Below are 111274 nucleotides of genomic sequence, written 5' to 3'. Positions count from 1 at the left end.
CGTGTCCGAAAGCCCGCGGATTGGGCCCGTAGGAGCCGTTCGGGCCACTGAGCCACAGCCCGAGCCCGATCTCCGTCTCGTGGGCGAAGCCGGCGCCGAGGACCAGGTCGCGGCAGGCGCCCTGCCCCTCGCGGACCCGCTCGGCGGCCTCCGGGGACAGCAGGCGGTGGCCGCCGTACGAGCCCCGGCCCGCGAAGATCCCGTACAGCGCGGCGACCGCGCGCGCCGTACCGTGCCCGTTGGCCGCCGGGATCTCGGCGGCCCGCCACGCCGCCGTGTTGGCCTCCGCCGCCCCCACCGGGGGGTTGGTCAGCGCGGCCAGGGCCGCGGGTGCCAACTGGGCGAAGACGGCGGCCTGTTCGCTGCCGGACGCGGCGCGTGGATGCACCAGCTCGGCCGCCCGCCCCGCCTCCCGCTCGGGCAGTCCGATGGTGAAGTCGATCCCGAGCGGCCCGGTCACCTCGCGCGCGAGGAACGCCCCGGGCAGCAGCCCCGACACACGCCGCACGACCTCGCCGACCAGGTGTCCGTAGGTGATCGCGTGATAGCCGGAGCGGGTGCCGGGTTCCCACCAGGGCTCCATGGCCGCCAGCCGGGCGGTGGTCTGCTCCCAGTCGTACAGCGCGGCCACCGGATGCGGTTCCCGCAGACCGGGCAGGCCGGCGCGGTGCGACAGCAGATGCCGTACGAGCACCTTGTCCTTCCCCGACGCGGCGAACTCGGGCCAGTAGGCGGCCACCGGCGCGTCGAGGTCGAGCAGTCCGCGGTCGGCGAGGATGTGGGCGCACAGGGCGGTCGGGCCCTTGGACGTCGACCACAGGTTGACCACCGTGTCCCGCTCCCAGGGGCGGGTGCGGGCCGCGTCGGCCCAGCCGCCCCACAGGTCCACCACCGTCGCGCCGTCGACGGTGACCGTCACCGCGGCGCCCAGTTCCCCCCGCTCCCGGAAGTTCTCCTCGAACGCGCTGCGCACCGCCGCGAAGCGGGCGTCGCAGCGGCCGTCGACCGGTGCCTCGTGCTCTGCCATGGGCCCTCCGTCGTACGCCGGAAACCGGGCCGCGATGTCACGGCCCGGCCCCGAAGAACGTACCGACTGGTCGGACCGGACGGAAGCCCGCGGACACGGCCCGCCCGGGCTCAGGCGTACGAGCGCAGCCAGCGGAGCTTCGCGGCCTCCTGGAAGGGACCGCCGCCCTCGTGGTCGTTGAAGTCGTACACCTCGATCGCCTTGTCCTCGTGCGCCCACGCGTTGAACGCCGCGAAGACGGTCGACGGCGGGCAGGTCTGGTCCTCGAGTGCCGCCGAGAACAGGGCGGGGGCCCGGCCGCGGGCCGCGAAGTGCACGCCGTCGAAGTAGGACAGCGTGCGCAGGGCGTCCCCCGTGCGGCCGCGGTGCGTCTTCAGGTACAGGCCCACCTCCCGGTACGGGTGCCGGTCGGTGAGCGTCACCGCACGCGGGAAGTCGCACAGGAACGGCACGTCCGGCGCGACGGCCGCCAGGTCCGGCACCAGGCCGCCGACCGCGATCGATATGCCGCCGCCCTGGCTGCCGCCCAGCGCGACCGTGCGCGCCGGGTCGGTCAGCGGGTGCGAGCGCGCCGCCTCGACCGCGCGCACCGCGTCGGTGAAGACGCGCCGGTAGTAGTAGTTCTCCGGGGCGTCGATGCCGCGGGTCATGAAGCCCGGGTACGCGGGCGTGCCGCCGACCGGGTCGGCGGTCCCGCCACCGCCGCCCCAGGCACTGCCCTGGCCTCGGGTGTCCATCACGAAGTGCGCCCGGCCCGTGGACGCCCACAGCAGGTGCTCGTGCGGCAGCCCACGCCCGCCGCCGTACCCGACGAACTCCACCACCAGCGGCAGCGGCTCCTCGGCCGCGGCGGGCAGGATCAGCCAGCCCTTCACCGGGTGACCCCCGAACCCGGCGAACGTCACGTCGTACACCCGCACCGTGGACAGTCCCGTGTCGACCGGTTCGAAGCGGGCGTCGAGGTCGTGCGCGCGGGCCTCCTGGAGGGTCTTGCTCCAGAACGCGTCGAAGTCCTCGGGCTCGGTGGACTCGCTGCGGTGGGCGCGGAGTTCCTCGAGCGGAAGGTCGAACAGGGCCATCGAGAACCGCCTTTGCGGGGAGACAGTGCGGGGCCGTACGGATGATCACACCGTACGTGAGTGGTCGGACGACTCGCCAGATCCCTCCGGGGCCCGGCTCGGCACCGACGCCGCGCCGCAACCGGATGACGCGCCGATCCGCTGGTCAGCAGGATTCCCTGGTCCCGGGGAGCGGCCACGCCGGTCGCCGGATCACCGGTGACCGGCCCAGGTGGTCGGGTCACCCGCGCCTGGAGCCGGCCGCCGGCCGTGCGGGCGAAGCCGTCGGCGTCAGGCCCGGCGGTGTGTCCACTGCGGTTCCGTACGCGCCCAGTCGCGCTCCCACTCGGCCATCCGGCGCCGCAGCGCCGTCCGGTGGACGACGCACTGCGCGAGGAGGACGGTGAGGGCGGCGCCCAGGGTCGTGAACGCGCCGACGGTGACGGTGTGCTCCCAGACCGCGGAGTCGCCGGCCGGCGGCGGCACGCTCCGGCCCTGGGTGTCGAGCCACACGGCGATCACGTCGCCCTGCCTGGCACCGGCCGGGACACGGCTCGTGGTGGTCTGCGTGTCACCGTCCGGCGTGGTCCAGCGCACGGTCGCGCGGTACGACTGCCCGCCGGTCTGCACCGACGACAGGCTGTCCGGGGTCCGGTCGATCACCGTGGCGTGCACGCGGTGGCGCTCGGCGCGCTGCTGCGCCGCGACCGTCTGCGCCTGGCCGTGGGCCCACAGGGCCGCGGCAGCCCCCAGCAGCGGAGCGCCGACGACCAGCAGGACGGCGACGACCAGCGCGGTCCACGCCTCCACGACGTCCGACCGGCGCCGCAGCGGATTGCGCCGCCAGCGCCAGCCGCGCACCCGGGTTCGCATGTCGACCTCCTCGCGGTCACCGCGACCGGAGGATGCGACGAGCGGCCGTACGGGGTGGGCCGCCGCCGTCTCCGCATCGCGTCACGCGTGCGCGTGCCCCGCACAGGTCCGGTACCCCGTCCGGCGGGTCTTGCTCACCGCCCACCACGTCGCTCACGCCGAGTCGCCGGACGGCCGTTCCGTGCCGCCGCCCAAGTGCCCAGCCCACGCGCGGGGAAACACGGCCCGGACACGGCCCGCTCCCGCGGCCCCCGCGGTCAGCCGAAGCGCTCGATACGGATCCGGTCCACCGGCTGTCCCGCCGCCACCAGCAGCCGCGAGGCGTGCTCCGCGAAGGAGTTCGAGCCGCACACGTACGCCTCCCAGCCTCCGGCGGGCGGGTCGGCGAGCAGGGGCGCCAGGTGCGCGGCGGTCAGCCGTCCCACCGGCGTCCCCTCCGGAGCGCTCCGGGTGAACACGGGCGTCGTCTCCGGCCCGAACTCCCGCGCGTAGATCAGCTCCTCCGGGCTGCGCGCCGACACCAGCAGCCGCACCGGCACCGACAGCCCCCGTGCCCGGTGGTGGCGCACCATCGACATGAGCGGCACCACGCCGGAGCCGGCGCCGAGCAGCAGCGCGGGCCGGTCGCCGGGCCAGGCGAAGAAGCCGCTGAGCGGGCCCCGCACCTCGATCCGGTCGCCGGGCCTGGCCACCGTGTGGAACCAGCCGGACACCTCGCCGTCGGCCACATGGTCGAGGGTCAGCTCGATGTGCCCCGAGTCGTCGGGCGCGGACGCCAGGGAGTAGTGGCGCTGGGCCACGTACCCGTCGGGCGCGGTCAGCCGCAGCATCAGGTGCTGGCCAGGTACGTGCCCCGCCCAGCCGGGGACCGCCAGCCGGAAGGTGGCCGCGCGGGGCGTCTCGCGGCGGATCTCCGTGAGCGTGGCCGTCTGCCACGTCCCGGCCACCCGGCCGTCCACCTCGATGCGCCCGGGCACGGCGAACCGCGTCGGGGGAGTGAAGGCGGGTGTGCTGTGTGTCGTCGCCGTCTCAGTCACCGGAGTACCGCTGCTCCTCCCAGGGATTGCCGCGCGCGTGATAGCCGTTCTGTTCCCAGAAGCCCGGCTCGTCGTGGTCGAGGAGCTCCAGGCCCGCGATCCACTTGACGCTCTTCCAGAAGTACAGGTGCGGCACCACCAGCCGCGCCGGACCGCCGTGCTCGGGGGCCAGCGGCTGCCCGTCGTACTCCCACGCGATCCACGCGCGCCCGCCGGTCAGGTCGGCCAGCGGCAGGTTCGCGGTGTAGCCGGTGTGCGCGTAGGCGACGGCGTGCGTGGCGGACGGCAAGGGGCCGGCCGCGTCCAGGAAGGCGTCCAGGGACACGCCCCCGAACCGCACGCCGAACTTCGACCAGCCGGTCACGCAGTGGATGTCGCCGGCGTACGCCGAGGCCGGCAGCCGGTCGGCGTCGGCCCGGTTCCAGGTGCGGGGCCGGGCCACCAGTCCGCCGATGCGGAAGGACCAGTCGTCGGGGGCCAGGTCGGGCGTGACCTCGGCGGACAGCACGGGCCAGTCGTCGCCCGCGTCGTACTGGCCGGGCGGAAGTCCCGGCCGGGCGGAGCGTGCGCGCCCGGTGAAGCCTCGGGTGGTGTTCATGCGGCGGGGCCTTTCGGCCGACGGGGAGGGGCTGCCCGCGGTCGGCGTGATCAGTGCGTACGCGGTCAACGGTACGTGCCTTCGGGCGGGACCTCAGACCGGGTCCTCGCCGGGCCCGGCGTCCTGCCACGCGTTGTACCGCTCCAGATACGCGGCGAAGCGGATCAGGTCCTCCTCGGACCAGTCGGCCAGCCGCTCCCGGAACGCGGTCCGGCGGCTCTCCGTCACCTGCGCCAGGATGCGCCGGCCGGCGTCCGTCAGATGCAGGACCTGGACGCGGTGGTCGTCCGGGTCCACGCGCCGCTCGACCAGCTCGGCGCGCTCCAGCGCGGCCACCTGCCGGCTCACGGTGGACTTGTCCAGGGCGTAGTGGGCGGCCAGGTCGGTGGCCCGGCACCCGTCCCGCTCCTCCAGATGCCCGAGCAGCGTGTACGACACCAGCGACAGCTCGGGGTGCATGCGCCCCGCCGAGGCGCGGGCACGGCGGGCAAAGGCCGTCATCTCCCGCTGGATGGTCTCCACGGCCGTGTCCGCCGCGCGGGCGCCGGGGGTGACAGTGGTCTCATCGGACCTCTCGGCTGCCGTCACGGATCCTCCCTCGCAGTTCGGTTGTATAGTACAACTTGAAGTCGTAGTTGTATAAGCCAACCATTGGAGGATGCGGGCCGATGAGGTCGCACGCCCTGCGCCATGTGCTCACGCACCTGATCACCCCGCTGCTGATGTGCGTCGGCATGGGGCTCGCGTACATGGGGGCCTTCGTCACCCCCGAGCCGAACCACCTGCCCGTCGCCGTCGTCGGCTCGGGTCCCGAGGCCAAGGTGCTCGCCCAGACGGTCAAGGACGGGGGCGGTGACGCGCTCGACGTCCGGACCGTCCCCACCCGCTCCGAGGCCGTCGACCTGCTCCGGCACCGTGACATCACCGGCGCCTACGTGCCCGGCGGCGAGGCGCCCGAGGTCGTCGTGGCCACCGCCGCCTCCGACATGGGCGCCATGGCCGCGGAGAAGGTCTTCACCCCGCTCGCCGAGCGGCAGGGCGTCCCGCTGAAGGTCACCGACGTCGCCACCCCGGTCGACGACGACCCCACCGGGCAGGGGCTGTTCTTCCTGCTGATCGCGGTCAGCATCGGCTCCTACGCCTCCGTGGCCGCCCTCGGCGCCGCCGGGTCCGCGCTGCCGATGAGGATCCGCGCCCTGCTGACGCTCGGCGTCTCGGTCGTCGTCAGCGGCATCGGCGCCCTGCTCGCCGGACCCGTGTTCCACCTCGCGCACCACGACCTCGCCGGCCTGTGGGGCATGGCCTGGCTCTACGCCGCCGGCATCCTGTTCATCGGCGTCGGCCTGCACACCTTCCTCAAGCGGTGGACCACGCTCGCCATGATGGTGCTGTTCGTGATGCTCAACTTCACCACCTCCGGCGGCCTGTTCCGCCCCGAGCTGCAGAACGGCTTCTTCGGCACCCTGCACGCCTTCTGGAACGGCGCCGGCTTCGTCGAGGGCACCCGCAGCCTGCTCTACTTCGACGGCGACGGACTGGGGCGCAGCGTCTGGACCCTGGTCGCCTGGCTGCTGCTCGGGCTCGTGGTGACGGGCGTCGCCGCCCTCCGCGAGCGGGTCGGCGCGCCCGCGCCGGCTCACCCGAGGCACGCGAGGCCGGACGGGGAGAAGGCGGAACCGGCCGCCGGCGAGGAGGCGGCGGAAGAGGCCGACGAAGAGGCCGAGGAGACCGTCGCCGTCTGATCGTTGGGGTAGTGTGGCCGACGGCCGCGGGCAGTCCCGGCCGCCGAACACCTGGGAGGTGAGACCCATTACCGCTGTGTCGGCCCGGGTGCTCTCACCTCTCGGCAGTGCGGTCACCGGCCACCGGTGACCGGGAGAGCGCCCTTCGGTTCTCGAAAGGCTCTCGGCTTCCATGCCTCCACTGTTCCCGGCGTCCTCTTCTCCTTCCGCCTCCGCCTTCCCCTCCCGTGACTCCGTCGTGTCCGCGCTCCGCGCCGCGGGGTGCGTCTTCGCCGAGGACGAGGCGGAGCTGATCCTCGACGCCGCCCGCACCCCCGGCGAACTCGCCGCGCTGGTCGACCGCCGCGTCACCGGCCTCCCCCTGGAACTCGTCCTCGGCTGGGCCGAGTTCCACGGGCTGCGCATCGCCGTGGCGCCCGGTGTCTTCGTCCCCCGCCGCCGTACCGAGTTCCTCGTGGACCAGGCCCTCGCCCACGCGCCCGACGCGGGCGTCGTCGTGGACCTGTGCTGCGGTTCGGGCGCCGTCGGCGCGGCCCTGGCCGCCGCCCTCGACCGGCCCGAGGTGCATGCCGCCGACGTCGACCCGGCCGCCGTGCGCTGCGCCCGCGGCAACCTCACCGCCGCCGGCGGCCAGGTGCACACCGGCGACCTGTTCGACGCGCTGCCCGGCGCGCTGCGCGGGCGGATCGACATACTCGCCGCCAACGTGCCCTACGTCCCCACCGGGGAGGTCGCCCTGCTGCCCGCCGAGGCCCGCGACCACGAGCCGCTGGTCGCCCTCGACGGCGGCACCGACGGCCTCGACGTGCTGCGCCGGGTCGCCGCCGAGGCGTCCGGCTGGCTCGCGCCCGGCGGCTGCGTGCTGGTCGAGACGAGCGAACGCCAGGCCCCGGCCGCCGTCGACGCCTTCACCCGCGGCGGGCTGACCACTCGCCTCGCGGTCAGCGACGAGCTGTACGCGCAGGTGGTGATCGGCGTCAGGCGGTAGCGGAGCGCCGGTCTACTCCGGTGGAGTGGCCCGGGCGATCAGCAGGGCCACGTCGTCGGAGTTCTGCGGCTCGTGCAGCGTGCGCAGGAGCAGGTCGCAGACCTCCTCCAAGGGACGGTCCGGGCCCTCCAGCACGGCCAGGAGCGCGGCCAGCCGGTCGTCGATCGGCTGCTGGCGCGTCTCGACGAGACCGTCGGTGTAGAACACCAGCCGGTCGCCCGGTTCCAGATCGACGGTGGTGGTGGAGAAGGCGACGCCGCCCACCCCGAGCGGCACCCCGGTGGGCAGGTCCAGCAGCTCCGGAGGGCGGCCGGCGCGCAGCCGCACCGGCGGCAGGTGCCCGGCGTTGGCGATGCGGCACTGCCGGGCGTGCGGGTCGTGGACGGCGTACACACAGGTCGCGATGGCCTGGTCCAGGCCGGCCGTGGTCCGGTCGAGGTGTTCGAGCAGCAGCGCCGGATCCAGGTCCAGGGCGGCCAGTGTGTTCGTCGCGGTGCGCAGCCGTCCCATGGACGCCGCCGCCGTGATGCCGCTGCCCATCACGTCGCCCACGACCAGGGCCGTCTTGCAGCCCTCCAGCGGGATGACGTCGAACCAGTCGCCGCCGACCTCGCTGGTGGCCTCGGCGGGCTGGTACCGGGAGGCGACCTCCAGACCGCCCGTCACCCGCGGGTGGCTCGGCAGCATGCTGCGCTGCAGGGTGAGGGCGGCGTCGCGGGCGTTCTGGTACCAGCGGGCGTTGTCGATCTGCAGCGCCGCGCGCGCGGCCAGCTCCCGGGCCAGCAGCAGATCGTCCTCGTCGAACGGCATGGGATTGGCGGTCCGCTTCAGATCCAGGGCGCCGAGCACCTCGCCGCGCGCGATCAGCGGGACGGCGAGGTACGAGTGCACGCCGGCCCGGCGCAGCAGCTCGGCCGCCTCGGGTGAACGGGCGATGCGGGTCAGGTCCTCGTCCGTCACCTCGGCCACCATCACGGGCCGGGCGGTGCGCACGCACTCGGTGACCAGGCGCTCCGGCCCGTACCGGGCGACCTGTCCGGGCGGATCGGCCGCCCGCAGCGCCTCGGGGGCGTTGTCCGCCTGGACGGCCAGGGCCCGGATCACCGCGGGCTCGGCGGGGGCCAGGGTGCTGCGGCGGCCCTTGACCACGGCCTCCAGCAGGTCCACGGCCGCTATGTCGGCGAGGTCCGGCACGGCCACGTCGGCCAGTTCGCGGGCCGTGCGGTCCAGCTCCAGCGTGGTGCCGATCCGGGCGGAGGCGTCGGCGACGGCGGCGAGACGGCGCCGCGCGGCCTCCGCCTCGACGCCCGCCCGGTACTGCTCGGTGACGTCCACGATCGAGACGGCCACACCCAGCACCGCGCCGAGGGCGTCCTCCAGCCGGTACAGCGAGACCGACCAGGCATGGTCCTCGTCCGGGTCGGCCGGGGTCCGACCGGTCGCGGACTGGTCGACGACCGGCCGCCCGGTCTCCAGCACCCTGCGCGCCGCGCCCTCCAGCGCGTCGGCGCCCACCTCCGGCAGCACCTCCCGGATCGTGCGGCCGACATGGGCCTCGGCGGGGACGCCGTTGATCCGCTCCAGCGCCGGGTTGACCGACACGTACCGCAGGTCCGTGTCCAGGACCGCCAGTCCGATCGGGGACTGCGTGATCACCCGGGCGGACAGGGCCACGTCGTGCTCCAGTCGGCGCACCGTGGACCGGTCGACCGCGAGCCCGAGCGCGTAGACGTCGCCCCGGTCGTCGAGCAGCCGCATGTTGCGGAACTCGACCAGCCGGGTGGCGCCGTCCTTGCGGCGGACGGGGAAGGCGCCGGCCCAGCTCCGGCCGGTCTTCATCACGTCGGCGAACAGCTTCACGACCAGGTCGAGATGTTTCTCGTGGACCATGATCCGGGCGGCGTACTCACCCAGCGCCTCCTGGGCGGAGTAGCCGAACAGCTCCTCGGCCTGCGGGCTCCACAGCACGATCCGGCCCTCGGTGTCCAGCACGACCGAGGCCACGTTCAGCACGTCGAGCAGCCCGCTGGGACGCACGGGTCCGCGCGGCGGCTCGGCGCCCTCGAAACCGGCAGACCCGGCTGCACTCATCCCACGCCCCGCCTTCGCCGTTCCACGCGGCACGTCTTCGTGATGCCGACTCCTTTGTTCTACCGCGTTCCACCTCGTGCAGGGCCGTTTCTCCGAGGCCTCTGCCGTCCCCTCCAGCATCTCCCCGCGGCGCGGCTACCGCTCCGCGGGACGTGTCAGACCCGATGCGTCTTTGGTCTGTACATGACCAAGGCGGGCGGGCCAGACTGTGCGCCGAGTGCGTGCCGCCCGACCCCCACCGAGGAGCCGACTCATGCCCCTGCGCGCCCGGCAACGTTGTCACGCGGTCCTGACCGGACTTGCCGCCCTCGCCCTCTTCCTCGCCGCCCCGCCCGCCGGGGCCGCCGCCCCCGCCGCCGACACCTGGACCGAGGCCGGATCGGACCGGGCCGACCCGCTCACCGAGAGCCAGGGTCTGGCCTCGGTGGAGGTCCCAGCCGGCAGTCCGAACCGCTACACAGGGATCGGCACCGTCCCCTGGGGCCTCGCCGGCCGCGGCTGGAATCACGTCGGCGACCCCGACGCCTCTTATGACGGGCATTACGTCGAGCCGTACCAGCGTGACGACGGGAACTCGAAGATGTTCCGCGTGCAGGCGCCGGACGGCCGCTGGTCGGAGTACGTGCACACGCTGAGCGCGGGCGAGGCGCTGAACAACTCCTGGGCCGCGATCTCGCCGGACGGCCAGTGGATGCTGTCCGGCGAGTGGGGCACCATGAACCGGCTGCTGGTCTTCCCGACGCCCGGGGTCAACCCGGCCACCTCGCCCTCGGCGAACCTCCCGCAGGCGGCCACCGTCCACCTGGACCACGCCGTGCGCGACGTCCAGGGCTGCGACTTCCTCGACGCGACCACCCTGCTGTGCTCCTCCGACGACCCGGAGGGCACCCTCTTCGGGCTCACCAAGCCGCTGCTGCGGATCGACCTCTCCGCCGCGCCGGCCGGCACCGCCGACGTCACCGGCCGCGTCACCGCCCTGCAGCAGCTGCCGCTGCGCAGCGCCTGCTCCGGCGCCTTCGAGGCGGAGGGCGTCGACTACGACCGCCGTACCGGCACCCTGCGCGTGATCGTCGTCTCTCCGGGCTTCTGCGTGCTGACCGACAGCAAGACGTACCGCCTCACCCGGGGCTGAGACGCCGGCCACCGCCCGTGCCGGTAGTGCTCCGCCCGAGGTGGTGCTTTTCTGGGGGTATGGGTGCGGTTGCCGTGGGACGTCCACGCTCTGGATCGGTCAGCGGCACCGCACCGCGGCCAGGAGAGGAGCGATCACGATGGACGGCGAGCGACTGCATCCGGAGTCCGTCTCGGTGGAGCTGAGCGGATGCGACAAGGAGGACGCCCGCACCGTGTTCGACGCCCTGTGCGCGTGCTTCTCGTCCGACCGGCACGCGGGCGACGTGACCCGGGAGTACGACGACGTGCGCCCGACCGTGTGGCTCGGCACCTTCGACGTGGCCGACGCCCACCAGGGCCAGTGCGGTCCCACCCGGCTCCACGCGTCCGTGGAGGCCGACGTGCAGGGCGGCTACTGGGCGATCGAGCGATTCCGCACCACCCTGGACTCCCTGTTCACCGTGCACGACCTGAGCACGGCCTCCGGCGACCAGGAGCGCGAACTGCACGTACGGCTGGAGAGCCGCTGACCGGACCGGCCCGACGGGGCGGTGTGGTGTGCGCCGCCTCTTTGTGCAACTAGTTGCACAAAGAGGCGGCCGTCCTCTACAAAAGAGGCACGACACCGCGCACGGAGGGCCCGATGAGCCGTTACCCCCACCTGCTGAGCCCGCTCGACCTGGGCTTCACCACCCTGCCCAACCGGGTCCTCATGGGCTCCATGCACGTGGGCCTGGAGGAGGCCGAGCGCGGCTTCGAGCGCATGGCCGCCTTCTACGCCGCCCGGGCCCGCGGGGGAGTGGGCCTCATCGTCACCGGCGGCATCGCCCCCAACGACGAGGGCCGGCCCTACGAAGGCGGCGCCAAGCTCACCACCGAGGCGGAGGCCGCGCGGCACCGCGTCGTCACCGAGGCCGTGCACCGCGAGGGCGGCCGGATCGCCATGCAGATCCTGCACTTCGGCCGCTACGCCTACCACGCCGACCTCGTCGCCCCGAGCCCGCTCCAGGCGCCGATCAGCCCTCACGTGCCCCGCGAGCTGACCGACGACGAGGTCGAGCGGACCATCGACGACTACGCCCGCACCGCCCGCCTCGCCCGCGAGGCCGGTTACGACGGCGTCGAGATCATGGGCTCCGAGGGCTACCTCATCAACGAGTTCATCGCCACGCACACCAACCGGCGCACCGACCGCTGGGGCGGGTCCTACGAGAACCGCATGCGCTTCCCCGTCGAGATCGTCCGCCGGGTGCGCGAGGCGGTCGGCGAGGACTTCATCGTCGTCTACCGCCTGTCCATGCTCGACCTGGTCCCCGGCGGCTCCACGCTGGAGGAGGTCGTCACGCTCGCCAAGGCCGTCGAGGCCGCCGGAGCGACCATCATCAACACCGGCATCGGCTGGCACGAGGCCCGCATCCCCACCATCGCCACCTCCGTGCCGCGCGGCGCGTACACCTGGGTGACCAAGCGGCTGATGGGCGAGGTGTCGGTGCCGCTCGTCACGACCAACCGCATCAACACCCCCGAGGTGGCCGAGCAGTTGCTCGCCGAGGGCACCGCCGACATGGTGTCGATGGCCCGCCCGATGCTCGCCGACCCCGACTTCGTCGCCAAGGCGGAGGCCGGCCGCCCCGAGGCCATCAACACCTGCATCGGCTGCAACCAGGCCTGCCTCGACCACACCTTCGGCGGGAAGATCACCTCCTGTCTGGTCAACCCGCGCGCCTGCCACGAGACCGAGCTGGTCCTCTCCCCGACCCGGCTCCGCAAGCGCGTCGCCGTGGTCGGCGCCGGACCGGCCGGGCTGGCCTGCGCCGTGAGCGCGGCCGAGCGCGGCCACGAGGTCACCCTCTTCGACGCCGCCGGCGAGATCGGCGGCCAGCTCAACGTCGCCCGCAAGGTCCCCGGCAAGCAGGAGTTCGACGAGACCCTGCGCTACTTCCGGACCCAGCTCGACGCGCACGGCGTCGACGTACGGCTGAACACCCGGGTGGGCGCGGACGACCTCGCCGGCCACGACGAGGTCGTCGTCGCCACCGGCGTCACCCCGCGCGTCCCCGACATCCCCGGCGTCGACCACCCGAGCGTCCTCGGCTACCTGGACGTCCTGCGCGACGGCGCCCCCGTAGGCGACCGCGTCGCCATCCTCGGCGCGGGCGGCATCGGCTTCGACGTCGCCGAGTTCCTCACCGACGGCGGCGACAAGGCGCACGAGGACCCCGCCACCTACTTCCGCCTGTGGGGCGTCGACATGGACTACCGCGCGCCCGGCGGCCTCGCCGCACCCGAGCGCCCGGCACCGCCGCGCACCGTCCACCTGCTCCAGCGCAAGACGTCCAAGGTCGGCGCCGGTCTCGGCAAGACGACCGGCTGGATCCACCGCACCGAGCTCAAGCACCGCGGCGTCACCATGGTCCCGGGCGTGCGCTACGACCGGATCGACGACGCCGGCCTGCACGTCACGATCGGCGACGAGTCCACGGTGCTGGAGGTCGACACGGTCGTCCTGTGCACCGGCCAGGAGCCGCGCCGCGGCCTGTACGACGAGCTGGTCGCCGCCGGTCGCAGCGCCCACCTCATCGGCGGCGCCGACGTGGCCGCCGAACTGGACGCCAAGCGGGCCATCAAGCAGGGCACGGAACTGGCGGCGGCGCTGTAGGAGGCGTGCGGGAGCGGCGTGGGCCGTCCCTAGGATGAGCCCATGTCACTCCCGCACGCGATCCTCACCGCCCTGGTCGAAAAGCCGTCGTCGGGGCTGGAGCTGACCCGCCGGTTCGACAAGTCGATCGGCTACTTCTGGTCGGCGACGCACCAGCAGATCTACCGCGAGCTGGGAAAACTGGAAGCGCAGGGGCTGATCCGCGCACTGCCCGAGCAGCAGCCCGCCCGCGGGCAGAAGAAGAGCTACGAGGTCCTGCCCGCCGGCCGCGACGAACTGGCCCGGTGGACCGCTGCCGCGCAGGACCCGCGGCCCCTGCGGGACACCATGCTGCTGCGCCTGCGCGCCGCCGCCGTGGTCGGCACCACCGGCATCGAGGCGGACCTGCGACGCCATCTGGAGCTGCACGAACGGCAGTTGGCCGAGTACGAGGAGATCGAGGAGCGCGACTTCCCGCCCGGGAAGGACAGCGCGGAGGACCGGCTGCGGCACCTGGTGCTGCGCGCCGGCATCGACCTGGAGACCTTCTGGACCCAGTGGCTCAGGCACGCCCTGGCGGAATTCGCCGAACTGCCGGGCGACGACCCGTCATGACGCCCGCGCGGCGCGCTCAGAACCGGTACGGCTTCGAGCGCCGGCGCAGGAACCAGGCCGCGGCGATGACCCCGCCCCCCATCAGCGCGCTGCCCGTCACGAGGGTGACGGTGCTGTAGTCCTGGATGGCCCCGCCGACCCCGCCGAGGACCCCGCGCGGCGACGCGGACGGCGAGGGGGAGGCGGACCGGCTGGGGGAGGGCGAGGGCGAGGGCGCCGAGGACACGATGACGGTCTGGGTGCCGGCGGTGCTGTTGTTCGAGCACACCACGACGACCGTGTAGGTGCCCGGGGAGATGCCCGACCAGGCGGCGGACTGGCCCGCGCTGGTCCCCGACAGCGCGACCTGACGGCCCTCGGCGAAGCTGCCCTGGCTGCTGGTGAGCAGCGAGGCCGTGCCCCAGCTGCCGTTCAGCTGGGCGCAGGCGGTGGTCGTGACCGACACCGTGCTGCCGGTCGTGCTCACCGAGATCCCCGGACCCGCCGCGGCCGGACCCGCGGCCAGGGCGACGGGCAGCGCGGCGGCGGCTGCCACGGTCAGGCCGGAGCGGAGAAGTGGCGATGAGATGCGCATGTGGACTGCCCTCCGGCGGCACGGTTGGCGGACATCCCTTGCGCCGCCGAGATCGGTTCGCCCGTGCTGCCCCCTCAGGGGCAGCCAACAGGGCGGCGACCGGCTCCGCATGCGGAGCGCGACCGGCCAGGTGACGCGCTCACGGCCCTCCGCGCACCCGCCGGGGCGTCACCGCTCCCGGCCCGTCGTCACCGTCCGCTCCGCCGAGAAGCCGCCCCAGGTCCCGTCGGGCAGCTTGGCCCGGATCCGCACCCGGTGCGTGGTGCCGGCCTCCTGTCCGGCGTAGAAGCTGTACTCGGCCCGGTCGCGCGGCGCGTCGCCGCCGTACACGAGCGAGGTGGCCCTGCTGCCGTCCAGGTGGATCTCGTACTCGGTGACCACGCCGTCGGTGCGCGGCGGTACCCAGTCGAGGTCGATGTAGTACGCCCCGTCGGCGCGGTGGGTCGCCGCGCGCAGGCCGGTGGGCGCGGTGGCACGGCCGTCGTCGGCGCCCGGGGTGGTGAGGCGGACGACGGCACTGGCGGGGGAGACGTTGTCGGCGGCGTCCCGCGCCCGGACGGTGAACGCGTAGCGGGTGCCCGGACGCAGGCCGGTGACGACGGCCGCGGTCTGGGCGCCGCCGACGCTGTGGATCTTCGTGCCGCCCTGGTGGACGTCGTACGAGACGACGCCCCGGTCGTCCGTCGCCGCGGACCAGGTGAGCTGGACCGCCCGGCTGCCCGCCACCCGGCCGTGCGCACCCGGCGGCCGGGTGGGTGCGGAGCGGTCGGCGGCCGCGGCGGCCGGGGTCGTCGCCCGCACCTCCGCGCTGCTCGGCCCGAGCCGCCCGTCGGCGTCGCGCGCCCGCACGGTGAAGACGTAGGCGGTCGAGGGGTGGAGCCGGGTGACATCGACCATGCGGTCGGCGGCCGGCACCTCCGTCACCTTGGTGGCGCCGCGGTACACCTCGTAGGCCTCGACCCCGTCGACGGCGTTCCACATCACGTGCACGCTGGTCGCGCTGCCCGCCTCGGCGGTGACGCCCGTCGGCGCCCCCGGCGGACGGCCGCCCCCACCGTCGTCGCCGCCCGTGCCCCAGCCGCAGGACGAGGCCAGCGCGAGGGCCCCGCAGACCAGGGCGCAGCGGAGCAGCACCGAGCGGCGCGGGACGCGGTGGGGGGCGGGAACGGGAACGCCTCGCACGGCTCTGCCTCCCGGGGCGGCCAGACGGCAATGGTCCGGACCAATATGCCGCCGTGACGCGATCACATCAAGAGGGCCGCCATGGTCGATCGCCCGGACGGGTTACGTATCCTGGATACCTTGACGGTCCAAGTCCCCGTGCACTCAGGGGAGTTGTGGCCGGTTGCGCGGGCCGCTGTCGTCGCTGAACCCGCGCCGGCGCGGGCGGCCGGGCGGGCCGGAACCGGACCCGGCCCGCCCGCCCTCAGGGGGTGTCGTTCGGATCTTGCCGGGGTCGCGGGGTCCGGCACGCGCGGGTGCGTCTGCACGGCACCGTTGCCTGGAGTCTGCCTNTCCTAACGCCCCCCCCCCCCCGGGTCGCCCGCCCGGGTGCGCACCGTCTGGCCCTGTGATGGTGGTCCGCGCGCCCGATCCGGGGACAGATGGGGCCGAGTGTCCGTCCATGCCCCCCAGGAGAGGCCACAACGTGCGTGTCCAGTCGCTGACACTGGTCGCGGCCAGCGCCGCCCTGCTCGCCCCCACGGCGTTCCCCGCCGCACCGTCGCCGCCCCGGCCGGGCCCGCAGTCCCACGTCCGGCCGGTCCCCGAGGCCGCCACCCGGTCCCGGGCGGTGTCGGCGGCCGAGACCGCGGCCCGCCTCAGGCCGGAGCGCCGGGCCGGCTCCCGGTCCGGGGACCGGCCCGTACCCGGCCCGGACGCGGGTGCCCGACCCGCTGACGGCACACCCCGGGGACCCGTCCGCGCCGCCGACCTGCTCGCCAGGACCCGGGACTGCGCCCCCGTCTCGCACGGCCGCTACCGCAGTGACGCGGGGGCCCGGGCGGACATCCCGGTCTGCGGCACCCGGGACGCCGTCTTCTGGAAGGCCGACCTGGACATCGACTGCGACGGCCGGCGCGGCGCCCGCTGCAACGCCCGCACCGACCCGCACTTCACCGCCGCCACGGCCTACACCCGCTCCGACGGCGGCCCGCTGGACGCGGAGAAACTGCCCTACGTCGTCGTGCCCCAGCCCAGCGGCATCTGGGACCACCGGGCGGACGGCGTGCGCGGCGGCTCGGTCGTGGCCGTCGTCCACGGGGACCGGGTGGGGTACGCGGTCGTCGGCGACGTCGGCCCGCGCGACATCATCGGCGAGGCGTCCTACGCGGCCGCCAAGGCGCTCGGCGTCCCCGCCGACCCGAGCACCGGCGGCGTCGCCTCCGGGGTGACGTACATCGTCTTCAAGGACACCGGGACCGAGCCCCTCGAGGACACGGCAGCCACCGAGCGGACGGGGGAACGGCTGGCCCGGGAGTTCGCCGACGGCGACTGAGCGGCTGGGGCGACGACCGCCCGCCCCGGCACGTCGGCCCGCTCGGCCGGCGACCGGAGGCCGCGCGCGCCGTGCCGCCGCCCCTCCCGGCGCGCTACACCTTCCGGTAGGAGTACGCCTCGGCTGCCGCCGCCTCCACCGCCGCCAGGTCGGCGCCCGTCGCCGCCGTGACGACCGCGGCCACCGCGCCCTCGACGAACGGGGCGTCGATCAGACGGGTGTTGTCCGGCAGTTCGTCGCCCTCGGCCAGCAGGGCCTTGACGGTGAGCACCGCGCTGCCCAGATCGGCGAGAACGGCGACACCCGCGCCCCGGTCCACGGACGCGGCGGCCGCGGACACCAGCTCGGAGCTGGTGCCGAACCCGCCGGCCGCGGTGCCGCCCGCCGGAGCCACCGGCACCGCCGCGCCACCACCCGACAGGGCCTTCGTCAGTTCGGCCACGGACGCCGCGACCTCGGCACTGTGCGACACCAGCACGATCCCGACCAGCATCTCGTCACTCACCGGATGCCTCCTCCAGCCCCGCGATCAGCAGCGCCGCCGACGTGGCACCGGGATCCTGGTGCCCGATGCTGCGCTCGCCCAGATAACTCGCCCTGCCCTTGCGCGCCTGCAACGGCGTGGTCGCCTCGGCGCCCTCCTCGGCGGCGGCGCGGGCCGCGGCGAACGAGTCACCGAGGGCGTCCACGGCCGGCACCAGGGCGTCGATCATCGTCTTGTCGCCGGGCGCCGCGCCCCCGAGCGTCCGGACCGCGTCCACCCCCGTCCGCAACGCCTCGGCCAGCTGCTCCGCGCTCACCTCGGCGCTGTCGCCGAGCGCCTTGCCGGTGCGGCGCAGCAGCGTCCCGTACAACGGTCCCGAGGCGCCGCCGACCGTCGAGATGAGCTGCCGCCCGGCGAGCATCAGGACCGCGCCGGGCGTGTCGGGTGCCTCCTTCTGCAGCGTGGCCGTCACGGCCGTGAACCCGCGCTGGAGATTGCTGCCGTGGTCGGCGTCGCCGATGGGCGAGTCGAGGGCGGTGAGCCGTTCCGCGTCGCGGTCGACCAGCGCGGCGGTCGCCGTCATCCAACGGCGGAAGAAGTCGGCGTCGAGCACAGGATCTCCTTGCCTGGTAGGTACGTTCCGATCCCTTCCCCGTCCACCGTCACATGCCCCACCGCAGCCCGGGCGTCCTCACCGGCGCGTCCCACAGGCCGAGCAGCTCCTCGTCGATCGCGCACAGGGTGACCGAGGCGCCGGCCATGTCGAGGGAGGTCACGTAGTTGCCGACGAGGGTGCGGGCGACGGCGACACCGCGCTCGCCGAGCACGCGCTGCACCTCGGCGTTGAAGCCGTACAGCTCCAGCAGCGGAGTGGCGCCCATGCCGTTCACGAGGACCAGCACGGGACTGCTGGGGGCGAGATCGGTCAGCACCGCGTCCACGGCGGCCTCGGCGATCTCGCCCGAGGTCATCATCGGCCGCCGCTCGCGGCCGGGCTCCCCGTGGATGCCGATGCCGAGCTCCAGTTCACCGGCGGGCAGGTCGAAGGTGGGGCTGCCCTTGGCCGGTGTGGTGACGGCGCTGAGCGCGACACCGAAGCTCCGGGAACTGTCGTTGACCCGTCGGGCGAGCGCCTCCACCTGCTCCAGCGGACGGCCTTCCTCCGCCGCGGCGCCCGCGATCTTCTCCACGAACAGCGTGGCCCCCGTGCCGCGCCGCCCCGCCGTGTACAGGCTGTCCGTCACCGCCACGTCATCGTTGACCAGCACCTTCGCGACGCGGATGCCCTCGTCCTCGGCCAGTTCGGCGGCCATGTCGAAGTTGAGCACGTCACCGGTGTAGTTCTTGACGATGAACAGCACCCCGGCCCCGCTGTCCACGGCCGCCGCGGCGCGCACCATCTGATCCGGCACCGGCGAGGTGAACACCTCGCCCGGGCAGGCCGCCGTCAGCATCCCCGGCCCCACGAACCCGCCGTGCAGCGGCTCGTGCCCCGACCCTCCGCCGGACACCAGGGCGACCTTCCCGCCCACGGGGGCGTCCCGCCGCACGATCACCCGGTTCTCGACATCCACGGTCAGCTCGGGATGGGCGGCGGCCATACCTCGCAACGCGTCCGCGACCACGGTCTCCGGGACGTTGATGAGCATCTTCACGGGTACCTCCTGGGAAAGGTGGCAGGCCAGTCGCTGACCTGTGTCTTCGCTGGTCAGAGTGGCGAGGTCGGTTGGTGATCTCGTACGGTCGGGCGGGCGCCGGCCGTGATGCCGCTCTCGGCAGTATCGGCCCTGCGGCAGCGAAGGTCACGTGCGAGAAGGGCATGGGCGCGCCCCGGTCGTGAACCAGGACGTGCTCGGTTGCGGTCCGGATGGCGATTTCTCCGCGCGCCGGGCCTCGTCCGCCCTGCGGTCACCGGACACCCTCGCGTGCAGGCCGAGTCCTCGGCCTGCCACTGGCTCGCGTCGGTCTTGAGCAGGTCGGTCCAGCGTCCCGAGCGCGTCTCGGTCGGCTTGCTCGGCGCCCGCGGTGGCCCGTCTGCCATGGTCGCGGAGCATCATGTGCTTCCGCTGACGCGTGCGGCCGACCCTCGGCTGTTTCCGCTGAGGCGCGTCCGACCGTGCCGAACGGTGACCAGCCCTCCGAGGACGTGTCGGAGCCCCGGATCGACGACGATCGGCAACTGCCGGGTCACCTCCTCAGCCATCAGGTTTCCGCCCCAGTGGCAGGGGCAGGCGCATCATCAGCGTCGATGAAGGGACCGACATGAGTACCGGGGAGAAGGCCAAGGCCACGACCGAGCAGGTGGTCGGGAAGGCGGTCAGGAAGCTGGCCCACGCGATGGGCAAGGACACCACCGCCGCCAAGGGCGCCGCACTGGAGGCACGGGGCAAGGCCCGAGCAACCAAGGAGGGCGCGAAGGGCAGCATCCGCCACTGATCGCCCCGGGGGTGGTGCAGAAGGACGGGGCCCGGCGCGCGAAGCGCCGGGCCCCGTCTCACACCGTCATCACGCCCCTCGTGCCCGCCGAGCGATCTCGCTGTGGTGGCCGCTTGCCGCCGGCGCCCTGTACGTCCTGACTCCGGTCCACCGGCCAGGCTTCAGCCGGCGATGACGGCGACGCCCGTCCTGCCCCCGTCGACGTCCACCACGGTCCCGTGCACGAAGGCCGCCTCGTCACTGGCCAGCCAGACCACGGCATGCGCGATGTCCTCCGGCGTGCCGACCCCGCCGGCCGGAGTGCCCTTCATCATGACTTCGCCCGCGTGAGGCTCGCCGCCTTCCGGTGTCGGGGGCAGGATCACGCCCGGTGAGACGGCGTTCACCCGCACGCCCATCGGCCCGAATTCGGCGGCCCAGGCCCGCGTGAGCGTCTCCATGGCCCCCTTCGTGGAGCTGTAGAGCGCACCGAGAGGAACGCCCAGGCGCGTGATCCACGAGCCGAGGTTGACGACCACCCCGCCTCCGCTCTCCGCCATGGCCGGAGCGACGGCGGCGGTGAGGAAGAAGGGCGCCTTCACGTTGACCGCGTAGACCTGGTCGAACGTCTCTTCGTCCGTGTCGGCGGTACCGGGCGCCGGGTAGACGCCGGCGTTGTTCACCAGAAGGTCGATCCGCCCGCCCAGAGCCTCGCGGGCCCGCCGGGCCAGGTCCCGGGAGGCCTCCGCGCTGCCGTCGAGTTCGGCCCGCAGGAAGTCGGCCCGCCCGCCGGCCGCGCGGATCCCCGCGACGACCAGGTCGCCCCGTTCCGGATTGCGTCCGGACACGATCACATGAGCCCCCTCGGCAGCGAACTCCTCGGCGATCGCCTGCCCGATGTTGCTGGTCGATCCCGTGACCAGGGCCGTCTTGTTCCGCAGTCGTCCATTCATGACGCGCTCTCCTGTGTCTCGCCTTGTGCGGACACCGTGCGGCGCAGAAAATGGACCGGCAAGTCCAGAAAAGGGAGGCCGGATGCCGGACGCACTGACCGCGAAGGGCCGGGCCACCCGGGCCCGTATCGTCGAAGGGGCCGCCGAGGTGCTGCGCGAGCAGGGCGTCGCCCACACGACGCTCGACGACATCCGCGGCCGCACCGGCACGAGCAAGAGTCAGCTCTTCCACTACTTCCCCGACGGCAAGGACGAACTGCTGCTGGCGGTAGCCAGGTTCGAGGCGGGCCGCGTCCTGGAGGACCAACAGCCGCACCTCGGGCGTCTGGACACGTGGCAGTCCTGGCAGCAGTGGCGGGACGTCGTGGTGGAGCGCTATGAACGCCACGGCGACACCTGCCCCCTGGGGGCACTGTTCCTGCAGGTCGGGCGGTCCAGCCCCGGCGCGCAGGCGATCGTGTCGGAGTTGATGCGCCAGTGGCAGCACCAGCTCGCCCGCGGCATGCGCGCCCTGCAGTCGAACGGACTGGTGTCGCCGTCCCTGGACGTGGACCGGGCATCCGCCGCGCTCCTGGCCGGCATCCAGGGAGGCGTGGTCATCATGATGTCCACCGGCGACTCGACCCACCTCCGGGCGGCGCTCGACACGGGCATCGACCACCTCCACGCCTGGGGGTGTCACCGTGCCGGCGACGGCGAGCAGAGGTACCCGCTGCATGGGCTGCCCCGAGGCTGACGGTCTCCCCCAGGGCGTGCACGGCGCACCGCCGGACCGACCTGCCCCCGTTGCCCACAGGTCCGAGGCGCGTGTGCGGCCGGCCCGTTCCGGTCCTCATGGACACCCGCCATCGGAAGACGGCGCACGCCTGCCTACTGATGGAGCGGGTCCGGGGCGAGGGTGACGGTCATCCACGGCACAGCGGATTCACGAAAGCTGTGCCCTGCAGGGCAGGAGCACAGACGGGGGTCGTCCGGGGCACCGGTGACCGCGTAGGAGATCTCCCCACACTGGCAGCCACCTGTCCGCGGAACCGGTGCGGTGGTCGGTTCGGTCATTCCGCTGTGCGACATTCGGCCAGCCCCGATGGCTTTGTGCCATTCGTCGGCAATCCAGTCACCACATCACTGAGGCCCCGCTACATAAGGAGGCCGGGGTGACGCACGGCCGTCCCCCGTGGTGCCGGCCGATCGGGTGGGGGAGGTTGGTGCGCTTGCTGGCCATCGACGTGGCGGTGCTGCTCGCCGGCGTCGGCGCACTGTCTCCGGCGGTGCGCACCGCACGCCACGGGTCTGGGGAGCGGGGGAGTGATGGCATCGCGTCGACGGCGTCGGCGTTCGAAGAAGCGGACGCGCAGGCAGCTGCAAGGCTGGGGTGCGGTGGCGGCGGTGGCCACCGCCGTGTGGGTGGCCCGGCACTGGTCGGTGGTGTGGCCCGTCCTGGTGGCCGTGCTCGTCGCGGCCATGGTGGGCGGGACCGGCTGGGCGCTGCTGCGGACACACCGTCGAGCGGTCGGGCAGGACCGCGCGTGGCGGGCCCAGGAGGAGGCCAGGGCGCGAGAGTTGTCGATGGCCGAGGTCGACGCGTTGTCGTGGCAGGACTTCGAGGCGTACGTCGGCGATCTGTGCCGGCGCGACGGTTGCACGAAGGTCGTCGTCAGCGGCAAGAGCGGCGACCTGGGAGCGGATGTCCTCGGCTACCTGCCCGACGGCCGCAAGCTGGTTGTCCAGTGCAAGAAATACGCGCCGCACCGGAGTGTGGGCTCCCAGGACATGCAGAAGTTCGTCGGCACCGCCCGCCTCGAACACGGCGCCGATGTCGCGTTGTTCGTCACCACCGGCCGCACGTTCACGAAAGCGGCGCTGGGCCTGGCGCTGCGCCAGGACATCGTGGCCCTGCATCGCGACCTGCTGGGCTCCTGGGTCAAGGGCGCTCACCTGGAGACCCTGCTCCCGCTGAACGGCAGCGGTAGCGGTACCTGGCGGCGCCCCTCTGCCTGACCCGCGAGGTCCGTCAGGGCGAGGCGGCTTGGTGAGGGACAGAAAAGCCGGTGCGCGCCTTCGAGTCGAAGGGCACCGGCCCGGAGAGCGTCCTCGCTTCCGCGGGCTACGACGTGTGGGGTGCCGGCTGCGGTCCGAGGGACATCAGGACGAGGACGGTCCCCCGGACGACGAGTCCGCCGAGCAGGGCCGTGAGGACGTCGTCGACGTGGAGGCCGTAGCCCATCTGTGAACCGATCCAGGAGACGAGCAACCAGAGCAGTGTGTCCTGGACGACCCCGATGGCACCGAGAATCAGGAGCATCACCGGCGGCGCGCTTCTGATGGCACTCGGATAGCTGTGGATCAGCTGGTTGACGATGAGGAAGACGGCGCCGGCCAGGACCACCTCCCAGGGCGGCGCGTCGATCACCGCGGTGATCCCGGGAAGCAGGACGGTGGCGAGGGCCACACCCAGATACGTGCCCAGCAGTCGTCTTCGTCTGTACATGGCGCGATCATCGCGGTCGGGGGTCGGACCGGACAAGAGCCCGTCGACGAGAGGGATTGCGGCCTCACTCGCGAACCGCGCAGGAGCGTGTCGACGACGACGTCCGCCGCCTGGGCGGGGGTCAGCTCGGGAATTTGCCGGGACACGAGGTGCATGAGCTGGGGCAGCAGGGCCTTGACAGGTGATTGTGGTGAGTGCAAGAGCTCTGGTCGGCGCGAGAAGTGACTGCTGCCGCTCCGCCAGGGCCGCGGGACGCGCACACGGATCAGTCCCCTGCCGTCGTCCCCTCCCGGGTGTGGACGTACAGGCGGCGCCTGTCGCCGACGTCGACCGGCTGCGGCAGGGGGAGTTCGTAGCGCACCGGCCGGGCGTGGTCGGCCAGTTGCCGGCGCGGGTTGTAGACCTGGTTGAACTTCCACAGCATGCGGGCGAAGTTGGTCTGCCCGTGCAGCAGGTTGCGGCCGAGGATGCGGGCCGCGCCGAAGGCGGTGCGCAGGCCCAGGTGCTTGCGGTTGATCACGGCCTGGGTGCGCACCAGTTCCTCGTAGAAGCGCTCCAGGGGCAGTGCGGTCGGGACCACGGCGTGCTGGATGTCGAAGAGCCGGTAGTCGCGGGTGGTGAGCCGGCGCGACTCCGTGTGCCAGATCTCCGTACCCGGATAGGGCGTCATCACCGTGAAGTGAACGATCTCCGGCACCGAGAGGGCGAACTCCCGTACGACCCGGAAGCGCTCCTCGTCCCACGCCGGATCGACGATCAGGTTGATGGCGACCTGGATGCCCATCCGGCGGGCCGCCTCCAGGGCGCGGAGGTTCTCGTCCGGGCTGATCCGCTTGCGGAACAGGTCCAGTCCCTCGGCGTCGATGGCCTCCATGCCCAGGAACATGTAGCGCAGGCCCAGCCGTGCCCACCGTTCGAAGACTTCGGGGTGACGCAGCAGCACGTCGCTGCGCGTCTCCAGGTAGTACTGCTTGCGGATGCCGCGCCGCTCGACCTCGGCGGCGATGGCGTTGCCGTGGTCGGGCTTGATGAAGGCCACGTCGTCGACGATGAACACGTTCGGTTCGCGGATCCGCGCCAGGTCCTCGGCGGCCGCCTCGGGGGAGGCCTTGCGGTAGCTGCGGCCGTAGAACGTCCAGGCGGAGCAGAACGAGCAGTCCCAGGGACAGCCGCGCGTGAACTCGATGGAGGCGCACGGGTCGAGTTCGCCGATGAAGTAGCGGCGGCGGTTGCGCATCAGGTCACGGGCCGGGAGCGGGGAGTCGATGCCGTGCATCATCAGCGGCGCCGGCCCCCGCCCGGAGGCGGTGATGATCCCGGGGACGCCGTCCACCCCGCCGTCGCGCACCGCCTCCAGCAGCGGCGCGACGGCCGGTTCACCCTCGCCCCGGACCACCGCGTCCACCGCTCCGGACGCCTGGGCGAGCACGTCCTCGGCGACGAAGGAGACACTGTGCCCGCCGAAGAAGACGAAGCAGCCGGGGACCTCCCGCTTGATCTTCGCGGCCAGGTCGATCGCCTCGGGGATGTTCGCCAGGTAGTTCAGCGAAAAGCCGACGGCTTCGGGCCGGAACGACCGGACCTCGTCGCGCAGGCGCGCGACCGGGAGCACCTGGAGGTCCACGACCCGCACCTCGTGCCCGGCCTCCCGGGCGGCGCCGGCCACCCGTTCCAGGCCGAGGGGTTCCAGCCGCAGGAAGATCTCGGAGTACATCAGGGCGCTGGGGTGGACGAGCAGCACACGCATGGTCACCTCGTCGCGGGGTCGGGGCGGACCGGAACGGAGGGGAACCGGACGGGAACGACCTTCCCTTCCTAACCCGGCGGACCCGCTCCCGCACGGCCCGTACCGCCGTCCGGCGGGCTGGCGATGCCGGACGGCACCCGGGCGGACCAGCGGCACGCCCACCAGGTGAGCGCCGCGGGAGCCGGTCAGGCGTAGTGGCGGTAGACGGCCTGGGCCACGCAGGCCGGCTTGTCGCTGCCCTCGACCTCGACGGTGAACGTCAGCGGCATCTGCACGCCGTTGCCCTTCACCTCCTCCACGGTGCCGACGGCGCCGTGCAGGCGGATCTTCGCGCCGACCGGGACCGGACTGGGAAAACGGACCTTGTCCAGGCCGTAGTTGACACTCATGGAGATGCCGGTGATGTCCAGCAGTTCACCGAAGAGCGGGATGATCAGGGAGAGCGTGAGGTACCCGTGGGCGATCGGACCGCCGAACGGGCCGTCCTCGGCCTTCTCCGGGTCCGTGTGGATCCACTGGTGGTCGTCGGTCGCGTCCGCGAAGGTGTTCACCCGGTCCTGGGTGATCTCCCGCCACTCGGTGCGCCCGAGGTCGGTGCCGCCGAGGGCCTTGAGTCCGTCGATTCCATGGGCGGTGATGGGCATGAAAGATCCTTTCGAAGGCACAGCAGGGTGCGTCACGAGGGGGAGTGGTGGGCCGGTCCGTCCGCGTACAGGTCGCGGACGGCGGACTTGACGATCTTGCCGGAGGCCGTGCGGGGCAGACGGTCCGTGAGGATCACGGACTTGGGGATCTTGTACTTGGCGAGTCGGCCCCGGAGGTGGCCGAGGAGGGCGTCCTCGTCCGCGAGGGCCCCGGGCCTGAGGACGACGACGGCGCGGCCGACCTCGCCCCAGACCCGGTCGGGCACACCGATGACCGCGCACTCGTCCACGGCGGGATGGGTGAGGAGCACGTCCTCCACCTCGGCCGGATAGACGTTCTCGCCGCCCGACACGAACATGTCCTTCACGCGGTCCACGATGTAGGCGTAGCCGTCCGCGTCGGTACGGGCGACGTCACCGGTGCGCAGCCAGTCCCCGTCGGTGAAGGCGGCCTCGGTGTCCTCCGGCCGGCCCCAGTAGCCGGTCATCACGTTGGGGCCCCGCACGAGGATCTCCCCCCGCTGCTCCGGCCCGGCGTCGCTGCCGTCGGGCAGGACCACCCGGGTGTCGGTGAAGAAGTGCGGCACGCCGGCGGAGCCCGCCTTCGCCGAGGTCTGCTCCTTGTCCAGGAAGAGGACCCCGGGGGATGCCTCGGTCATGCCGTACCCCTGGCTGAAGGCCAGGCCACGGGCCAGGTACGTGGCGATGGTGCGTGCCGGCACCGGTGCGCCGCCGCAGGTGACGGTGCGCAGGCTGGACAGGTCCGTGGTCGCCCACCGGGGCCGTGCCGCCATCGCGTCGTACATCGTGGGGACGGCGAACAGGTGGGTCACGCGCCGGCTCTCGATGGTCTCCAGCACCTGCTCGGCATCGAAGGCGCCGAGCAGGACCACGCGGCCGCCCTTGAGGAGGGTCGGCAGGCACGTCATGTTGAGACCGGCGGTGTGGAACAGCGGGGCGACGACCAGGGTGACCTCGTCACCGGCGAGGTCGGTGTCGACGAGGACGTTGACGCTGTTCCAGATGATGTTGCCGTGGGAGAGGACGGCGCCCTTGGGGCGGCCCGTCGTTCCCGAGGTGTACATGATCATGCACGGGTCCTCGGGAGCCACGGCGACGTCCAGGGGGCCGGCCGCGCCGCCCGCGACCAGCTCCTCGTAGCCGAGGGCACCGACCTCGGGACCGTCCAGCGCGACCCGGTGGCGCAGCCCCGCCTCGTCGGCGGCGGCGCGGGCGGCCGGGGCCTGCTCCGGTCCGTGGACGAGGACGGTGCTGCCCGAGTCGGACAGGTTGTACGCCAGTTCCGGAGCCGCCAGCCGGGTGTTGAGCGGGACGAACACCGCGCCGAGGGCGCCGGCGGCGAACAGGGTCTCCAGGAAGGCCGGATGGTTGGGGCCCAGGTAGGCGACGCGGTCACCGCGCCCCGTGCCCAGCGCGCGCAGGCCGTGGGCGAGGCGCAGGACGCGCCGGTGCAGGTCGCGGTAGGTCCAGGAGCGCTCCTCGTGGACGACGGCGACCCGGTCGGGTGTCTTGCGGGCCCGGCGGGCCGGCCATGAGCCGAGGCCTTGGTTCAGCACGAGGACTCCTTCAGTCCGTGAGCAGGCCGAGCAGGCGGGCGGCGTTCTCCTTGAGGATCTTCGGCCGGACCTCGGGCTTGATGTCGAGCTTCTCGAAGTCCGCGAGCCACCGGTCGGGCGTGATGACGGGGTAGTCGGAGCCGAAGAGGACCTTGTCCTTCAGCAGACTGTTGGCGTACCGCACGAGCTGCGGCGGAAAGTACTTCGGGGACCAGCCGGACAGGTCGATGTAGACGTGGGGCTTGTGGGTGGCCACCGCGAGCGCCTCGTCCTGCCAGGGGAAGGACGGGTGGGCCAGGATGATCCGCAGCTGCGGGAAGTCCACGGCGACGTCGTCGACCAGCATGGGGTCGGAGTATTTCAGCCGGATGCCGCCGCCGCCCGGGACACCCGCGCCGATGCCGGTCTGGCCGGTGTGGAACAGGGCGGGCACGCCGAGTTCCTCGATGGCCTCGTACAGGGGGTAGGCGAGCGGGTTGTTCGGGGAGAACGCCTGGATGCTCGGGTGGAACTTGAACCCGCGCACGCCGTACTCCCGGACCAGGCGCCGGGCCTCCCGCACCCCCGCGCGTCCCTTGTGCGGGTCGATGGAGGCGAACGGGACGAGCACGTCGGCGTGGGCGGCGCAGCTCTCCGCGATCTCCTCGTTGGAGATCCGCGGGTGCCCGGTGGCGTGTTCGGCGTCGACGGTGAACACCACGGCCGCCATGCGGCGTTCACGGTAGTGGGCGGCCATCTCCTCGATGGTCGGCTGCCGGTGACCGTGGGCCTTGAAGTACTTCTCGGAGGCGCCGAACAGCTCGGGGCTCAGGGCCCCGTGGCCGTCCTTGGAGACCTCCGCGTGCGTGTGCACGTCGATGGCGGTGAGCCGGTCGAGATCCAGCGCGAGGTCGCCCATGTCACGCCACCGGGGCCGTGGGTGCCGGAATGCCGTACGTCTCCGGCTCGGCGCCCACGCCGTCCGCCCACTGCGCGGCGATCGTCTCCGCGTTCCAGCCGCCGTCGGCGAAGGCGACGGCCTTCTCCTTGGGGTGGGCCCACAGGGCCAGGCGGTCGCCGCCGACACCGATGGCCTGTCCGGTCACGTCCGCGGAGGCGTCCGAGGCCAGGAAGGTGACCAGGCCGGCGACATCCTCGACGGTGCCGAGTCCCTCGTCCTTGCGCAGCCAGTCCGGCAGCGGCGAGCCGTCCCGTTCGGCGGCCTCGATGACCGGGGCGAAGGCCGGGATGGTCTTGGTCATCTCGGTGGCGGCGACCGGCACCACGGCGTTGACCGTGACGCCGGCGCGGCCCAGTTCCATCGCCCAGGTCCGGGCCATGGCGACGATGCCGGCCTTGGCGGCGGCGTAGTTGGTCTGGCCGAAGTTGCCGCGCTGCCCGGCCGGCGAGGAGATCAGGATCAGCCGGCCACCGGTGCCCTGCTCCCGCATGCGGACGGCGGCGGCCCGGGCGCAGGTGAAGGTGCCGCGCAGATGGACGCGGACCACGGCGTCGAAGTCGTCGTCGGTCATCTTCCACAGCACGCGGTCGCGCAGGATGCCGGCGTTGGTGACCAGCACGTCCAGGCTGCCGAACTCCCGTACCGCCGTGTCCACCAGGAGCTGGGCCGCCTCGCTGTCGCCGACCGCGGCGACGACGCCGGTCGCCCTGCCGCCCGCGGACGTGATCGAGGCGACGGCCGCGTCGACGACCGCTCGTTCGACGTCGTTGACGACGACGGCGGCCCCCGCCGCGGCGAGTGCCTGCGCGTAGCCCAGCCCGAGACCGCGTCCGCTTCCGGTGACGACGGCGACTTTGCCCTGAAGGTCCATGAGAGGTGCCTCTCGTGTGCGGTGTGAGAAGGAATGCCGAAAGCGCCGGCCCGAGCCGGGATCGACAGGAATCCTGATGAACGGCAGTCTGGGCAATCATCAGGATTCCTGTCAATGCCTTAGTGTGGGACGCGCCGTCGAGCTGACGGCGCACAGCGAAGGGAGCGACATGAACCGACCCGCGCGGACCGCCACCTCGGGAGGGCGGACGTGACCACCTCGCTCCTCTACCTGGTCAAGAGGACGGAGCTGGCGGTGCGGGCCCGCCTCGAGGAGCTGCTCAGGCCCGCCGGCATCACGGCGCTGCAGTACACCGCCCTCACCGTGCTGGAGCGGCACGACGGCATCTCCGCCGCGCAGCTCGCCCGCGACTCCTTCGTCACCGCCCAGACCATGGCCGACATGGTGCGGGCCCTGGAGCGCCGTGGCCTGATCCGGCGTGAACCCAACCCGGTCAACCGCCGCGAGCGCCTCATCCTGCTCGCCGGACCGGGACGGCGGCTGCTCGCCGAGTACGCGGAACCGGCCCGCGAGCTGGAGCGGCGCATGGTCGCCGAACTGACCGCCGAGGAGATCGCCCTGTTCCGGAAGGCGCTGAACGAGGCGTGGCGCGCCCTGTCCTAGCCGGGCGGGGCCGTGCGCCGCCGGCGCCCGTGGGCGGGTCACCGGCGGCGCGACTGCTACGGGAGCGCCTGCATGCCGGATGATGGCGTCGTCGTCGCCGCCGTCGGGGCGGGCGATCCACGACCCGAGGTCGACCGCCCGGCCGTGCCGGGCACAGGACGTCGGGTCCGCCGCTGTGGGCGCTTCCCACCGTGGGTGATCGAAAGGGAAGGAGGCCGGGTGCTGGAGCGGCTGAACCAGGCCATGGAGCACATCGAGTCGCATCTCGACCAGCAGATCGACGTGGCCGAACTGGCACGCCTCGCCTGGACGTCGGAGTATCACTTCCGGCGCATGTTTTCCGCGCTGTCCGGCATGCCGCTGTCGGAGTACGTCCGGCGCAGGCGGCTGACGGTGGCCGGCGCCGAGGTGCTCGCCGGTGAGCGGACACTGCTGGACATCGCGATCCGCTACGGCTACGGGTCGGGTGAGGCCTTCGCGCGGGCGTTCCGCGCCCTGCACGGGGTCGGACCGGGCGAGGCCCGGCGGACCGGTGCGGCGCTGCACTCCCAGCCCCGGATGTCCTTCCGGATCGTCGTGGAGGGAAGCAGCGGCATGCGGTACAGGATCCTCGACAAGAAGGAGTTCCGGGTCGTCGGCAGGAAGGCCCGGGTGCCCCTGGTCCACGAGGGGGTCAACCCGGCGATCGCCGAGTTCATCCGGGGTATCGGCCCCGAGGCGCTGCGGCGGCTGGCGGCACTGTCCGACCAGGAACCGGAGGGCGTCGTGGGGGTGAGCGACCAGCTCGACCCCAGCCGGGCGGAGGGTACCGAACTCGACTACTACCACGCGGTGGTGACCGGGGCCGAGGCGCCCGCGGGCATGGACGTCCTCGACGTCCCGGCGGGAACGTGGGCGGTCTTCGAGAGCTCCGGCCCGTTCCCGCAGGCACTCCAGTACCTGTGGCGCGACGTGTACACGCAGTGGTTCCCCTCGAACCCGTACCGGAGCAGGCCGGGACCCGAGATCCTCCGCGTCCGCGTGTCCGAGGACGGGGCGCGGGCGGACGCGGAGGTCTGGATCCCCGTGGAGCGGGCCACCGGCTGAGCGGACGCCGGCCGGCGGCCCGCACGGGTCAGGGCGTCACCGGATTGCCGCCGAACGTCACCACGAGGCGGCCGTCCGAGGCGAAGGACCACCCCAGGGCGCCGCTGTACGCGGAGCACCGGGAGCCGTTCGAGCCGGTCCAGAACTGGTTGGTGCCGTCGGCGTCGCCCACGGTCTTGTCGTTCGAACCGTCGTCGCCGCGGCACGAGGTGTTGTTCCGGAACACCGAAGTGCCCTCGTCGAACGAGAAGTTGCGCTGGGCGTTGTCGATGCTGACGTTGCCCGACACCGTCATCGAGCCCGGGTTGCTGTTGTAGGTGAACCCGTGCTTGCCGTTGGCGTAGGCGATGCTGCGCCGGACGACGTGGTCGACCTCGATGTCCTCGCCGCCGAGCTTGTAGCCGTTGCGGTCGCCGCTGGAGTTCTGGGTGCCGTCGGAGAGGGTGCCGTTCTCGTAGGCGAGGGAGTCCTCGATGGTCACCGCGCCGATGGGGCCGGTGTCCGTCTTGGTGTAGAGGTCCCAGCCGTCGTCGATGTTGTGGTGGGAGACGGCGTAGCGGAAGACGTTGCCGGACCCGACGGTCAGCTTCGCGGCGAAGCCGTCGGCGTCCTCCCCGTCGGAGTCGGCGTTGTCGTGCGACTCCGCGCCGAGGATCAGGTTGTTCGACGGCCACTGGTCGCGGGGCGTCGTGGAGGCCGTCCGGGACAGCTGGAGGCCGGTGTCGCGGTTGAAGCGGGTGACCGTGCGCTCGATGACGTTGTGGCTGCCGCCGACGAAGATGCCGTTGTCCCCGGCGTGTTCGACGACGAGGCCCTTGATGTGCCAGTACGACGCGTTCAGGGCGAGGCCGCGGTTGGCCGAGTTCTCGGTCTGCGCGGAGAAGTTCAGCACCGGCGTCTCACCCGGGTAGGCGGCCAGTTCCGTGCGGTCGCCGGAGGTGCCGTCGTTGCCCTGCGGGACGGTGACGGTCTGGGCGTAGCGGTAGGTCCCGCCGCGGACGTAGATCGTGCCGCCGGGAGCGACGCGGCCGATCGCCGAGGTGAGCGTCGTCGGGTCGGCCTGGGTGCCGGACGCGCCGTCGCTGCCGTTCGGCGACACGTACAGGGCGGAGCCGGACGGCGGCGGCGTCGTCGTCCCGCCGCCCGTCACCTCGGCGTCGAGGTGGTCGAGGTTGGGCAGGCCGCCGGAGGTGGTGGGGCTGAGCCGGACCGTGTTGCCGCCCGCCTTCACCGGTACCGTGAGCGTCTTCGTCGCCCAGGCCGTCCAGGTGCCGGTGGTCTCGAAGGAGGCCGACGTGACGGTGGTGCCGTTCACGATGATGTCCGCGGCGCGTGCGCCGGTGGTGCCGTTGGCGAAGCGGATCTTCAGCGTCGCCGTGCCCGCGGTGGAGGCGTCGACGGTGAACTGGGCATAGGCGCCCGCCTTGTTGGTGCCGTTGCAGAAGCCGCTGCCGGAGTAGCCGGTCCAGTCGGAGTCGATGGTGCCGGTGCAGACCGCCGGGGAGCTCTCGGCCTCGTGGCGGACGGACGCGGCCTGCGCCGTGGGCCCGGACAGGACGACGAGGGTGCCGGCCAGCAGGCCGGCGCATGCGGTCAGGGATCTCACGTGCATCGTGTCTCCAGGGGGTCGGGTCCGACCGGGACTCGTGGGGGAACGGGAGGGAAAGCGCTTTCGGAACGGACCGTAAAGGGCTTGCCGTGAACGCGTCAATGGATGCGTACTTGATTCTTGTTCATCAGCCTGAACAACTGAGGGCCCGTCAGGACGGCTCCCGGCGTGTCGTGACACCCGTGCCGGGCACTGGGGGACGATGGCGTCCCGGGCAGACACGGGACCGGCCGGACAGGGAGGGCACGTGGACCAGCGCGCCGTACGGGAGTCGACCGCGCCGGCCGACGCTCCGGGGTGCGGTCCGCGCGACGGCGGAGAGGGGACGGACACCCGGCGCCGCATCCCCCGCACCGACGCCGTACTGCGGGAGCCGCGGCTCGCGCAGGCGGTGCACCGGCTCGGCCCCGACACGGTGAAGTCGGCCGTCCGGCAGGCCCAGGACCGGGCCCGCGAAGGGAAGCTCCTCCCCGAGGACGTGGCGGACACGGCCCTCGCCCTCCTGCCGCCCTCGGCCGGCGGACTGCGGCCGGTGATCAACGCGACCGGCGTGCTGCTGCACACCAACCTCGGCCGGGCCTCCCTGTCGCAGGCGGCCCGTCGCGCCGTGCGGGAGGCCGCCGGGCCGACGGACGTCGAACTCGACCTGCGCACCGGCGTACGCGCCCGCCGCGGGCGTACCGCACTGGCCGCTCTGCGGGCACGGGTGCCCTCGGCCGGTGCCGCGCACGTCGTGAACAACGGTGCCGCCGCCTTGGTGCTGGTGGCGACCGCGCTCGCCGCCGGCCGCGAGATCGTCATCAGCCGGGGAGAGATGGTGGAGATCGGGGACGGCTTCCGCCTGCCCGACCTGCTGGTGTCGACCGGGGCCCGGCTGCGCGAGGTCGGCACCACCAACCGCACCTCCGTCGCCGACTACGCCGACGCCCTCGGCCCCGAGACGGGCTTCGTCCTGAAGGTGCACCCCTCCAACTTCCGCATCAGCGGATTCACCAGCGCCGCCGGCACCGCCGAACTGGCCGCACTGGGCGCCCCGGTCGTCGTCGACATCGGCTCCGGGCTGCTCGCGCCCCACCCGCTGCTGCCCGGGGAACCGGACGCCGAGAGCCAACTGCGCTCCGGCGCCGCCCTGGTGACGGCCAGCGGCGACAAACTCCTCGGCGGACCCCAGTGCGGACTGCTGCTCGGCGACGACGCCCTCGTGCGGACGGTGTCCCGGCACCCCCTCGCCCGTGCCGTGCGGGTGGACAAGCTCACCCTGGCCGCGCTGCAGGCGACCCTGACCGGCCCCGGCACCCCGACCGCCGACGCCCTGGCCGCCGACCCGGTACGGCTCCGGCACCGCGCCGAACGGCTGGCGGCAACACTGGGAGCCGACGGCGTCGACGCGCGGGCCGTCGCGAGCGAGGCGACGGTGGGCGGCGGCGGTGCCCCCGGCGTCACCCTGCCCAGCGCTGCCCTCTCCCTCCCGGAGGCGTACGCCACCGCGCTGCGCACCGGCCGGATCCCCGTGGTGGGGCGTTTGGAGGGCGGCAGGTGCCTGCTCGATCTGCGCGCCGTACCGGCCGAGGACGACGAGCGGCTGGCCGAGGCCGTACGGGCCGCGGCGGAGAGGTAGGCGTCATGCGGGTGATGGCCACCGCCGGTCACGTCGACCACGGCAAGTCCGCCCTGGTGCGGGCGCTGACGGGCATGGAGCCCGACCGTCACGAGGAGGAGCGCCGCCGAGGGCTCACCCTGGACCTCGGATTCGTCTGGACCCGGACCGAGGAGGACGGGGACCTCGCCTTCGTGGACGTGCCCGGGCACGAGCGGTTCGTCGCCACCATGCTGGCCGGGGTCGGACCGGTGCCCGCCGTGCTCTTCGTGGTCGCCGCCGACCAGGGCTGGCAGCAGCAGTCTCGGGAACACCTCGCGATCATCGACGCCCTCGGCGTACGGCACGCCGTCCTCGCGGTGACCCGCAGCGACCTCGCCGACCCCGAGCCCGTACGGGCCGACGCCGTCGAACGCCTCGCCGCTACCTCCCTCGGCAAGGTGCCGGCCGTCGCGGTGAGTTCCGTCACCGGCGCCGGACTCGACGAACTGCGCGGGGAGCTGGGTCGGCTGGCCCGGTCGCTGCCGGTGCCGCCGGCCGACGCCGACGTACGGCTGTGGCTGGACCGGGCCTTCACGGTGCGCGGACGCGGCACGGTCGTGACCGGCACGCTCGGTGCGGGCACGCTGCGCGTCGGCGACCGGCTGCTGACGGGGGACGGCACGGCGGAACTGCGGGTGCGCGGGATGCAGTGCCTGCACGAGCAACGCACCACCGTGAGCGGGGTGGCCCGCGTGGCGGTCGACGTGCACGGAGCCGCCGACGGCACCCTGCGCCGGGGCCAGGTCCTGCTCTCGCCGGACCGCTGGCTGCTCACCGCACTGACCGACGTCCGCGTCACCGGGGAACCGGTCGCCGGCCTGCCCCGGGCCCCGACCCTGCACATCGGGACGGCCGCGGTGCCGGTGACCGTCCGCCCGCTCGGCGAGGACACGGCGAGGCTGACGCTCGGCCGCCCCCTGCCCCTGCGCGTCGGCGACCGCGCCGTCCTGCGAGAACCGGGCGGCACCCGCGTCCCCTGCGCGGTGACCGTCCTCGACGTGCGTCCGCCAGGCCTGGCCCGACGGGGAGCAGGCCGCGCCCGCGCCGGGGAACTCGCCACGATGACCGGACACCCGGACGGCGCCGCCGAGCTGCGGCGGCGCCGGATCGTACGGCGCGGCGAACTCATGGCGATGGGAGTGCCCCCGCCCGCCGAGCCCGTCGCCGGGGACTGGCTGGCCGACGCCGGCCACTGGGCGCGGCTGCGCGCACGCCTCGCCGAGGAGGTCGAGCGGCACGCCCGGCAGCACCCGATGGAACCGGGCCTGCCCGCCGAGGCCGCGCGCCACCTGCTCGGCCTCCCCGACCGGCTGCTGATCGACGCCCTCGCCCGGACCCCCGGCCGCCCCGAACTCCGTCACCGGCAAGGGCGGTTGTACGGCGCCGATGTCGGCCCCGCGCTGCCCCCGGCCCTGCGCGAGGCCGTGGACGCCGTTCGCCGGGACCTGACCCGTGCGCCGTTCCGCGCGCCCGAGGCGGACCGGCTGAGCGAACTCGGGCTCACCCGCAAGGCCCTGGCCGCGGCCGTCACCGCCGGCGTGCTCCTGCGGGTCGGCGACACCGTCGTGCTGCTGCCGGGCGCGGACACCGAGGCCGCCGCCGTCCTGGCCCGGCTGCCCCAGCCGTTCACCCTCAGCGAGGCCCGCCGGGCGCTGGACACGACGCGCAGGGTGGCCGTACCGCTGCTGGAGCACCTGGACGCGAGAGGGCTGACGGAGCGGGTGGACGACCAGCGCCGGCGCTGCCGGCCGGCGACCGGGAGCGGCGGAAGCGGAGACGGACGGGAATCGAACCCGCCTGCCCGAGATCCTCGGACACCTCGGTTTTGAAGACCGGGAGGGCCACCAGGCACCCACACGCCTCCACCGCCCGGCCAGGCTACACGGGCACCCGGCCACGGCCCCGTCACCCGGCGGGGCCCGTCACCACCGGTTTCCGTCACCACCGGGTCCCGTCACCACCGGGTCCCGTCACCACCGGGTCCCGTCACCACCGGGTCCCGTCACCACCGGGTCCCGTCACCACCAAGGAGTACCGGCATGACATCGACGAGCGAGACCGCCGTGCGCCTCACCCAGTACGCCCACGGCGGCGGCTGCGCCTGCAAGATCCCTCCCGGCGAACTCGAGGACGTGCTCGGCCCGCTGGCCCGGACGCGGACCACCACGAGCGACTTCCCGCTCCTGGTGGGGCTGGCCACCGGTGACGACGCGGCCGTCGTCACCCTGCCGACACCGCCCGGCGGTACCGCGCAGGCCGTGGTGTCCACGGCCGACTTCTTCACCCCGGTCGTCGACGACCCCTACGATTGGGGGCGCGTCGCCGCCGCCAACGCGCTCTCCGACGTCTACGCGATGGGCGGCCGCCCGGTCCTCGCGGTCAACCTGCTGGCCTGGCCGCGCGACGTCCTGCCCTTCGAGCTGGCCCGCGAGGTGCTGCGCGGCGGCCTGGACATCGCCGCCGAGGCCGGCTGCCACGTGGGCGGCGGGCACAGCGTCGACGACCCCGAACCCAAGTACGGCATGGCCGTCACCGGCCTGGCCGACCCCGCCCGGCTGCTGCGCAACGACGCCGGCCGGCCCGGCGTGCCGCTGTCGCTGACCAAACCGCTCGGCCTCGGTGTCCTCAACAACCGTCACAAGGCCACCGGTGAGCGGTTCGAACAGGCGGTGGCGGCCATGGTCGCCCTCAACCGGGACGCGGCCGCGGCGGCGCTGGACGCCGGGGCGGTCTGCGCCACCGACATCACCGGCTTCGGCCTCCTCGGCCACCTGCACAAACTGGCCCGCGCCTCCGGAGTGACCGCCGTGCTCGACACCGCCGCCGTGCCCTGCCTGGACGGCGCGCGGGAGGCGGTGCGCGACGGCTACGTCAGCGGTGGCACGCGGCGCAACCTGGAGTGGGTGGCGCCGTTCACCGACTTCGGGGACACGGACGCCGACACCCGCATCCTCCTGGCCGACGCCCAGACCTCCGGCGGACTGCTCGTGGCCGGCGAGGTGCCAGGAGCGCCGGTGATCGGCGAACTGGTCGCCCGCGGGCCGCACTCGGTCGTCCTGCGCTGACCGGCCGGCGTCCACCGCCCGTCCGTCACGGCTCCGTGCCGGTGTGCTCGTCGATGCCCGCGCGTGCCCGGTACTCCCGCACCAGCGCCGGCGCGGCCGGGCCCCTCGGGCGCCGGCCGGGCCGGATGTCCACGGCGAACGCCTTCGTCTCCTGGATGTGCGTGTTCGGGTCGAGGGAGAGATGCAGCAGCTCGTTGGCCGCGTCGCCCGTGCTGCAGCCGTTCGGACCCCAGTGATAGGGCAGCCCCACCTGGTGCAGGGTCCGGCCGTGCACGGTCAGCGGCGCCACCCGGTCGGTGACCAGCACCCGCGCCTCGACCACGCCGCGGGCGCTGACGATCGTCGCCCAGCCGGTGTGCTCCAGATCGCGCTCGGCCGCCAGCTCGGGGGAGACCTCGCAGAAGAACTCCGGTTGCAGCTCCGCCAGATACGGCTGCCAGCGGGACATGCCGCCCGCCGTGTGATGCTCGGTGAGCCGGTACGTGGTGGCGACGTACGGGAACACCTCCGAGCCGGGGGCGCCCGCGCTCGGCTGGTAGCGGTTGTCCGGATGCGGGGGCAGCAGGTGCCGTACCGGGTTGCGCTGTTGGCCGTACAGCAGGTTGGGGAAGGGCGAGTCCTGCGGCTCGTAGTGCGCGGGCAGCGGGCCGTCGGTGAGTCCGGAGGGCGCGTACAACCAGGCCTTGCCGTCGGCCTGCATGATGAACGCGTCGGTGCCCGACAGGGCCTCGGGCCCGGTCGCGCCGGGCGGCGGCACGTGGTCGGGGGACTTGTCGGAGGGGAAGTCCGGGACGTCGTGCCCGACCCACTTCTCCTGGTCCTCGTCCCACCACACCAGCGCCTTGCGCTCGCTCCACGGCCTGCCGTCGGGGTCGGCCGAGGCGCGGTTGTACAGCACCCGGCGGTTGGCCGGCCACGCCCAGCCCCACTCGGCCGCCACCCAGTCCTGCTGCTCCCCGGGTTTGCGGCGGGCGGCCTGGTTGACGCCGTCGGCGTGGACCCCGCAGTAGATCCAGCAGCCGCACACCGTGGAGCCGTCGTCGCTCAACTGCTGGTAGGAGGACAGCGGCCGGCCGTCGGCGTCGTGGCCGTTGATCTCGGCCAGCACCGCTTCCGCGTCCGGTTCGGACAGCTCGCCCTTGACCGGGTAGTCCCAGGTCAGGTCGACGATCGGCCGGTCCATGGGGTCGGTGGAGCCGGCGAGCTTGTGACGGATGATCCGCCCCAGGTGGTAGGTGAACCACAGGTCGCTGCGGGCTTCGCCGGGCGGCCGGACCGCCTGGTGGTGCCACTGCAGCAGGCGCTGGGTGTTGGTGAAGCTGCCGTCCTTCTCGGTGTGGGCGGCGGCCGGCAGGAAGAACACCTCGGTGCCGATGTCCTCCGTGCGCATCTCACCCGTCTCGATCTCCGGTCCGTCCTTCCACCAGGTCGCCGACTCGATGAGCGAGAAGTCCCGCACCACCAGCCAGTCCAGGTTCGCCATCCCGAGCCGCTGCATCTTGCCGTTGGCCGAGCCGACCGCCGGGTTCTCGCCCATCAGGAAGTAGCCCTTGCAGGTCCCCTCCAACTGGGCCATGACCGTCTCGTAGGTCGAGTGGGAGCCCGTCAGCCGCGGCAGGTAGTCGAAGCAGAAGTCGTTCTCCGCCGTCGCCGCCTCGCCCCAGTAGGCCTTCAGCAGGCTCACCAGGTAGGCGCGCATGTTGCCCCAGTAGCCCTTGCGGGCCGCCTCGCCCCGCACGAACGCGTCCAGGCCCTCCCGCTGGTGCGCGTGCGGCATCGGGATGTACCCCGGCAGCAGGTTGAACAGGGTCGGGATGTCCGTGGAGCCCTGGATGGAGGCGTGTCCCCGCAGGGCCAGGATGCCGCCGCCGGGCCGGCCGATGTTGCCGAGCAGGCTCTGCAGCACGGACGCCGCGCGGATGTACTGCACGCCCACCGTGTGCTGCGTCCAGCCGACCGCGTAGGCGAAGGCGGTGGTCCGGTCGCGGCCCGAGTTCTCCGTGACCAGCTCGCACACCTGCCGGAACAGGTCCTGCGGCACCCCGCAGATCCGCTCGACCATCTCCGGCGTGTAGCGGGCGTAGTGCCGCTTCAGCACCTGGAAGACGCAGCGCGGGTGCGTCATCGTCTCGTCCCGCTCGATCTCGCCCCCGCCGATGTCGGCGCCGCCCGAGCCGTGGGTCTCGCCGCGCGCCGCCTCCGTCACCGAGGCGCCGCCGCCCGTGCGGTCTTCGTACTGCAGGTCGCGCTCACCGGAGGCGGCCTGCATCTTCGTACCCTCGTACTGCCAGCTGCCGTTGTCGTAGCTGCGGCTGTCGGGGTCGAGACCGGAGAAGACGCCGTCGAGGTCCTCGGTGTCCCGGAAGTCCTCGCGCAGCACGACGGGACCGTTGGTGTAGGCGACGACGTAGTCGCGGAAGTACTTGTCGTGGCCGAGGACGTAGTTGACGATGCCGCCGAGGAAGGCGATGTCCGAGCCCGCGCGCAGCGGCACGTGCACGTCGGCCAGCGCGCTGGTGCGGGTGAACCGCGGGTCGACGTGGATCACCTTCGCGCCGCGGGCCCTGGCCTCCATCACCCACTGGAACCCGACGGGATGGCACTCGGCCATGTTCGAGCCCTGGATGACGATGCAGTCCGAGTTCTGCAGGTCCTGCTGGAAGGTGGTCGCGCCGCCGCGGCCGAACGAGGTTCCCAGACCGGGAACGGTGGAGGAGTGTCAAACACGTGCCTGATTCTCGATCTGCACCGCGCCCAGAGCGGTGAACAGCTTCTTGATCAGGTAGTTCTCCTCGTTGTCCAGCGTCGCGCCACCGAGGCTCGCGATGCCCAGCGTGCGGCGGGTACGGGTCTCGTCGACCTCCCACTGCCAGCCCGCGCGCCGGGCCTCGATCACCCGGTCGGCGATCATGTCCATCGCCGTGTCCAGGTCCAGGCGCTCCCAGTCGGTGCCGTGCGGGCGCCGGTACAGGACGTGGTGCTCGCGGGCGCCGCCCGTCGTCAGCTGGAGGCTCGCCGAGCCCTTGGGGCAGAGCCGGCCACGGGAGACGGGCGAGTCGGGGTCGCCCTCGATCTGGGTGACGCGCCCGTCCTCGACGTACACGTTCTGGCCGCAGCCCACGGCACAGTACGGGCAGACGGACTTCACCACCCGGTCCGCCGTGGCCACCCGGGGGGTGAGCCGTGCGCTCGCTCCGCTCTTGGCGGCGGCGCCGCGGCCCAGGGGGTCGGTGCCCTTGAGCTGGCGATAGACCGGCCAGGAGTCGATCCAGGTGCGTACGCCCATGCCGTCCTCCGCCCTTCCTCGGTGTGCTCCGCCGCCGGCCCGGGTGTCCGGTTTCCGGCGATCCAACCGTGCCGTGCCGTCAGGTCAGCCCGCACCGTCCTCCAGCCGCTCCCGCTGCGGGACGACGGTGTACCGGGGATCCTCCGCCGAGGCCACCCCGGCGTGGAACACGCCGAACCGCAGGGCCGCGGAACCCGCCAGCAGCGCCGCCCCGGCCGGCGCGGCCGCGGCGCGGCGGCGGCCCGCCACGGCGGCCAGGGCCGCGCCACCGGCCGTCAGCGCCTCCGCCCCGCGCAGCAGTCCGCGCGCCCTGCCCCGCTCGAAGGGCTCGGACACCATCCCCATCCGCCGCTTCATCAGCCGGAAGGCACCCAGCTCCAGGGCCGCCCCCAGCACCGCCGTCCGGCGCGCGGGCCCCGTCTGCGCCGGCGGCACACCGGCCAGCGCCAGCCCCGCCGCCGCGGTCGCCGCCGAACCGGCGAAGACGAACGGCAGCTCCCGGTAGCCCTCGTGCCAGGAGGGCACCGCGGTGTCCGACAGCAGCACGGCGGTGTACGTGGCGACCGCCGGGCCGAGCACGGAGGCGGCCGCCGTGGCGGCGGACCCGGCCGGCCGGAACCGGCCGCTCACGTCGGCCGCCGCGGCGACCACGGCGAGCGGGGCGTAGCCTGCCAGCAGCCAGGAGCCCACGTTCATCGGCGAGGTGGGCTTGAAGACGCGCAGCATGTTGAGGAACCGGGAGGGCCGGCCCAGGTCGTGCACCAGCGCGCCGAGCGACAGCGAGACGGCGCCCGCCGCGCCCAGCTTCGCCGTGCGCGCCAGCGCCGGACGCCCCGTGGCGTGCCCGCCGGCCGCCAGCAGCGACGACGCGCCCGCGAGCCCGCCCAGCCAGAGGTAGCCCGCGATGTCGAGGGCCGCCCAGTTCGGCCTGTTCAGCACCGGCTTGCCGTAGTACGAGGAGAACTCGGCGTCCGGCACCAGCGGTTGCTCACCGCGCCCACGGCGACGGCGGCGGCGCCCGGCGTGCGCTCCCGTCGGGGCGTCCCGTCCGGGCCGCGCGCCCTGGACTCCGTCGCGGGTGACGTCCGAACCGGTCATCGGGGCCTCCTGGCGAATCCGGCGACGGCCAGCGCGGCCAGCGACGCGGCGGCCACCGCCGCGTGCCGCCACATCGAGGGCAGGTCGCGGGTGGTCACCACCGGGTCGGGCGGCAGCCCGTACACCTCCGGCTCGTCCAGCAGCAGGAAGAAGGCGCCGTCGCCGCCCACACCGTCGTCCGGGCTCTCCCCGTACAGGCGCGCGTCGCTCACCCCGGCCGCGTGCAGCCGCGCGACCCTGGCGGCCGCCCGCTCGCGCAGTTCGTCGAGCGGGCCGAACTGGATCGAGTCGGTCGGGCACGCCTTCGCGCAGGCCGGTTCCATGCCGACGCCGAGCCGGTCGTAGCACAGCGTGCACTTCCAGGCGCGTCCGTCGCCCTCCCGCTGGTCGATGACGCCGTAGGGGCAGGCGGGCACGCAGTAGCCGCAGCCGTTGCAGATGTCCTCCTGCACGACCACCGTGCCGAACTCGGTGCGGAACAGGGACCCGGTGGGGCACACGTCCAGGCATGCGGCGTGGGTGCAGTGCTTGCACACGTCGGAGGCCATGAGCCAGCGCAGCTCGGTACGCCCGTCCGGGCCGGGGGAGGAGGGCGGGGCGCCCAGGCCCCGGGCGGCGGCGAAGACGTCCACGTCCTCGTGACCGACATCCGGCTCCCGGCCGCCGAACGGCACCCGCTGCTCGATGAAGGCGACGTGCCGCCAGGCGTCGGCGCCGAGCCCCTGCGTGTTGTCGTAGGACATGCCGGTGAGCAGCAGACCGTCCGCCGGCACGGCGTTCCACTCCTTGCAGGCCACCTCGCAGGCCTTGCAGCCGATGCACACGGAGGTGTCGGTGAAGAAACCGACGCGGGGCGGGGGATCGGGATGACCGGCCGCGGCCGCCACGTCCGGCTCCGGCCCGGAGAGCCGGTGGGCGTGCTGCGCACGGCCGCCGGTCCGGGCGGCGCTCTCCTCGGTCATGCCCGTACCTCCACGCCCCTCGGTGCCCTCCCGAGCCTGGCACGGGTGCCCGCGGCGCGCGCGCCCGAGACGGCCGACGGTGGCTCCCGGGCCGCGGGGACGTGTCAGGAGACGGCGGGTCCGGTGATCGGCCTCCCGTCGCCGTCGTAGGGCCAGACGTTGGTGGTGCAGCCGTGCAGTCCCTTGATCTGCTGCATCATCACCGGGGCGGGCCGCCCCGGGCCGGGACACCCCTCGTGGCCGTGGCCCAGGAAGTGCCCGACCTCGTGGTTGACGATGAGCGCCCGGTACGACGTCACGTCGTCCGCGTAGTACCGCGTGGCCAGCAGCCACCGCTTGAGGTTGACCATGACGTCCTGGCCGACGTTGCAGTTGACCTCGCCGCCGGTGTCCAGGCCGTACCGGCCGCATACGTCGTCCACCGTTCCCGCCGTGGCGAGCCGCACCCGGAAGTCGGACGCGCCGCCGGACACGCGGCGGAACCCCACCTCGCCGTCGGCCGTCCAGCCCCGGTCGTCGGCGAGGATCCGCTCGACCTCGGTGGCGACGTCCCCCGCCGACACCCCGATGCCGTCCTCGACCTGGACGACGTAGGTCAGCGTGCGCCCGCTCCCGCCGGCCCGGTCGCCGCCGCCCCCGGCGGTGGTGAACGTCCCCGGCCCCGAGGACGGGATCGAGACGGGGCTCGCCGAACCGTCCGGCTGAACCTCCTGGTCCTCCGCCTCGGCCGCCCTGTCCGGCGCGGGCCGCCCGGCCGGCGAGGAGGCACCGGCGGACGGCCGAGGCTCCACCGTCGTGACCGGACCGGCCGCGCCGGCGGGACGTCCGGAGGCGGAGGTGCTCCCCTTCACGGCCAGCCCTGCGGCGAGCAGCACGACGGCCGCCGTCAGTCCCGCCCAGAGGACCGGCGCCTTCCGGCCCCGCCCGCGGCGGACACGTCTCCCGCTCCGGCGGGCCCTGTCGGCGGACGGTGAGGGCGTCGATCGGTGCGCGTTCATGATCACGCAGCGTGCCCCGGCCGTGTGATCGCCGGTGGACCGCTTGTGGACCGTCCTGTAACAGCCGCCCACCCGTGCGCGAACACCCGTTCGCCCCGACGCATACTGAGACCCATGCCACGGGTCCTGATCATCGAAGACGACCGCGCCGTCCGGGAGGGCGTCCGCCTCGCCCTGCGCCGCCAGGGGCACGAGGTCGCTGCCGCCGCGACCGGCGAGGACGGACTGCGGGAACTGCGCACGTTCCGGCCCGACGCCGTCGTCCTCGACCTGATGCTGCCCGGCATGTCCGGACTGGAGGTGTGCCGCCGCATCCGCGACCACCACCAGGTGCCCATCATCATGGCCACCGCCCGCGGTGACGACGCCGACGTCGTCGTCGGACTGGAGGCCGGAGCCGACGACTACGTGGTCAAGCCCGTCCGCGCCCGCGTCCTGGACGCACGCATCCGGGCGGTGCTGCGCCGCGCGGGCGGCCCGTCGGAGGACCACGGCGGCCCGCGAACCGAGCAGCACGGTGACCTGACCATCGACCGCGCCGGACTCACCGTCACCCACCAGGGGCGGCCCGTCGCCCTCGCACCGTCCGAGCTGCGGCTGCTGCTCACCCTGTCCGCCTCGCCCGGCCAGGTGTTCAGCCGGCAGCAGCTCCTGGAAGCCGTGTGGGAGCACAACTACCACGGGGACGCGCGGCTCGTGGACGCCTGCGTCAAGCGCCTCAGGTCCAAGATCGGCGAGCCCGCGGACCAGCCGCACCACATCCACACCGTGCGCGGTTTCGGCTACCGCTTCGGGCCCCGATGAGAGCGGTGAAGCTGCTGCGCGCGCTGGGCGGACTCCGCCTGCGGCTGGTGGTGGCCTTCGCCTTCGTCGCCGCCGCGGCCACGGTGACCACCGGCGCGCTGACCTTCCGCGAGGCACGGACCGGCATCCTCCAGCAGAGCCAGGACACGGTGATCGAGGACTTCCGCGACCGGGTCAACGCCCTGGTGCCCAACTACCGGTTCCCGCCCGACCGGACCGACCTGGAGTCGTTCGCCGCCGACGTGGCCCGCGGCGGACGGTCCCAGAACTGGCGGGTGCTGGCCGCCTACCGGGAGCTGAGCGCCACGTCCACCCCCGGTGACGCGTTCGGCGAGCTGTCCCCGGGAATGCGCGAGTCGGTGCGCTCGCGCCGTGCCACGGTCTTCCAGCGGGTGACGAGGGACGGCCGCTCCTCCCTCGTCGTCGGCATGCCCGTCACCTTCGCCGGCCCGTACCCCGTCTCCGAGCCCGCGTCCGGGCTCGAGGTCTACCTCACCGTGCCCCAGAACGAGGAACAGGGATACGTCGACGCCCTGGTCACCGCCATCGAACGCGCCACCGTGCCCGCCCTCGCCCTGGCCGTCGTCCTCGCCCTGCTGGCCGCGCGCGGGGTGCTGCGGCCGGTCCGGGAACTGCGCCGGGCGACCCGCAGCATCGCCGAGGGCCGGCTCGACACCCGGCTCGCCGTGCAGGGCACCGACGAACTGGCCGATCTCTCCCGCACCTTCAACGAGACCGCCGAGGCGCTGGAGGGGTCGGTCGCGGAACTGCGGCGCATGGAGGCCGGTGCCCGGCGCTTCGCCGCCGACGTCTCGCACGAGCTGCGCACCCCGCTCGCGGCGATGACGGCGGTCACCGACGTGCTGGACGAGGACGCCGCCGGGCTGGACGACGACACCGCGACGGCCGTACGCCTCATCAGCGAGGAGACCACCAAACTGGCCGGTCTGGTGAACGACCTCATGGAGATCTCCCGGTTCGACGCCGGCGCGGCCGACCTCCACCTGGACGACATCGACCTCGCCGAGTCCGTCCGGCGCACCCTCGCCACGCGCGGCTGGACGGACACGGTGGAGACCGGCCTGCCGGAACCCGGCACACTGCGCGGCCGCGTCGACCCGCGCCGCCTCGACGTCGTCGTCGCCAACCTCGTCGCGAACGCCCTCCGCCACGGCCGTCCCCCCGTGCACCTGCGCCTCTACGCACGTCACGACCCCGAAGCGGGCGGACAGGCGGTCGTCGAGGTCCGCGACAGCGGGGACGGCATCCCCGACAGCGTCCTGCCGCACGTCTTCGACCGCTTCTACAAATCGGACTCCGCCCGGGTCCGCAGCGAGGGCAGCGGGCTCGGACTGGCCATCACCACCGAGAACGTCCGCCTGCACGGCGGCACCGTCCGGGCGGCCAACCATCCGGACGGCGGCGCCGTCTTCACGGTCGTCCTCCCCCTGCGCCAGGACGGCGCGGCGGACGGAACGAGAAGCCCGGCGAAGGAGGACCGCGCATGAACGTCCGGCGCGCGCTGCCGGCCCTGCTGCTGACGGCGGGCCTCGCCCTGTCCGCCTGCGACATCCCCGCGACCGGCGTGGTCGAGGCCGGCGAACCCGCCACCGGCGTCCTCCAACCGCCTGGCGCCACCCGGGCACCGGAGAAGCCCCGGGCCCTGCCGGCCGCCACGGTCCCGCTGTACTTCCTCTCCGACGGTTCCCTGGTCCCCGTCTCCCGCACGCTGCCCGGCGGGGCGGAACTCGGCAGCACGGTACTGATGCTGTTCAAGGGCCCGGACACCGCGGAACGGGAGCGGGGACTGACCACCGAACTGCCGCCGACCGGCGTCGCGCCCACCATACGGACCGACGGCGCGACGGTCACCGTCGAACTCCCGCCGGCCGCCGCCGGACTGAGCGGCACGGCCGTCGACCAGCTGGCCTGCACGGTGGCCGGTGCCCGACTGCTCCAGGACCCGGAACTGGGCAGCGCGCAGGTGACCGTGGAGCAGCCGGGCGGGCGGCTGGCCGGCCGGTCCAGCGACGACTGCCCCGGTATGGCGACCGCCGTGCCCACCGCGGCCGTGCCCACGGGGTGACCGCCCGGCCCGTCCGGCGGCACCGGCGAGGAAGCGGCCGCGCCACCCCGCCTGCCGGCGGACCGCCCCCCCGGTGGCACCGTGTGCGGCGTGAGGGAACCGGAGACGACGAGGAGACCGGACATGCCGACGAGCCACCACACCGACGACACGCAAGCGCTGCGGGGCGTGCGGATCGCGGACTTCTCCCGCGTGCTGGCCGGACCGTACGCGACGATGCTCCTCGCCGACCTGGGCGCCGAGGTCGTCAAGGTGGAGCGGCCCGGCACCGGCGACGACACCCGTGCCTGGCGCCCCCCGGCCGACGCCTCCGGGACCTCCACGTACTTCCTGGGCGTCAACCGCAACAAGCGGTCCGTCGCCCTCGACCTCACCACCGACGAGGGACGCGAGCGCGCCCGCACGCTGATCGCCCGCTCGGACGTCGTGGTGGAGAACTTCCGCCCCGGCACCATGGAGAAACTCGGGCTCGGACACGAGGAACTCCTCGCCGCCGACCCCCGGCTCGTCTACTGCTCCGTCACCGGCTTCGGCACCGGCGCCGGCGCGGCACTGCCCGGCTACGACCTCCTGGTGCAGGCGGTGGGCGGGCTGATGAGCGTCACGGGGGAGCCCGGCGGGGAACCCCTCAAGACCGGTGTCGCCCTCGTCGACGTCATCACCGGACTGCACGCGGTCGTCGGCATCCTGGCCGCGCTGCGCCACCGGGAGCGGACCGGCCGGGGACAGCTCGTCGAGGTCAGCCTGCTCGGCTCGCTGCTGTCGGCGATGGCCAACCAGGCCTCCGGTTACGTGTCCGCCGGCGTCGTCCCGGGACGGCTCGGCAACGCCCACCCGAGCATCGCCCCGTACGAGACCTTCCCCACGGCGGACCGCCCGATCGCCCTCGCCGTCGGCAACGACCGGCAGTTCGCCACGCTGACCGCCCTGCTGGGACGGCCGGAACTCGCCGACGACGAGCGGTTTCGCACCAACCCCGACCGCGTCGCCCACCGGAGCGCACTCCGCCCGCTCCTCGAGGACCTGCTGCGCACCCGCACCGCCGACCACTGGGCCGGCGTCCTGCCCGCCGCCGGAGTTCCGGCCGGGCCGGTCAACGCCCTCGACGAGGCGTTCGACTACGCCGGACGGCTCGGTGTCGAGGCCGTCGTGGACGTCGGCGGTACCCGCCAGGTGGCCCACCCGATCCGTCTCGGCGCGACGCCGGCGCAGTACCTGCTCGCACCACCTGAGCTGGGCGAACACACGGAGGAGGTGTTCCCCGCCGACCAGGGGTACGACGCCTGACGCCGCTGCGGCGTGGCCGTACGGCCGGCGCCCGGACCCCTGGGTACCCTCCGCCGCATGGCGGTGGACGCAAAGACCGAGCCGCCGCGCCGGACACCGGCGCGGCAGCGGACCGGCCGTACCCTCGGGCGGGCGCTGGCGCGCTGGGCGAAGACGACCGATCACAAGGTGATCGGGAATCTCTACCTGGCCACGTCGTTCGGCTTCTTCCTCTTCGGCGGCGTGCTGGCCATGCTGATGCGCACCGAACTCGCCCGGCCCGGGCTGCAGTTGTTCTCCGCCGAGCAGTACAACCAGCTCTTCACCGTGCACGGCACCGTCATGATGCTGCTGTTCGCGACCCCGCTGTTCGCCGGGTTCACCAACGCCGTCATGCCGCTCCAGATCGGCGCCCCGGACATGGCGTTCCCCCGGCTCAACGCGCTGTCCTACTGGATGTACCTGTTCGGCGGCCTGATGGTGGTGTCCGGGTTCCTGACCCCGGGCGGGGCCGCCTCCTTCGGCTGGTTCGCCTACGCACCGCTGAACAGCGCCGTCTTCAGCCCGGGGCCGGGCGGCGACCTGTGGACCATGGGCCTGGTGGTGAGCGGTGTGTCGACCACGCTCAGCGCGGTCAACTTCATCACCACCATCGTGTGTCTGCGCGCGCCCGGCATGACCATGTTCCGGATGCCGATCTTCACCTGGAACGCGCTCTTCACGTCGATCCTGGTGCTGCCCGCTTTCCCCGTGCTCACGGCCGCCCTGTTCGCGCTGGAGGCCGACCGGAAGTTCGGCGCGCACATCTACGACGCCGCGAACGGCGGGGCGCTGCTGTGGCAGCACCTGTTCTGGTTCTTCGGGCACCCCGAGGTGTACATCGTCGCACTGCCGTTCTTCGGCATCGTCTCCGAGATCATCCCGGTGTTCAGCCGCAAACCGATCTTCGGGTACGTCACGCTGATCGGCGCCACCATCGCCATCACCATGCTCTCCGCGGTGGTGTGGGCCCACCACATGTTCGCCACCGGGGCCGTGCTGCTGCCGTTCTTCTCGGTGATGTCGTTCCTCATCGCGGTGCCCACGGGCGTGAAGTTCTTCAACTGGATCGGCACGATGATCCGCGGCTCACTGTCCTTCGAGACACCCATGCTGTGGTCGATCGGCTTCCTGGTGACGTTCCTGCTCGGCGGCATGAGCGGGGTCCTCATCGCCTCGCCGCCCCTGGACTTCCACCTGACGGACTCGTACTTCATCGTCGCCCACCTGCACTACGTCCTGTTCGGCACGGTGGTGTTCGCGATGTTCGCCGGTTTCTACTTCTGGTGGCCCAAGTTCACCGGCAAGTTCCTCGACGAACGCCTCGGGAAGATCCACTTCTGGACGCTCTTCGTCGGCTTCCAGACCACCTTCCTCGTCCAGCACTGGCTCGGTGAGCAGGGCATGCCGCGCCGCTACGCCGACTACCTGGCCGCGGACGGCTTCACCGCCCTCAACACCGTCAGCTCCGTCGGCGCCTTCCTGCTGGGCCTGTCCACGCTGCCGTTCCTCTACAACGTCTGGCGCACCCGCCAGTACGGCACCCGGGTGGAGCACGACGACCCCTGGGGCTACGGCCGTTCCCTCGAATGGGCCACCTCCTGCCCGCCCCCGCGCCACAACTTCACGGCGCTGCCCCGGGTGCGCTCCGAGTCCCCGGCGTTCGACCTGCACCACCCCGAGATCACCCGACACGACCAGAGGCACGTGCAGTGAGGACCGAAGCCCGTCTGTTCACCGGTGTGGCGCTGTTCTTCGCCGCCACCGCCGTGCTCTACGGCTGGTGGTCGGCCGAGCCGGCCGGCACCGCCGCCCTGACCGTCGCCTTCCTGATGGCCTCGCTCGTCGCCTTCTTCTTCCGTGTACAGCACCACAAGCGCGGACCGCGGGCGCAGGACCTCGACGACGCCGAGGTCGCCGACTCCGCGGGCCCGCTGGACTTCTTCCCGCCGCACAGCCCCTGGCCGATCACGATCGCGCTGGGCGCCGTCGTCCTCGCGCTCGGCATCGTCTTCGGCCTGTGGCTCGCCCTGATCGGCTTCGGCGTGCTCGCCCTCGCCGTCTTCGGACTGGTCTTCCAGTACGCCGGCCGGGGCGCTCAGCGCCCCAGCTCGCCCGGGGAGGAGGATTCCCGTTCCGGCTCCTCGACGTCGACCCCGTCGCCGTAGTACCACTCGCTGAGCGTCGCCCGCAGCCGCCCGACGTGCGGCGCCTCCGCGTCGGGCGCGGTCCGCGCGAGCGGCTCGGGCTCCTCGCGCGACCGCAGCACGTACCGCTCCTCGGCACCGAGCGGCTCACGGCTCTCGGCGTAGCCGCCCGCGAGGGTCTGCCGCAGCTCGCCCGTCTCCTCGCCCTCGGCCAGCCGTTCGCGCTCCGACTCCTGCATCGCCAGGCAGACCCGCTTGGTCACCATGAACGCGACCGGCGGCAGCACCACCAGACAGACCCGGAACACCCACGTCAGCAGGTTCAGCGAGACGTCGAACGTGTGGGCGATGATGTCGTTGCCGCCGGCGAGCAGCAGCACCGCGTAGAAGACGATCGCGGCGACGCCCAGGCCGGTCCGCACCGGCTTGTCGCGGGGCCGGTCGCACAGGTGGTGCTCCTCGTGGTCGCCCGTCACCCACCGTTCGAAGAACGGGTACGCGTACAGCACGGTGAAGAGGACTCCCGGCAGCAGCACCGCCGGGACCAGCACGTTCCACATCACGGTGTGCCCCGCCACCGCCGTCTCGAAGGGCGGCATCAGACGCAGCGAGCCCTCCAGGAAGCCGACGTACCAGTCCGGCTGCGAGCCCGTCGAGATGACGTCGGCGCGGTAGGGACCGTACGCCCAGATGGGGTTGATCTGCGCCACCGCCGAGAGCACCGTCAGGACCCCGGTCACCATGAGGAACAGGCCGGTCGAGCTCGCCGCGAACTGCGGGAACATCGGTTTGCCGACGACGTTGCGGTCGGTGCGGCCCCGGCCCGCCCACTGGGTGTGCTTCAGGTAGAAGACCAGCACGAGGTGGAGGGTCACGAGCGCCAGCAGCAGTCCCGGGACCAGCAGGATGTGCACCGAGTACAGCCGGGGGATGAAGTCGTGGCCGGGGTACTCGCCGCCGAAGACGAACATGCTGATGTACGTCCCCACGACGGGAATGGACAGCATGATGCCCTGCGCGATGCGCAGTCCCGTACCGGACAGCAGGTCGTCGGGGAGCGAGTAGCCGGCGAAGCCCTCGACGAGCGCCAGCACGAACAGCGTGACGCCGATCAGCCAGTTGACCTCACGGGGTCGGCGGAACGCGCCCGTGAAGAAGACCCGCAGCAGATGCACCCCGATGGCCGACAGGAACACCAGGGCCGCCCAGTGGTGCAGCTGGCGGATCAGCAGCCCGCCGCGCACGTCGAAACTGATGTCGAGCGTCGTGCGGTACGCCTGCGACATGCTCACCCCGAGCAGCGGCTCGTACGAGCCGTCGTAGACGACCTGCGTCATCGACGGATGGAAGAAGAGGGTCAGCCAGACCCCGCTCAGCAGCAGGACGACGAAGCTGTAGAGGGCGATCTCGCCCAGCAGGAACGACCAGTGCTCGGGGAAGGCCTTGCGCAGCAGCCCCCCGCCCTCGGACACGGGCAGCCGCCCGTCGGCCCAGTCGACGGTGCGCTCCGCCGCGTGACGGGCCCGCGCGCCGGCACGGGCCCTTCTCCTCTTCGACAGCACGGCAGCATGGGTTTCCCCGGCGCCGGTGCCGGAAACTACCTCCGTGCCACCACCGGGTTACGCACGGTTGTCGCTCCCCCTCACGACGACGAGGGGCACGGGCGCAACCGTGCCGGTTGCGCCCGTGCCCCTCCGAGCCGTGCCGGATCCCCGAAGCGGGAGGCCGGACGGGTCAGCGCGCGCCGCCCGGGCCGCCGCCGCCGAACGAACCGCTGCTGCCCTCGTCCCAGCGCGGCCGGTCCTGGCCGGACGCGGTGCGGCTGCCCTGGTGCCGGAGCTCGTGCGGCAGCGTGCGGTCCTCGCTCCTCGGCATCTCCTCGGGTTCCCGGTTCTCCCGGACCTCACGGACCGGTCCGCCCTCGGGCATGTGCGGCTGCTCCTCCGGGAGGGGCGGCGGCGGCTCCTTGCGCTTCATGCGGCTACCGAAGACGAAGGCGCCGATCAGTACCGCCACCACCACGACGGCCGCCACCACCAGCCATACGCCGGCGGCGCCGGAGCCCGCGGCCATGTCCATCGTTGCGCTAGTCATGGAGCGCGTGTACCCCCGGCGGCCCCGGCCAACCAGCTCAGCCCGACCGGGCCGCTCGCGTCCGCGAACGGTTGGCCTTCCGGATCGCGTCGAGCAGTTCCGCCTTGGACATCCGTGACCGCCCCGCCACGTCCAGCCGCTTGGCGACGCCGTAGAGGTGCTCCTTCGACGCCTTCTCGTCGACGCCCTCACCGCTGCGCCCGCCCTGCTGACGGGGCCGTCCCGACTGCGGGTCGGAGGGGCCCTTGCGGCCGCCCTCCTTGCGTTCCCAGTGGTCGCCGACCTTCTCGTACATGTGCTTGAGCGCCCCGTACGCCACCCGATGGGCGCGTTCGCCCTCGCCGTACTCCTCGACGGCCGAGTCGTGGGCCTTGATCCAGGTGCGCTGGGCTTCCTCGGGGGACCGTTCCAGGGTCGACGGCAGTTCCTGTCGTCCCGGCATGTCGTGCACCTCCGCGGGTCGTCGGGTCCTCTTGCGGCGCCTCGCCGGGTGCCCGGCGACGCACCGGCGAAAACGGGCCACAGCCCTTGGGAACACGGGCCTCGGCGGGTTTGGTGCCGACCACGGCGGCAACCCGCGCGGTGTGACATCGACGACGACTTCCCAGCAGGAACTGTTCCGTTTCCTGGAGGACCGCTTCGCATGTGCACAGGCCTGTACCGAATGCGCGCGAGCGTGCGCGCTGCGGGCGAGCCTGGTGGACCCGGACGGGACCGAGTACCAGGAACTCGTACGGCGCAAGGGCATCATGTGCGCGGAGGTGTGCGACGCGACCTGCCGTGTGCTGTCCGAGCAGAACCAGGTGGACGAGACCGCGATACGCGTCCAGTTGGAGTGGTGCATGCAGGTGTGCCTGGAGGGCGCGCACGTCTTCGACAAGCAACCCGGCGCCGAGGACAGCGCCGAGGCGTGCCGCGCCTGCGCCCGGGCCTGCGGAGAGTTCCTCGCCACGCTGCGCTGAGCCGCCCGGGCGGCAGGGGCCCCGGGCCGAGGGGTGCACCGCCCGCGTCCCCGCACGCACGCTGACGGGGCGCGGCCTGCCGCATCCGGCGTACCCCTTCCTGCGCCCGGACGGCCACGGGCGCTACGGCAGACCGGCCCCCGCGCCCGCCACCGCCGGCCGCCGACCGCGTACCCCGGGCGTCGGACCGCACGGATTCCCGCACGTCTGCGCCCCGGTCTCCCTTCCAAACACCCCCGGCCCGCCGTGCCGGGGCGCGGGCCAGGCACCGTACAAACCCGGGCCATAAGCCGCCATACTGGACCGGCCAGGGGAGGGCGGGGCGGACTGAACCACGGGGGCGGGCGCAGCGATGGGGGACAGCACGCTGATCCAAGGCCGGTACCGGTTGCTCGAACGGATCGGGCGCGGCGGCATGGGCGAGGTGTGGCGGGCACGGGACGAGTCGCTGGGGCGGCGCGTCGCGGTGAAGTGCCTCAAGCCACTGGGCACGCAGCACGACCAGTCCTTCACCCGCGTGCTGCGGGAGCGGTTCCGGCGCGAGGCCCGGGTGGCCGCCGCGCTCCAGCACCGCGGAGTGACCGTCGTGCACGACTTCGGCGAGTACGACGGCGTGCTCTTCCTGGTCATGGAGCTGCTGGAGGGCCGTGACCTCAGCCGGCTGCTGGAGGACAACAAGCACCACCCGCTGCCGGTCCCCGACGTCCTGGACATCGCCGAGCAGGTCGCCGCCGCGCTCGCCTACACGCACGAGCAGGGCATCGTGCACCGCGACCTGAAACCCGCGAACATCGTGCGCCTGGCCGACGGCACCGTGAAGATCTGCGACTTCGGCATCGCCCGGCTCGGCCACGACGTCGGGTTCACCGCCCGGCTGACCGGCACCGGCATCGCCATGGGCACCCCGCACTACATGTCGCCCGAGCAGATCGGCGGCGACGAGGTCGACCGGCGCAGCGACCTGTACTCGCTGGGCTGTGTGCTCTACGAGATCGCCACCGGCGTCCCGCCCTTCGACCTCGACGACGCGTGGGCGGTCCTCGTCGGCCATCGCGACACCGTGCCCGAACCGCCGCGCCGGCACCGGCCCGACCTGCCGGGGTACCTGGAGCGGATCATCCTGGACCTGCTGGCCAAGCAGCCCGGGCAGCGGCCGCAGGACGCCCGCGAAGTGGGCCGCCGGCTCACCTCGGAGCGCACGGCGCCGGTGTACGCGCCGGCCGTGGCGTCGCCCCGCGCGGCCCCGCGGACGCCCGAACCGGTTGGAGGCAGGGCGGCCCTGCCGTCGTGGTCCCTCGGCATGACCACCGGACCGAAGGCGACCGGCACCGGGCTGCGCACCCCACCCGCGGACCCCGCGGCCGGGCTGTCCGGGGACTGGGGCCCGCATCCCACGGGCGACGACGCTGCGGCGCCCGCTCCCGGCGATGCGGCGCCATCCGCTCCCGGCGAGCGGCCTGACCGGGAGCCGGAGGTCCTGACCGCGCTGGCCGGACGGCACAACGCGGCACTGAGCCTCGGCCGGCTCGGCCGCTGGACGGAGGCGTCGGAACTGCTCCGGGCCGTGGCCGGCGAGCGCGAGCGCCTCCTCGGCGCCGACCACCCCGACACCCTCGCCAGCCGCTACGAGATCGCCTTCACCCTCAGCCGCACCGGCCGCGCCGCCGACGCGCTGCGCGCGTACAAACGCGTGGCCGAGGCCCGGATCCGGATCCTGGGCGCCGACCACGCCGACACGCTCGCCGCCCGTCAGGAGATGGCGTACGTCCTGGGCAGGCTGGGCCGGTACGCAGACGCCCACCAGGTCTACACGGCCGTCCTCGCGGCCCGGGAGCGCACCATGGGCGCCGACCATCCCGACACCCTGCGCTGCCGTCACAACCTCGCCTTCAACCTCGGCCGGCTCGGCCGACCCGAGGCCGCCCACCGCATGGCGCGCGAGGTCGCCGAGGCCCGCGCGCGGGTCCTCGGCCCCGAGCACCCCGACACCCTGGTCACCCGCTACGAGGTGGCCTACGCGCTCGGCCGGCTCGGCCGCTGGCAGGAAGCCCTCGAGACCTACCGCGAGGTCGCCGACGCACGCGCCCGGGCCCTCGGCCCGGACCACCCCGACACTCTCGCCGCCCGCTACGAGTCGGGCATCTGCCTGGGCCGCCTCGGACGCAGCGCCGAGGCGCTGACGCTGTACGCCGCGCTGATCGACGACCGCACCCGCGTCCAGGGCCCCGAGCACCCCGAGACCCTGCGCGCCCGGCACGGCCTCGGCGTCAACCTCGGACGGCTCGGCCGCTGGCACGAGGCGCTCACCGCGGCGCGCGAGGTCTGCGCGATCCGCGAGCGGGTGCTCGGCCCCGACCACCCCGACACCCTGGTCAGCCGTCGCGAGGTCGCCGTGGGCCTGGGCTGGCTGGGCCGCTGGTCCGCCGCGCTGGCCGAGTACAGCGAGGTGGCCGCCGCCCGCGAGCGGGTCCTCGGTCCCGACCACCCCGACACCCTCGCGAGCCGCGACGACGAGGCCCACTGCCTGGAACAGCTCGGCCGGGGGCCGGAGGCGGTGGAGCTGTACCGCAGGGTGGCGGTGCTCCGACGGGCCGGTGCGCGCTGAACCGGCCGTCGCTCGACGGCCCTTCGCGCGGCGCCGGCGTCCGGACGCCGCCCCTGGGCCGTCCGGTGGAGCTCAGGTCCCGGTCGGCAGCGCGGCACAACGGCCCGGACCCGCCACATCGGGCCGAACGCGGGGCGGCGGTGCCGGTGCGGGACGCGACGGCGCCCCCCCCTTTCGCCGTGTGCCGTCCCGGGTGGCGGGGCGCCGACCGGCCCGGCGCACCGTCGGCCCTCACCGCGGGGCGACGCGCCGGGCCACGCCCGCCGCACCCTCGTGGCCGAGACGCACGGCCTCCGGGCGCCGGCGCCCGGAGGCCTCCCGGGGCTGCCAGGTGCGCACCGCTCTGCCGGGCGGCCATGGACGGACCGGCCGCCCGGTGCAGTGCCGGGGGGAAACGGGCCGGTCACCGGCCGGCCCGTGATCCACCCCTGGCCGCCCGGGATCACCTCGTGCTACCAAGAGCCATGACCCCACCCCGCGCCTCTCGTACCTACGACGCCGTCATCGTCGGCGGCGGCCACAACGGGCTGGTCGCCGCCGCCTATCTGGCCCGCGCCGGGCGCTCCGTGCTGGTGCTGGAGCGGCTCGGCCACACCGGGGGCGCGGCCGTGTCCACCCGGCCGTTCGCCGGGGTCGACGCGCGGCTGTCCCGGTACTCGTACCTGGTCAGCCTGCTGCCCCGGAAGATCGTGCGGGACCTGGACCTCGACTTCCGGGTGCGCGGCCGGACCGTCTCCTCGTACACGCCGGCCCACCGGGACGGCCGGCCCACCGGGCTGCTCGTCGGCGGGGGCGAGCGGCGCACCCGGGAGTCGTTCGCCGCGCTCACCGGCTCGGACCGCGAGTACGCGGCCTGGCAGAGGTTCTACGGCATGACCGGCCACCTCGCCCAGCGGGTCTTCCCGACCCTCACCGAGCCGCTGCCCACCCGCGACGAGCTGCGCCGCCGGATCGACGACGAGGACGCCTGGCGGGCCCTGTTCGAGGAGCCGATCGGTGTCGCGATCGAGGAGCACTTCGCGGACGACCTGGTGCGGGGCGTGGCCCTCACCGACGCGCTGATCGGCACGTTCGCCGACGCCCACGACCCCGCCCTGAGCCAGAACCGCTGCTTCCTCTACCACGTGATCGGCGGCGGCACCGGCGCCTGGGACGTGCCGGTCGGCGGCATGGGCGCCCTCACCGACGCGCTGGCCGGCGCGGCCCGCGCCGCCGGTGCCGTGCTCGCCACCGGACACGAGGCGGTGCGCGTCGACACCGACGGGAAAGCGGCCGAGGTCACCTACCGGTCGTCCGACGGCGAGGGCGTCGCCGCCGCGCGCCACGTCCTGGTCAACGCCTCCCCGCGGGAGCTGGCGGCGCTGACCGGCCAGGCGCCGCCCCCGCCCGCCGAGGGCGCCCAGCTCAAGGTGAACATGCTGCTGAAGCGCCTGCCGGCGCTGCGCGACCCCGCGGTCGACCCGCGTGAGGCCTTCGCGGGGACCTTCCACATCGCGGAGGGCTACGAGCAGCTGGCCACCGCGTACGCCCGGGCCGCGGCCGGTGACCTGCCCGCCGCCCCGCCCTCCGAGATCTACTGCCACTCGCTGACCGACCCCACGATCCTCGCCCCCGACCTCGCCGAACAGGGCCTGCACACCCTCACCCTGTTCGGGCTCCACACCCCCGCCCGCCTCTTCGCCCGGGACAACGACGCCGTCCGCGAGGAACTGCTGAAGTCGACCCTCGCCCAGCTCGACGCCCATCTGGCCGAGCCCCTCGCGGACTGCCTGGCGACCGACGCCGACGGGCGGCCCTGCATCGAGGCCAGGTCGCCGCTGGACCTGGACCGCGACCTCCGGCTGCCCGGCGGCCACATCTTCCACCGCGACCTGTCCTGGCCCCACGCGGCCGAGGGCACCGGCCGCTGGGGCGTGGAGACGGATCGGGCCAACGTCCTGCTGTGCGGGGCGGGGGCGGTGCGCGGAGGAGGGGTCAGCGGAGTGCCGGGACACAACGCGGCGATGGCCGTGCTGGAGCGGACCGGGGAGTGACCCGCGCATGCGCCGGGTCGGGCTGGGTACCGCGACATAACGGAAATTCCGTACACGCGACCCGCACGACAAGGAGCCTGCCATGGCCGACCTCAGCCCCATCGACCTGCAGAAGGCCCTCAGCGGCATCGACTACCCGGCGGACAAGAAGGCGCTCGTCGACTGCGCCCGCAAGAACAAGGCGGACGACAAGGTCGTGAGCCGCCTCGACGGCCTGAAGGAGAACAGCTTCGACGGGCCGAACGAGGTGCAGAAGGCCGTGTTCAACGGATAGCGGACCCGCCCCTGGCCTGCCCTAGTCGGCCGACGGCGTCCACCCCACCGCTTCGATCCGCGCCGCGTCCGCCGGGCGCGCGTCGTCGAACAGGACGCCGTCGGCCGCCTCCGCGCGCAGCCCGTCGACGTACGCCCCGCGGCCCACGTACAGCCGGTCGGTCGCGTACCGCCAGCGCAGGACGAGCCCCCGGGCGGCCGGGAGATCCGCCGTCAGACGGTGCCACACGCGGCCCGACCAGCCGCTGACCGAGCCCGCCGGATGCGTCTGCGGCCCGTCGCCGGGGCGCGTGGTCGTGAAGGGGACGGGTTGCCATGTGGTGCCGCCGTCCGTGGTGGCCTCCAGGGCGAGCGCGTCCGCTCCGGGCTCGGTGTCCCACCACAGCGCGCAGCGCAGCCGCGCGTCCCCGGCGGACGTGTCCAGCGCGGGCAGGGCGAGGGTCGCCGACGCGGAACTCGCCGTCCCCGAGAACCAGGCGGTACGCCCGTGCGCCGGACGGACGGGCACGGCGCGCGCCAGGTTCGTGCCGGCCGCGACCCGGGGAGCCGACCCCGAACGCCAACTGCGCACCGGGTGTACGGAGTTGCCCAGCACCACCAGGAACGAGTCGGTGGTCGGGTCGAGCACCAGCGAGGTGCCCGTGAAGCCGGTGTGCCCGGCGGTGCGCGGTGTGGCCATGGCGCCCATGTACCAGTGCTGGTAGAGCTCGAAGCCGAGGCCGTGCTCGTCGCCGGGGAAGGCGGTGTTGAAGTCGGTGAACATCAGCTGCACCGACTCCGGCCGCAGGATGCGCGCCCGTCCGTAGGACCCGCCGTTGAGCAGCGTACGGCCGAGCACCGCCAGGTCCCACGCGCAGGAGAACACCCCCGCGTGGCCGGCGACCCCGCCGAGGCTGAAGGCGTTCTCGTCGTGCACCTCGCCCCACACCAGCCCCCGGTCGAGGCCGGACCAGGGCCGGCGGGCGTCCTCCGTGGCCGCGATCTTCGGCCGCCAGGAGGCGGGCGGGTTGTAGCGGGTGCGGCGCAGGCCCAGCGGGGCGGTGATCTTCTCGCGCAGCAGGACGTCCAGGGTGCGGCCCGTGATCTTCTCCAGCACCAGCTGGAGCGAGATCATGTTGAGGTCCGAGTAGAGGTACGCGGTGCCGGGCGGGCTGACCGGTGCCTCGTCGAAGACGAGCCGGACCTTCTCCTCGTACGTCGGCGCGCTGTACAGCGGGATCCAGGCCCGGAATCCGGAGGTGTGCGTGAGGAGCTGGCGGATGGTCACCTCCTGCTTGCCCGCCCGTCCGAAGTCCGGCAGGTACGCGGCGACCGGCGCCTCGAGCTCCAGCGCGCCGCGCTCCATCTGCTGCACGGCGAGGAGCGAGGTGAACAGCTTGGAGATCGACGCCAGGTCGAACACCGTGTCCTCGGCCATCGGAATCTGCTGCCCGGCCGGGAACTCGACGCCGGTGTCGGTCTTCTCGTCGTACGCCCGGTAGCGCACCGCCATGCCGATCGGCTCGTGCAGCGCCACCGTGCCGCCGCGCCCGGCGAGCAGCACGGCGCCCGCGTACCACGGATGCTTGGGGGAGGGGCCGAGGAACGTCTCGGCGTCGGTGACCAGTTGCCGCAGATGGCCGCGGAGCAGCCCGGCGCGCTCCGCCGAGCCGCGCCTGAGGGTGGGGCGGGGGGACGTGTCCGAGACGGCCTCGGCGGGTCCGGCCGCGAACGGGGCGATCGCCAGCGCCCCGCCCAGCGCCAGGGCGCCGGCACCCAGTTGCCGCCGTGTGAACCCGCTCGTGCCCTGACCGGTCATCGAAGAGCCTCCCGCCACCGAAGCTGAAAGTATCTTTCCCGGATCACCGTGCGGAGTGAAACTTTCCTGTCAGCGGGGGGTCGTGTCAATGGGGCGTGCGGACCCACGGGCCGCGGCCCGTCCGGTGGGTCACCGGACGGGCCGCAAGGCGGTGCCGCTCAGCGTTCGCGCACCCGGACGATCCGCAGCGCGGGCGACGCCAGGATGTCCCGCTCGCAGAAGCGGGACGTCACCCACTTCTCCTCGGAGAACAGCCGGGTCTGGTCCGCGTGGTGCGGCGAGGTGGGGTCGGAGGACTGGGAGTAGGTCAGCAGCGTACGGGCCACCGGGCACCGGCCGCCGTCCCAGCCGACGGCCTGGATGTAGCTGGAGCCGGTGGTCACCTCGGTGTATCCGCCGTGCGCCGGGTCCCAGACGGGCTCGACCTTGTTCCAGACGCCCAGGGACTCGGTGCCGCCGCCTACGGGAACGCGTGCGCCGTCGCGGACGACGAACTGGTGCTCCCCGAGCGGCGCGTCGAGCTCGATGCCCGCGGCGCGCAGCTCGCCGACCGCGTCCGCGAGGGCGGTGGCGACACCCCTCGCGCCGGTGTTCAGCGTGTTCGGGGTGAGGACCGGGTCCGCCGGGGAGAACGGCACCTTCCACAGCTCACCCGCCGGCACGGCCCTGATGAGCGCCCGCCAGAACCGGTCGAAGAGCAACGCGCCCCGGCTGCCGGTGTCCATGGTGCGGTCCCAGCCGGCGAGCACGTCACAGGCCTCCCGCACGTCCACGGACCGGCCGTCGCTGCCCGCCGCGGTGGAGCCGGGCAGCGCGGCACAGGCCTTCGCGGCGTCGGCCGCGATCAGGTCGCCGGCGGGGGCCCGGTCGGCGAACTGCTGCCGCTGCAGGTCGCGTACGGTCAGCCCGCCCCGGTCCGCCATCGCCGCCACGTCCTCGACCGCGCCCCGCGTGCGCATCGACCGCTGGGTGCCGACCGTGCCGAAGATCCGCTCGTATCCGGTCAGCGGCCGGTCGGCGTTGGCCAGCCAGGCGCTGTCGTTGGAGTTCTCCGCGTACGGCGCGTTCTTCAGCGTGGGCATGCGCGACGGACCGAAGATCCCCGGCTGGACCGCGTCCCGGTCACGGCCGAGCGCGCAGTCCGCGCGCGAGCCGTCCAGCACCGCCAGCCCCGAGGACGGGTACGTCACCTTGCCGAGCGGCGTGGAGCAGCGTCCGGCGAGGTCGTCGGTGATGCGGGGGAGCACCTGGGACTGGGTGAACAGGGTGTGGCCGCGCGAGTCGGCGGCGATCGTGTTCACCCACGGCAGCCCCTGCGTGCGGCGCAGGGAGGCGAGGACGTCGTCCGTGCCGCGGGCCCGGCTGAAGCCGAGGGCGGTGTCGGAGCCGCGCAGGTTGGCGGCGTTCGGATCGTTCACCGCGTACGCGGCCGACGCCGTCCACGGCAGGGGCAGCGAGGCGCCTAGCGAGGTCACCACCGGGCCGTACCGGGTCCACCACTGCGTTCTCGTCACCGGGGCGCCGTTCTTCACGGCGACGGTGACGGACCGCCTCGTCATCCGCTCACGCCTGCCGTCGACCAGGTAGACCGTCGGGTCGGCCGGATCCAGCGTCAGCTGGTGCAGGTTGAGCGTGACGCCCGTGGCGACGGTGTGGCTCCAGGCGACGTGCGCGTTGTGGCCGATGGACATGGTCGCCGAGCCGAGCAGCGAGGCGCCCGAGACGTTCAGCCGCCCGGGGATCGTCTGCTGGGACTGCCAGAAGCGGCGCCCGCCCTGCCAGGGGTAGTGCGGATTGCCGAGCAGCAGCCCGCGGCCGTTCGCCGTGGTGCCGCCGCCGAAGGCGACCGCGTTGGATCCCATGTCGGCGTCGCCGGCGGCGAAGAGTTCCCGGGCGGCGCGGGCGGTCGCCTCGGCGTCGGGGCCCTGTGCGGTGCCGCTCCCGGCCGTCGTGCCCGGCGGCTTCGCGGCCGTGATGCCGTCCACCGCACGGCCCTGTCCGCCGAGCACGGAGAGGGCGAAGCCGCGCGCGGCCACGTCCAGGGCGGTCACCGGCCGCACCCAGGCGGCGCCCCGGCACGCCGGGTCGGTGATCCGGTTCTGTTCCAGCCAGGTGTTGTAGCCCGCGGCGAAGCCCCGCATCAGCTCCTCGGCGTCCCGGCTCGGGCCCTGGGGCGCCGGCTGGGCGAGCAGCCTCTCCACGGTGCCGGCCCGGCGCACCCCGGAGAAGTACAGGTCGCTGGAGAGGTTCGTGGCCGCGGAGGAGAGGGAGAGGTCGGGCGCGGCGTCCGGGCCGAAGAAGCGGGAGCGTTCGCCGCGCACGGTCACGAAGCCGTCGGCCAGGGTGCAGACCTGGTCGGCGGCCTGCGCCCAGCCGGTGCCGAAGCCGAGGTTCGCGTAGTCCTTCGCGACGATGTGCGGAATGCCGTACTCGGTGTACCGGACGACGGCGGACAGTCCGCCGTGGGACGGCCGTTCGGCCCGGTCGCCCGAGTGTCCGTCCGCGGCTGCCGTGGGCAGGGTGGTCGCCGCGGTGAGCAGGGCGACGGCCGTGACGACGAGTCGTCTCCGGCGGATGCGCATGGTGCCTCCCGACGTCTTTGGGGGAAGGAGCGGCTGAGCGTACCAGTCGGTATGTGCACGTGTCAGTGGCATGACAGCACCAGTCGCGGCACCGCCCGCGCACGTCTTGACCCGCCCCCCGTACCGGCCGAGGATCATGTCATGACGCCCGGACACCGCAGCACGGTCGACGGGGTGCTGCGGCGCAGCGCCCGACGCACCCCCGCGCGCGTCGCGGTGGAGTACCGCGACCGCTCCTGGACGTACGAGGAGCTCGACGCCGCCGTCTCCCGCGCGGCGAGCGTCCTGCGGGACCAGGGGCTCGCGCCCGGCGACCGGGTCGGTGCCTACGGGCACAACTCGGACGCCTACCTGATCGCCTTCCTCGCCTGCGCCCGCGCGGGACTCGTGCACGTCCCGGTCAACCAGAACCTCACCGGCGACGACCTCGCCTATCTCGTCCGCCAGTCCGGCAGCGCCCTCGTCCTCACGGACCCGGACCTCGCCGGCCGCCTCCCCGACGGTGTACGCACCCTGCCGCTGCGGGACGCCGACGGCAGCCTGCTCGACCGGCTGGCCACGGCACCCGCGTACGACGGGCCCGAGCCGGACGGCGAGGACCTGGTGCAGCTGCTCTACACGTCGGGCACCACCGCGCTGCCCAAGGGCGCGATGATGACCCACCGGGCCCTGGTGCACGAGTACCTCAGCGCCATCACCGCCCTGGACCTCGGCGCCGGTGACCGCCCCGTGCACGCGCTGCCCCTCTACCACTCGGCGCAGACGCACGTCTTCCTGCTGCCCTACCTCGCCGTCGGCGCGACGAACATCGTCCTGGACGCACCGGACGGCGACCGCCTCTTCGACCTGATCGAAGCCGGCCGCGTGGACAGCCTCTTCGCCCCGCCCACGGTCTGGATCGGCCTCGCGAACCGCGCCGACTTCGCCACCCGCGACCTCGACGGCCTGCGCAAGGCCTACTACGGGGCGTCGATCATGCCCGTGCCCGTCCTGGAGCGGCTGCGCGAACGCCTCCCGCACCTCGCCTTCTACAACTGCTTCGGCCAGAGCGAGATCGGCCCGCTCGCCACCGTCCTCGGCCCCGACGAGCACGAGGGCCGCATGGACTCCTGCGGCCGGCCCGTCCTGTTCGTCGACGCGCGCGTGGTCGACGAGGACGGCAAGGACGTGCCCGACGGCACCCCGGGCGAAGTCGTCTACCGTTCCCCGCAGTTGTGCGAGGGCTACTGGGACAAGCCCGAGGAGACCGAGGCGGCCTTCCGCGGCGGCTGGTTCCATTCCGGCGACCTCGCGGTCCGGGACGCCGACGGCTACCTCACCATCGTCGACCGGGTGAAGGACGTCATCAACTCCGGCGGCGTCCTGGTCGCCTCCCGCCAGGTCGAGGACGCCCTCTACACCCACGAGGCCGTCGCCGAGGCCGCCGTCGTCGGCCTGCCCGACGAACGCTGGATCGAGGCCGTCACGGCGGTCGTCGTCCGCCGCGGCGAGGCCACGGAGGACGAACTGATCGCCCACGCCCGCGAGAAGCTGACCGCGTTCAAGGCCCCCAAGCGCGTCCTGTTCGTGGACGCCCTGCCCCGCAACGCCAGCGGCAAGATCCTCAAGAGGGAACTGCGGGACCGCTTCGCCGGTTCCTGACGTCGGCCCTGGGGCCGCTGGTCCAGAGCCACTTGAATATGGTCCGACGCATGAAAGCGCTCGACGACCTCGTCCGTCTGTGTCCGCCGCCCGCCGAGCCGCCGCCCGCCGTGGACTGGACGCAGGCGGAACGGGCCCTCGGCTCGGGTCTGCCCTCCGACTACAAACGACTGGTGGAGACGTACGGGGACGGGGTCTTCGACGAGACGGTCTGGCTCCTCGTGCCCGACTCGGCCCACGACGACTGCGATCTGGTCGCCCAGACCGCCGAACGGGAAGAGATCCTGGGCCGGTTGTGGGCGGCGGGCGAGGAGAAGCCCGCCCTCCTCCTGGAGGAGGGTGCGCGGGTGCTGCCGTGGGCCCACGAGGAGGGCACGGGAGCCTTCCTGTACTGGCTGGTGCGTCCCGGCCAGGATCCCGACGCGTGGACGGTCCTCTACAACGAGGGCCGCGGTCCCCTGTGGGAGCACCACGACACCGGGTGCCTCGCGTTCCTGCTGTCCGTCCTCGACGGGACGGCGCGGACGGAGTACTTCGGCTGCCTCCACGAGGCGCTGAAGCCGACCGTGCACCGTTTCACCACGGCCGACGAGGCCTTCGGGGCCTGACGGCCGCGCCAGGGCAACCCCGTTGCGCCTGCTGAGGCCGGCGGCCATGATCGACGGCATGCCGACCCTCACCGCGTACGACGGGACCGAACTCGCCTACCACGTCCGGGGTGACGGCGACCCGCTCGTCGTCCTGCCGGGCGGGCCCATGCGCGCCTCCGCCTATCTGGGTGACCTCGGAGGTCTGACGGCACACCGCCGGCTGGTCCTCCTCGACCTGCGCGGCACCGGCGACTCCGCGGTGCCCGACGACCCCGCGACGTACCGCTGCGACCGGCTCGTGGACGACGTGGAGGCCCTCCGCGTCCACCTCGGGCTGGAGCGCATGGACGTCCTCGCGCACTCGGCGGGCGGCAGCCTCGCCATGCTGTACGCCGCCCGCCACCCGGCACGCGTGCGGCGGCTCGTCCTGGTCACCGCCACCCCGTGGGCGCTGGGTCTGCCGGCGACGCCCGAGGACCGGCTCGAGGCGGCGCTGCTGCGCAAGGACGAGCCCTGGTTCGAAGAGGCGTTCGGGCCCTTCCGGGCATGGCTGGCCGGGACCGGTGATTTCGATCCCGTGTTCGTCCCCTTCTTCCACGGCCGCTGGGACGACGCGGCCCGGGACCACGACGCCCGCGGCGAGGAGGAGACCAACGAGGAGGCCGCCGACGTCTACCTGTCCCCGGACGCCTTCGACCCGACCGCCACCCGTGCGGCCCTGTCCCGTTGCGCCGCCCGGGTGCTCGTTCTCGCAGGTGAGCTCGACGGCGGCCCCCGCCCGGAGCTCGCCCGCCGCTGCGCCGGCGTCTTCCCGCACGCGGAGGTCGCGGTCCAGCCGGACGCCGCGCACTACCCGTGGCGGGACGATCCGCAGTGGTTCGTCCGCCGGGTCGCCGCCTTCCTCGGGCACGGCTGAGACGGGAGAGCCCCGGGGGTCCCGTGGGACGCCCGGGGACCGCGGCGCCGATCTTCCCAAAGGCACGCCCCGCATGGCCTGTCGGCGGTCCGGCCCGATCGCTAGGCTGGCCCGCGGACGACGAAACCGGGAGGAGCACGGACGTGGCCGAGAGCACCACCCAACAGCGCCCGCTCATGGGCTGGGACAAGCCGGAGCTGGATCTCAGCAACGCGCAGTGGCAGTCCAGCAGCCGAGGAATGGGGGATGTCCAGATCGCCTTCGTCGAGGGGTTCATCGCCATGCGGAACAGCGGCAGCCCGCAGAGCCCCTCCCTGATCTTCACCCCGGCGGAGTGGGGCGCGTTCGTGTCGGGAGCGCGGGAAGGGGAGTTCGACCTCACCTGAGACCCGGCCGATCCGGGGGTGTTCCGCCCGATTTTCCGGACACGCGACCGTGAGCGCCCCATCGGAGCCGACGCCTGGGCGAGGCTGACGCCACGAGGGGGAAGGTCGTCCCTCCGGAGGTGAGGAACCCATGAGCACCCTGCCGGTCATCGCGGCGGTCGACGGTTCGCAGGACAGCCTGCGCGCACTGGACTGGGCCGCCGACGCGGCCCGCGGGCGCGCGGCGCCCCTGCGGGTGGTGCACGTGCGGCAGTACGCCGCCTGGGCGCAGGGCGAGGTCCTGGTCGCCGGCCCACCGGACACCGGCGAGGACCCGGTGATCGAGGAGGCCCGCGCCCGTCTGCGGGACCGGGCCGACGCGCCGGTGACGGAGTACCTCGGCATGGAGGGCGTACCGGGCGCCGCGCTGCCGGAACTGGGGGCCGACGCCCAATTGCTGGTGCTCGGCTCCCGCGGCCGCGGCGGATTCGCCAGCCTGCTGCTCGGCTCCAACAGCCTGGCCGCCGCCCGCGACGCCGAGTGCCCCGTCGTCGTGGTGCCCCGCCCCGGCCGCGAGGTGCACGGCGAGCCACCGGCCGAGCCCGGCCCGCGGGTGGTCGTCGGCCTGCACGTGGACAGCCCCGACGACGCGGTGCTGTCCTTCGCCTTCGCCGAGGCCGCGCGGCGCGGCGCCCGGCTCCAGGTGGTCGCCGCCTACCCGTGGCCGGTGCAGACCTGGGCCGCCGCGGGCCAGATGATGCCCCTGGTGATCGACGAGGTCTCCGTCGAGAGCGAGACCCGCGTCCTGGCCGACGGCCTCCTCGCCCCCTACCGGGGACGCCACCACGACGTCCGCGCCGATGCGTACGTCGTGGCCGGTGACGCGGCCGGACACCTCGTCGCCGCCTCCCGGGACGCCGAACTGGTCGTCGTCGGCCGTCACCGCCGGCGCCTGCTGGCCCCCGCCCGCATGATGGGCTCGGTCACCCACGCCGTCCTGCTGCACGCGGCGTCCCCCGTCGCGGTGGTGCCGCCCGCCCCGCCGGAGGAGTGACCCCACGCGGCTGCCCGGGGGAACCGGACGCGGACCCCACCGGCACCGCGTGGCCCGGACGCCCGCCCGCACTCCGTTCAGGGGGTCCGGCCACGTACCATGGCGGCATGTCGTTCCTCCGCCGCCGCAGCGCCACGCCCGCCGGGCCCGACTTCGACGTACTGGCCATGGACCCGGGCGACTGGCCCGGGAACCTGGGCGCCGGACTGCTCCCCGCGCCCGACGGCAGCTGCCAGGGCGTCTTCCTGCGCTACGACCTGTTCGGCGGGCGCGGCCCCGCGATGATCATCGGCAATCTGCCGGAGGGCTCCCCGGCCCGCGAGGTCCCCGAGGGCGAGATCCCCTTCGAGGTGGCCCAACTGCTGCTGGCCCTGGAGAACGACGAGGAGATCACCGTCGTCGGCACCGAGGACGTGCCGGTCATGCAGGGCGACAACCTGCTGATCGTGCGCCGCCTCAAACTCTCCGAGAGCCGGATCTCCTGCGTACAGTTCGACCGCAGCGACAACGTGCTGGTGACCATCGCCGCCTGGGACCGCCCCATCACCGACGACCTGTACGCCCTGCTGAAGCCGCTCCCGGCGGAGCTTTTCCAGCAGGGCTGACCCGGCCCGGCCGCTACCGCGCGGTCGTGAGCGTGACGTCCGCGGCACGCACGTACGCGACCCGGTGGCCGTACTGGATCTCGTAGTACCGGTCCTCGCCGGTCACCACCCGGTGGGACGCCTCGTCGAAGGTGACCGCGTAGTAGTACTCGCCCGGCACCTCGTCGCCCACCACGTACGCCTGCCCCTTGGGCAGCGTGTACCGCAGCGGCGACACCGCCTGGGCGGGGACACCCGCCGGGTAGGCCGCCTTCTCCGGGTACGCGCGCCCGTACACCGGGACGCTCTCCAGACCGGCGCGCGGGGTGATCAGCCGGCCCGAGGCCGGCACCGCCGCCGGGTGCTTCTTCGGGTCGTGGAACCAGGCCTTCTGGCCCAGGTACCAGATGGCCGTCCAGTCGCCCCACCGGTCGGCCACCGCGAACTGCTGGCCGGTGGAGACCCGCGACGACAGGTCGTTCACCCCGGTCGTCGGCGTGGTGCCGAGACCCACGTCCTTGATCAGGGGCGCGTTCACGTCGTGGTCGGTGTACAGCCGCACCTCGCTGGAACCGTGTTCCGCGCACGGCGCGCCCGCGGTCTCGCAGCCGGTGTACTCGGGACGGTTCGTGTCGTAGTCGGGCCGGATCGTCACCAGCTGCGCCTTCTTGCCGGCGGTCGGCACGATCGGGCGGCCCAGCAGTTGGAAGTAGTGCCGCCAGTCCCAGTACGGGCCCGGGTCCGTGTGCATCCCGGGCACGGTCGAGGTGGTCGGGCCGGGCACGTTGTCGTGGCCCAGGACGTGCTGCCGGTCCAGGGGGATGTCGTACTTCGCGGCCAGGTACTTCACCAGCCGCGCCGACGAGCGGTACATCGCCTCCGTGTACCAGGCGTCCGGGTCCGCGAGGAAGCCCTCGTGCTCCAGCCCGACCGAGTTCGCGTTGACGTACCAGTTGCCCGCGTGCCAGGCCACGTCCTTGGCCTTCACGTGCTGCGCGATGTGGCCGTCGGTGGAGCGCAGCGTGTAGTTCCAGGAGACGTACGTCGGGTCCTGCACCATGTTCAGGACGCCGTTCCAGGCGCCCTCCGTGTCGTGCACGACGATGTACCGGATGCGCTGGGAGGCGGGACGGTTCCCCAGGTCGTGGTTGCCGTAGTCGCCGTCCCCGAACTCCTCGTACGGTGCCGGGATCCACTCGCAGGACACCGACGCCGGGCACTCGGTACCGTCGGCGGAGGCGGCGCGCAGGCCGGTGTGCGCCAGCTGCGCCGTGTCGGGGGCCACGCCGGGGAGGGCGGTCAGCGCGATCCGCTGCCCGGTGTCCGTGGTCCGCCGCTCACCGGCGCGGATCACCCCGTACACGTCGTCGGCGTACGCCGCCGCCGTCGCGGAGTCGTCGGCGCCCGAGAAGCGGGCCACCGCCCCGTACCAGTCCGCGGGGTCCTCGCTGAGCGGCTCGCCCAGCTCACGCTGTGCGGCGGCCAGCAGCGCCGCGCCGCCCGACACGTTCGCGGCCGGATCGGTGCGCAGCGCGTCCGGGCTCAGCCCGGTCAGCTCGGCCGCCCTCGGCAGCGTGGTCAGCCGGGCCGGCAGCTCGGTGTCCGCCGGGACACTCGCCTCCCGCGGTCGCAGCGGGGCGCGGGCGTCGTCGCCGCGCGGGTCCTCGGCGCCCCCGCCGTGGTGCGAGGCCCCGGCCAGTGCGGTGCGGGCGTCGGTGAGGTGCATGGGGCCGTAGCCGCCGGTCACGCTCGGGGCACCGCCGTGCGTGTCCCAACGGGACTGGAGATAGGAGACGCCGAGCAGGACGGACTGCGGCACGTGGTACTCGGCCGCGGCGGCGGCGAACGCCCGCTGGAGGCCGTCGGGGGCGGGCGGTAGGGCCGGCCCGGCGGCGGACGGTGCCGCGCCGAGCAGCGGCAGCAGCAGCGCCGCCGCGGCCAGGGCACCTGCCGTCGTACGGACGCGTCTGCCGGGGGCGGGGTCGGGAACGGCGGGGGATCCTCGCAAAGCGGCCTCCTGTGACGGTCGGGCGTGGCGGGGCGTGCGGGGCCGGGCGTGGGGTCAGTCGTACCCGGCGGTCCGACGATCCGTCAATCATGCCGACACCGCGGCGATTTCCCACGTCAGCAGGGCTTCGGCGAGTTTCGTGGCGGCGGCTCACGGGCCTGCGGAGCGTCAGTGGCGTACACCAATGGCCCTCCCCGGAAGGCGCGGACACACAAAATCCGCGGTGTCGCCCTTCCAGGGCGACACCGCGGATCTCCGTCCTCGTCAGCGCGTGCCGACCGCCGCGCGCACGGCCCGCCGGGCCAGCTGGCAGTCGTCGTGCAGCCGCCGCAGCAGCAGCCGCTGCTCCTCCCCGGAGGGCACGGCACCCGCAGGAGCCGCCGCCGGGGCCACCGGAGCCGCCTCCTGCATCGACCGCTGCACGGCCGTCTCGTACGTACGGATCTCCCGGGTCAGCACCAGCATCAGGTTCACCAGGAACGCGTCACGCGCCGCGGGCCCCTGCGCCTGGGCGATCTGACTGATCTGGCGGCGGGCCACCGGGGCGTCACCGAGTACGGACCACAGGGTCGCCAGGTCGTAGCCCGGCAGGTACCAGCCGGCGTGCTCCCAGTCCACCAGCACCGGACCGGCCGGTGACATCAGGATGTTGGACAGCAGCGCGTCACCGTGGCAGAACTGGCCCATGCCCTGTCGCCCGGCCGCGTGGGCGATGCCGCGCAACAGCTTCTGCAGGTCGCCCAGGTCCCGGTCGGTGAGCAGTCCGAGCTCGTGGTACCGGGAGATCCGTGCCGCGTAGTCCAGCGGGGCGTCGAAGGTCCCGGCCGGCGGCCGCCAGGCGTTCAGCCGGCAGATCGCGCCGAGCGCCGCCCTGATGTCCGTCCGCGGCGGCGCCTCCAGCGGGTGCCGCTGCAGGGCCGCGGGCCGCCCCGGCATCCGCTCGATCACCAGCGTGCCGTTGTCCGGATCCGCCGCGATCAGCCGCGGCACCCGCACCGGCGGGCGGTGCCGGACGAACGAGCGGTATGCCGCTATCTCGTGCCTGATCCGCTCGGCCCACGCGGGGGAGAGGTCCAGTAAACACTTGGCGACCGCCGTGCTGCGCCCGGTCGTGCCGACCAGGAGGACGGACCGCCCGCTGCGGCGCAGTACCTGCACCGGAGCGAATTCCGGGCAGATCCGGTGCACGGAGGCGATCGCCGTGCGCAGTTGGGCGCCCTGGGCGCCGGACAGGTCGATTCTGCCGCTGAGCGGTTGGGTGCCGGCTCCCGCGCCGCGCCGCGCCCTGCCCGCCCCGAGCACCGGGGCCGCCGGACGCGCGGGGGCGAGATAGGGGCCGCCGCCCGCCGCCGGGCGGGGGTGGAGCGAGCGCTGGGGGGCGGACACGGAGGACGATGCTGCGTACATGGGCTGGACAGATCCCTTCGTGTGCCTGCTGTGCCTGCCTGGAGGCGATGCCCGCCGGAACGGGCGCGCCCTCCGAAAAGCCTTCGCGCTACCCGCCCGGCCGCCGGGGGCCACCCTGGGGAGTACCCCCGCGGCGACCGGGTCGAGGTGGCGCTTTCCTACCTGACACCCGGCCGCCCGTGGCACACCATCTGGCGCACCCTGGCGAACGGTGGCGAATAGTCGCCCGGCAACCTGCACCGGGCTACTGTCAACTCAGCCGAGAACCTGGGGGCTTGACGTGAGCGGAGAACCCAACACCCGTCTGTCGGATCTGTTCGGCCTGGCCGGCTGGTCCAAGGGCGAGCTCGCGAGGCTGGTCAACCGGCAGGCGGCGGCCATGGGCCACCCCCAGCTGTCGACCGACACCTCGCGGGTGCGGCGGTGGATCGACATGGGAGAGATCCCGCGCGATCCGGTGCCGCGGGTGCTGGCGGTTCTGTTCACCGAGCGTCTCGGCCGTGTCGTGACCATCGAGGACCTCGGTCTGGTCCGGCACGGGCGCGCGGGGAAACGGCAGGGCCGCGGGAGCGATGAGCATCCCGACGGAGTGCCGTGGGCGCCCGAGCGGACTGCGGCGGTCCTCACCGAATTCACGGGAATGGACCTCATGCTCAACCGACGCGGCTTGGTGGGCGCGGGCGCCGCGCTCGCCGCGGGATCCGCACTCAGCAGCGCCATGCACGACTGGCTGCACACCGACCCTGCCCTGGCTGCCGACGCACCCCACTTCACCGACCCCCTGCACGCCGACCCCGTCGGGTACGACCGTTACGAGGCCGCCCCCATCGGGTCGCAGGAGATCGAGGAACTGGAGCGCTCGGTCGAGGTGTTCCGCGCCTGGGACGCCGCCCGTGGCGGCGGGCTCCAGCGCAAGGCGGTCGTGGGCCAGCTCAACGAGGTGGGCGGCATCCTCGCCTACCACCATCCGCCGCACCTGCAAAGGCGCCTGTGGGGCGTGGCGGCCAACCTCGCCGTTCTCGCGGGCTGGATGTCGCACGACGTCGGCCTGGAGCCCACGGCGCAGAAGTACTTCGTCATCGCCGCCCATGCCGCGAGAGAGGGCGGCGACCGGCCCCGGGCCGGTGAGGCACTGTCCCGGGCGGCCCGCCAGATGGTGCACCTGGGCCGGCCCGACGACGCGCTGGACCTGATGAAGCTCGCCCAGTCCGGCTCCGGCGAGCAGGTGCTGCCCCGCACCATGGCGATGTTCCACACCATCGAGGCCTGGGCGCAGGCGTCCATGGGCAAGGGCCAGGCGATGCGCCGGACCCTCGGCCGGGCGGAGGACCTGTTCGTCTCCGACAAGAGCGATGTGCCGCCGCCGAGTTGGATGCAGTTGTTCAACGAGGCGGATCTGTACGGCATGCAGGCCCTCGCCTACCGGACGCTTGCGGAGTTCGAGCCGGATGCCGCCGCGCACGCCCAGCACTACGCGGACAAGGCGCTGGCGCTGCGGGTCGACGCACAGGAGCGGTCGAAGATCTTCGACCATCTCTCCATGGCGTCCGCCTGCTTCATCGCCGACGACCCGGAGCAGGCGGCCGGGTACGCCCGCCTGGCGCTGGTGTCGATGGGCTCCAACTCCTCGCGCCGCACCTGGGACCGGCTGCGCCAGATGTACCGGCTCACCGCCCAGTACGCCGGCTACCCGAAGATCCAGGAACTGCGGGAGGAGATCGAACTGGCGCTGCCCAAGGGGAAGTCGTCCAAGGGCAGGGGGAGGGGCGGGAACACCGCTCCGGCATAGCGGGCGGCATACGCGCTACGACGTCACGCGGGCGACCAGCACACAGGCGTCCCGGCGGCCGGACGCGCCGGATTCGGCGAGTGTCTCCGTCACGATGCGTACGCCGTCCCGCGCCGAGAGCGTCCCGGTCAGACGGGGAGCCAGGGCGAGGAGCCGGTGCGCGGCCGTCGGCACCAGTCCGCCGGTGCGCAGGAGCAGCAGGTCGCCGGCCTCGAGCGTCGTCGTGGCCGTCGCCTCGTCCAGTTCACGCCCCGTCCCGTCGCGGAACAGCAGCGGGGCGGGGCCCCCGGCGTGTGCCCACGTCAGGGTGCGGGTGCGGGGCCGGTAACCGCAGTACACGGCGTCCTGCACGGGCGGCAGGGTGGTGGACTCCAGTAATCCGGTGAGCCGGTCCGGCAGTTCCGAGGGCCGCGCGCCCCCCGCCGCCAGGCCGCGCAGGGCACTGACCACCATGGCCGGCGCCGGCGCCGGCATCACGGCGGGGTCCGGTTCCGCGAGGGCGCCCACACTGAGCAGCGTCTCGTCGCCGGTCAGGGGGCATGCGTCGTACCAGCCACCGCAGCGGGGTGCGTCGGCGGAGTGCGGAAGGCACCCGGCGGCCAGGTCCAGGCCGGGCCGTCCCTGGTCCGGGAACCGCAGGAGGGCGTGCCAGGGCGGTGGCACGGCCTCCTGCGGTTCTACCGCGGCCCGCTGCTCGATGGCCGCGTCCCGCGGGTGGCGGTGGAGCGAGTCACGGGTCTCGCTCACCACCCGCTGGCTGCGGCGCAGTTCGCTGACGTCCCGCAGCACCGCCCACATCGAGGCGGTGCTGCCGTCGGCGTCGAGTACGGGCTCGCCCATCATGTGCACGATCCGAACGGTGCCGTCGGGGCGCACGACGCGAAACTCCCCGTCGATGGGCCGGGCGTCGACGAGACAGTCCGTGACCATCGCGGTCAGCTTCGGCCGGTCCTCGGCGAGTACCAGGGACGGCAGTTCGTCGAGGCTGAGGGGGGCTGCGGCCGGGTCGAGGCCGAGGATCCGGAAGAGTTCACCGGACCAGTCGGCCTCGTCGGTCAGCAGGTTCCATTCGGCGCTGCCGACCCGGCTGAGCAGCGAACCGGGCCGCGGCTCGGGAGCCGGGCCGTCCCGCAACTGCGCCAAGTGCTCGTCGAGATCGCTGAGCTGATGCAGTGCCAGGTCGTACAGGGCGCGCTGCCAGCGGCCCTGCGGGTCCGTCGCGTCGTGCCGGGTGTCCCGTCGCACTGCGTCCACGTCGCCCCGCAACCGCCGCGCCTGCGATATCAGTGCCTCGACCGAGCCGCGTCCTGGTGGCTGGGCGGCTGGGCGGTCCGCGGAGAGATGGGACGACATGACGCACTCCGATGTGCAGACGGTACGACCAAGGCGGATCCGAGGGGGTGGCGGAAGGACCGTTACGACTGTTGCACAGCCCGCGACGCCCTGTAAGGGATTCGGCGACACACGATACGGTGGTGCTTCCGGCATATGCCAGCGTCTTCCCGGAGCGACTTCCGCGCACGCATGACGTACGCCCGCGGCCGACCAAGTCGTAGTGCTCCTACGCGACTTGAGGTCGGCCGGCACCCGATGGCGTCGTCGCCCGCGTGTTCGTCGGATGCCTGTTCTAGGACGGGGCGTGCAGTGCCGGGCGGGGAGCCGGTTCGACCGTGGTCCGGGACCCCGTCTCCAGGGCCCGGACACCGGCTTCGGCGACCACGGAGGCGACGTACCCGTCCCAGGCGCTCGCGCCCGTGACCCGCCCCTGCCGGGTGGCGTCGACCCACTCCTGCACCTCGCGGTCGTAGGCGTCCGCGAACCGCACGAGGTAGTCCTGCGGCACCTCCTCCCGGGCGCCGCCCGCCGCCGTCACCACCATGCCGTGCGCCTTCCCGATCCGGGCACTGCCCGCCTCACAGACGGCCTCGCAGCGGACCTCGTAGCCGAAACCGCAGTTGACGAAGACCTCTACGTCGACCAGCGCGCCCCGCTCGGTCTCGAAGAGCACGAACTGCGGGTCGAGCAGCCCCTCGGGCGCGCCCGAGGACGGCCGGGGCCGCAGCACGGTCACCGCGGTCAGCTCCTGGCCCAGCAGCCAGCGGGCGGCGTCGATCTCGTGCGAGACGGAGCTGTTGACCAGCATCGCGGAGGTGAAGTGCGGCGGGGAGGACACATTGCGGTGCACGCAGTGCAGCATCAGCGGCCGGCCCAGCCGCCCCCCGTCCAGCAGGGACTTCAGCCGCCGGTACTCGGGGTCGTAGCGCCGCATGAAACCGATCTGGGCCAGCCTGCGGCCCAGCCGCGCCTCCGCCTCCACCACGCGCAGCGCGCCCGTGGAGTCGGGCACCATCGGCTTCTCGCACAGCACCGGCAGGCCGCGTGCGAAGGCGGCCAGCAGCGCCTCCTCGTGCGCCTCACCGGGCGAGGCGATCAGAACGGCCTCGACGCCGGGCGCGTCGAGCGCCGCCTCGGGGTCCGCGTGCACGGTCACCCCGTCGATCCCGGCCGCGGCCTCCCGCGCCCGCTCGGTGTCGGGGTCGGCGACGGCGGCGACCCTGGCGCCGCTCACCACCCGGTCGAGGCGTCGTACATGATCGGCGCCCATGTGCCCCGCGCCCAGGACCGCCACACCCAGAAGTCCGCTCACGCTCCGCGCGCTCCTTCCCTGTCCGCCGCGCACCCGCGAGGACGGATGCGTGTACGGCGAACAGGGTTTCATGGTCGTCAAGGCCCCGTGAGCGCGGCGACGGGCGTCAGTACCGCAGGACCGCCGCGATGCCCTCCACGTCCTCCAGCGCACCGTCCGGCACGAACCGGACGTCGGCGCCGGTCTCCAGGCACTGTTCGACGATCTCGTCCACGATGTCCTCGCGGGCGTCGAGGTCGCCGCTGTCCGCGGGCATCAGGTGTTCGCCGTCGTCCCGCATCGTCACCCGGAAGTTCTCCTCGACGGCGAGCAGCCGGACGCGCCCGGTGTGCGCGCTCTCCCACAGCTCGTCGACGCCCGCCGCGAAGTCCTTGCGCCCGCGGGCCGCCTCCAGCTCCCTGGCCACGGCCTCGACGGAGCCGCGCGCCTCGTCGTCGAGAACCGGCCGCACCGCCTGCCGCACGGCCTCGGCGCTGCCGTGGGCGAGGCCCCCGTGCGGCACGGAAACGGCGTGCGCCGCGACCGAGCCGATCTCCTCGAACAGCGACAGCGCGGCCTCCGGACCGGTGATGTACAGCGGCCGGGGATGTGCGCGCAGCACCTTGCCCATCGCGGTGTCGGCGTCACGCAGGAAATGATGGGTCCGCTCGTCGCGGAAGGCGCTCGGCGGGCCGCCGGTCCGTTCCTGCCGCTCGGGGTCGAAGTTCTCCAGCGGCCGGTCCATGGGGAAGCCGCCGATGCGCTCCTCGACGACCCGGTCCCCGCCGCCGCTCCACAGCGTGACCCGGTCCGCGGCGACCGACAGCACCCAGAACGGCCGCTCGGCGGCCTGCGCGGCCACGAGGTTGCGGGTCAGGAAGGTGTCCGAGAGCACCACGCGCTCGGGCACGGAACGGGCCAGCGTCCAGACCTGGTGCTCACCGGGGGCGGCGAAGATCGCCAGACCGTCCTCGGCGTGCGTGAGATCGACTTCGGCGAGGGCCCGGTCCAGTTCCCGGGAGACCTCGAGACGGCGTTCCCGGGTGACGGCCGGATCGTCCTCCAGCTGCTTCTTGGCCTCGGCGACCAAATTGCGCAGCCGGACCGGGTCCTGGGCGTTGTCCGGTTCGCGGCGGTGCGTCGGCGTCAGCACGGACACCGCCGGATACGGGCGGGGCCGTCGTAGCTCGGCAAGGGCTGAGGGACTCAGATCGTGCTCCATGTCAGCACCATAGAGCGGTTGGACGTATCGGGCATTCGGAGCAATCGGTATGCGCCGGGGACGCCCTCGTCCTGCCCCCTCGCCGACGGCTCATTCCTCCTCGTCCTCGGCGCCGCAGGAGCTGCCGTCGGGCGGCAGGGAGCCGTAGAGGAGGAAGTCGTCGACCTTGCGGTGCACGCACTCGGAGGACGCGTAACCGGTGTGCCCCTCGCCCTTGTTGTCGAGCACCACCGCCGAGGGGCCGAGCCGCTCCGCCGTCTCCACGGTCCAGCGGTACGGCGTCGCCGGGTCGCCGCGGGTGCCGACCAGCAGCATCTTCGCCGTGTCGACGTTCTTCACGTCGTCGCGGATGTAGTCGGTGCCCTTGGGGCGGCCGTAGCACATCAGCACCTGGGTGAGCCGGTACCGTCCGAAGACCGGGGAGGCTTCCTCGTACCGCTCGCGCAGCCTTCCCAGGGACCGGGCGACCTGCTCGGCGGTGGGGCGGTCGGGATCGTCCGCGCAGTTGATGGCCATCAGCGCGGCCGGGAGGTTGTCCATGGGGACGTCCTCCTCGTCGGTCAGGCCACCGCCGCCCCCGGGGCCCCGGCCGCGGACGGGGAAGGTGACACCGCCGGACACGAAGCCCTCGAGCCCGCGGGTGTCGCCGTCCTCCAGCAACTGTGCGAGGGCGCGCTCCAGCGAGGGCCACAGTTCCCGGCTGTAGAGGGCCTGCCCGATGGCGCCGACCATGTCCTGCCCGGAGAACGCCTCGCCGAAGGCCGTCGGCACCGGGTCCGCGTCGAGCGAGCCGACCAGCCGGACGACCTGGCGCCGGGCGTCCCGGGCGTCCTGCCCGAACGGGCACGCGATGTCCTCGACGCACCAGTCGAGGAAGTTATCCAGCGCGGTCTGCTGCCCCCGCGCGCCGGCCAGCCCCTGTTCGGCCAGCGGCTCCGTCAGTGTGTCCACGCCGTCCAGGACCACCCGGCCCACCTTGTCGGGGAACTCCGCGGCGTAGACCGAACCCAGCCGGGTGCCGTAGGAGAAGCCGAGGTAGTTGAGGCGGTCGTCGCCGAGCGCCGCGCGCATCACGTCCATGTCCCGGGCGGCGTTCACCGTGCCTATGTGGGGCAGCACCGGACCCGAGTGCTTCGCGCACTCGGCGGCCGCGTCGCGCAGCTTGCCGAGCACGGACCGCGGGTCCTTGATCTCCCCGTCCCCGTCCGTCGCCTCGATGATCTCCCCGGTCGCGGGACCGCAGGTGACCGGCGAGGACCGGCCCACGCCGCGGGGATCGAACGTCACCACGTCGTAGCCGTTGGTCAGGTGCATGAAGTCCTTGCCGCCGGCGGCGAGTTCGCTGACGCCGGAACCGCCCGGCCCGCCGAAGTTCAGCAGCACCGAGCCCCGCGAGTCACCGGTCGCCCGGTACCGGGCGAGGGCCAGGTCGAGGGTTCCGCTCCCGGGGCGGTCGTAGTCGAGGGGGACGGTGACCTTCGCGCACTGCAGGTCCTTCGGCACCTCCATGCCTTCGCACGCCGACCATCTGATCTTCTGGTCGTAGAACCGGGACAGGTCGGGTCCGGTGTCGTCCGCGGTCGCGGCGGGCAGCCCCGCGCCCAGCAGGGCCAGCCCGAGCGCTCCGGTGACCGCGCAGCGTCGGACCGACGGCCGAGTCGACAGCTTGACCAGCATCGATGCCTCCCGGGACGCCCCGTCGCGGACCGGTCGTCGGCGCCCTCGATCACCATAAACGGGCCTCGCACCCGGCGCCTCCGGGCGCTTTCGCCGGGCCCGCGCAGGCTTGCGCGGGCGTGCGGACACCGTGCCGCTCGTTCGACAAACCGCCCACTCGATGGAGTGAAAGGCGGATAAGCCATAACTCGGATGGACGGCCCGCGTTTTAACCGGTGCGGGCGAGCGCCCGCGACAATGTCTGGAAGGCAGGGAACCTCATGAGAAGGGTTACCCGAAACGGTGTGTTCGCTGTCGCCGCCTCCGGCGCGCTGGCCGTGACGATGCCGGCGTACGCGGCGTTCGCGTCCGACGGTGCCGTGGCGAACGGCTCCGCGGCCGGTTCGCCCGGAGTGATCTCCGGCAACACCGTCCAGGTCCCCGTGGACGTCCCGGTGAACGTGTGCGGGAACACGGTGAACGTGGTCGGGCTCCTCAACCCGGCCGTGGGCAACAGCTGCGCAAACACCGGCACGGGCGGCACGGCACACGACAAGACGGACGCCCCGTCGGGCACCTCCGGCGGCGGTGCCGTCGCCGAGGGCGAGGCGAAGGGCTCGCCGGGTGTGCTCTCCGGCAACGGCGTGCAGCTCCCGGTCCACGTCCCGGTGAACGTCACCGGCAACAGTGTGAACGTGGTCGGCATCGGCAATCCGGCCGTCGGCAACGAGTCGGTGAACACCTCGGACGACCGCCCCGAGGAACCGCGGAGCCCGGAGAAGCCGGCGCCCTCCGCACCCCCCGTGGAGCGCGCGCAGCCCCAGCCGTCGCCGGACACGGCCCCGCCGCGGGCCGTGGAGTCCCTCGCCCACACGGGCGCCGACGCGACCCTGCCCGCCCTCGCGGGCGGCGCCGCGCTCGTCCTGGGCGGAGCGGTCCTCTACCGGCGTTTCCGCCCGGGAGCCGGGGGCTGACCGAGGCGGACGTCCGTCCCGGTCTCCTCCCGGCGGGGTGTGCCACGGCGCCCACCCCGCCGGGACGAGGCGGCGGGTGCGGCTCCTCGGGCCGCGCTCTCTTCCTTCGGCCTGTCGGCCCCTGACACCCCCGGCGCCCGGTCGCGTCGGGGGTCTGGTGCGACTGGGCTCAGGCGCCTCCCCCGTGGAAGCGGTGGTGCAGCGCCCGCACCTCCTCCGTCAGCTCGGGCACGGGGCCCTCGACCGGCACGCCGGGTGCCACCTCGCCGATCGGCAGCGTCCGGACCGGCGGGGCGGGCACACCCAGTTCCGCCAGCCAGGTGCCGAGCTGCTCCGACGAGGCGACGTACACGATGCGCCCGAGGCCCACCCAGGCGTGCGCGGCGGCGCACATCGGGCAGTGCTCGCCGGACGTGTACACCGTGGCCGCGGCCCGCTCCTCGGGAGTGAGGTGGGCGGCGGACCAGCGCGCGAGCTCGAACTCGGGGTGCCGGGTGCGGTCCCCGGACGCCACCCGGTTGTGGTCCTCGGCCAGCACCGTGCCGTCCGCGCCCACCAGGACCGAACCGAACGGCTCGTCCCCGGCCTCCAGCGCCTCGGCCGCCAGTTCCACACAGCGGCGCAGATAGCGCAGTTCGGCGTCCTTCACGACCATGGCGTACGGCCCTCCTCGCGATGTGATCCTCGACCGGCACCCTACGTTCCGCGCGGCCGTCCCGGGCCGGACGCCCCTCGGCGTGCCTCACCGCTCCCGCTCCCCGATGCCCGGCCACGCGCCGGCCGGCGCCCCCTGAGCCCGTTCGGCCGAGCCCGAAGGCGTCCGCCAGGGTGCCGAGCCGGGTGGTGAGCACTGTGCCCTCGCCGTGCCCCGTCCCGGTCGACTGACCGGCGGCCTCCGGGCCGATCGCCCCGTGCAGGGCCGCCCGGGTGAGCACAGCCCTGGCCAGGGCCACCGCCTCGGACCCGGCGGGCACGCACTGCCGCTGACAGCTCGCCCGACGCGAAGGCGGCCACTGCCCGAAGGCGCCGCGCTTGCTAGAGGCGGTCACGAGAGTTAGAGTCTCTAACAGAAGCGAGGGGCGGTAGCGCGTATCCCTCCTGGCCGTAGCGACAGAACCCAGAGAAGGGGACCGCCATGTCCGCAGCCATTCCGCATTCGCCCGTCACGCACACCGTCCTGGGATCCGGCCCCGCCGGCACCGCGCTCGCCCGTGAGCTGGTGCGCAGGGGGCATCGCCCCGTGCGGCTGGTCGACCGCAGCGGTGGTGGCCCCGCGCTCGACGGGGTCGAGCGGTTCGCCGCCGATGTGAGCACGGCCGACGGCGCGCGGGCCGCCGTGGGGGACGCGTCCGTCGTGTACCACTGCGTCAACGTCGGCTATCACCTCCAGGTCGAGGTGATGCCCCGCATTCAGGAGGCGGTCCTCGCCGCGGTCGAGGCCGCGGGCGCCCGCCTGATCGTGCTCGACACGCTCTACCCGTACGGCGAGACCGGGGGAGCGGTGATGACCGAGGACAGCCCCTGGCAGGCGACCAGCCGCAAGGGGCGGATGCGCGCCGAACTCGACGAGCGCTACCTCCGCGCGCACCGCGCCGGACGTGTGCGCGTGGCCCTCGGCCGCTCCGCCGACTTCGTCGGCCCGGGCGTGCTCAACTCCTCACTCGGGGCGGCCGTGTTCCCCGGCGCGCTCACCGGTGGGGAGGTCGTCGGGCTCGGCGACATCGACCTGCCGCACAGCTACACCGGCATCCTGGACGTGGCCGCCGGTCTCGCGACGCTCGGTGAGCGCCCGGAGGGCGACGGGCGCGTCTGGCACCTGCCCACCGCGCCCGCAGTCAGCACCCGCGAGATCCACACGATGATCGAGAAGACCCTGGGCCGGTCGCTGGAGGTCGTGATCCTCGAAGAGGCCCGTCCCTTCGGGCCGTTCGACGAGCAGTTCATGGCCGAGTACGCGGAGATGTTCTACCAGCACACGGAGCCCCAGATCATGGACTCCTCCGCATTCCAGCGGGCCTTCGGGGTGGCTCCGACACCGCTCGCGGACACGGTGGACGCCACGCTGGCCTGGTACGGGGAGTGGCTCGCGAGCCGATGAGCACGGACGGGCGCGGCGCGCCGTTTCCGGCACGCCGCGTCGATCTGTCCGGCCCGTCCTCCGTGCCGGGCCTCGCGGATCTACCGCCTGTGGGCGCTCCTCGCCGCCGTGGCGGCGCAGACCGTGCCCAGGGCCAGGGTCAAGGCCCCGATGACGATGTTGTTCCAGATGACACCCGCGTCCGGGTTCGTGCCGACGATCCACGGCGAGATGATCATCCAGATACCCATCGCGCACATGGCCCCGCTGAGGCCGTACATGCGCTCGGGGGCCCTGGTGAACCCCAGGGCGAGCAGGCCGATGGCGATTCCGATGATCAGGTTGTGGGCGACGAGCGCGGGCTGACTCGTGGTGAAGTGGACTATCCACGGGGACACCGCACAGTACAGACCGAGCAGGAACACCGGCCCGTCCACGAGTGCCACGTCGCGACCACCGAGCATGCGGTCGTAGCGCGCCTGCATCTCCGGTGCGTCGGGGTGGCTGCTGATGTCACCTCTGGGGTGCGAGACGTTGGCCATGAGTCGTCTCCTTCGACTTTGCCGGGCCGACCGCGTCACGCGCGGTGCGGTAGCGCCGTATATTTCCCATTCTGCTCTTATTTCTCCCTTATGTGTAGTGCTGGGTGGCCCGTACATGTCTCCCTCGATCGCGGGCATCCGCAGGTGTACGCGAGCGATCGACCGATGTGGTGGGAGGTGGCGGCCGTCATGGGCGCGAAGGTGTTGGAGCGTTTTCCGGCGGGGTCTCCGCGCGGGTCGTGGCCGGCGGAGGAGTACGCGGCGCGACGCCGTGCCGAGGGGGAGCCCGCCACCGTCGTCATGGACCTGAAGACGGATGCCTTCCTGGTGGTCGTCCCCGCCCGCGACGAGGACAGGGCGCGGGCCGGCGGCCGATAGCTCGAGCAGGCGACGAGCGCACGGAATCGGGCCGGCGATCGGCGTGGTCGTACAAGGGAGTCCCGGGCGTTCTTCTCGTCCCGAACGCCGGGCGGAGCGTGGACTCCCGCGCGGTGACCGACCAGGATGCCGTCGCGGCTCTTGAGCCCGCACCGGCCCGCACCGGCAAGGTCCCTGGAGCATCGCTCCGGCGTCACTGAGCTGTCCCGGACACCGGTGACACACATCAACCCGGCTTGAAACAAGCCGGGTTGAACTGGTCTACACCCTTGACTGGTACAGACCAAAGCGGTTGAGTATGCCTCCACACCCCCCACCACGGCCGCCCCCACGCCTGGCCGGTCCGACCGGCACGCGCGGACAAGGCCCGGCTCCCCCCTGCCTTGTCGCGGGGAGCGGCCGTGCTCCGCAAAGGAGGCAGACCTGTGCCGAGACGCCGTATCTCCGCCGTCGTGACCGTACTCGCCCTCGCGGGCGCCGTACCCGCCTTCCTGCCGGCCACCGAGGCGTCCGCCGCCGCCTGTTCGAGCTACCCGAACTGGACGGCGGGCAAGTCCTACAACACCGGCGACATCGTCCGCTACACCGACGGCAAGGCCTACATCGCCGAGCACGCCAACCCGGGCTACGACCCGGTCATCAGCACCTGGTACTGGGAGCCGTACGCCTGTGACGGCGGTTCGCAGACGCCGGTCGGGAACTTCGTGGTCAGCGAGGCCCAGTTCAACCAGATGTTCCCGGGGCGGAGTTCCTTCTACACCTACAGCGGCCTCACCGCCGCGCTCGGCGCCTACCCGGGCTTCGCCAACACCGGCAGCGACACGACGAAGAAGCAGGAGGCCGCGGCCTTCCTCGCCAACGTCAGCCACGAGACCGGCGGCCTGGTGCACGTCGTCGAGCAGAACACCGCCAACTACCCGCACTACTGCGACTGGAGCCGGCCGTACGGCTGCCCGGCCGGCCAGGCCGCCTACTACGGACGCGGCCCGATCCAGCTCAGCTGGAACTTCAACTACAAGGCCGCGGGCGACGCGCTCGGCATCGACCTGCTGAACAACCCCTGGCTGGTGCAGAACGACGCGGCCGTCGCCTGGAAGACCGGCCTGTGGTACTGGAACACCCAGTCCGGGCCGGGCACCATGACCCCGCACAACGCCATGGTCAACGGGGCCGGTTTCGGCCAGACGATCCGCTCCATCAACGGTTCCCTGGAGTGCGACGGCAAGAACCCCGCGCAGGTCCAGAGCCGGGTCACCACCTACCAGCGGTTCAGCCAGATCCTCGGCGTCCCGCCGGGCGGCAACCTGTACTGCTGAGCCCTGCCGGGCGTGTGCGAGACTCCGCCGATGACCTCGGAAACGATCACCGCGGAGTCCGCGGGCACCTGGAGACTGGGCGACCTGCCCGTCAACCGCGTCGGCTTCGGAGCGATGCGGCTGACGGGCAGCGCCGCCTTCCACCTCGGCACGCCGAGCGACCGTGCGCGGTCCCTCGCCGTCCTGCGCCGGGCGGTCGAACTCGGCGTCAACCACATCGACACCGCCGCCTTCTACTTCTCGTCACTGCGCTCCGCCAACGAACTGATCAACAGCGCGCTGGCGCCGTACCCCGACGACCTCGTGATCGTCACCAAGGTCGGCCCGTACCGCGACTGGTCGGGGGAGTGGGGCACCTCCGCCCGCCCCGAGGACCTGCGCGCCCACGTCGAGGAGAACCTCCGCCAGCTCGGCCGCGACCACCTCGACGTCGTCAACCTGCGCCGCATGCGGCAGGACTCCGTCGCCGAACACTTCGGCGCCCTCGCCGAACTGCGCGAGGCGGGCCTGATCCGCCACCTCGGCCTCTCCGACGTCGAGCCCCGCCACCTCGCCGAGGCGCAGGCCATCGCGCCCGTGGTCTGTGTACAGAACCGCTACGGCCTCGGCTTCCACGACCCCGCCACGGACGAACTCCTCGCCCTGTGCCGGGACCAGGGCATCGCCTTCGTCCCGTTCTACGCCATCGCCGGCGAGGCGGGCCCCAAGGGCGCCGGCACCGCCCACGAGGACGAGGTCCGCGCCGTCGCCCAGGCCCACGGCGCGAGTCCCGCGCAGGTCCGGATCGCCTGGACGCTGCACCGGGGACCGAACGTGCTCGCCATCCCCGGCACCGGCGACCCCGACCACCTCGCCGAGAACGTGGCCGCGGGCGCCCTGCGCCTGACCGACGCCGAGCTGGCACGGCTCGACGGGGCCCGCACCGGCTGACGCGGACGGCCGACGCACATGCGCTGCCGGCCCATCGGCCCGGCTGACGCGCGTGTGGTCCGGGCCGGTGGGGCGGGGACTGGCGTCCGGGAGGTTTTACGTATAACCTCACCCGTCAATCGCCCGTCCCCCACCCGTACCGAAAGGCCGCGATGAGACGCATCGCCCTGGTCACCCTCGTCGTCGACGACTACGACGAGGCGATCCGCTTCTACACCGAGGCCCTCGGATTCCGGCTCGCCGAGGACGCGCCCCGGCCCGACGGCTCCCGCTGGGTCGTCGTCGAACCCGGCGCCCCCGGGCAGGGCTCCGCCCTGCTGCTGGCCCGAGCCAAGGGCGACGCGCAGCGCGCCCGGATCGGCGACCAGACGGGCGGGCGCGTCGGCTTCTTCCTGTACACCGACGACTTCGCCCGCGACCACGCCAGGATGGCCGCCGCCGGCGTGACCTTCCTGGAAGACCCCCGGCACGAGCCCTACGGCTCGGTCGCCGTCTTCCAGGATCTCTACGGCAACCGCTGGGACCTGCTCCAGCCCGCCGCCGCCTGACCTGACCCGAGAATTCTGCACAGACCCGCCGAGGAATCGCCGCACATGTCATCTACGCGCATAGACCACGAGACCCTCCGCCGCCTGCCCAAGGCGGTGCTGCACGACCACCTCGACGGCGGCCTGCGCCCCGCGACCGTGGTGGAGCTGGCCGCGTCCGTCGGTCACGCCCTGCCCACCACCGACCCCGACGAGCTGGCCGCCTGGTACTACGAGGCCGCCAACTCCGGTGACCTGGTGCGCTACATCGCCACCTTCGAGCACACCCTCGCCGTGATGCAGAACCGCGTGGGCCTGCTGCGCACCGCCGAGGAGTACGTCCTCGACCTCGCCGCCGACGGCGTCGTCTACGGGGAGGTCCGCTACGCCCCCGAACTGATGACGAACGGCGGGCTGAGCCTCGCCGAGGTCGTGGAGACCGTCCAGGAGGGCCTGGCCGCCGGCATGGCCAAGGCCGCGGCGGCGGGCACGCCGGTCCGCGTCGGGACCCTGCTGTGCGGCATGCGGATGTTCGACCGCACCCGCGCCACCGCCGACCTCGCGGTCGCGTTCCGGGACGCGGGCGTCGTCGGCTTCGACATCGCCGGGGCCGAGGACGGCTTCCCGCCCGCCGACCACCTCGACGCCTTCGAGCACCTGCGCTGCGAGAACGTGCCGTTCACCATCCACGCCGGTGAGGCCCACGGGCTGCCCAGCATCCACCAGGCCCTCCAGGTGTGCGGCGCCCAGCGCATCGGTCACGGCGTGCGCATCACCGACGACATCCCCGACCTCGCGGGCGGCAAGCTCGGGCGCCTCGCCGCCTGGATCCGCGACCGCCGCGTCGCCCTGGAGATGTGCCCGACCTCCAACCTCCAGACCGGGGCCGCCACCTCCATCGCCGAGCACCCGATCACCGCGCTCAAGGACCTCGGCTTCCGGGTCACCCTCAACACGGACAACCGCCTCGTCTCGGGCACGACGATGACCCGGGAGATGTCCCTCCTCGTGGAGCACGCCGGCTGGACCGTCGCGGACCTGCGCACGGTCACGGTGAACGCGCTCAAGAGCGCCTTCATCCCGTTCGACGAGCGCAAGGCCCTGATCGAGGACGTCGTCCTGCCGGGTTACGAAGCGGCGCTCTGAACGAGCCCGCGCACATAGGCGGCCTGTCCGACGTGCTGGAGATCGTCGGACAGGACGCTGACCAGCCGCACGCCCAGCGTGACCGGCGGATCCCAGTTGTCGTCCACGACCCGCTCCAGGTCCTTGGCGGCCAGGGAACGCAGGACCCCGAGCGTCTGCTCGTGCACGGCGTCGTAGTACCCGGTCAGCAGGTCGGCCGAGTCGACCCGCACCTTGGCGACTTTCGCCGAGCTGTGGCCGTACCCGGTGTCGCGGCGGGGCAGGTCCAGCCCGAAGCGCTTCTCCCAGTCCTGGGACAGCCACACCTGGCCGAGCCCGAAGGCGTCCGCGATGTGGTCGTCCTGGACCCGGGTGAGGTGCCAGACCAGCCAGGCGACGGAGTTGGCGTCGTCGGTGGGGCGGGCGTTCAGGCCGTCGGGGTCCAGGCCCTCGACGGCGGCGTGGACTTCTTCCTGGATGCGGCCGTAGCCCTCGATGAGGATGTCCTTCGCATGCATGGGTCCACCATCGCGCAGTCCGCCGTCACGCGCTCCCCGTTTCCAGCAGCCCCATCAGCGCGCGGGCCGCGGGGCTGGTGGCCTGCGCGGGCGGCAGCAGGGCGATGGTCTCGTACGCCGCGTCGTCGGAGTCCTTGAGCGGCAGCGAGGCGAGGGAGGCCCGCTTGTGCCGGAAGTGGCGCGGGACGACCGCGATGCCGAGGTTCTCGTCGAGCAGGTCGAGCAGCCCGTGCACGTCGTTCACCTCCAGCGCGACGGTCCGCCGTACGCCCGCCGCCGCGAAGGCCGTGTCGGTGACGCGGCGCGGGCCCCAGTCCGGGTGGAAGTCGACGAAGACCTCGTCGGCGAGATCGCGCGGGGTCAGCACCGCGCCGCTCCGCGCGAGGCGGTGGTCGGGATGGCACAGGACGGTCATCGGCTCGCCGGCCAGCGAGACGGACCGCAGCTGCTCCGTGTCCGCTTGCGTCCGGTAGGCGAAGGCCAGGTCGAGCCGCCCGGCCGCGACCTCCTCCGCCAGCTCGCCCGAGCCCGCCTGCCGCAGCCGGATCTCCACGTCCGGGTGCCGGCGCCGGAACGCGGCCAGCAGCCTGGCCACCGGTACCCCGGCGATGCACTGTTCGGTCCCCAGCGACAGCGTGCCGCGCAGCACGCCCTGTACCGCGGCGACCGCCTCGTGGGCCGACCGCACCTGTGCCAGGATGCGCTGTGCCTCGCCCAGCAGCGCCCGCCCGGCCTCCGTCAGGGTCACCCTGCGGGTGGTGCGCACGAACAGCGGCGCCCGCAGCTCGCGCTCCAGCGCCCGGATCGACGCCGACAGGCCGGACTGGGACACCAGCAGCCGTTCGGCCGCACGGGTGAAGTGCTGGTCCTCGGCGACGGCCACGAAGTGCTGGAGATGGCGCAGTTCCATGATTGAGAAGCGTAGCCGCTGAATACCATCGGATTCTTCTGTTGGACCACTGCCCGCAGGTCACGACAGAGTGGGGTGCGGTTCCGCCCAAGCCCCGTACCTCGGGGGCCAACCCCTCTGGAGTCGCGTTGTACACCGCACACCCCGACCGCTACGCGGACATGCCCTACCGGCGCACCGGACGCAGCGGCCTGAAGCTCCCCGCGCTCTCGCTCGGCCTGTGGCACAACTTCGGCCCCGACCGCCCCGTCGCGACCCAGCGCGCCATCCTGCGCCGCGCTTTCGACCTCGGTGTCACCCACTTCGACCTCGCCAACAACTACGGCCCGCCGCCCGGCTCCGCCGAGTCCGCCCTCGGCGAGGCACTGAAGGCCGACTTCGCCCCGTACCGCGACGAGCTGGTCATCTCCACCAAGGCCGGCTACCTGATGTGGCCCGGCCCGTACGGCGAGTGGGGCTCGCGCAAGTACGTGCTGTCCTCCCTCGACCAGAGCCTGACCCGCATGGGTCTGGACTACGTCGACATCTTCTACTCGCACCGCCCCGACCCGGAGACTCCCCTGGAGGAGACGATGGGCGCCCTGCACACGGCCGTCCAGCAGGGCAAGGCGCTCTACGTCGGCGTCTCCAACTACTCGCCGGAGCAGACCCGCGAGGCCGTCCGCATCCTCGCCGACCTGGGGACCCCGCTGCTCATCCACCAGCCGCGCTACTCCATGCTCGACCGGCGCCCCGAGACCAGCGGCCTCCTGGACACCCTCGACGAGCTGAAGGTCGGCTCCATCGCCTACTCCCCGCTGGAGCAGGGCCTGCTCACCGGCCGCTACCTCGACGGCGTCCCCGAGGACTCGCGCGCCGCGAGCGACAGCCCCTTCCTGAACTCCGACGCGCTCACCGGGGAACTGGTCGGCAAGCTGCGCGCGCTGGACGAGATCGCCAAGTCCCGCGGCCAGTCCCTGGCGCAGATGGCCCTGGCCTGGGTGCTGCGCGAGGGCCGGGTGACCTCGGCCCTGGTCGGCGCGAGCAGCCCGGGCCAGCTGGAGGACAGCGTCTCGGCCATCGGGAACCTCGCCTTCGCCGCCGACGAACTGGCCCGGATCGACGCGATCGTCACCCGCTAGCACGGCCGGGCGACACGGTCATGTTCCGAGGCGTTCCGCCAGCCGGACCGTGACCGTGTCGCCCTCCTCCTTGCCGATGGCCCGGCGGATGTCCGCCTTCACCGGCAGCTTGTGGGTGCCGTCGCCCAGCGCCATGAAGGAGCTGCGGAAGGCGTGCCCGTCGATCGTGCCGCGGACCTTGACCAGACCGCGGGTGCCGAAGAACTCGGCGGACTCCGGCCAGACCAGATACGTCCAGCCGCCCTTGTCGGGGCTCTTGCGCAGGACGGCCGTGAATTCCTCGTCCAGCTCCTGGTTCGTGGACATGGTTCCTCCGCTCCCGGGGGCCCGGCGCCCCGTTTCCCGGTAGACCCCCGGGAGCCGCGGAACTCATCGCGGACGGCGTGGTCTCACGCGCCCGCGGGCACCCGGTCCAGGAAGCCGTACACGGCCCGGATCCGGCCCTCGCCGTCCAGCGTGATCACGTCGGACCCGGCCACGGGGGCCGAGCCGTCGGCCCCGTTCACCAGCTCCCAGGAGAAACGGGCCGTGTCGTGGTGCCCGTCGACGGCGCCGGACAGCCGGAAGACGAACCCCGGGAACTGCTCGTGGGCCGCCGTGATCACCGCGGCGATCTGCTCGTGGCCGCGCACGTCGGCGAGGGGGTCGGTGTAGCCGCCGTCCGTGGTCCAGGCCGCGGCGACGGCCTTGGCCAGGGCGTCGGGCCCGGCGTTCCAGGCCTCGAAGTAGCGGGCGACGGCGTCCTCGTGACGGTGGGTGGGTGCGGACATGGCGATCAGCCTCCATCGGGGGGGGGGTACGTGCTGGTCAGATGCCGGATCCCGACTCGGCGACCCGGTACCGCAACCATGCCCGCGGCCGGTGGGAGCCGTCGATTACCTCGGGGGTCATGACGCAGGCCCCGGCCGCTCGTCACGTTTTCGGCCAACAGCGGCCATGAATATGCCAGGAGACTGGCCGGAAATTCATGGTGACAGTGGTTCAGCAGTGAACATACTCACCTCTAGGGCGTCTCACACCATGCGACAGCGTCCTCACGCACCGCACACGAGCCGCACGGACGTCATGCCCGACCGGCAGGCGAGCCGGGCGACGGGGGAGGGGAGCAGTGCACGACGAGTTCCTGTGCCATGTCACCGCCTACGGCGTCTGCGACGGCCGGCGCGTCGGCGTACCCCTGGGTACCTACCGGGCTCCCACGCTCGCCCTCGCCCTGTGGTGGCTGCGCGACCGCGCGTCCTGGATCGCCATGCGCCTCGACCCGCAGCCCGACTCCCCGCACTTACCGCGCGGCGCCCTGACCCCCGTCGCCGACGACGCCCCCGACGTGTCGCTCGTCCTGCGCCGCTGGTGCGCGGACGTCGTCCAGCAGGAGCTGGTCGCCGACGAGCTGGCCGCGGGGCGCCTGGTGCGCATCGCCACCAGCGACGAGACCACCGAGTACGAACTGCTGGCCGAGTCCGTCGACGCGCTGCGCATGCAGCGGGCCGCCCCGCCGCTGGTCGTCCCCGTCGCCTGAGCCCGCGCCGCGAGCGGCAGCGGGACCCTAGACCGAGCCCGCCCGGGCCGCGCCGCCCCTGCCGCGCACCCCTCGCACGAGCAGCGCGCCGAGGAACCCGGTGACCAGGCCCCACAGCAGGGCGAGGCCGACCGCGCCCCACAGCCGCAGGCGCAGGAACAACCGCCCGGACAGCCCTCCGCCCAGGTCGCCGATGCCGAGCACCGACAGGCCGTAGTACGCGGAGAGCCGGCCCACCGCGCAGATCATGAGCACCGTGAGCGCCAGCGCGAGGGCCAGGTGCACGGCGTGCCGCCAGGCCGGCGTCCCGGCCGGGGAGCGGGCCGCCGCCAGACACCCGGCGGCCAGGAGCAGCACCACGGCCGCGACCAGGAGCCACCACATCCGCCCGTCCCGCTCGGTGAGCGTGCCCAGATCCACCGTGGAGACGTCCGGCGTGCGCAGCACCTCGTCGAGCACCTGCGGCATCGGCAGCCCGAAGGGCCCCTCCACCCGCCCGTTCCAGGTGGCGCCGAGGCCGATGGTGAGCGCCGGCCACGTCAGGTTCGGCAGACCGAGCAGCAGCACGGCGAAGGTGTCCGCCGGGTGCCCACGGGTACCGGCGACGACCAGGCCGATGACGACACCGACGACGACGTACGCGAGCAGCAGCGCCACCATCGCGTACGCCACCGGCCGCACCGACGCCTGGAAGCGCAGCAGCCGCCCCGGCAGCGGCGCCCCGCGCGACACCAGCAGGGCCAGGACGAGCACCCCCGCCAGCCACAGCAGTCCGAACAGCACGGTCAGCGGAACGTCGGTGGTGAAGCCGATCCGAGGGGTGATGCCGAAGAGGTCACCGAGGTCGTCGAGCACTCCCTCGCCGAGCGGCACCTCGAAGGTCTGCCGCGAGGCGAAGGCCAGTCCGATGAGGGCGAGCAGCCACAGCACGCCGATGCGGCCGGCCCAGCCGGCCAGCTCCCCGGCGCCGGCGACCGCCCGGTGACGCAGCGGCCGCAGGAACCCCGAGGCGATCACCAGCGCCCCGGCCAGCGTGACGGACAGCGGCATCACGGTCAGCCCCGCGTCGGTGTCCGCGAGCCCCCCGGCGTCCCCGGACAGCTCCAGCGAACCGCCCACGGCGGCGACGACCGTCGCCGTGACGACCCGGGGGAAGGCGGCCTCGGGCAGGTCCGTCGCGCCGGCCGCCCACAGCCCGAACGCGGCCACGGCGCCCATGGCGACCAGCCCGGCCAGCACCGTGGCGAGGGCCTGCGCCCAGCCGTGACGGGCCACTGCCGGACCGGAGGGGGTTCGCGCGTTCACGCCGCCACGCTAAGCAGCACCCGCGCGCCGCGCCCTCCCGGCGGGGCCGTCCGCGTCGTGTCCGCCCCCGGATGTCCGGGTTCAGTCCGCCCGGACGACGAGAGCGTGATCGCCGAGGCCCCTCATGCGGCCGGGCGGCAGCTCGCCCCGCGTGGTGAACAGCGCCAGGACGCGGCCGCTCCGTGGATCGAACGCCACGTCCAGCACCGTGCCGCGCTCGACGCCCGCCTCGGTCAGGACCCGTCGGCCCAGCAGGTCGTGACCCGGCGGCACCACGTCCGGCGGGGTCACCGCACCGACCCGGACGGCCCCGGGGCCGAGGGAGCGCACCGCCTCCCAGGCCAGCACGGTCTCCCCGCGCAGGCGGCCGGCGCGGAACCGCAGATGGCTGACCACGCCGGAGGCGGCGTCCACCGTCAGGGACGTGACGGCACCCAGCCTCCGGTCCCCGTCCCGGCTCAGCACGGGAAGCCCCCGCACCTCGGTGAACAGCATCACGACGGCGAACCCCGCCGGCTGCCGGGCACACCGCCGACCAGGGCCGTGAAGCCCGCCAGGTCGTCGGCCACGTGCCGCACGGCGTCCATGGGAAGGACGAGCGCCCGGCCGGCGACCGTCAGCGTCTGTCCCCGTGCCACGTACACCTTGCGCCGGTGGCGGGCCGGGCCCGGGGAGAACCGTTTGCTCGCCGCCACCCGGAAGCCGACGACCCGCCCGCCGGTGCCGCCCTCCACCACGACGTCGAGCACGGTGCCGACCTCGGTGCCCGCGTCCGTCAGCACGCTCGCCCCCAGCAGCCGGGCGCGGAGCGTCTCCTGGTGCACCATCAGCAGCGCCGTGCTGACCAGACCCCGCCGGTCGCGGACCATCACCGCGTCGTGGCCGAGCGCGTACACCGCCGACCACGGAAGACCTTCCTTCATCGGCCCGGACAGGCCCCGTCCGCTCAGCGTGAAACCCGTGATCCGCCCGGCCGCGGCGTCGAAGACGGTGTCCTTGACATGGGCGACGGCGTCCCCGCCCAGGGTGACCACCGGCCGGGTGGTGAGACTGCGCGCGCCCATCAATTCGTTCATCGCACACCCTTCCCGTAATCTCCGGGTTCCCCGGGTGACTGTGACGATTCCCGCACTGCGAGAAGAGGTGGACTGCGACGCCGAACCCGGGGTACGAGGACTCGTGCAGTAGCGTCCGGCCAGTCCGGCTTCCGAGAGAGAAACGCATGACCGAATACCTGGACGGGGCAGTGATACCGACTGGCTTCGACGTACCCGTGGAACCGCTGAGGCGCGCGGCCCACTACACCGGCGAGCCCGGATGCATCGCGGAAGCGCGTCACCTCGCCTCGATCTTCCTCGACCAGCTCAGGACCGAGTGGTGCGCCACGATCGGCCGGCAGGCCGACGGCGCGGTGCTCCTGGTGGTGAGCGAACTGGTCACCAACGCCGACCGGCACAGCCAGGGGCCGTACATCCTGGAGCTGGAGGGTACGGACGCCTCCGTGACGGTGACCGTCTACGACAGCAGCGGCGCCGTGCCCCGGCGTTTCCCCCGCGACCCCGAACGCGTCGGCCGGCACGGACTCGAGATCGTCCACGCCCTCGCCGAGACGGTCGCCGTCGAGCGGGTGCCGGTGGGCAAGCGGGTGAGCGCGGTGGTGCGCCTCACCGAGGAATGACCGGCGCGTCGGCCCGCCGGCACGTCAGGACACCTCGAAGAACACCTCAGGACAAACGAAGCACCCCGGGGTCGTGAGCAACCCCGGGGCGGTGTCGTCGTCGGTGTCAGGCGCAGCCCAGCTCGCCGAGCATGCCCTCGCGCAGCCGGGTGATGATCCGCTTGATCAGCCGGGACACGTGCATCTGCGAGCAGCCGAGCTGTTCGCCGATCTCCGCCTGGGTGGCCTCCTCCACGAACCGCATGTGGATGATCTGCCGGTCGCGCTCGCTGAGCTCGGCCATCAGCGGGGCGAGCGAATGGAAGTCCTCGACGAGCCGCAGCCCGTCCTCCTCCACACCGATGAAGTCCGCCAGCACCGACTCGCCGCCCTCGGGGCCGTCCCCGGTCAGCGCGGCGTCCAGCGAGGAGGAGTTGTAGCCGTTGGACGCGATCTGGCCCTCGACCACCTCCTTCTCGCTGATGTTCATCAGCGTGGCGAGTTCGGCGACGGTGGGCTCACGGTCCAGCCTGCTGGACAGCTCCTCGCGGGCCTTGGCCAGCTCCACGCGCAGCTCCTGGAGCCGCCGCGGCACGTGCACCGCCCACGTGGTGTCGCGGAAGAAGCGCTTGATCTCGCCGACGATGTACGGCAGCGCGAAGGAGGTGAACTCGACCTCGCGGGACAGCTCGAACCGGTCGATGGCCTTGATCAGGCCGATCATGCCGGTCTGGACGATGTCCTCCATGTCGTCGCCACGGCCGCGGAACCGGCCGGCGGCGAAGCGCACGAGCGACATGTTCATCTCGATGAGCGTGTTGCGCGCGTACTGGTACTCGTGCGTGCCCTCTTCGAGCTCCGTCAGGCGCTGGAAGAACTGACGGGACAGCTGCCGTGCGTCACGCGGGGCCACGGTGCGCGGGTCCACGACACCCGGCAGTGACCCGTCGTCCGTCCCGCTCTCGGTGGTCTTCCCGACGACCTGCGCTTCCGGCCGGATCACGGCGGTCTCCATTACCTCTCCCACGAACGTCACGGTTGGGCGTCTGCCCAGGTCCTTACCGTTGGCGGGTACCCGGGACGCGCCCGTACATGCCACCCGGTTTCACGGGTGGCGCGAATTGGCTGACCGCGGCGTCGTCGCGGGTGCTGTTTCTCCTTCCACACTAGGCCGGTGAGCGGCGGGCGGCACCAGGACGCGCCTGTCGCGGAAGCCGTCCTCCGGCGGATTTCCCTGTGGGCGAAATGCCGCCCCCTTCCCCCCGGCCGCCGGACTCCTAGGCTGTAGACGTGACCAGCCACGTGCCGAACGAAGCCCGCGTCATTCCCCTGCGCCCGCCGACCGCGCGCCCGGAGGACCGTCCCCCCGTCAGAGAGCCCCTGTGGCGCGATCTGGTCGGCGACGTCCTGAGGCGTGAACGCCAGGCCCAGGAACGCACCCTGAAGGACGTCGCGGAGAGCGCGCGCATCTCGATGCCGTATCTCTCGGAGGTGGAACGCGGCCGCAAGGAGGCCTCGTCGGAGGTCCTCGCCGCCGCCGCGGGCGCCCTCGGCATGGGCCTGGGCGACCTGCTGGCGCGGGCCCAGGGCGAGCTGATCCGCCTCACCGCGCGGCACAGCGGCGCCGGCCACGGCCGCGGTGCCTCCGGCGCCCGGTACGACGGGATGTGCCTGGCCGCCTGACGGGGTGTCCCGCTGTCCGGCCCGGTGCTTCGCGACGACGGTCACGGTCGTCGCGAAGCACCGGGCCGACGTCTCACACCCGCACCGCTCACACCCTCACGAGGCGCCGGCTGAGCACCTCGTCGGCCAGCCCGTAGGCCACGGCCTCCTCGGCGGTGAACACCTTGTCGCGGTCCATGTCCGCGCGCAGCGTCGCCGGGTCGTGCCGCGTGTGCCGGGCCAGCACCTCCTCGACCTGGGAGCGGATCCGCACCATCTCCTTGGCCTGCAGGGCCAGATCGGAGACCGTGCCCTGCCGTCCGCCGCTGGCCGGCTGTCCGAGCAGCACCCGCGAGTGCTCCAGGACGAACCGGCGCCCCGCGTCCCCGCCGGCCAGCAGCACGGCCGCCGTGGAGGCAGCCTGCCCGACGCAGAACGTCGAGATCGGCGCCTGGACGAACGTCATCGTGTCGTAGATCGCCATCAGCGACGTGAACGAGCCGCCGGGGGAGTTGATGTAGATCGCGATCTCGCTCTCCGGGGCCGACGACTCCAGGTGCAGGAGCTGCGCGATGACGACGTTGGCCACGCCGTCGTCGATCTCGGTGCCCAGGAAGATGATCCGCTCCGACAGCAGCCGGCTGAACACGTCGTAGGACCGCTCGCCCTGCGGGGTGCGCTCGACGACGTTCGGAATCGTGTAGCTCCCCATCACTGCAACCCCATCCTGCGTCGCGAAGCGGCCGGGCGGACGTCCGCGAGGGACTCCACGACCCGGTCGACCATGCCGTACTCCCTGGCCTCCTCGGCCGTGAACCAGCGGTCGCGGTCGCCGTCCCGGGAGATCGTCTCCGGGCTCTGGCCGGTGTGCTCGGCGGTGATCCGCTCGATTGTCCGCTTGGTGAACTCCAGGTTGTCCGCCTGGATCTCGATGTCGGCGGTGGTGCCGCCGATGCCGGCCGACGGCTGGTGCATCATGACCCGCGCGTTCGGCAGGGCGTACCGCTTGCCCGCCGCGCCGACGCTGAGCAGGAACTGCCCCATGCTGGCGGCGAAGCCCATGGCGAGCGTCGCCACGTCGTTGGGGATCAGCCGCATCGTGTCGTAGATGGCGAGCCCCGCGTGCACCGAGCCGCCGGGGCTGTTGATGTACAGGCTGATGTCGGTGCGCGGGTCCTCCGCCGAGAGGATCAGCAACTGGGCGCAGACCCGGTTGGCGGAGACCTCGTCGACCTGCGTGCCCAGCAGCACGATGCGCTGTGCGAGCAGTTGCGCGGCCAGATGGTCGTCGAACCGGGTAGCGGGGGTGTCGCCCTCCTCCGCGCGGGGAAGCGTGGCCGGCGCCGGGCCGGTGGTGAATGGAGACATCGGCGCTCCTTGTCGATGTGTCGATGTGTCGATGACGCGATGTGGTGATGCGGCGAGGTATCGAATGGTCGAGTCGTCGAGGAAGTCGTGAGCGGCTGGTGCGCCGCGGTTCCTCCACTCTCGGCCCGGGGCCCGCCCCGCGGGGATTTCTCTGCCCGCGGCAGATTCGCCGTGGGCAGAGCGCTCACGCGGCCGGCGCGGGGTGCCGCGGAAACATTCGGCGCGACGACCGATGAGTTCCCGGACCCACGCCGGTCGACAGTGGTGACCGCGTTCCACACCCGCGCCCGGGAGGTACTCATGACCACCGACGGATTCACCACGTGTCTCTGGTTCGACGGCCAGGCGGAGGAGGCCGCCGAGTTCTACGTCTCCGTCTTCAAGAACTCGGCCATCGGTGCCGTCACCCACTATCCCGAGGGTGCGCCCGGCACCGCCGGCACTGTCCTGACCGTCGACTTCACGGCCAACGGCCAGCGGTTCGTCGCCCTCAACGGCGGGCCCCAGTTCACCTTCAACGAGGCCGTCTCCTTCCAGGTCATGTGCGAGACCCAGGAGGAGGTCGACCACTACTGGGCCAAGCTCGTCGAGGGCGGCGGCGAGCACGGCCCGTGCGGCTGGCTCAAGGACCGGTTCGGGGTGTCGTGGCAGGTCGTGCCCGTCCGGATCGAGGAGATGTTCCGCGACGAGGACCCGGCCAGGGCCGCGCGTGCCTTCAAGGCGATGATGTCGATGGGCAAGCTCGACATCGCCGAGCTGGAGAAGGCGTACGCGGGACAGTGAGGCGCCGCAGCCGTGCCCGGGCACGGCGGACCGCATCCGGCCCGTCCAGGACCGCGGCGCTCGGCGCGCGGGGCCGGGCCGTGATGACTAGCGTGAGGAAACGGACCTTTCACTCCGTCCGCACCACCACAACCATCCGGCACATTCAGCAATGCGGAGGCGGCAGTCATGGCCGTGCAACCCGAGGGAGCCCCTTGTTGGGCCGACGCGATGTTCAGTGACGTCGAAGGGGCCAAGAGCTTCTATGGCGACGTCCTCGGCTGGACCTTCGGCGAGTCGTCGTCGGAGTACGGCAACTACACCCAGTGCTACGCGAACGGCAAGGCGGTCGCCGCGGTGGTCCCGCCGCCGCCCGGCCAGGAGGACCAGTCCCAGTGGTGCCTCTACTTCGCCTCCCCGGACGCCGCCGCGACCGCCGGCCGCATCCGCGAGGCCGGCGGCGAGCTGCTGATGGAGCCCATGCAGGTCGGCGACTTCGGCACCATGTGCCTGGCCCGCGACCCGGGCGGCGTCGTGTTCGGCGTCTGGCAGGGCGGCACCCACGAGGGCTTCGAGGCGATGGCCGAGCCCGGCGCGTACTGCTGGGCCGAGGTCTTCACCCGTGAACCCGACAAATCGGACGCGTTCTTCCCCGCCGTCTTCTCCTACGGGGCGAAGCAGATGGAGGACGAGCACGTGGACTTCCGCGTCTTCGACCTGGGCGACCGCCCCGTCCTGGGCCGGATGCGGATGACGGAGGAATTCCCTCCCGAGGTGGCGCCCTACATCAACGTCTACTTCACCGTCGCGGACTGCGACGACGCCGTGGCCCGCGCCACCAAGCTCGGCGGTGTCCTGCGCTTCGGCCCCATGGACACCCCGTTCGGCCGCTTCGCGGCGCTCAGCGACCCGCAGGGCGCGAACTTCTCCGTGATCGACATCACGAAGACCGAGGGGGAGATGCCGAACCTCAAGCCCGTCTCCTGAGGCCCGTCCGGGCACCCGGCCGGCCCATGGCATGATCGGGGCCATGCGTGAACGTGTGGTGGCCGCGTGCGACGGGGCTTCGAAGGGAAACCCGGGCCCGGCAGGCTGGGCCTGGGTGGTGGCCGACGCGTCGGAGGTGCCGGCCCGCTGGGAGGCGGGTCCGCTCGGCCGGGCCACCAACAACGTCGCCGAACTCACCGCGCTGGAGCGCCTGCTGGCGTCGACCGACCCGGATGTGCCGCTGGAGGTCCGCATGGACTCCCAGTACGCGATGAAGGCCGTCACCACCTGGCTCCCCGGCTGGAAGCGCAACGGCTGGAAGACCGCCGCCGGCAAGCCGGTCGCCAACCAGGAGCTGGTCGTCCGCATCGACGAGCTGCTCGACGGCCGCTCGGTCGAGTTCCGTTACGTGCCCGCCCACCAGGTCGACGGCGACAGGCTCAACGACTTCGCCGACCGTGCCGCCAGCCAGGCGGCCACCGTCCAGGAGCCCGCGGGCAGCGGCCTCGGTTCACCCGAGCCGCCGCCCGCACCGGACGTCCCGGCGGCGAGGAAGGCACCCCGCCGCGGACCGGGAACGGCCCGCAAGAGCGGCGGTGCCTCCGCGCGCACCATCAAGGCGAAGTTCCCCGGGCGCTGCGTGTGCGGCCGTTCGTACGCCGCCGGGGAGTCCATCGCCAAGAACGACCAGGGCTGGGGTCACCCGGAGTGCCGCACGGCGGCGGCCGGATAGCCCCTCCCGGACGCGGGGGTCAGGCGACGGTGCCGCGCCAGCCGCCGGTCTCCCGGCCACGCGCCTCGATGAACCGCTTGAACCGCTCCAGGTCGCCCTTGGTCTGCCGCTGCACGACCCCGAGCTTGTCACCGACCTTCTCGGTGACGCCTTCCGGCTGGAACTCCATCCGGAGCATCACCTTGGTGCGGTCGTCGTCCAGGCGGTGGAAGGTGACCGCACCGGCCTGCCGGGCCTCGCCGGACACCGTGGTCCACGCGACCCGCTCGTCCGGGATCTGCTCGGTGATCTCCGCGTCGAACTCCCGGTGGACGCCGTCCACGCTCGTCACCCAGTGCGTGAGGGTGTCACCGCGCTGTTCGATGCGCTCCACCCCGTTCATGAACTCGGGGAACGACTCGAACTGGGTCCACTGGTTGTAGGCGGTACGGACCGGGACGCGGACCTCGATGGACTGCTCGACCTGCGACACGCTGTCTCTCCTCCTTCGGTTCGTCGGACGGAGCCGCGCGGGTACCCGACGGCCGCCCGGCGAATCACCCCCAGTGCGGGACCCGCCGTCCCGGCGCGGTCGCGAGCGGCCGTGGATGACAGACTGAGGGCATGGACGAGCGCACTTTCGACAGGTCGGACCAGCACGCGTCGGTCATCGGCCTCGGCACCTGGCAACTGGGCGCCGACTGGGGAGACGTCGACGACAAGGAAGCCCTCGCGGTACTGGAGGCGGCTGCCGAATCGGGCGTCACCTTCTTCGACACCGCCGACGTCTACGGCGACGGCCGCAGCGAGGAGACCATCGCGACCTTCCTGCGCAGCAGGCCGGACCTGCACGTGCTGGTCGCCACGAAGATGGGCCGGCGCGTCGAGCAGCTCCCGCAGAACTACGTGCTCGACAACTTCCGGGACTGGAACGACCGTTCCCGGCGCAACCTCGGCGTCGACGTCCTCGACCTGGTGCAGCTGCACTGCCCGCCGACCCCGGTCTACTCCTCCGACGAGGTGTTCGACGCCCTGGACACCCTCGTCGAGGAGGAGCGCGTCAAGGCGTACGGCGTCAGCGTCGAGACCTGTGAGGAGGCACTGACCGCCATCGCCCGGCCGAACGTGGCGAGTGTGCAGATCATCCTCAACCCGTTCCGCATGAAGCCGCTGCGCGAGGTCCTGCCGGCCGCCCGGGAGGCCGGCGTCGGCATCATCGCCCGGGTGCCGCTCGCCTCCGGCCTGCTGTCCGGCAAGTACACCAAGGACACGGTCTTCGCCGCGAACGACCACCGCAGCTTCAACCGCCACGGCGAGGCGTTCGACCAGGGCGAGACCTTCTCCGGCGTCGACTTCGCCACCGGCGTGGAGGCCGCCGCCGAGTTCGCCGCCCTCGCCCCCGAGGGATACACGCCGGCCCAGCTGGCACTGCGCTGGATCGTCCAGCAGCCCGGCGTGACCACCGTGATCCCCGGCGCGCGTTCGCCCGAACAGGCCCGCGCCAACACGGACGCCGCGCGGCTGCCGGAGCTGTCCGACGACACGCTCACGGCGATCCGCGACCTCTACGACCGCCGGATCAAGGAGCAGGTCGAGGGCCGCTGGTAGCCCGCTCCGGCCGGGCACGGCGGCACTCGACCACCTCTCTCACGGCACCAGGAGCAGCTGCCGTTCCCGCTCCTGGTCGCCGGAGGAGGCGCCCTCGTCCCGCGTCGAGAAGGCGCCGGTCAGCGTCCTGCTCGCGGCCTCGACGGCCTGCGGGGAGCCCTGCACGGTGACCGTCACCGGCGCCGACAGCCCCGCACCCGCCTCTCGGGGTGCCGGGTCCGCCTCCGGGGAGGGCGGCGAGCTGAAGGTCGCGGTGCGGACCGTCGCCCGCTCGTCGCCCGGCAGGTCGTCGGGCGCTCCGAAGGCGCCTTCCAGGGCGCGGACCACCGCCCGCGCGTCGTCGATGCCGCCACCGCTGAGTGTCACGGTGAGCTGAGTGTCGGACATGCTTCGCCAACCTCCTGTGCCTCGGTGTGGGTCCCGCCCGTGTAACCGCCCCCCGACCGCCCAAACCGGACGCCGCCTCCGGCACGGCGTCTGACCGCGGGGAACCCGGGAAGAGGGAAGAGGACCCAGGCGGCGGCAACGGGAGGCACAGTGGCGCACACGCACGCGGACACGACGGGCGACCCGGGACGGCGCCGGGGGCGCGACGAGACCGAGGAGGAGCGCGCGGACCGGATGTGGACGGAGCTGATCCAGGAGGTCCGCGTCGCGCAGATGGGTGTGCAGATCCTCTTCGGCTTCCTGCTCACCGTCGTGTTCACCCCGAAGTACGACGACCTGTCGGACGTCAACCGGACGATCTACCTGGTGACGGTCGTCCTCGGGGCCGTGACGACCGGCGCCCTGATCGGGCCGGTGTCCCTGCACCGCCTCGTCTCCGGGCGGCGGGTGAAACCGCAGGCGGTGCGCTGGGCCTCCCGGCTGACCCTGCTCGGCCTGGTGCTGCTGCTCGCCACCACGACCTCCTCGCTCCTGCTGATCCTGCGCGTGGCGACCCACGACGGCTTCGTGCCCTACCTGGTCACCGGAGTGGTCCTGTGGTACCTGCTGTGCTGGTTCGGGATACCCCTGTGGACCCGGTACCGCCACACCTCACGCTGACGGCGCGGCCCCTCCCGGGGAGCCGCGCCGTGGCGGTGCGCCGGCGTCCGCTCAGCCGTCGGCCATGAGCTCCGCCAGGAAGTCGTCGACGTGCACCTCTTCCTCACCCGGCCGGACCACGCCGTGGGTCTCGCGCAGGAACGCGGCCACCGCGGCCGCCCACACGAAGACCACCGCGCGATGACGCTCACCGTCGGGCCGGTAGTCGCCGAGGAACTCCATCCGCAGCTCCTCCCACATGCCCCGCGACTCGGGCCGCAGCCGCACGTCGCCCACGCCGACCGGGCGGGCGAGTCCGTCGCCCACCATCTCCCGGTCGAGAGTCCAGCGGGCCAGCACACGGCCGTCGTGGCTGAACACCACGGTGAGCGCGAACGGGTCCGCCGGGTCGTAGCTCAGGTGGGCGAGCACCGGAAAACGGTCGGTGTCGCCCGTCTGGAGCTGCACGACCAGGGTCTTGTGCACGAGGGAGTTCACGGCAGGGGCCTCCGGGAGAACAGACGTAGGGCCCTCTAATACCCCGATCCTCCGCAAGATGCTCCGGCAATCGGGTGATTCCCTCGCGGGCTTCCGGTCGTCACGAGCCCAGGGCGTCGCGCAGTGCCGGCAGGAGGGTCTTCTCCGACCAGTCCAGGAACGCCGGTTGGGACTCGCCGCCGATCTGCACCAGGGCGATCTCGGTGAACCCGGCCTCCGCATACGGGCGCACGGCCTCGACGAAGGCGTCGGGGTCGTCGCCGCAGGGGATCGACTCCGCGACGTCCTCCGGCCTGACGAACTGGGTCGCCGCGTCGAACGAATCCGGATGCGGCAGCTCGGAGTTCACCTTCCAGCCGCTGCCGAACCAGCGGAACTGGGAGTGGGCGCGCTCGATCGCCGCGTCCCGGTCCGGGTCGTAGCAGACCGGGAGCTGGCCGACGCGCGGCTTGCCCCGGCCGCCGTGCCGGTCGAACGCCTCCACCAGGTCCGCCTTGGGCTCGGTGGCGATCACCAGGTCGGCGAGCTCGCCCGCCAGCTTGCAGGAGCGCTCCCCGGAGACGGCGATGCCGATGGGCGGCGGACTGTCCGGCAGATCCCACAGCCGGGCCGACTCGACGTCGAAGTGCGTGCCGTGGTGGTTGACGTGACCGCCCTCGAAGAGCGCCTTGATGATCTCCACGGCCTCCTGGAACATCTCGTGGCGTACGTCGACGGACGGCCAGCCGCCGCCCACCACGTGCTCGTTGAGGTTCTCGCCCGAGCCGAGCCCCAGCCGGAACCGGCCCTCGGACAGCAGCGCGAGCGTCGCCGCCTTCTGCGCCACGACCGCCGGGTGGTACCGGAACGTCGGACACGTCACGTACGTCATCAGCGGGATGCGGGACGTCGCCTGCGCCGCGGCGCCCAGCACGCTCCACGCGTACGGCGCGTGGCCCTGCGAGCGCAGCCACGGGAAGTAGTGGTCCGAGGTCACCGAGAAGTCGAAGCCCACCTGCTCGGCCCGCACCACGTGGTCGACGAGCTCACGGGGGCCGGCCTGCTCGGTCATCATCGTGTATCCGATTTGCACCATACGGGGCGAGTCCCCGTCCGTGCGGAGCGAAAACGGACGCATGTCGGGAGCCCCGGGCCTTCCCCGGTCAGCCAGCACCCTCCCGGAACGTCGCGAGGAAGGCCCTGAGCGCCCGCTCGTTCGCGGCGTCGTCCCAGTCGGCGGCCGGGGTCGTCCAGCGCAGCGAGAAGCTGCGCCCGCCGCCCAGGAGGAAACCACGCCCGAACGTGCGGACCCGGACACCGTCGTTCTCGGCGAGCCACTCCATGTCGGCCGCCTCGCGGCCCCGGTACGTCGTCGCGCGGATCCCGCCGACCCGCCGGTACCCGCCCGACCGCTCGAGGCCGGGCTCGACGTCGTCGCGCCACACCGCCACGGGGTCCGCTCCCGCGCGCTCGCTGTAGGTGACCGCGAGGGTGCGCGGATCGCCGGACGCCCCGAAGACAACCCGGTACGCCCCGCCCGGCACGCGCGAGGTGTCCAGCCGCCCCCAGTCCTCGGGCAGGGCCACGGAGAAGCCCTCCGGCGCCTCGTAGCGGCGGAACCCCGCGGGCACGGCGGCGCCCGGCTCCGACGGGGACGGTGGCGCGCTCGGCGGGGGAGCGGGGGAGGAGGGCGCGGTGCCGCCGGCGGGCGGGGCCGCGGGGGACGAGGGGCGCTCACGCGCGCCGGTGTCGTCGCCCGTGCCGGGCAGCGCGTGGGTGACGGCGAGGGCGGCGACCGTGACGGTGACTCCGGCCAGGGCGATCCCGGCGAGCGTCGTGCGGCTCCACCGGCGTCCGGCACGGCACGCGGCGGCGCGCGCGCCCCGCAGCCGGGGCCGGGGGACCGGGGGCGCCGCCGCCTCGGGATCCTCCGACAGCACCCGGGTGAGGGCCGCACGGACCACCGGGCGGCTCAGCCGCTCCCGGGAGTTCCTGCGCAGCAGCCCCTGCACCACCTGGGTGAGCGGACCGGCCCGCACCGGGGTGCGCAGCGGCAGCCGGTCCACGCCCTTCAGCGTGGCCTCGGCGCGGCCACGGTCACGGAACGCCGGGCGGCCCTCCACCATCGCGTAGAGGATCGCGCCCAGCGTCCACAGGTCGGCCGCGGGCCCGATCCGCTCGTCGCGGGCCTGCTCGGGGGCGGCGTACGAGGGAGCAGTCAGCCGCGGCTCGAGGGTGGCGCCGGCCAGTCCGAAGCCGGTGACGACGACGGAGCCCTCCTCGCGCACGAACACCTGCCCCGGGCTGAGCTCGCCGTGCGTGACGCCCTGGTCGTGCGCCGCCTCCAGCACGTCCAGCAGCTCCAGTCCGATGCGTGCCGCCCGTGCGTAGTTGAAGGCGCCCTGCTCGGCCAGGAGTTCACTGAGCGGTGTGCCGCCGACCCACTCGGTGACCGTCCACAGGGCGCCGTGCTCCACCACCGCCTCGACCACCGCGGCCACCCGGTCCGGGCAGAGCAGCCGCATGGTCTCGCAGGTCCGCACGACCCGGCCGGTCGCCCGGCGGGAGTTCTCGTCGGCGGGTTCCTCCGGGAGGCCGACCTGTGTCACCAGGCACGGGCGGCCCGTCGCGGCGTCCTCCCCGGACCAGCAGACGCGGTTCGTCTCCCGGTGGACGACCTCGAGCAGGCGGTACCGTCCGGCGACCAGGTCGTGTGTGGAGACGTGCGCCCTGCCCATGGCCCTCCCTCGCTCGCACCGCCGGCTCCGGCTTGCCCAGGAGTACGGTGAGCGGGCCGGGGTGCGTTCAACGAACGCGCGAGGCGACCACCCGATTTTCCCGCGCGCCGTGCGCGGAACGCCGGCGTCAGCGCAGCCCGAAGCGGTCCGCCCAGGCCGTCATGTCGGCGGTCGTGGCGTTGCCCCCGCACACCACCAGTCCGATCCGGGCACCGTCGCCCACCCGCTCCACCACCCGCCGGGCCGCGGGCAGCAGACAGCCGGCGGCCGGCTCGGTCCACACCTTGGCGTGCTCGGCCAGTGCGAACGACCCCTCGATCGCATCCCGGTCGGACACCACGAGCACCTCGGTGACCAGTGCGGACACATGGTCGTACGTCAGCTGCGAGACGGACGGGGCGCTGAGCGTGGTGACGACCGACGACAGCGGTACCGGCAGCGGGCCGCCCGCCGCCAGGGCCCGGGACATGGCCTCGGCGCCCTCCGTCTCCACGCCCCAGATCCGCACGTCCGGACGGCGGGCCCGCAACGCCGCCGCCACGCCCGCGATCAGCCCACCGCCGCCGATGCTCACGACCACGTCGGTGAGCTCCCCGGCGTCCTCGGCGAACTCCAGCCCCACGGTGCCCTGCCCCGCGATCACCACGGGGTCGTCGAACGGGTGGACCAGCGTGAGCCCCTCCTCCCGCAACCGCGTCACGAGCGCGAAGGCGCTGTCCATGCCGTCGGTGAGCCGCACCACCGCGCCCGCTTCCTCGGCGGTCTCCACCGAACGCGCGGGCGCCGTACGCGGCATCACCACCGTGGCCTTCACGTCGAGTGCGGCGGCCATGACCGCCACGGCGATGCCGTGATTGCCGCCACTGACCGCCACGACACCCGCGGCCCGCTCGGCCTCGGTCAGCGACAGCAGCTTCGCCGTCGCGCCGCGCGCCTTGAACGATCCGGTGCGCTGCAACAGCTCCAGCTTGGCGGTGACCGGCGCCCCGAGCAGCGCGGTCAGTCCAGGACTCGGCACCGTCGGGGTGCGTACGACATGGCCGGCGATCCGTTCGGCCGCGGCTTCGATCTCCGTGATCCCGATCAAGGCAGTCATCCTTCCGGCGCGGGTGGTGATCCACGCCGTCCCGCAGCCTTTCGCGCGACGTGCGCCGGGTCAACAGGGTTCCGAAGCGCGGCCGGTGAGGTCCGCGGCTTCGGCCTCCCGGCCGGACTCAGTGCTGCTGGGGCTTCTGCGGCGTCGCCTCACTCGGCCGCACGACGACGTACCCCTCGCCCTGGAGCATCAGCTGCACGGCCTCCCCGGAACCCCCGCGCAGCATCGAGCCGAGGGACTGCGAGCGGTGCAGCGAGGTCGCCAGCCCGGCGGACCAGCCGACGATCGCGTCCGTGTCCACGTACACCGGGTATTGCGGCGACACGGGTATGACCAGCGGATTGCCCTCGCACACCAGGCCCAGCCTGCCGTGGCCCGTGAAGACGCTGTTGAACAGTCCGCCGCCGGCGATGCCCGAGCCCTTCACGGTGGCGATGCGGTACGACAACGACGCGTCGAAGCACAGGACGTTGCGGCCGTTGACGGTGAACTCGTCGCCCGGCTCGACCTCCACGATGAAGCAGTTCTGCGCCTCGTGCGCGAACCACGCCTCGCCCTGTCCGCGCACCGCCATCAGCGGCAGTCCCTCACCGGTGACCGCGCGTTTGAGCATGCCGCCCACGCCCTGACCCTTGCGCTCGAACCGGAGCCCGCCGCGGTAGGCGATCATCGCGCCCTGCCGGGCGAGCATCTCGCCGTTCACCACGTACCGGACGCACTTGGCGTTCTCGACGGTCATGCCCGGCGCCGAGGCGGGCTGCACCATGTGCTCGCTGGAAAAGAGGTCACCCTTCATGCGGGCATCCTGTCCCGGAGCGTCTCGTTCCGCCAGGATCGCCCATCGCCGTGGCCGGTTCCGACCGGGAAACGCCGGGTCAGCCGCCGAACAACTGGGTCCAGTACGTGCCCGCCCGGCCGCCGCCGGCCAGGCCGACCCCGACGTGCGTGAAGTCGGCCCCGAGGATGTTGGCACGGTGCCCGGGGCTGTTCATCCACCCCTCCACCACATCGGCGGGAGAGCGCTGGCCGCAGGCTATGTTCTCGCCGACCGTGCGCCGCGTGGCGCCCGCGGCTGCGGCCCGGTCCCAGGGCCTGCCGCCGTCGGGGTCGGTGTGCGCGTAGAAGTCCCGGGCCACCATGTCCGCGCTGTGCGCCTGCGCGGCCGCCGTGAGCCGCGGGTCGGCGGTCAGTTCGGGCAGACCGGCGCGGACCCGCTCCTGGTTGGTCAGAGCCACGACCTCGCCCGTCGCACGTTCCAGGCCCTGCGGCGTCAGCGGCACCGCCCACAGGGCCGCCCAGTACGTGTCGCCCGAGGGCCCGCCGGTGACGTAGCCCCAGCCTGCGTGCGTGAAGGCGGCCTCGTGCAGGGTGCGCCGGGTCCGCTCGGTGCGCAGGCAGTACGCGAGGAACTCCGCGGGCGTGCGCGGGCCCGAGACCAGGTGCTCGCCGACGGTGAGATACGCGAACCCGGCCAGTACGACGCGCTGGTGGACGGAGACGCCGTCCCGGGTCTCCACGCTCAACGCGCCCCCGGCGGCCATGGCACCGGCGTGCGAGCGGGCCGCGGAGATCAGGCGCCCGTCGGCCGAGACGGGCGGGGAACCGGCCGCCGCGCGGGCGGCGTTGACCAGCTCGAGGAAGCCGTCCGAGGGGACGGGCCGCGGGGCGCCCGCGTCGGAGTCCTGGGCGTCGTCCACGACCTCCACCCCGAAGTCCCGGGCGAGTCCGGCCAGTCCGTCCGCGTACCCCTGGCCGAGGGCGCGCAGCTTCCAGCGGTCGCCGCGCCGGTACAGCTCCGCGAGCAGCAGCACGGTCTCCTGGCGCGGGCGGGGCGGGGAGAAGCGGGCGAACGTCCGCCCGGCCGCGTCGGCCACCTCCAGCGTGGGGGAGGGCGCGTCGCTCAGGAGCGTGCCGGGCACGGCGGGGCTGACGGCCACCGTCACCCGGGTCGCGCCGGCGCGCAGCCGCCGCGGATCGACGGTGAGCGTGTCGTCCCGCAGCCGGGCGCCGGGTGCGTCGGGCTGGTTGTAGAAGACGAAGTCGCCGTCACCGCTCACCGTGCCGCCGTCGTCCGTGATCAGGGCGGACACGTCGAACCCGCCCGGCACCCGCACGCTCACGGGGCCGCCCGGCAGGGGAATGTTGCCGCCGGGGACCAACTCGCTCATCCTGTGCCGCCCTGTGTCGTGGTCCGCCATGGGAGTCGGGGGTGCCCGGACAACGTCCCTGGGCCGGCCGGGGTTCCCGCCGCCCGGCCGGGGTCAGCCCGAGGCGGTCGGCTCCGGTGCGACCAGCCCCTGCCGGTAGGCGACCGCGACCGCCTCCGTACGGCTCGAAGCACCGAGCTTGGCGAGGATGTTGGAGACGTGCACGCTCGCCGTCTTGGCGCTGATGAACAGCTTCTCGCCGATCTGCCGGTTGCTGTGCCCGAGGGCGAGCAGGCGCAGCACGTCCTGCTCGCGGGGCGTCAGCACCGCCGCGCCCGCTCCGGCGGACGGCACCGGATCCGTGAGCCGGCCGCGGCGGGCCAGGTCGTCGAGCCGCTCACGCAGCAGCGTGGCGCCGAGCCGGTCGGCCTCCCGGCGTACCGTCTCCGCCTCGGCGGCCGCCTCCTCGCGGCGGTCGGCCGCCAGCAGGGACTCGGCCAGCCGCAGCCGGCACCGCGCGCGTTCGTAGGGGTCGCCGTACGCGAAGGCGGCCACCGCCCGCTCCCAGGGCGCCGGGTCCGGCGCGACGGAGCGGATCCGGGACCACTCGGCCTCCGCCCGTGCCAGCCACGCCTGGCCCTCCGGGCCCTGGGGGAGGGCGTCGAAGCCGTGCTCGGCGGACCAGCGGGCCTCGGCCAGCAGTTCGGCCCCAGTCTCCGTCCAGCGGGCCACCCCCGCCCCGTCCCCGGCCCGGCGCAGCTCGGCCACGGTGTCGGCGACCGCGGACAGCGCCAGGGTGGCGAGCCGGACGGTCACGGCGGGCCGCGTGCCCGCCTCGGTGAGCTCCTCGACGGAGGACCGCATCCACCGCACGGCCTCCTCCGCGTTCCCGCGCAGCGCCGCCGCGTCGGTCAGCACGAGTCCCCCGACCATCCGCGCCATCCAGTCGAACGGTCCCTCCATCAGGGCCCGGGCCCGCTCGGCCGCCCCGAAGTCGCCCCGCGCCAGCGCCACGTACAGCCCGGGGCCGAGGGTGTGACCGCCCGCGGCCGGCCGCACCCGGGCCTGCTCGGCGGACTCGCGCAGCACCTCGTCCCAGTGGCCCAGCGTGTACCGCACGAGCAGCCGCAGATACCGCATCTCCCGCGGATAGGGCGAGGACAGCAGCCCGGAGCGGCGGGCCCGGTCCAGTCCCTCCGACGCCCAGTGCAGGCACTTCTCCAGGTCACCGGACTCGAAGCTGCCGATGGCGAGGTTGAACAGCGCGCGCAGCTCCACGGGCGCGTTGCCCGCCCCCCGCGCCAGCTCGCGGGCCTCCAGCAGCCGCTCCCGGCCCGCAGGGGTGGCCCGGTTGCCGCCCTCCAGACTCGTCAGGGAGATCAGCAGATCGGCGCGGGCGTCGGGGACCCCCAGCTCCTCCGCGACCCGCAGGGCCCGGTGGGCGACCCGCAGCGCGGTCTCGTTCTCGCCGACCTGGCGGGCCGCCGTCACGTGCGTGGCCGCGGCCCACACCCACGTCGAGGACGGCGGGTCGGCCGGGATCAGATCGAGCGCCTCGCTGCTGTGGGTGTAGGCGGCGGACAGGTTGTCGACGCTCAGCAGGTTCCCGGCGAGGGTGTAGCGGACGCGGGCGGCCAGCTCCAGGTCCGCGTCCTGGCCGAGGCCCGCCAGTGCGGACCGGGTCAGGGAGACCGCGCGGTGCAGCTCCCCGGCGTGCGCGGCGGCGGCGGAGGCGCGCAGCGTCAGCGTCACCGCGTCGGGGCCGGCGGGGCGTGCGGGGGCGTCGACCGCCGACCACAGGTCCAGGACCGCCTCGAGGTGCCGCAGTTCCTCGGCCGGCGCGCCCACGCGCTGGGCGTGGTCGGCGGCCTCCAGCGAGGCGGCCAGGGCCTCGGGCAGATCATGGCTCTCGCGGTAGTGGTGGGCGCGCTCGGCGGCGCTGCCGGACCGGCGGCCAGGCCCGGCGAGCAGCCGGGCGAACGCGCCGTGCAGCCGGGCCCGTTCGCCCGAGAGGAGATCGGCGTAGACGGCTTCGCGCGCCAGCGCGTGCCGGAAGGAGTACGTGTTCCCGTCGCCGGAGACGAGCAACTGCCGCTCCACCGCCTCGCGCAGCGCCGACTCCAGCTCCTCCTCGGGCAGCCCCACGGCGTCCCGCAGCAGGTCGTGCCCCACGCGGCGGCCGGCGACGGCGGCGGTGCGCAGCACCTGCTGGGCGGTCTCGGACAGCTGCTCGAACCGGATGAGCAGAACGTCGGCCAGACCGCTGGGCACGCCCCCGGCGGGCGTGTCCGTGGCCGCGACCAGTTCCTCGGCGTAGAAGGCGTTGCCCTCGGCGCGTTCGACGATCCGGTGCACGGTGGTGTCCGGCAGCGTCCGGTCGCGCAGCGCGCGCACCAGCCGGGCCACGTCCGCGTCCGGCAGCGGCCGCAACTCGAGGCGCTCCACGGCGGGCAGCCGCACCAGCTCGGCGAGCAGCGGGCGCAGCGGGTGGCGGCGGTGCAGGTCGTCCGCCCGGTAGGAGGCGAACACCGCGATCCGGTGGTGCTGCAGCACCCCCCGGCTGAGCAGGAACCTCAGCAGGTCCCGGGAGGACTGGTCGGCCCAGTGCAGGTCCTCCAGGACCAGCAGCAACGGGGCGACGTCCGCCAGGTCGGTCAGCAGGGCGGCCACGTCCTCGAAGAGCAGCAGCCGCGACCGCGGGGCGCCGGCGTCGTCCTCCGGGCCGCCCCCGAGCAGCCGCTCGGCCACCGGGTGCGCGGCCGGCACGGCGGCGAACCGCTCGTCGGCGGCCAGCACGCCGAGGATCTCGGTGAACGGCAGATACGGCAGGCCGACGTCCCCCAGGTCGACGCAGTGCCCGGTGAGCACGGTCGTCCCGGCCGCGGCGGCCCGTGCGGCGACCTCGTCCAGCACCCGGGTCTTGCCGACCCCGGCGTCCCCGGCGACGAGCACCGCACGGGCCTCACCGGCGCGGGCGCGTTCCAGCGCGCCGGTGAGACGCGCGAGTTCGTCCTCGCGACCGACGAGTGGGCTGCTGAGTGAGGTCTGCGACACGCCGCCCATCCTGACACGCCCGCCGGGCAGCAGACTTGGCCCCGCCTTCGCGGGCCGCCGGCCCGTGCGCGGTCAGCGACGCAGCGTGGCGGCCCAGTCCGCCGGTACCCGTCCCGCCGGTCCGGGGGAGGGCTGGTCCTCGGGGTGACTGCCCGGCGGGGCGAGTTCCGGACCCGACGCCCGCACCTCGTCGGTCGCGTAGTCCCAGAACCAGTCCTCGCCGGGCTCGAAGCTCTGCACCACCGGATGCCCGGTGGCCCGGTAGTGGCCGGTCGCGTGCTGCCCGGGCGAGCTGTCGCAGCAGCCGACGTGGCCGCAGGCCGCGCAGCGCCGCAGGTGGAACCACCAGCCGCCCGCCGCGTCGCACTCGACGCAGCCGGTGCCGCTGGGCGGGACGGCGGGGTCGATTCCGGTGTCACTGGTCATGCCGGCTCCTCGGTCGGTTCGGTTGCGGCCGCGGTGAGCGGAAGGAGGACCTGGAAACGGGTGTCCCCCGGCACGGACTCGACCCGGAGGGTGCCGTGGTGCTTGTTGACCACGATCCGCCAGGAGATGTCCAGGCCGAGCCCGGTGCCCTCGCCCACCGGCTTGGTGGTGAAGAACGGGTCGAAGATCCGCTCCCGGATCTCCGGGTCGATCCCGGTGCCGGTGTCGCGGAACTCCACCAGCAGCCGGTCGTGGTGGAGCGCGGTCCGCACGGTCAGCGTGCCCTCGCCGCCCGCGCCGTCGTTCATGGCGGCGACCGCGTTGTCGATCAGGTTGGTCCACACCTGGTTCAGCTCCGCCGGGTAGGCCGGGACGTCCGGCACCGTGCGGTCGTACTCCTTGACGACCTCGATGCGGGGGCCGATCTT

105 protein-coding genes, 1 tRNA gene and 1 pseudogene (2 of these 107 cut by a window edge) are annotated in these 111274 nt (G+C 73.2%); 48 read left to right on the top strand and 59 right to left on the bottom strand.

Annotation, left to right across the window (positions count from 1 at the left end; translation table 11 throughout):
• From IEZ05_RS30340 to IEZ05_RS30315, 6 genes are all read right to left on the bottom strand, one after another.
• On the bottom strand, positions 1-1027 hold the 5' portion of the coding sequence (locus tag IEZ05_RS30340) for a serine hydrolase domain-containing protein (RefSeq protein ID WP_189233477.1). It extends 140 nt beyond the left edge of the window; 1027 of the gene's 1167 nt are visible here — the first part of the coding sequence; its start codon is at positions 1025-1027; the stop codon falls past the left edge of the window.
• Positions 1028-1137: 110 nt separating this feature from the next.
• Positions 1138-2106: an acetylxylan esterase gene (locus IEZ05_RS30335; protein ID WP_189233476.1), complete on the bottom strand. Its 969-nt coding sequence runs from the start codon at positions 2104-2106 to the stop codon at positions 1138-1140.
• 270 nt (positions 2107-2376) lie between these two features.
• Complete coding sequence (locus tag IEZ05_RS30330; protein ID WP_189233475.1) at positions 2377-2958, bottom strand: Rv1733c family protein; 582 nt, start codon at positions 2956-2958, stop codon at positions 2377-2379.
• Positions 2959-3215: 257 nt separating this feature from the next.
• A complete protein-coding gene (locus IEZ05_RS30325; RefSeq protein ID WP_373298873.1) occupies positions 3216-3995 on the bottom strand; it encodes a ferredoxin reductase in 780 nt (259 codons plus the stop codon).
• Entirely contained in the window at positions 3988-4593 is a 606-nt protein-coding gene (locus tag IEZ05_RS30320; RefSeq protein WP_189233474.1) for a sulfite oxidase-like oxidoreductase, read from the bottom strand. The genes IEZ05_RS30325 and IEZ05_RS30320 overlap by 8 nt, the downstream gene beginning before the upstream one ends.
• Before the next feature lie 93 nt (positions 4594-4686).
• Positions 4687-5181 (bottom strand): MarR family winged helix-turn-helix transcriptional regulator, encoded by a 495-nt coding sequence (locus tag IEZ05_RS30315; RefSeq protein ID WP_189233473.1) that lies wholly within the window; start codon positions 5179-5181, stop codon positions 4687-4689.
• Positions 5182-5261: 80 nt separating this feature from the next.
• Here IEZ05_RS30315 and IEZ05_RS30310 point away from each other — a divergent pair, with 80 nt between their 5' ends.
• Both IEZ05_RS30310 and IEZ05_RS30305 read left to right on the top strand, forming a co-directional pair.
• Positions 5262-6335, top strand: coding sequence for a hypothetical protein (locus tag IEZ05_RS30310; protein ID WP_189233472.1), 1074 nt, complete (start codon positions 5262-5264; stop codon positions 6333-6335).
• A 172-nt stretch (positions 6336-6507) separates the two neighbouring features.
• Positions 6508-7323, top strand: coding sequence for a putative protein N(5)-glutamine methyltransferase (locus IEZ05_RS30305; RefSeq protein WP_189233471.1), 816 nt, complete (start codon positions 6508-6510; stop codon positions 7321-7323).
• Positions 7324-7335: 12 nt separating this feature from the next.
• Here IEZ05_RS30305 and IEZ05_RS30300 read toward each other — a convergent pair whose 3' ends face one another.
• On the bottom strand, positions 7336-9414 hold the full coding sequence (locus tag IEZ05_RS30300; RefSeq protein WP_189233470.1) for a SpoIIE family protein phosphatase: 2079 nt from the start codon (positions 9412-9414) through the stop codon (positions 7336-7338).
• 253 nt (positions 9415-9667) lie between these two features.
• Here IEZ05_RS30300 and IEZ05_RS30295 point away from each other — a divergent pair, with 253 nt between their 5' ends.
• From IEZ05_RS30295 to IEZ05_RS30280, 4 genes are all read left to right on the top strand, one after another.
• On the top strand, positions 9668-10546 hold the full coding sequence (locus IEZ05_RS30295) for a hypothetical protein (RefSeq protein ID WP_189233469.1): 879 nt from the start codon (positions 9668-9670) through the stop codon (positions 10544-10546).
• A gap of 139 nt (positions 10547-10685) precedes the next feature.
• The gene (locus IEZ05_RS30290; protein ID WP_189233468.1) at positions 10686-11057 is read left to right on the top strand and encodes a hypothetical protein; all 372 of its coding nucleotides are present in this window, start codon (positions 10686-10688) and stop codon (positions 11055-11057) included.
• A gap of 113 nt (positions 11058-11170) precedes the next feature.
• Entirely contained in the window at positions 11171-13186 is a 2016-nt protein-coding gene (locus IEZ05_RS30285; protein WP_189233467.1) for an NADPH-dependent 2,4-dienoyl-CoA reductase, read from the top strand.
• A gap of 42 nt (positions 13187-13228) precedes the next feature.
• Positions 13229-13780: a PadR family transcriptional regulator gene (locus tag IEZ05_RS30280; RefSeq protein WP_189233466.1), complete on the top strand. Its 552-nt coding sequence runs from the start codon at positions 13229-13231 to the stop codon at positions 13778-13780.
• Positions 13781-13796: 16 nt separating this feature from the next.
• Here the strand turns inward: IEZ05_RS30280 and IEZ05_RS30275 are convergent, their stop codons facing one another.
• Both IEZ05_RS30275 and IEZ05_RS30270 read right to left on the bottom strand, forming a co-directional pair.
• The gene (locus tag IEZ05_RS30275) at positions 13797-14354 is read right to left on the bottom strand and encodes a hypothetical protein (protein ID WP_189233465.1); all 558 of its coding nucleotides are present in this window, start codon (positions 14352-14354) and stop codon (positions 13797-13799) included.
• Between the two features lie 168 nt (positions 14355-14522).
• Complete coding sequence (locus IEZ05_RS30270; protein ID WP_189233464.1) at positions 14523-15536, bottom strand: fibronectin type III domain-containing protein; 1014 nt, start codon at positions 15534-15536, stop codon at positions 14523-14525.
• Positions 15537-16002: 466 nt separating this feature from the next.
• Between IEZ05_RS30270 and IEZ05_RS30265 the strand changes: the two genes are divergently transcribed.
• Complete coding sequence (locus IEZ05_RS30265) at positions 16003-16851, top strand: glycoside hydrolase family 75 protein (protein ID WP_189233463.1); 849 nt, start codon at positions 16003-16005, stop codon at positions 16849-16851.
• Positions 16852-16945: 94 nt separating this feature from the next.
• On the opposite strand, the gene IEZ05_RS30260 is transcribed toward IEZ05_RS30265, so the two are convergent.
• The 3 genes from IEZ05_RS30260 to dhaK are packed head-to-tail and all read right to left on the bottom strand — an operon-like array spanning position 16946 to position 18990.
• Complete coding sequence (locus tag IEZ05_RS30260) at positions 16946-17356, bottom strand: PTS-dependent dihydroxyacetone kinase phosphotransferase subunit DhaM (protein ID WP_189233462.1); 411 nt, start codon at positions 17354-17356, stop codon at positions 16946-16948.
• The gene (gene dhaL / locus IEZ05_RS30255) at positions 17349-17948 is read right to left on the bottom strand and encodes a dihydroxyacetone kinase subunit DhaL (protein WP_189233461.1); all 600 of its coding nucleotides are present in this window, start codon (positions 17946-17948) and stop codon (positions 17349-17351) included. Before dhaL ends, IEZ05_RS30260 begins: the two co-directional genes overlap by 8 nt.
• Before the next feature lie 49 nt (positions 17949-17997).
• On the bottom strand, positions 17998-18990 hold the full coding sequence (gene dhaK / locus IEZ05_RS30250) for a dihydroxyacetone kinase subunit DhaK (protein WP_189233460.1): 993 nt from the start codon (positions 18988-18990) through the stop codon (positions 17998-18000).
• 607 nt (positions 18991-19597) lie between these two features.
• On the opposite strand from dhaK, the gene IEZ05_RS30245 reads away from it, so the two are divergent.
• Entirely contained in the window at positions 19598-19771 is a 174-nt protein-coding gene (locus IEZ05_RS30245; RefSeq protein ID WP_189233459.1) for a hypothetical protein, read from the top strand.
• A 161-nt stretch (positions 19772-19932) separates the two neighbouring features.
• Here the strand turns inward: IEZ05_RS30245 and IEZ05_RS30240 are convergent, their stop codons facing one another.
• The gene (locus IEZ05_RS30240; protein ID WP_189233458.1) at positions 19933-20703 is read right to left on the bottom strand and encodes an SDR family NAD(P)-dependent oxidoreductase; all 771 of its coding nucleotides are present in this window, start codon (positions 20701-20703) and stop codon (positions 19933-19935) included.
• Between the two features lie 82 nt (positions 20704-20785).
• Here IEZ05_RS30240 and IEZ05_RS30235 point away from each other — a divergent pair, with 82 nt between their 5' ends.
• Positions 20786-21439, top strand: coding sequence for a TetR/AcrR family transcriptional regulator (locus IEZ05_RS30235; protein ID WP_189233457.1), 654 nt, complete (start codon positions 20786-20788; stop codon positions 21437-21439).
• A gap of 572 nt (positions 21440-22011) precedes the next feature.
• On the top strand, positions 22012-22701 hold the full coding sequence (locus IEZ05_RS30230; RefSeq protein WP_189233456.1) for a restriction endonuclease: 690 nt from the start codon (positions 22012-22014) through the stop codon (positions 22699-22701).
• A gap of 106 nt (positions 22702-22807) precedes the next feature.
• Here the strand turns inward: IEZ05_RS30230 and IEZ05_RS30225 are convergent, their stop codons facing one another.
• The 6 genes from IEZ05_RS30225 to IEZ05_RS30200 all read right to left on the bottom strand — a co-directional run bounded on the left by IEZ05_RS30225 (position 22808) and on the right by IEZ05_RS30200 (position 28970).
• On the bottom strand, positions 22808-23191 hold the full coding sequence (locus IEZ05_RS30225) for a phage holin family protein (RefSeq protein ID WP_189233455.1): 384 nt from the start codon (positions 23189-23191) through the stop codon (positions 22808-22810).
• 265 nt (positions 23192-23456) lie between these two features.
• Positions 23457-24938, bottom strand: coding sequence for a hopanoid C-3 methylase HpnR (gene hpnR, locus IEZ05_RS30220; RefSeq protein WP_189233454.1), 1482 nt, complete (start codon positions 24936-24938; stop codon positions 23457-23459).
• A 185-nt stretch (positions 24939-25123) separates the two neighbouring features.
• On the bottom strand, positions 25124-25582 hold the full coding sequence (locus IEZ05_RS30215) for a MaoC family dehydratase (protein ID WP_189233453.1): 459 nt from the start codon (positions 25580-25582) through the stop codon (positions 25124-25126).
• Positions 25583-25614: 32 nt separating this feature from the next.
• A complete protein-coding gene (locus IEZ05_RS30210) occupies positions 25615-27159 on the bottom strand; it encodes an acyl-CoA synthetase (RefSeq protein WP_189233452.1) in 1545 nt (514 codons plus the stop codon).
• Between the two features lie 10 nt (positions 27160-27169).
• Positions 27170-28042 carry an amidohydrolase family protein gene (locus IEZ05_RS30205; protein ID WP_308426970.1) on the bottom strand — a complete coding sequence of 291 codons (873 nt, stop codon included), beginning with the start codon at positions 28040-28042 and terminating at the stop codon, positions 27170-27172.
• Positions 28043-28058: 16 nt separating this feature from the next.
• Positions 28059-28970: an SDR family oxidoreductase gene (locus IEZ05_RS30200; protein WP_189233450.1), complete on the bottom strand. Its 912-nt coding sequence runs from the start codon at positions 28968-28970 to the stop codon at positions 28059-28061.
• Between the two features lie 210 nt (positions 28971-29180).
• Here IEZ05_RS30200 and IEZ05_RS30195 point away from each other — a divergent pair, with 210 nt between their 5' ends.
• On the top strand, positions 29181-29594 hold the full coding sequence (locus IEZ05_RS30195) for a MarR family winged helix-turn-helix transcriptional regulator (protein ID WP_229869927.1): 414 nt from the start codon (positions 29181-29183) through the stop codon (positions 29592-29594).
• Between the two features lie 219 nt (positions 29595-29813).
• Positions 29814-30680 carry an AraC family transcriptional regulator gene (locus IEZ05_RS30190; protein WP_189233449.1) on the top strand — a complete coding sequence of 289 codons (867 nt, stop codon included), beginning with the start codon at positions 29814-29816 and terminating at the stop codon, positions 30678-30680.
• A gap of 28 nt (positions 30681-30708) precedes the next feature.
• Here the strand turns inward: IEZ05_RS30190 and IEZ05_RS30185 are convergent, their stop codons facing one another.
• Positions 30709-32292, bottom strand: a complete 1584-nt coding sequence (locus IEZ05_RS30185) for a carbohydrate-binding protein (protein WP_189233448.1) — start codon at positions 32290-32292, stop codon at positions 30709-30711.
• 340 nt (positions 32293-32632) lie between these two features.
• Here IEZ05_RS30185 and selA point away from each other — a divergent pair, with 340 nt between their 5' ends.
• Together selA and IEZ05_RS30175 are read left to right on the top strand one after the other, a co-directional pair.
• Complete coding sequence (selA, locus tag IEZ05_RS30180; protein WP_229869930.1) at positions 32633-33907, top strand: L-seryl-tRNA(Sec) selenium transferase; 1275 nt, start codon at positions 32633-32635, stop codon at positions 33905-33907.
• 5 nt (positions 33908-33912) lie between these two features.
• Positions 33913-35655 (top strand): annotated as a pseudogene (locus IEZ05_RS30175) (SelB domain-containing protein); the annotation flags it as partial.
• A gap of 43 nt (positions 35656-35698) precedes the next feature.
• On the opposite strand, the gene IEZ05_RS30170 reads toward IEZ05_RS30175, so the two are convergent.
• Positions 35699-35792: transfer RNA gene (locus IEZ05_RS30170), tRNA-Sec, on the bottom strand.
• A gap of 175 nt (positions 35793-35967) precedes the next feature.
• Here IEZ05_RS30170 and selD point away from each other — a divergent pair.
• Entirely contained in the window at positions 35968-36993 is a 1026-nt protein-coding gene (gene selD, locus IEZ05_RS30165; RefSeq protein ID WP_189233446.1) for a selenide, water dikinase SelD, read from the top strand.
• Between the two features lie 25 nt (positions 36994-37018).
• On the opposite strand, the gene fdh is transcribed toward selD, so the two are convergent.
• The 4 genes from fdh to IEZ05_RS30140 all read right to left on the bottom strand — a co-directional run bounded on the left by fdh (position 37019) and on the right by IEZ05_RS30140 (position 43337).
• On the bottom strand, positions 37019-40279 hold the full coding sequence (gene fdh, locus IEZ05_RS30160) for a formate dehydrogenase (RefSeq protein ID WP_229869926.1): 3261 nt from the start codon (positions 40277-40279) through the stop codon (positions 37019-37021).
• 84 nt (positions 40280-40363) lie between these two features.
• Entirely contained in the window at positions 40364-41377 is a 1014-nt protein-coding gene (gene nrfD / locus IEZ05_RS30150) for an NrfD/PsrC family molybdoenzyme membrane anchor subunit (protein ID WP_189233444.1), read from the bottom strand.
• On the bottom strand, positions 41374-42339 hold the full coding sequence (locus IEZ05_RS30145) for a 4Fe-4S dicluster domain-containing protein (protein ID WP_189233443.1): 966 nt from the start codon (positions 42337-42339) through the stop codon (positions 41374-41376). The genes nrfD and IEZ05_RS30145 overlap by 4 nt, the downstream gene beginning before the upstream one ends.
• Positions 42340-42443: 104 nt before the next feature.
• The gene (locus tag IEZ05_RS30140) at positions 42444-43337 is read right to left on the bottom strand and encodes a DUF3152 domain-containing protein (protein WP_189233442.1); all 894 of its coding nucleotides are present in this window, start codon (positions 43335-43337) and stop codon (positions 42444-42446) included.
• Positions 43338-43451: 114 nt separating this feature from the next.
• Between IEZ05_RS30140 and IEZ05_RS30135 the strand changes: the two genes are divergently transcribed.
• The 6 genes from IEZ05_RS30135 to IEZ05_RS30110 all read left to right on the top strand — a co-directional run bounded on the left by IEZ05_RS30135 (position 43452) and on the right by IEZ05_RS30110 (position 49700).
• Positions 43452-44141, top strand: a complete 690-nt coding sequence (locus IEZ05_RS30135; protein ID WP_189233441.1) for a response regulator transcription factor — start codon at positions 43452-43454, stop codon at positions 44139-44141.
• Positions 44138-45649: a sensor histidine kinase gene (locus IEZ05_RS30130; RefSeq protein ID WP_189233440.1), complete on the top strand. Its 1512-nt coding sequence runs from the start codon at positions 44138-44140 to the stop codon at positions 45647-45649. Before IEZ05_RS30135 ends, IEZ05_RS30130 begins: the two co-directional genes overlap by 4 nt.
• The gene (locus tag IEZ05_RS30125; RefSeq protein ID WP_189233439.1) at positions 45646-46227 is read left to right on the top strand and encodes a GerMN domain-containing protein; all 582 of its coding nucleotides are present in this window, start codon (positions 45646-45648) and stop codon (positions 46225-46227) included. Before IEZ05_RS30130 ends, IEZ05_RS30125 begins: the two co-directional genes overlap by 4 nt.
• A 123-nt stretch (positions 46228-46350) precedes the next feature.
• A complete protein-coding gene (locus tag IEZ05_RS30120) occupies positions 46351-47514 on the top strand; it encodes a CaiB/BaiF CoA transferase family protein (RefSeq protein ID WP_189233438.1) in 1164 nt (387 codons plus the stop codon).
• A 57-nt stretch (positions 47515-47571) separates the two neighbouring features.
• The gene (gene ctaD / locus IEZ05_RS30115) at positions 47572-49248 is read left to right on the top strand and encodes an aa3-type cytochrome oxidase subunit I (protein WP_189233437.1); all 1677 of its coding nucleotides are present in this window, start codon (positions 47572-47574) and stop codon (positions 49246-49248) included.
• The gene (locus tag IEZ05_RS30110) at positions 49245-49700 is read left to right on the top strand and encodes a cytochrome c oxidase subunit 4 (protein WP_189233436.1); all 456 of its coding nucleotides are present in this window, start codon (positions 49245-49247) and stop codon (positions 49698-49700) included. Before ctaD ends, IEZ05_RS30110 begins: the two co-directional genes overlap by 4 nt.
• Here the strand turns inward: IEZ05_RS30110 and qcrB are convergent.
• The 3 genes from qcrB to IEZ05_RS30095 all read right to left on the bottom strand — a co-directional run bounded on the left by qcrB (position 49631) and on the right by IEZ05_RS30095 (position 52215).
• Complete coding sequence (gene qcrB / locus IEZ05_RS30105; protein ID WP_189233435.1) at positions 49631-51241, bottom strand: cytochrome bc1 complex cytochrome b subunit; 1611 nt, start codon at positions 51239-51241, stop codon at positions 49631-49633. The two genes, IEZ05_RS30110 and qcrB, sit on opposite strands and share 70 nt — an antisense overlap.
• A gap of 172 nt (positions 51242-51413) precedes the next feature.
• The gene (locus IEZ05_RS30100) at positions 51414-51773 is read right to left on the bottom strand and encodes a DUF6479 family protein (protein WP_189233434.1); all 360 of its coding nucleotides are present in this window, start codon (positions 51771-51773) and stop codon (positions 51414-51416) included.
• A 37-nt stretch (positions 51774-51810) separates the two neighbouring features.
• A complete protein-coding gene (locus IEZ05_RS30095; protein WP_189233433.1) occupies positions 51811-52215 on the bottom strand; it encodes a ChaB family protein in 405 nt (134 codons plus the stop codon).
• Between the two features lie 142 nt (positions 52216-52357).
• Here IEZ05_RS30095 and IEZ05_RS30090 point away from each other — a divergent pair, with 142 nt between their 5' ends.
• The 4 genes from IEZ05_RS30090 (at position 52358) to IEZ05_RS30075 (ending at position 57647) form a co-directional block, all read left to right on the top strand.
• Complete coding sequence (locus IEZ05_RS30090; RefSeq protein ID WP_189233432.1) at positions 52358-52735, top strand: four-helix bundle copper-binding protein; 378 nt, start codon at positions 52358-52360, stop codon at positions 52733-52735.
• A gap of 352 nt (positions 52736-53087) precedes the next feature.
• Positions 53088-55340, top strand: a complete 2253-nt coding sequence (locus tag IEZ05_RS30085) for a serine/threonine-protein kinase (protein WP_189233431.1) — start codon at positions 53088-53090, stop codon at positions 55338-55340.
• Positions 55341-55804: 464 nt separating this feature from the next.
• Positions 55805-57373, top strand: coding sequence for a phytoene desaturase family protein (locus IEZ05_RS30080; protein ID WP_189233430.1), 1569 nt, complete (start codon positions 55805-55807; stop codon positions 57371-57373).
• Between the two features lie 82 nt (positions 57374-57455).
• Complete coding sequence (locus tag IEZ05_RS30075; RefSeq protein WP_189233429.1) at positions 57456-57647, top strand: DUF2795 domain-containing protein; 192 nt, start codon at positions 57456-57458, stop codon at positions 57645-57647.
• Between the two features lie 21 nt (positions 57648-57668).
• Here the strand turns inward: IEZ05_RS30075 and IEZ05_RS30070 are convergent, their stop codons facing one another.
• Positions 57669-59444 (bottom strand): serine hydrolase domain-containing protein, encoded by a 1776-nt coding sequence (locus IEZ05_RS30070; protein ID WP_189233428.1) that lies wholly within the window; start codon positions 59442-59444, stop codon positions 57669-57671.
• 158 nt (positions 59445-59602) lie between these two features.
• Positions 59603-62026, bottom strand: coding sequence for a penicillin acylase family protein (locus tag IEZ05_RS30065; RefSeq protein WP_189233427.1), 2424 nt, complete (start codon positions 62024-62026; stop codon positions 59603-59605).
• Between the two features lie 141 nt (positions 62027-62167).
• Between IEZ05_RS30065 and IEZ05_RS30060 the strand changes: the two genes are divergently transcribed.
• From IEZ05_RS30060 to IEZ05_RS30035, 6 genes are all read left to right on the top strand, one after another.
• Positions 62168-63667: an acyl-CoA synthetase gene (locus IEZ05_RS30060; protein WP_189233426.1), complete on the top strand. Its 1500-nt coding sequence runs from the start codon at positions 62168-62170 to the stop codon at positions 63665-63667.
• A 50-nt stretch (positions 63668-63717) separates the two neighbouring features.
• Positions 63718-64275: an SMI1/KNR4 family protein gene (locus IEZ05_RS30055; protein WP_229869925.1), complete on the top strand. Its 558-nt coding sequence runs from the start codon at positions 63718-63720 to the stop codon at positions 64273-64275.
• A gap of 58 nt (positions 64276-64333) precedes the next feature.
• On the top strand, positions 64334-65173 hold the full coding sequence (locus IEZ05_RS30050) for an alpha/beta fold hydrolase (protein ID WP_189233425.1): 840 nt from the start codon (positions 64334-64336) through the stop codon (positions 65171-65173).
• Between the two features lie 143 nt (positions 65174-65316).
• A complete protein-coding gene (locus IEZ05_RS30045; protein ID WP_189233424.1) occupies positions 65317-65559 on the top strand; it encodes a DUF397 domain-containing protein in 243 nt (80 codons plus the stop codon).
• Positions 65560-65689: 130 nt separating this feature from the next.
• The gene (locus IEZ05_RS30040; protein WP_189233423.1) at positions 65690-66592 is read left to right on the top strand and encodes a universal stress protein; all 903 of its coding nucleotides are present in this window, start codon (positions 65690-65692) and stop codon (positions 66590-66592) included.
• A gap of 107 nt (positions 66593-66699) precedes the next feature.
• Positions 66700-67197, top strand: coding sequence for a hypothetical protein (locus IEZ05_RS30035; RefSeq protein ID WP_189233422.1), 498 nt, complete (start codon positions 66700-66702; stop codon positions 67195-67197).
• A gap of 13 nt (positions 67198-67210) precedes the next feature.
• On the opposite strand, the gene IEZ05_RS30030 is transcribed toward IEZ05_RS30035, so the two are convergent.
• Together IEZ05_RS30030 and IEZ05_RS30025 are read right to left on the bottom strand one after the other, a co-directional pair.
• Entirely contained in the window at positions 67211-69184 is a 1974-nt protein-coding gene (locus IEZ05_RS30030; protein ID WP_189233421.1) for an N-acetylmuramoyl-L-alanine amidase, read from the bottom strand.
• Positions 69185-69448: 264 nt separating this feature from the next.
• On the bottom strand, positions 69449-70591 hold the full coding sequence (locus IEZ05_RS30025; protein ID WP_189233420.1) for an aminoglycoside phosphotransferase family protein: 1143 nt from the start codon (positions 70589-70591) through the stop codon (positions 69449-69451).
• Positions 70592-70871: 280 nt separating this feature from the next.
• On the opposite strand from IEZ05_RS30025, the gene IEZ05_RS30020 reads away from it, so the two are divergent.
• A complete protein-coding gene (locus tag IEZ05_RS30020) occupies positions 70872-72380 on the top strand; it encodes a DNA-binding protein NsdB (RefSeq protein ID WP_189233419.1) in 1509 nt (502 codons plus the stop codon).
• 15 nt (positions 72381-72395) lie between these two features.
• Here IEZ05_RS30020 and IEZ05_RS30015 read toward each other — a convergent pair whose 3' ends face one another.
• From IEZ05_RS30015 to IEZ05_RS30000, 4 genes are all read right to left on the bottom strand, one after another.
• On the bottom strand, positions 72396-73733 hold the full coding sequence (locus tag IEZ05_RS30015) for a SpoIIE family protein phosphatase (RefSeq protein WP_189233418.1): 1338 nt from the start codon (positions 73731-73733) through the stop codon (positions 72396-72398).
• A 274-nt stretch (positions 73734-74007) separates the two neighbouring features.
• Positions 74008-75027, bottom strand: a complete 1020-nt coding sequence (locus tag IEZ05_RS30010) for a Gfo/Idh/MocA family protein (protein WP_189233417.1) — start codon at positions 75025-75027, stop codon at positions 74008-74010.
• Between the two features lie 106 nt (positions 75028-75133).
• Entirely contained in the window at positions 75134-76228 is a 1095-nt protein-coding gene (locus tag IEZ05_RS30005) for a baeRF3 domain-containing protein (RefSeq protein ID WP_189233416.1), read from the bottom strand.
• A 90-nt stretch (positions 76229-76318) separates the two neighbouring features.
• Positions 76319-77905, bottom strand: coding sequence for an alpha/beta hydrolase (locus IEZ05_RS30000; RefSeq protein ID WP_189233415.1), 1587 nt, complete (start codon positions 77903-77905; stop codon positions 76319-76321).
• A 260-nt stretch (positions 77906-78165) separates the two neighbouring features.
• Between IEZ05_RS30000 and IEZ05_RS36990 the strand changes: the two genes are divergently transcribed.
• Complete coding sequence (locus IEZ05_RS36990; RefSeq protein WP_189233414.1) at positions 78166-78858, top strand: chaplin; 693 nt, start codon at positions 78166-78168, stop codon at positions 78856-78858.
• A gap of 169 nt (positions 78859-79027) precedes the next feature.
• Here IEZ05_RS36990 and IEZ05_RS29990 read toward each other — a convergent pair whose 3' ends face one another.
• Positions 79028-79513, bottom strand: a complete 486-nt coding sequence (locus IEZ05_RS29990) for a nucleoside deaminase (protein WP_189233413.1) — start codon at positions 79511-79513, stop codon at positions 79028-79030.
• 480 nt (positions 79514-79993) lie between these two features.
• Here IEZ05_RS29990 and IEZ05_RS29985 point away from each other — a divergent pair, with 480 nt between their 5' ends.
• Positions 79994-80956 (top strand): NAD-dependent epimerase/dehydratase family protein, encoded by a 963-nt coding sequence (locus IEZ05_RS29985; RefSeq protein ID WP_189233412.1) that lies wholly within the window; start codon positions 79994-79996, stop codon positions 80954-80956.
• 80 nt (positions 80957-81036) lie between these two features.
• On the opposite strand, the gene IEZ05_RS29980 is transcribed toward IEZ05_RS29985, so the two are convergent.
• Positions 81037-81477, bottom strand: a complete 441-nt coding sequence (locus IEZ05_RS29980; RefSeq protein WP_189233411.1) for an SPW repeat protein — start codon at positions 81475-81477, stop codon at positions 81037-81039.
• Positions 81478-81666: 189 nt separating this feature from the next.
• Here IEZ05_RS29980 and IEZ05_RS29975 point away from each other — a divergent pair, with 189 nt between their 5' ends.
• The 5 genes from IEZ05_RS29975 (at position 81667) to IEZ05_RS29955 (ending at position 85774) form a co-directional block, all read left to right on the top strand.
• The gene (locus IEZ05_RS29975) at positions 81667-81855 is read left to right on the top strand and encodes a hypothetical protein (RefSeq protein WP_189233410.1); all 189 of its coding nucleotides are present in this window, start codon (positions 81667-81669) and stop codon (positions 81853-81855) included.
• A 425-nt stretch (positions 81856-82280) separates the two neighbouring features.
• Positions 82281-83171, top strand: coding sequence for a glycoside hydrolase family 19 protein (locus IEZ05_RS29970; RefSeq protein ID WP_189233409.1), 891 nt, complete (start codon positions 82281-82283; stop codon positions 83169-83171).
• A 30-nt stretch (positions 83172-83201) separates the two neighbouring features.
• Positions 83202-84101 carry an oxidoreductase gene (locus IEZ05_RS29965; protein ID WP_189233408.1) on the top strand — a complete coding sequence of 300 codons (900 nt, stop codon included), beginning with the start codon at positions 83202-83204 and terminating at the stop codon, positions 84099-84101.
• A gap of 152 nt (positions 84102-84253) precedes the next feature.
• Positions 84254-84649 (top strand): VOC family protein, encoded by a 396-nt coding sequence (locus tag IEZ05_RS29960; protein ID WP_189233407.1) that lies wholly within the window; start codon positions 84254-84256, stop codon positions 84647-84649.
• A gap of 45 nt (positions 84650-84694) precedes the next feature.
• On the top strand, positions 84695-85774 hold the full coding sequence (locus IEZ05_RS29955) for an adenosine deaminase (protein WP_189233406.1): 1080 nt from the start codon (positions 84695-84697) through the stop codon (positions 85772-85774).
• Here the strand turns inward: IEZ05_RS29955 and IEZ05_RS29950 are convergent.
• On the bottom strand, positions 85756-86271 hold the full coding sequence (locus IEZ05_RS29950) for a mycothiol transferase (protein ID WP_189233405.1): 516 nt from the start codon (positions 86269-86271) through the stop codon (positions 85756-85758). The two genes, IEZ05_RS29955 and IEZ05_RS29950, sit on opposite strands and share 19 nt — an antisense overlap.
• 25 nt (positions 86272-86296) lie before the next feature.
• Positions 86297-87181, bottom strand: a complete 885-nt coding sequence (locus IEZ05_RS29945) for a LysR substrate-binding domain-containing protein (RefSeq protein ID WP_189233404.1) — start codon at positions 87179-87181, stop codon at positions 86297-86299.
• A 128-nt stretch (positions 87182-87309) separates the two neighbouring features.
• On the opposite strand from IEZ05_RS29945, the gene mgrA reads away from it, so the two are divergent.
• Positions 87310-88302 (top strand): L-glyceraldehyde 3-phosphate reductase, encoded by a 993-nt coding sequence (gene mgrA, locus IEZ05_RS29940; RefSeq protein ID WP_189233403.1) that lies wholly within the window; start codon positions 87310-87312, stop codon positions 88300-88302.
• Positions 88303-88320: 18 nt separating this feature from the next.
• Here the strand turns inward: mgrA and IEZ05_RS29935 are convergent, their stop codons facing one another.
• Together IEZ05_RS29935 and IEZ05_RS29930 are read right to left on the bottom strand one after the other, a co-directional pair.
• Complete coding sequence (locus IEZ05_RS29935; RefSeq protein ID WP_189233402.1) at positions 88321-88608, bottom strand: DUF1905 domain-containing protein; 288 nt, start codon at positions 88606-88608, stop codon at positions 88321-88323.
• Positions 88609-88691: 83 nt separating this feature from the next.
• Complete coding sequence (locus IEZ05_RS29930) at positions 88692-89072, bottom strand: nuclear transport factor 2 family protein (protein WP_189233401.1); 381 nt, start codon at positions 89070-89072, stop codon at positions 88692-88694.
• Positions 89073-89410: 338 nt separating this feature from the next.
• On the opposite strand from IEZ05_RS29930, the gene IEZ05_RS29925 reads away from it, so the two are divergent.
• Positions 89411-89821, top strand: a complete 411-nt coding sequence (locus tag IEZ05_RS29925; RefSeq protein WP_189233400.1) for a hypothetical protein — start codon at positions 89411-89413, stop codon at positions 89819-89821.
• Positions 89822-89848: 27 nt separating this feature from the next.
• Here the strand turns inward: IEZ05_RS29925 and IEZ05_RS29920 are convergent, their stop codons facing one another.
• From IEZ05_RS29920 to IEZ05_RS29910, 3 genes are all read right to left on the bottom strand, one after another.
• On the bottom strand, positions 89849-91126 hold the full coding sequence (locus tag IEZ05_RS29920; RefSeq protein ID WP_189233399.1) for a streptophobe family protein: 1278 nt from the start codon (positions 91124-91126) through the stop codon (positions 89849-89851).
• Positions 91127-91207: 81 nt separating this feature from the next.
• Positions 91208-91624, bottom strand: a complete 417-nt coding sequence (locus IEZ05_RS29915) for a PRC-barrel domain-containing protein (protein WP_189233398.1) — start codon at positions 91622-91624, stop codon at positions 91208-91210.
• Positions 91621-92202 (bottom strand): PRC-barrel domain-containing protein, encoded by a 582-nt coding sequence (locus IEZ05_RS29910; RefSeq protein ID WP_189233397.1) that lies wholly within the window; start codon positions 92200-92202, stop codon positions 91621-91623. The genes IEZ05_RS29915 and IEZ05_RS29910 overlap by 4 nt, the downstream gene beginning before the upstream one ends.
• Positions 92203-92348: 146 nt before the next feature.
• Here IEZ05_RS29910 and IEZ05_RS29905 point away from each other — a divergent pair, with 146 nt between their 5' ends.
• Positions 92349-92804 (top strand): ATP-binding protein, encoded by a 456-nt coding sequence (locus IEZ05_RS29905; RefSeq protein ID WP_189233396.1) that lies wholly within the window; start codon positions 92349-92351, stop codon positions 92802-92804.
• A gap of 106 nt (positions 92805-92910) precedes the next feature.
• Here IEZ05_RS29905 and IEZ05_RS29900 read toward each other — a convergent pair whose 3' ends face one another.
• On the bottom strand, positions 92911-93798 hold the full coding sequence (locus tag IEZ05_RS29900) for an RNA polymerase sigma factor SigF (RefSeq protein ID WP_189233506.1): 888 nt from the start codon (positions 93796-93798) through the stop codon (positions 92911-92913).
• Between the two features lie 275 nt (positions 93799-94073).
• Here IEZ05_RS29900 and IEZ05_RS29895 point away from each other — a divergent pair, with 275 nt between their 5' ends.
• A complete protein-coding gene (locus IEZ05_RS29895) occupies positions 94074-94466 on the top strand; it encodes a helix-turn-helix domain-containing protein (RefSeq protein ID WP_189233395.1) in 393 nt (130 codons plus the stop codon).
• An 88-nt stretch (positions 94467-94554) separates the two neighbouring features.
• Here the strand turns inward: IEZ05_RS29895 and IEZ05_RS29890 are convergent, their stop codons facing one another.
• Positions 94555-95157 carry a ClpP family protease gene (locus IEZ05_RS29890; protein WP_189233394.1) on the bottom strand — a complete coding sequence of 201 codons (603 nt, stop codon included), beginning with the start codon at positions 95155-95157 and terminating at the stop codon, positions 94555-94557.
• Positions 95157-95813, bottom strand: coding sequence for an ATP-dependent Clp protease proteolytic subunit (locus IEZ05_RS29885; RefSeq protein ID WP_189233393.1), 657 nt, complete (start codon positions 95811-95813; stop codon positions 95157-95159). Before IEZ05_RS29885 ends, IEZ05_RS29890 begins: the two co-directional genes overlap by 1 nt.
• 300 nt (positions 95814-96113) lie before the next feature.
• On the opposite strand from IEZ05_RS29885, the gene IEZ05_RS29880 reads away from it, so the two are divergent.
• The 3 genes from IEZ05_RS29880 (at position 96114) to IEZ05_RS29870 (ending at position 98295) form a co-directional block, all read left to right on the top strand.
• On the top strand, positions 96114-96596 hold the full coding sequence (locus tag IEZ05_RS29880) for a VOC family protein (RefSeq protein ID WP_189233392.1): 483 nt from the start codon (positions 96114-96116) through the stop codon (positions 96594-96596).
• Between the two features lie 168 nt (positions 96597-96764).
• The gene (locus tag IEZ05_RS29875; protein ID WP_189233391.1) at positions 96765-97562 is read left to right on the top strand and encodes a VOC family protein; all 798 of its coding nucleotides are present in this window, start codon (positions 96765-96767) and stop codon (positions 97560-97562) included.
• A gap of 31 nt (positions 97563-97593) precedes the next feature.
• The gene (locus IEZ05_RS29870; RefSeq protein ID WP_189233390.1) at positions 97594-98295 is read left to right on the top strand and encodes a ribonuclease H family protein; all 702 of its coding nucleotides are present in this window, start codon (positions 97594-97596) and stop codon (positions 98293-98295) included.
• Between the two features lie 19 nt (positions 98296-98314).
• Here IEZ05_RS29870 and IEZ05_RS29865 read toward each other — a convergent pair whose 3' ends face one another.
• Positions 98315-98767: an SRPBCC family protein gene (locus tag IEZ05_RS29865; protein ID WP_189233389.1), complete on the bottom strand. Its 453-nt coding sequence runs from the start codon at positions 98765-98767 to the stop codon at positions 98315-98317.
• A gap of 131 nt (positions 98768-98898) precedes the next feature.
• Here IEZ05_RS29865 and IEZ05_RS29860 point away from each other — a divergent pair, with 131 nt between their 5' ends.
• Positions 98899-99882, top strand: a complete 984-nt coding sequence (locus IEZ05_RS29860; protein ID WP_189233388.1) for an aldo/keto reductase — start codon at positions 98899-98901, stop codon at positions 99880-99882.
• Positions 99883-99921: 39 nt separating this feature from the next.
• Here the strand turns inward: IEZ05_RS29860 and IEZ05_RS29855 are convergent, their stop codons facing one another.
• Positions 99922-100269, bottom strand: a complete 348-nt coding sequence (locus IEZ05_RS29855) for a hypothetical protein (protein ID WP_189233387.1) — start codon at positions 100267-100269, stop codon at positions 99922-99924.
• A gap of 234 nt (positions 100270-100503) precedes the next feature.
• On the opposite strand from IEZ05_RS29855, the gene IEZ05_RS29850 reads away from it, so the two are divergent.
• A complete protein-coding gene (locus tag IEZ05_RS29850; RefSeq protein ID WP_228753088.1) occupies positions 100504-100929 on the top strand; it encodes a DUF6328 family protein in 426 nt (141 codons plus the stop codon).
• 51 nt (positions 100930-100980) lie between these two features.
• On the opposite strand, the gene IEZ05_RS29845 is transcribed toward IEZ05_RS29850, so the two are convergent.
• The 9 genes from IEZ05_RS29845 to IEZ05_RS29805 form a co-directional block, all read right to left on the bottom strand.
• Positions 100981-101406, bottom strand: a complete 426-nt coding sequence (locus tag IEZ05_RS29845; protein ID WP_189233385.1) for an SsgA family sporulation/cell division regulator — start codon at positions 101404-101406, stop codon at positions 100981-100983.
• A 100-nt stretch (positions 101407-101506) separates the two neighbouring features.
• The gene (locus tag IEZ05_RS29840) at positions 101507-102481 is read right to left on the bottom strand and encodes an LLM class F420-dependent oxidoreductase (RefSeq protein WP_189233384.1); all 975 of its coding nucleotides are present in this window, start codon (positions 102479-102481) and stop codon (positions 101507-101509) included.
• A gap of 67 nt (positions 102482-102548) precedes the next feature.
• Positions 102549-104123: a serine/threonine protein kinase gene (locus tag IEZ05_RS29835; RefSeq protein WP_189233383.1), complete on the bottom strand. Its 1575-nt coding sequence runs from the start codon at positions 104121-104123 to the stop codon at positions 102549-102551.
• 127 nt (positions 104124-104250) lie between these two features.
• Positions 104251-105210: a threonine/serine dehydratase gene (locus tag IEZ05_RS29830; RefSeq protein ID WP_189233382.1), complete on the bottom strand. Its 960-nt coding sequence runs from the start codon at positions 105208-105210 to the stop codon at positions 104251-104253.
• A gap of 127 nt (positions 105211-105337) precedes the next feature.
• Complete coding sequence (locus IEZ05_RS29825; protein WP_189233381.1) at positions 105338-106015, bottom strand: AIM24 family protein; 678 nt, start codon at positions 106013-106015, stop codon at positions 105338-105340.
• A 79-nt stretch (positions 106016-106094) separates the two neighbouring features.
• On the bottom strand, positions 106095-107387 hold the full coding sequence (locus IEZ05_RS29820) for a CAP domain-containing protein (RefSeq protein ID WP_189233380.1): 1293 nt from the start codon (positions 107385-107387) through the stop codon (positions 106095-106097).
• A gap of 93 nt (positions 107388-107480) precedes the next feature.
• Entirely contained in the window at positions 107481-110429 is a 2949-nt protein-coding gene (locus tag IEZ05_RS29815) for a helix-turn-helix transcriptional regulator (protein WP_229869924.1), read from the bottom strand.
• Between the two features lie 63 nt (positions 110430-110492).
• On the bottom strand, positions 110493-110846 hold the full coding sequence (locus tag IEZ05_RS29810) for a UBP-type zinc finger domain-containing protein (protein ID WP_189233378.1): 354 nt from the start codon (positions 110844-110846) through the stop codon (positions 110493-110495).
• On the bottom strand, positions 110843-111274 hold the final stretch of the coding sequence (locus tag IEZ05_RS29805; RefSeq protein ID WP_189233377.1) for an ATP-binding protein. Its footprint extends 1029 nt past the window's final position; only the last 432 of its 1461 coding nucleotides appear in the window; its start codon lies beyond the right edge, outside the window; it ends in the stop codon at positions 110843-110845. Before IEZ05_RS29805 ends, IEZ05_RS29810 begins: the two co-directional genes overlap by 4 nt.

Origin of the sequence: Streptomyces flaveolus (assembly GCF_014648815.1) — a bacterium.
GTDB classification, from domain to species: Bacteria; Actinomycetota; Actinomycetes; order Streptomycetales; family Streptomycetaceae; genus Streptomyces; species Streptomyces flaveolus.
Note: the sequence above shows the minus strand (reverse complement) of the source record. Positions and strands in the feature narration are given on the sequence as shown.

What these genes read in the sequence shown, in the direction of transcription:
- IEZ05_RS30145 (WP_189233443.1), bottom strand. Translation starts at nt 42,339, where the DNA reads ATGACCGAGGAGAGCGCCGCCCGGACCGGCGGCCGTGCGCAGCACGCC.
- hpnR (WP_189233454.1), bottom strand. Translation starts at nt 24,938, where the DNA reads ATGCGTGTGCTGCTCGTCCACCCCAGCGCCCTGATGTACTCCGAGATC.
- IEZ05_RS29965 (WP_189233408.1), top strand. Translation starts at nt 83,202, where the DNA reads ATGACCTCGGAAACGATCACCGCGGAGTCCGCGGGCACCTGGAGACTG.
- IEZ05_RS29975 (WP_189233410.1), top strand. Translation starts at nt 81,667, where the DNA reads ATGGGCGCGAAGGTGTTGGAGCGTTTTCCGGCGGGGTCTCCGCGCGGG.
- IEZ05_RS30060 (WP_189233426.1), top strand. Translation starts at nt 62,168, where the DNA reads ATGACGCCCGGACACCGCAGCACGGTCGACGGGGTGCTGCGGCGCAGC.
- IEZ05_RS29850 (WP_228753088.1), top strand. Translation starts at nt 100,504, where the DNA reads ATGTGGACGGAGCTGATCCAGGAGGTCCGCGTCGCGCAGATGGGTGTG.
- IEZ05_RS36990 (WP_189233414.1), top strand. Translation starts at nt 78,166, where the DNA reads ATGAGAAGGGTTACCCGAAACGGTGTGTTCGCTGTCGCCGCCTCCGGC.
- IEZ05_RS29950 (WP_189233405.1), bottom strand. Translation starts at nt 86,271, where the DNA reads ATGCATGCGAAGGACATCCTCATCGAGGGCTACGGCCGCATCCAGGAA.
- IEZ05_RS30130 (WP_189233440.1), top strand. Translation starts at nt 44,138, where the DNA reads ATGAGAGCGGTGAAGCTGCTGCGCGCGCTGGGCGGACTCCGCCTGCGG.
- IEZ05_RS30140 (WP_189233442.1), bottom strand. Translation starts at nt 43,337, where the DNA reads ATGAACGCGCACCGATCGACGCCCTCACCGTCCGCCGACAGGGCCCGC.
- IEZ05_RS30300 (WP_189233470.1), bottom strand. Translation starts at nt 9,414, where the DNA reads ATGAGTGCAGCCGGGTCTGCCGGTTTCGAGGGCGCCGAGCCGCCGCGC.
- IEZ05_RS30245 (WP_189233459.1), top strand. Translation starts at nt 19,598, where the DNA reads ATGAGTACCGGGGAGAAGGCCAAGGCCACGACCGAGCAGGTGGTCGGG.
- IEZ05_RS30235 (WP_189233457.1), top strand. Translation starts at nt 20,786, where the DNA reads ATGCCGGACGCACTGACCGCGAAGGGCCGGGCCACCCGGGCCCGTATC.
- IEZ05_RS30320 (WP_189233474.1), bottom strand. Translation starts at nt 4,593, where the DNA reads ATGAACACCACCCGAGGCTTCACCGGGCGCGCACGCTCCGCCCGGCCG.
- IEZ05_RS30185 (WP_189233448.1), bottom strand. Translation starts at nt 32,292, where the DNA reads ATGCACGTGAGATCCCTGACCGCATGCGCCGGCCTGCTGGCCGGCACC.
- IEZ05_RS29880 (WP_189233392.1), top strand. Translation starts at nt 96,114, where the DNA reads ATGACCACCGACGGATTCACCACGTGTCTCTGGTTCGACGGCCAGGCG.
- IEZ05_RS30230 (WP_189233456.1), top strand. Translation starts at nt 22,012, where the DNA reads ATGGCATCGCGTCGACGGCGTCGGCGTTCGAAGAAGCGGACGCGCAGG.
- IEZ05_RS30005 (WP_189233416.1), bottom strand. Translation starts at nt 76,228, where the DNA reads ATGGAGCACGATCTGAGTCCCTCAGCCCTTGCCGAGCTACGACGGCCC.
- IEZ05_RS29825 (WP_189233381.1), bottom strand. Translation starts at nt 106,015, where the DNA reads ATGAAGGGTGACCTCTTTTCCAGCGAGCACATGGTGCAGCCCGCCTCG.
- IEZ05_RS29835 (WP_189233383.1), bottom strand. Translation starts at nt 104,123, where the DNA reads ATGGGCAGGGCGCACGTCTCCACACACGACCTGGTCGCCGGACGGTAC.
- IEZ05_RS29910 (WP_189233397.1), bottom strand. Translation starts at nt 92,202, where the DNA reads ATGAACGAATTGATGGGCGCGCGCAGTCTCACCACCCGGCCGGTGGTC.
- IEZ05_RS29885 (WP_189233393.1), bottom strand. Translation starts at nt 95,813, where the DNA reads ATGTCTCCATTCACCACCGGCCCGGCGCCGGCCACGCTTCCCCGCGCG.
- nrfD (WP_189233444.1), bottom strand. Translation starts at nt 41,377, where the DNA reads ATGACCGGTTCGGACGTCACCCGCGACGGAGTCCAGGGCGCGCGGCCC.
- IEZ05_RS30215 (WP_189233453.1), bottom strand. Translation starts at nt 25,582, where the DNA reads ATGCCCATCACCGCCCATGGAATCGACGGACTCAAGGCCCTCGGCGGC.
- IEZ05_RS30080 (WP_189233430.1), top strand. Translation starts at nt 55,805, where the DNA reads ATGACCCCACCCCGCGCCTCTCGTACCTACGACGCCGTCATCGTCGGC.
- IEZ05_RS29955 (WP_189233406.1), top strand. Translation starts at nt 84,695, where the DNA reads ATGTCATCTACGCGCATAGACCACGAGACCCTCCGCCGCCTGCCCAAG.
- IEZ05_RS29930 (WP_189233401.1), bottom strand. Translation starts at nt 89,072, where the DNA reads ATGTCCGCACCCACCCACCGTCACGAGGACGCCGTCGCCCGCTACTTC.
- IEZ05_RS30040 (WP_189233423.1), top strand. Translation starts at nt 65,690, where the DNA reads ATGAGCACCCTGCCGGTCATCGCGGCGGTCGACGGTTCGCAGGACAGC.
- IEZ05_RS29960 (WP_189233407.1), top strand. Translation starts at nt 84,254, where the DNA reads ATGAGACGCATCGCCCTGGTCACCCTCGTCGTCGACGACTACGACGAG.
- IEZ05_RS29935 (WP_189233402.1), bottom strand. Translation starts at nt 88,608, where the DNA reads ATGTCCACGAACCAGGAGCTGGACGAGGAATTCACGGCCGTCCTGCGC.
- ctaD (WP_189233437.1), top strand. Translation starts at nt 47,572, where the DNA reads ATGGCGGTGGACGCAAAGACCGAGCCGCCGCGCCGGACACCGGCGCGG.
- IEZ05_RS29890 (WP_189233394.1), bottom strand. Translation starts at nt 95,157, where the DNA reads ATGGGGAGCTACACGATTCCGAACGTCGTCGAGCGCACCCCGCAGGGC.
- IEZ05_RS30305 (WP_189233471.1), top strand. Translation starts at nt 6,508, where the DNA reads ATGCCTCCACTGTTCCCGGCGTCCTCTTCTCCTTCCGCCTCCGCCTTC.
- IEZ05_RS29985 (WP_189233412.1), top strand. Translation starts at nt 79,994, where the DNA reads ATGTCCGCAGCCATTCCGCATTCGCCCGTCACGCACACCGTCCTGGGA.
- IEZ05_RS30015 (WP_189233418.1), bottom strand. Translation starts at nt 73,733, where the DNA reads ATGTCGTCCCATCTCTCCGCGGACCGCCCAGCCGCCCAGCCACCAGGA.
- IEZ05_RS29815 (WP_229869924.1), bottom strand. Translation starts at nt 110,429, where the DNA reads ATGGGCGGCGTGTCGCAGACCTCACTCAGCAGCCCACTCGTCGGTCGC.
- IEZ05_RS29990 (WP_189233413.1), bottom strand. Translation starts at nt 79,513, where the DNA reads ATGGTCGTGAAGGACGCCGAACTGCGCTATCTGCGCCGCTGTGTGGAA.
- IEZ05_RS30120 (WP_189233438.1), top strand. Translation starts at nt 46,351, where the DNA reads ATGCCGACGAGCCACCACACCGACGACACGCAAGCGCTGCGGGGCGTG.
- IEZ05_RS30065 (WP_189233427.1), bottom strand. Translation starts at nt 62,026, where the DNA reads ATGCGCATCCGCCGGAGACGACTCGTCGTCACGGCCGTCGCCCTGCTC.
- IEZ05_RS29855 (WP_189233387.1), bottom strand. Translation starts at nt 100,269, where the DNA reads ATGTCCGACACTCAGCTCACCGTGACACTCAGCGGTGGCGGCATCGAC.
- IEZ05_RS29840 (WP_189233384.1), bottom strand. Translation starts at nt 102,481, where the DNA reads ATGGTGCAAATCGGATACACGATGATGACCGAGCAGGCCGGCCCCCGT.
- IEZ05_RS30280 (WP_189233466.1), top strand. Translation starts at nt 13,229, where the DNA reads ATGTCACTCCCGCACGCGATCCTCACCGCCCTGGTCGAAAAGCCGTCG.
- IEZ05_RS30330 (WP_189233475.1), bottom strand. Translation starts at nt 2,958, where the DNA reads ATGCGAACCCGGGTGCGCGGCTGGCGCTGGCGGCGCAATCCGCTGCGG.
- IEZ05_RS30310 (WP_189233472.1), top strand. Translation starts at nt 5,262, where the DNA reads ATGAGGTCGCACGCCCTGCGCCATGTGCTCACGCACCTGATCACCCCG.
- IEZ05_RS30050 (WP_189233425.1), top strand. Translation starts at nt 64,334, where the DNA reads ATGCCGACCCTCACCGCGTACGACGGGACCGAACTCGCCTACCACGTC.
- IEZ05_RS30285 (WP_189233467.1), top strand. Translation starts at nt 11,171, where the DNA reads ATGAGCCGTTACCCCCACCTGCTGAGCCCGCTCGACCTGGGCTTCACC.
- IEZ05_RS30225 (WP_189233455.1), bottom strand. Translation starts at nt 23,191, where the DNA reads ATGTACAGACGAAGACGACTGCTGGGCACGTATCTGGGTGTGGCCCTC.
- IEZ05_RS29900 (WP_189233506.1), bottom strand. Translation starts at nt 93,798, where the DNA reads ATGGAGACCGCCGTGATCCGGCCGGAAGCGCAGGTCGTCGGGAAGACC.
- IEZ05_RS30295 (WP_189233469.1), top strand. Translation starts at nt 9,668, where the DNA reads ATGCCCCTGCGCGCCCGGCAACGTTGTCACGCGGTCCTGACCGGACTT.
- IEZ05_RS30000 (WP_189233415.1), bottom strand. Translation starts at nt 77,905, where the DNA reads ATGCTGGTCAAGCTGTCGACTCGGCCGTCGGTCCGACGCTGCGCGGTC.
- IEZ05_RS30095 (WP_189233433.1), bottom strand. Translation starts at nt 52,215, where the DNA reads ATGCCGGGACGACAGGAACTGCCGTCGACCCTGGAACGGTCCCCCGAG.
- IEZ05_RS30275 (WP_189233465.1), bottom strand. Translation starts at nt 14,354, where the DNA reads ATGCGCATCTCATCGCCACTTCTCCGCTCCGGCCTGACCGTGGCAGCC.
- selD (WP_189233446.1), top strand. Translation starts at nt 35,968, where the DNA reads ATGACATCGACGAGCGAGACCGCCGTGCGCCTCACCCAGTACGCCCAC.
- IEZ05_RS29870 (WP_189233390.1), top strand. Translation starts at nt 97,594, where the DNA reads ATGATCGGGGCCATGCGTGAACGTGTGGTGGCCGCGTGCGACGGGGCT.
- IEZ05_RS29820 (WP_189233380.1), bottom strand. Translation starts at nt 107,387, where the DNA reads ATGAGCGAGTTGGTCCCCGGCGGCAACATTCCCCTGCCGGGCGGCCCC.
- IEZ05_RS30075 (WP_189233429.1), top strand. Translation starts at nt 57,456, where the DNA reads ATGGCCGACCTCAGCCCCATCGACCTGCAGAAGGCCCTCAGCGGCATC.
- IEZ05_RS29905 (WP_189233396.1), top strand. Translation starts at nt 92,349, where the DNA reads ATGACCGAATACCTGGACGGGGCAGTGATACCGACTGGCTTCGACGTA.
- IEZ05_RS30125 (WP_189233439.1), top strand. Translation starts at nt 45,646, where the DNA reads ATGAACGTCCGGCGCGCGCTGCCGGCCCTGCTGCTGACGGCGGGCCTC.
- IEZ05_RS29980 (WP_189233411.1), bottom strand. Translation starts at nt 81,477, where the DNA reads ATGGCCAACGTCTCGCACCCCAGAGGTGACATCAGCAGCCACCCCGAC.
- IEZ05_RS30100 (WP_189233434.1), bottom strand. Translation starts at nt 51,773, where the DNA reads ATGACTAGCGCAACGATGGACATGGCCGCGGGCTCCGGCGCCGCCGGC.
- IEZ05_RS29860 (WP_189233388.1), top strand. Translation starts at nt 98,899, where the DNA reads ATGGACGAGCGCACTTTCGACAGGTCGGACCAGCACGCGTCGGTCATC.
- IEZ05_RS30025 (WP_189233420.1), bottom strand. Translation starts at nt 70,591, where the DNA reads ATGTACGCAGCATCGTCCTCCGTGTCCGCCCCCCAGCGCTCGCTCCAC.
- IEZ05_RS29810 (WP_189233378.1), bottom strand. Translation starts at nt 110,846, where the DNA reads ATGACCAGTGACACCGGAATCGACCCCGCCGTCCCGCCCAGCGGCACC.
- IEZ05_RS30335 (WP_189233476.1), bottom strand. Translation starts at nt 2,106, where the DNA reads ATGGCCCTGTTCGACCTTCCGCTCGAGGAACTCCGCGCCCACCGCAGC.
- IEZ05_RS29945 (WP_189233404.1), bottom strand. Translation starts at nt 87,181, where the DNA reads ATGGAACTGCGCCATCTCCAGCACTTCGTGGCCGTCGCCGAGGACCAG.
- IEZ05_RS30290 (WP_189233468.1), top strand. Translation starts at nt 10,686, where the DNA reads ATGGACGGCGAGCGACTGCATCCGGAGTCCGTCTCGGTGGAGCTGAGC.
- IEZ05_RS30135 (WP_189233441.1), top strand. Translation starts at nt 43,452, where the DNA reads ATGCCACGGGTCCTGATCATCGAAGACGACCGCGCCGTCCGGGAGGGC.
- IEZ05_RS30070 (WP_189233428.1), bottom strand. Translation starts at nt 59,444, where the DNA reads ATGACCGGTCAGGGCACGAGCGGGTTCACACGGCGGCAACTGGGTGCC.
- IEZ05_RS30035 (WP_189233422.1), top strand. Translation starts at nt 66,700, where the DNA reads ATGTCGTTCCTCCGCCGCCGCAGCGCCACGCCCGCCGGGCCCGACTTC.
- IEZ05_RS30055 (WP_229869925.1), top strand. Translation starts at nt 63,718, where the DNA reads ATGAAAGCGCTCGACGACCTCGTCCGTCTGTGTCCGCCGCCCGCCGAG.
- IEZ05_RS30085 (WP_189233431.1), top strand. Translation starts at nt 53,088, where the DNA reads ATGGGGGACAGCACGCTGATCCAAGGCCGGTACCGGTTGCTCGAACGG.
- IEZ05_RS30200 (WP_189233450.1), bottom strand. Translation starts at nt 28,970, where the DNA reads ATGGACCTTCAGGGCAAAGTCGCCGTCGTCACCGGAAGCGGACGCGGT.
- IEZ05_RS30240 (WP_189233458.1), bottom strand. Translation starts at nt 20,703, where the DNA reads ATGAATGGACGACTGCGGAACAAGACGGCCCTGGTCACGGGATCGACC.
- IEZ05_RS29875 (WP_189233391.1), top strand. Translation starts at nt 96,765, where the DNA reads ATGGCCGTGCAACCCGAGGGAGCCCCTTGTTGGGCCGACGCGATGTTC.